Annotated in this window: 100 protein-coding genes (2 of these 100 only partly in view); 42 read left to right on the forward strand and 58 right to left on the reverse strand. The window is 67.1% G+C overall.

The features are described from left to right. Positions 1 to 893: the 5' portion of a 5'-nucleotidase, lipoprotein e(P4) family gene (locus AC5P8Y_RS14580; RefSeq protein WP_021202272.1), read on the reverse strand. Its footprint begins 31 nt before the window's first position; 893 of the gene's 924 nt are visible here — the first part of the coding sequence; its start codon is at positions 891 to 893; its stop codon lies beyond the left edge, outside the window. Positions 894 to 994: 101 nt separating this feature from the next. Here AC5P8Y_RS14580 and AC5P8Y_RS14585 point away from each other — a divergent pair, with 101 nt between their 5' ends. Then, positions 995 to 1,648 (forward strand): YceH family protein, encoded by a 654-nt coding sequence (locus AC5P8Y_RS14585; protein ID WP_111109038.1) that lies wholly within the window; start codon positions 995 to 997, stop codon positions 1,646 to 1,648. Positions 1,649 to 1,726: 78 nt separating this feature from the next. Here the strand turns inward: AC5P8Y_RS14585 and AC5P8Y_RS14590 are convergent, their stop codons facing one another. Both AC5P8Y_RS14590 and AC5P8Y_RS14595 read right to left on the reverse strand, forming a co-directional pair. Further along, on the reverse strand, positions 1,727 to 2,251 hold the full coding sequence (locus tag AC5P8Y_RS14590) for a GNAT family N-acetyltransferase (RefSeq protein WP_033834574.1): 525 nt from the start codon (positions 2,249 to 2,251) through the stop codon (positions 1,727 to 1,729). A gap of 260 nt (positions 2,252 to 2,511) precedes the next feature. After that, the gene (locus AC5P8Y_RS14595; RefSeq protein ID WP_049402880.1) at positions 2,512 to 4,488 is read right to left on the reverse strand and encodes a UvrD-helicase domain-containing protein; all 1,977 of its coding nucleotides are present in this window, start codon (positions 4,486 to 4,488) and stop codon (positions 2,512 to 2,514) included. 99 nt (positions 4,489 to 4,587) lie between these two features. On the opposite strand from AC5P8Y_RS14595, the gene AC5P8Y_RS14600 reads away from it, so the two are divergent. From AC5P8Y_RS14600 to AC5P8Y_RS14610, 3 genes are read left to right on the forward strand one after another with little or no spacing between them, the layout of a single operon-like run. After that, on the forward strand, positions 4,588 to 5,316 hold the full coding sequence (locus AC5P8Y_RS14600) for an SEL1-like repeat protein (protein WP_033833542.1): 729 nt from the start codon (positions 4,588 to 4,590) through the stop codon (positions 5,314 to 5,316). Between the two features lie 40 nt (positions 5,317 to 5,356). After that, positions 5,357 to 6,088, forward strand: a complete 732-nt coding sequence (locus AC5P8Y_RS14605; RefSeq protein WP_111109037.1) for an SEL1-like repeat protein — start codon at positions 5,357 to 5,359, stop codon at positions 6,086 to 6,088. A 9-nt stretch (positions 6,089 to 6,097) separates the two neighbouring features. Next, the gene (locus AC5P8Y_RS14610) at positions 6,098 to 6,718 is read left to right on the forward strand and encodes a thymidine kinase (RefSeq protein WP_033833540.1); all 621 of its coding nucleotides are present in this window, start codon (positions 6,098 to 6,100) and stop codon (positions 6,716 to 6,718) included. 552 nt (positions 6,719 to 7,270) lie between these two features. Here the strand turns inward: AC5P8Y_RS14610 and AC5P8Y_RS14615 are convergent. From AC5P8Y_RS14615 to AC5P8Y_RS14630, 4 genes are all read right to left on the reverse strand, one after another. Then, entirely contained in the window at positions 7,271 to 8,875 is a 1,605-nt protein-coding gene (locus tag AC5P8Y_RS14615; RefSeq protein ID WP_033833539.1) for an OpgD/OpgG family glucan biosynthesis protein, read from the reverse strand. A 105-nt stretch (positions 8,876 to 8,980) separates the two neighbouring features. Beyond that, complete coding sequence (gene mutM, locus AC5P8Y_RS14620; protein ID WP_005407488.1) at positions 8,981 to 9,793, reverse strand: bifunctional DNA-formamidopyrimidine glycosylase/DNA-(apurinic or apyrimidinic site) lyase; 813 nt, start codon at positions 9,791 to 9,793, stop codon at positions 8,981 to 8,983. Positions 9,794 to 9,812: 19 nt separating this feature from the next. Next, entirely contained in the window at positions 9,813 to 10,145 is a 333-nt protein-coding gene (locus AC5P8Y_RS14625; RefSeq protein ID WP_033833538.1) for an EF-hand domain-containing protein, read from the reverse strand. Continuing rightward, on the reverse strand, positions 10,142 to 11,344 hold the full coding sequence (locus tag AC5P8Y_RS14630; protein ID WP_111109191.1) for a DesA family fatty acid desaturase: 1,203 nt from the start codon (positions 11,342 to 11,344) through the stop codon (positions 10,142 to 10,144). Before AC5P8Y_RS14630 ends, AC5P8Y_RS14625 begins: the two co-directional genes overlap by 4 nt. Positions 11,345 to 11,495: 151 nt before the next feature. Here AC5P8Y_RS14630 and AC5P8Y_RS14635 point away from each other — a divergent pair, with 151 nt between their 5' ends. After that, positions 11,496 to 12,317, forward strand: a complete 822-nt coding sequence (locus tag AC5P8Y_RS14635; protein ID WP_033833536.1) for an ABC transporter ATP-binding protein — start codon at positions 11,496 to 11,498, stop codon at positions 12,315 to 12,317. Positions 12,318 to 12,500: 183 nt separating this feature from the next. Here the strand turns inward: AC5P8Y_RS14635 and AC5P8Y_RS14640 are convergent, their stop codons facing one another. Then, positions 12,501 to 13,703, reverse strand: a complete 1,203-nt coding sequence (locus AC5P8Y_RS14640) for a DUF4785 domain-containing protein (protein WP_049402972.1) — start codon at positions 13,701 to 13,703, stop codon at positions 12,501 to 12,503. 11 nt (positions 13,704 to 13,714) lie between these two features. After that, a complete protein-coding gene (locus tag AC5P8Y_RS14645; RefSeq protein ID WP_033833534.1) occupies positions 13,715 to 14,593 on the reverse strand; it encodes a lipase family protein in 879 nt (292 codons plus the stop codon). Between the two features lie 262 nt (positions 14,594 to 14,855). Between AC5P8Y_RS14645 and AC5P8Y_RS14650 the strand changes: the two genes are divergently transcribed. Beyond that, positions 14,856 to 15,695, forward strand: a complete 840-nt coding sequence (locus AC5P8Y_RS14650; protein ID WP_033833533.1) for an acid phosphatase — start codon at positions 14,856 to 14,858, stop codon at positions 15,693 to 15,695. A gap of 112 nt (positions 15,696 to 15,807) precedes the next feature. Here AC5P8Y_RS14650 and AC5P8Y_RS14655 read toward each other — a convergent pair whose 3' ends face one another. Then, complete coding sequence (locus AC5P8Y_RS14655; RefSeq protein WP_049402969.1) at positions 15,808 to 18,078, reverse strand: TonB-dependent receptor; 2,271 nt, start codon at positions 18,076 to 18,078, stop codon at positions 15,808 to 15,810. Positions 18,079 to 18,236: 158 nt separating this feature from the next. On the opposite strand from AC5P8Y_RS14655, the gene AC5P8Y_RS14660 reads away from it, so the two are divergent. Further along, positions 18,237 to 19,253 (forward strand): TIGR00266 family protein, encoded by a 1,017-nt coding sequence (locus AC5P8Y_RS14660; protein ID WP_005407480.1) that lies wholly within the window; start codon positions 18,237 to 18,239, stop codon positions 19,251 to 19,253. Positions 19,254 to 19,431: 178 nt separating this feature from the next. Beyond that, on the forward strand, positions 19,432 to 20,424 hold the full coding sequence (locus AC5P8Y_RS14665; protein WP_019337382.1) for a patatin-like phospholipase family protein: 993 nt from the start codon (positions 19,432 to 19,434) through the stop codon (positions 20,422 to 20,424). A 39-nt stretch (positions 20,425 to 20,463) separates the two neighbouring features. Here the strand turns inward: AC5P8Y_RS14665 and AC5P8Y_RS14670 are convergent, their stop codons facing one another. Further along, complete coding sequence (locus AC5P8Y_RS14670; protein WP_014035441.1) at positions 20,464 to 20,949, reverse strand: Lrp/AsnC family transcriptional regulator; 486 nt, start codon at positions 20,947 to 20,949, stop codon at positions 20,464 to 20,466. Positions 20,950 to 21,074: 125 nt separating this feature from the next. Here AC5P8Y_RS14670 and phhA point away from each other — a divergent pair, with 125 nt between their 5' ends. After that, positions 21,075 to 21,968, forward strand: coding sequence for a phenylalanine 4-monooxygenase (gene phhA / locus AC5P8Y_RS14675; RefSeq protein WP_049402965.1), 894 nt, complete (start codon positions 21,075 to 21,077; stop codon positions 21,966 to 21,968). A gap of 110 nt (positions 21,969 to 22,078) precedes the next feature. Here phhA and AC5P8Y_RS14680 read toward each other — a convergent pair whose 3' ends face one another. Further along, positions 22,079 to 23,134, reverse strand: coding sequence for a LacI family DNA-binding transcriptional regulator (locus AC5P8Y_RS14680; protein WP_049402964.1), 1,056 nt, complete (start codon positions 23,132 to 23,134; stop codon positions 22,079 to 22,081). Between the two features lie 238 nt (positions 23,135 to 23,372). Here AC5P8Y_RS14680 and AC5P8Y_RS14685 point away from each other — a divergent pair, with 238 nt between their 5' ends. From AC5P8Y_RS14685 to AC5P8Y_RS14700, 4 genes are all read left to right on the forward strand, one after another. Next, positions 23,373 to 23,963, forward strand: coding sequence for a cysteine dioxygenase family protein (locus AC5P8Y_RS14685; protein WP_005411799.1), 591 nt, complete (start codon positions 23,373 to 23,375; stop codon positions 23,961 to 23,963). A gap of 113 nt (positions 23,964 to 24,076) precedes the next feature. Further along, a complete protein-coding gene (gene eda / locus AC5P8Y_RS14690) occupies positions 24,077 to 24,715 on the forward strand; it encodes a bifunctional 4-hydroxy-2-oxoglutarate aldolase/2-dehydro-3-deoxy-phosphogluconate aldolase (protein WP_049402962.1) in 639 nt (212 codons plus the stop codon). Between the two features lie 96 nt (positions 24,716 to 24,811). Next, complete coding sequence (gene adhP, locus AC5P8Y_RS14695) at positions 24,812 to 25,840, forward strand: alcohol dehydrogenase AdhP (RefSeq protein WP_049402961.1); 1,029 nt, start codon at positions 24,812 to 24,814, stop codon at positions 25,838 to 25,840. Between the two features lie 127 nt (positions 25,841 to 25,967). Next, complete coding sequence (locus AC5P8Y_RS14700; protein ID WP_049402959.1) at positions 25,968 to 26,360, forward strand: hypothetical protein; 393 nt, start codon at positions 25,968 to 25,970, stop codon at positions 26,358 to 26,360. A gap of 71 nt (positions 26,361 to 26,431) precedes the next feature. On the opposite strand, the gene ligD is transcribed toward AC5P8Y_RS14700, so the two are convergent. From ligD to AC5P8Y_RS14715, 3 genes are all read right to left on the reverse strand, one after another. Next, a complete protein-coding gene (gene ligD / locus AC5P8Y_RS14705; protein ID WP_495202036.1) occupies positions 26,432 to 28,918 on the reverse strand; it encodes a DNA ligase D in 2,487 nt (828 codons plus the stop codon). A gap of 3 nt (positions 28,919 to 28,921) precedes the next feature. Next, a complete protein-coding gene (gene ku, locus AC5P8Y_RS14710) occupies positions 28,922 to 29,842 on the reverse strand; it encodes a non-homologous end joining protein Ku (protein WP_005411774.1) in 921 nt (306 codons plus the stop codon). A gap of 164 nt (positions 29,843 to 30,006) precedes the next feature. Beyond that, complete coding sequence (locus tag AC5P8Y_RS14715) at positions 30,007 to 30,405, reverse strand: hypothetical protein (RefSeq protein ID WP_049402954.1); 399 nt, start codon at positions 30,403 to 30,405, stop codon at positions 30,007 to 30,009. 147 nt (positions 30,406 to 30,552) lie between these two features. On the opposite strand from AC5P8Y_RS14715, the gene AC5P8Y_RS14720 reads away from it, so the two are divergent. Continuing rightward, positions 30,553 to 30,891, forward strand: coding sequence for a hypothetical protein (locus AC5P8Y_RS14720; RefSeq protein WP_005411772.1), 339 nt, complete (start codon positions 30,553 to 30,555; stop codon positions 30,889 to 30,891). An 80-nt stretch (positions 30,892 to 30,971) separates the two neighbouring features. Here the strand turns inward: AC5P8Y_RS14720 and AC5P8Y_RS14725 are convergent, their stop codons facing one another. Next, complete coding sequence (locus AC5P8Y_RS14725) at positions 30,972 to 33,065, reverse strand: TonB-dependent receptor family protein (RefSeq protein WP_049402953.1); 2,094 nt, start codon at positions 33,063 to 33,065, stop codon at positions 30,972 to 30,974. 171 nt (positions 33,066 to 33,236) lie between these two features. Between AC5P8Y_RS14725 and AC5P8Y_RS14730 the strand changes: the two genes are divergently transcribed. The 3 genes from AC5P8Y_RS14730 (at position 33,237) to AC5P8Y_RS14740 (ending at position 36,617) form a co-directional block, all read left to right on the forward strand. Continuing rightward, positions 33,237 to 34,439 (forward strand): amino acid aminotransferase, encoded by a 1,203-nt coding sequence (locus AC5P8Y_RS14730; protein WP_005411770.1) that lies wholly within the window; start codon positions 33,237 to 33,239, stop codon positions 34,437 to 34,439. A 342-nt stretch (positions 34,440 to 34,781) separates the two neighbouring features. Beyond that, the gene (locus AC5P8Y_RS14735) at positions 34,782 to 35,798 is read left to right on the forward strand and encodes a class 1 fructose-bisphosphatase (protein WP_049402951.1); all 1,017 of its coding nucleotides are present in this window, start codon (positions 34,782 to 34,784) and stop codon (positions 35,796 to 35,798) included. Positions 35,799 to 35,906: 108 nt separating this feature from the next. Continuing rightward, a complete protein-coding gene (locus AC5P8Y_RS14740; protein ID WP_049402950.1) occupies positions 35,907 to 36,617 on the forward strand; it encodes a 2OG-Fe(II) oxygenase in 711 nt (236 codons plus the stop codon). 86 nt (positions 36,618 to 36,703) lie between these two features. Here the strand turns inward: AC5P8Y_RS14740 and AC5P8Y_RS14745 are convergent, their stop codons facing one another. The 19 genes from AC5P8Y_RS14745 to dnaA form a co-directional block, all read right to left on the reverse strand. Then, positions 36,704 to 36,886, reverse strand: a complete 183-nt coding sequence (locus AC5P8Y_RS14745) for a hypothetical protein (protein WP_049402983.1) — start codon at positions 36,884 to 36,886, stop codon at positions 36,704 to 36,706. Positions 36,887 to 36,895: 9 nt separating this feature from the next. Further along, positions 36,896 to 37,192 carry a hypothetical protein gene (locus AC5P8Y_RS14750; protein WP_049402949.1) on the reverse strand — a complete coding sequence of 99 codons (297 nt, stop codon included), beginning with the start codon at positions 37,190 to 37,192 and terminating at the stop codon, positions 36,896 to 36,898. 45 nt (positions 37,193 to 37,237) lie between these two features. Beyond that, positions 37,238 to 37,834 carry a hypothetical protein gene (locus tag AC5P8Y_RS14755; RefSeq protein ID WP_239502998.1) on the reverse strand — a complete coding sequence of 199 codons (597 nt, stop codon included), beginning with the start codon at positions 37,832 to 37,834 and terminating at the stop codon, positions 37,238 to 37,240. A gap of 21 nt (positions 37,835 to 37,855) precedes the next feature. Further along, on the reverse strand, positions 37,856 to 38,464 hold the full coding sequence (locus tag AC5P8Y_RS14760) for a hypothetical protein (RefSeq protein ID WP_146257028.1): 609 nt from the start codon (positions 38,462 to 38,464) through the stop codon (positions 37,856 to 37,858). 139 nt (positions 38,465 to 38,603) lie between these two features. Further along, entirely contained in the window at positions 38,604 to 39,695 is a 1,092-nt protein-coding gene (locus AC5P8Y_RS14765) for a PA0069 family radical SAM protein (protein WP_495202037.1), read from the reverse strand. Positions 39,696 to 39,839: 144 nt separating this feature from the next. Further along, positions 39,840 to 40,583, reverse strand: coding sequence for a pyridoxine 5'-phosphate synthase (locus AC5P8Y_RS14770; RefSeq protein WP_049460371.1), 744 nt, complete (start codon positions 40,581 to 40,583; stop codon positions 39,840 to 39,842). Positions 40,584 to 40,592: 9 nt separating this feature from the next. Continuing rightward, a complete protein-coding gene (locus AC5P8Y_RS14775; RefSeq protein WP_005411742.1) occupies positions 40,593 to 40,862 on the reverse strand; it encodes a hypothetical protein in 270 nt (89 codons plus the stop codon). Between the two features lie 40 nt (positions 40,863 to 40,902). Next, positions 40,903 to 42,363: a cardiolipin synthase gene (cls, locus tag AC5P8Y_RS14780; protein ID WP_164208278.1), complete on the reverse strand. Its 1,461-nt coding sequence runs from the start codon at positions 42,361 to 42,363 to the stop codon at positions 40,903 to 40,905. Positions 42,364 to 42,565: 202 nt separating this feature from the next. Next, positions 42,566 to 42,979 (reverse strand): ExbD/TolR family protein, encoded by a 414-nt coding sequence (locus tag AC5P8Y_RS14785; RefSeq protein ID WP_005411740.1) that lies wholly within the window; start codon positions 42,977 to 42,979, stop codon positions 42,566 to 42,568. A gap of 3 nt (positions 42,980 to 42,982) precedes the next feature. Next, complete coding sequence (locus AC5P8Y_RS14790; protein ID WP_005411739.1) at positions 42,983 to 43,408, reverse strand: ExbD/TolR family protein; 426 nt, start codon at positions 43,406 to 43,408, stop codon at positions 42,983 to 42,985. A gap of 62 nt (positions 43,409 to 43,470) precedes the next feature. Further along, a complete protein-coding gene (gene exbB / locus AC5P8Y_RS14795; protein ID WP_005411738.1) occupies positions 43,471 to 44,232 on the reverse strand; it encodes a TonB-system energizer ExbB in 762 nt (253 codons plus the stop codon). A 94-nt stretch (positions 44,233 to 44,326) separates the two neighbouring features. Then, the gene (locus AC5P8Y_RS14800; RefSeq protein WP_033833517.1) at positions 44,327 to 44,995 is read right to left on the reverse strand and encodes an energy transducer TonB; all 669 of its coding nucleotides are present in this window, start codon (positions 44,993 to 44,995) and stop codon (positions 44,327 to 44,329) included. Between the two features lie 143 nt (positions 44,996 to 45,138). Next, positions 45,139 to 46,326, reverse strand: coding sequence for a tetratricopeptide repeat protein (locus tag AC5P8Y_RS14805; RefSeq protein ID WP_005411736.1), 1,188 nt, complete (start codon positions 46,324 to 46,326; stop codon positions 45,139 to 45,141). Between the two features lie 132 nt (positions 46,327 to 46,458). Next, positions 46,459 to 47,265, reverse strand: a complete 807-nt coding sequence (locus AC5P8Y_RS14810; protein ID WP_005411735.1) for a M48 family metallopeptidase — start codon at positions 47,263 to 47,265, stop codon at positions 46,459 to 46,461. 71 nt (positions 47,266 to 47,336) lie between these two features. Further along, positions 47,337 to 48,182: a CPBP family intramembrane glutamic endopeptidase gene (locus AC5P8Y_RS14815; RefSeq protein WP_005411734.1), complete on the reverse strand. Its 846-nt coding sequence runs from the start codon at positions 48,180 to 48,182 to the stop codon at positions 47,337 to 47,339. Positions 48,183 to 48,249: 67 nt separating this feature from the next. Next, complete coding sequence (gyrB, locus tag AC5P8Y_RS14820; RefSeq protein WP_049402914.1) at positions 48,250 to 50,709, reverse strand: DNA topoisomerase (ATP-hydrolyzing) subunit B; 2,460 nt, start codon at positions 50,707 to 50,709, stop codon at positions 48,250 to 48,252. 112 nt (positions 50,710 to 50,821) lie between these two features. Next, positions 50,822 to 51,916, reverse strand: coding sequence for a DNA replication/repair protein RecF (recF, locus tag AC5P8Y_RS14825; protein WP_495202038.1), 1,095 nt, complete (start codon positions 51,914 to 51,916; stop codon positions 50,822 to 50,824). A 995-nt stretch (positions 51,917 to 52,911) separates the two neighbouring features. Next, entirely contained in the window at positions 52,912 to 54,012 is a 1,101-nt protein-coding gene (dnaN, locus tag AC5P8Y_RS14830; RefSeq protein ID WP_005411731.1) for a DNA polymerase III subunit beta, read from the reverse strand. A gap of 275 nt (positions 54,013 to 54,287) precedes the next feature. Then, positions 54,288 to 55,619, reverse strand: coding sequence for a chromosomal replication initiator protein DnaA (gene dnaA / locus AC5P8Y_RS14835; RefSeq protein WP_005411730.1), 1,332 nt, complete (start codon positions 55,617 to 55,619; stop codon positions 54,288 to 54,290). A gap of 256 nt (positions 55,620 to 55,875) precedes the next feature. On the opposite strand from dnaA, the gene rpmH reads away from it, so the two are divergent. The 6 genes from rpmH to AC5P8Y_RS14865 all read left to right on the forward strand — a co-directional run bounded on the left by rpmH (position 55,876) and on the right by AC5P8Y_RS14865 (position 63,117). Continuing rightward, complete coding sequence (rpmH, locus tag AC5P8Y_RS14840) at positions 55,876 to 56,016, forward strand: 50S ribosomal protein L34 (RefSeq protein ID WP_005411729.1); 141 nt, start codon at positions 55,876 to 55,878, stop codon at positions 56,014 to 56,016. Positions 56,017 to 56,021: 5 nt separating this feature from the next. Further along, positions 56,022 to 56,516 carry a ribonuclease P protein component gene (gene rnpA, locus AC5P8Y_RS14845; protein ID WP_005411728.1) on the forward strand — a complete coding sequence of 165 codons (495 nt, stop codon included), beginning with the start codon at positions 56,022 to 56,024 and terminating at the stop codon, positions 56,514 to 56,516. Further along, the gene (gene yidC / locus AC5P8Y_RS14850; RefSeq protein WP_111173401.1) at positions 56,516 to 58,234 is read left to right on the forward strand and encodes a membrane protein insertase YidC; all 1,719 of its coding nucleotides are present in this window, start codon (positions 56,516 to 56,518) and stop codon (positions 58,232 to 58,234) included. Before rnpA ends, yidC begins: the two co-directional genes overlap by 1 nt. Before the next feature lie 163 nt (positions 58,235 to 58,397). Continuing rightward, positions 58,398 to 61,070 carry a polysaccharide deacetylase family protein gene (locus tag AC5P8Y_RS14855; RefSeq protein WP_033833511.1) on the forward strand — a complete coding sequence of 891 codons (2,673 nt, stop codon included), beginning with the start codon at positions 58,398 to 58,400 and terminating at the stop codon, positions 61,068 to 61,070. A 3-nt stretch (positions 61,071 to 61,073) separates the two neighbouring features. Continuing rightward, complete coding sequence (gene mnmE / locus AC5P8Y_RS14860; RefSeq protein ID WP_024958544.1) at positions 61,074 to 62,423, forward strand: tRNA uridine-5-carboxymethylaminomethyl(34) synthesis GTPase MnmE; 1,350 nt, start codon at positions 61,074 to 61,076, stop codon at positions 62,421 to 62,423. 106 nt (positions 62,424 to 62,529) lie between these two features. Then, positions 62,530 to 63,117 (forward strand): sce7726 family protein, encoded by a 588-nt coding sequence (locus AC5P8Y_RS14865; RefSeq protein WP_080264262.1) that lies wholly within the window; start codon positions 62,530 to 62,532, stop codon positions 63,115 to 63,117. Here AC5P8Y_RS14865 and AC5P8Y_RS14870 read toward each other — a convergent pair. Continuing rightward, positions 63,065 to 64,159 carry a beta family protein gene (locus AC5P8Y_RS14870; protein ID WP_239501115.1) on the reverse strand — a complete coding sequence of 365 codons (1,095 nt, stop codon included), beginning with the start codon at positions 64,157 to 64,159 and terminating at the stop codon, positions 63,065 to 63,067. The two genes, AC5P8Y_RS14865 and AC5P8Y_RS14870, sit on opposite strands and share 53 nt — an antisense overlap. Positions 64,160 to 64,353: 194 nt before the next feature. On the opposite strand from AC5P8Y_RS14870, the gene AC5P8Y_RS14875 reads away from it, so the two are divergent. Next, positions 64,354 to 65,469, forward strand: coding sequence for a glycerophosphodiester phosphodiesterase (locus AC5P8Y_RS14875; protein WP_005411724.1), 1,116 nt, complete (start codon positions 64,354 to 64,356; stop codon positions 65,467 to 65,469). A gap of 112 nt (positions 65,470 to 65,581) precedes the next feature. Here AC5P8Y_RS14875 and AC5P8Y_RS14880 read toward each other — a convergent pair whose 3' ends face one another. Next, positions 65,582 to 66,352, reverse strand: coding sequence for a rhomboid family intramembrane serine protease (locus AC5P8Y_RS14880; RefSeq protein ID WP_495202039.1), 771 nt, complete (start codon positions 66,350 to 66,352; stop codon positions 65,582 to 65,584). Between the two features lie 106 nt (positions 66,353 to 66,458). Beyond that, on the reverse strand, positions 66,459 to 67,421 hold the full coding sequence (locus AC5P8Y_RS14885; RefSeq protein WP_010487446.1) for a TerC family protein: 963 nt from the start codon (positions 67,419 to 67,421) through the stop codon (positions 66,459 to 66,461). Between the two features lie 305 nt (positions 67,422 to 67,726). Here AC5P8Y_RS14885 and AC5P8Y_RS14890 point away from each other — a divergent pair, with 305 nt between their 5' ends. Together AC5P8Y_RS14890 and AC5P8Y_RS14895 are read left to right on the forward strand one after the other, a co-directional pair. Then, positions 67,727 to 68,896 (forward strand): class I SAM-dependent rRNA methyltransferase, encoded by a 1,170-nt coding sequence (locus tag AC5P8Y_RS14890; protein ID WP_005411721.1) that lies wholly within the window; start codon positions 67,727 to 67,729, stop codon positions 68,894 to 68,896. Positions 68,897 to 69,106: 210 nt separating this feature from the next. After that, a complete protein-coding gene (locus AC5P8Y_RS14895) occupies positions 69,107 to 70,348 on the forward strand; it encodes a dipeptidase (RefSeq protein ID WP_033833558.1) in 1,242 nt (413 codons plus the stop codon). A gap of 48 nt (positions 70,349 to 70,396) precedes the next feature. Here the strand turns inward: AC5P8Y_RS14895 and AC5P8Y_RS14900 are convergent, their stop codons facing one another. Together AC5P8Y_RS14900 and AC5P8Y_RS14905 are read right to left on the reverse strand one after the other, a co-directional pair. Continuing rightward, positions 70,397 to 71,824 carry an amino acid permease gene (locus tag AC5P8Y_RS14900; protein ID WP_005411719.1) on the reverse strand — a complete coding sequence of 476 codons (1,428 nt, stop codon included), beginning with the start codon at positions 71,822 to 71,824 and terminating at the stop codon, positions 70,397 to 70,399. A 175-nt stretch (positions 71,825 to 71,999) separates the two neighbouring features. After that, a complete protein-coding gene (locus AC5P8Y_RS14905) occupies positions 72,000 to 72,995 on the reverse strand; it encodes an aldo/keto reductase (protein ID WP_049402903.1) in 996 nt (331 codons plus the stop codon). A 123-nt stretch (positions 72,996 to 73,118) separates the two neighbouring features. Between AC5P8Y_RS14905 and AC5P8Y_RS14910 the strand changes: the two genes are divergently transcribed. Continuing rightward, positions 73,119 to 74,021, forward strand: coding sequence for a LysR family transcriptional regulator (locus tag AC5P8Y_RS14910; protein ID WP_049402901.1), 903 nt, complete (start codon positions 73,119 to 73,121; stop codon positions 74,019 to 74,021). 23 nt (positions 74,022 to 74,044) lie between these two features. On the opposite strand, the gene AC5P8Y_RS14915 is transcribed toward AC5P8Y_RS14910, so the two are convergent. Genes AC5P8Y_RS14915 through AC5P8Y_RS14925 form a run of 3 tightly spaced genes read right to left on the reverse strand, consistent with a single transcriptional unit; the run spans position 74,045 to position 76,091 of the window. Continuing rightward, entirely contained in the window at positions 74,045 to 74,479 is a 435-nt protein-coding gene (locus AC5P8Y_RS14915) for a hypothetical protein (protein WP_495202040.1), read from the reverse strand. Then, entirely contained in the window at positions 74,476 to 75,105 is a 630-nt protein-coding gene (gene leuE / locus AC5P8Y_RS14920) for a leucine efflux protein LeuE (protein WP_111108810.1), read from the reverse strand. The genes AC5P8Y_RS14915 and leuE overlap by 4 nt, the downstream gene beginning before the upstream one ends. Positions 75,106 to 75,119: 14 nt before the next feature. Next, positions 75,120 to 76,091 carry a LysR family transcriptional regulator gene (locus AC5P8Y_RS14925; protein ID WP_049402899.1) on the reverse strand — a complete coding sequence of 324 codons (972 nt, stop codon included), beginning with the start codon at positions 76,089 to 76,091 and terminating at the stop codon, positions 75,120 to 75,122. A 91-nt stretch (positions 76,092 to 76,182) separates the two neighbouring features. On the opposite strand from AC5P8Y_RS14925, the gene AC5P8Y_RS14930 reads away from it, so the two are divergent. Continuing rightward, positions 76,183 to 77,190, forward strand: coding sequence for a zinc-binding alcohol dehydrogenase family protein (locus AC5P8Y_RS14930; RefSeq protein WP_033833553.1), 1,008 nt, complete (start codon positions 76,183 to 76,185; stop codon positions 77,188 to 77,190). A 79-nt stretch (positions 77,191 to 77,269) separates the two neighbouring features. Here the strand turns inward: AC5P8Y_RS14930 and AC5P8Y_RS14935 are convergent, their stop codons facing one another. Beyond that, positions 77,270 to 77,875, reverse strand: coding sequence for a glutathione S-transferase family protein (locus AC5P8Y_RS14935; protein WP_495202041.1), 606 nt, complete (start codon positions 77,873 to 77,875; stop codon positions 77,270 to 77,272). A 45-nt stretch (positions 77,876 to 77,920) separates the two neighbouring features. On the opposite strand from AC5P8Y_RS14935, the gene AC5P8Y_RS14940 reads away from it, so the two are divergent. From AC5P8Y_RS14940 to AC5P8Y_RS14950, 3 genes are all read left to right on the forward strand, one after another. Further along, entirely contained in the window at positions 77,921 to 79,480 is a 1,560-nt protein-coding gene (locus AC5P8Y_RS14940; RefSeq protein WP_495202042.1) for a DNA recombination protein RmuC, read from the forward strand. A 71-nt stretch (positions 79,481 to 79,551) separates the two neighbouring features. Further along, positions 79,552 to 79,950 (forward strand): hypothetical protein, encoded by a 399-nt coding sequence (locus tag AC5P8Y_RS14945; protein ID WP_288469273.1) that lies wholly within the window; start codon positions 79,552 to 79,554, stop codon positions 79,948 to 79,950. A gap of 126 nt (positions 79,951 to 80,076) precedes the next feature. Continuing rightward, the gene (locus AC5P8Y_RS14950) at positions 80,077 to 80,622 is read left to right on the forward strand and encodes a glutathione peroxidase (protein ID WP_005411710.1); all 546 of its coding nucleotides are present in this window, start codon (positions 80,077 to 80,079) and stop codon (positions 80,620 to 80,622) included. Positions 80,623 to 80,728: 106 nt separating this feature from the next. Here the strand turns inward: AC5P8Y_RS14950 and AC5P8Y_RS14955 are convergent, their stop codons facing one another. The 6 genes from AC5P8Y_RS14955 to AC5P8Y_RS14980 are packed head-to-tail and all read right to left on the reverse strand — an operon-like array spanning position 80,729 to position 84,834. Further along, positions 80,729 to 81,745 (reverse strand): MlaA family lipoprotein, encoded by a 1,017-nt coding sequence (locus AC5P8Y_RS14955; protein WP_322535130.1) that lies wholly within the window; start codon positions 81,743 to 81,745, stop codon positions 80,729 to 80,731. Between the two features lies 1 nt (position 81,746). Next, positions 81,747 to 82,058 (reverse strand): STAS domain-containing protein, encoded by a 312-nt coding sequence (locus AC5P8Y_RS14960; RefSeq protein WP_495202043.1) that lies wholly within the window; start codon positions 82,056 to 82,058, stop codon positions 81,747 to 81,749. Continuing rightward, positions 82,048 to 82,716, reverse strand: coding sequence for an MlaC/ttg2D family ABC transporter substrate-binding protein (locus AC5P8Y_RS14965; RefSeq protein ID WP_322535131.1), 669 nt, complete (start codon positions 82,714 to 82,716; stop codon positions 82,048 to 82,050). Before AC5P8Y_RS14965 ends, AC5P8Y_RS14960 begins: the two co-directional genes overlap by 11 nt. Continuing rightward, positions 82,713 to 83,237 (reverse strand): outer membrane lipid asymmetry maintenance protein MlaD, encoded by a 525-nt coding sequence (gene mlaD, locus AC5P8Y_RS14970; protein ID WP_005411706.1) that lies wholly within the window; start codon positions 83,235 to 83,237, stop codon positions 82,713 to 82,715. Before mlaD ends, AC5P8Y_RS14965 begins: the two co-directional genes overlap by 4 nt. A 59-nt stretch (positions 83,238 to 83,296) precedes the next feature. After that, entirely contained in the window at positions 83,297 to 84,046 is a 750-nt protein-coding gene (locus AC5P8Y_RS14975) for an MlaE family lipid ABC transporter permease subunit (RefSeq protein ID WP_005414955.1), read from the reverse strand. Then, positions 84,046 to 84,834: an ABC transporter ATP-binding protein gene (locus AC5P8Y_RS14980; RefSeq protein ID WP_005411704.1), complete on the reverse strand. Its 789-nt coding sequence runs from the start codon at positions 84,832 to 84,834 to the stop codon at positions 84,046 to 84,048. Before AC5P8Y_RS14980 ends, AC5P8Y_RS14975 begins: the two co-directional genes overlap by 1 nt. A 189-nt stretch (positions 84,835 to 85,023) precedes the next feature. Here AC5P8Y_RS14980 and recC point away from each other — a divergent pair, with 189 nt between their 5' ends. The 3 genes from recC to recD are packed head-to-tail and all read left to right on the forward strand — an operon-like array spanning position 85,024 to position 93,925. Next, positions 85,024 to 88,371, forward strand: a complete 3,348-nt coding sequence (recC, locus tag AC5P8Y_RS14985) for an exodeoxyribonuclease V subunit gamma (protein ID WP_164208918.1) — start codon at positions 85,024 to 85,026, stop codon at positions 88,369 to 88,371. After that, on the forward strand, positions 88,368 to 92,048 hold the full coding sequence (gene recB / locus AC5P8Y_RS14990; protein WP_322535133.1) for an exodeoxyribonuclease V subunit beta: 3,681 nt from the start codon (positions 88,368 to 88,370) through the stop codon (positions 92,046 to 92,048). The genes recC and recB overlap by 4 nt, the downstream gene beginning before the upstream one ends. Continuing rightward, positions 92,045 to 93,925, forward strand: coding sequence for an exodeoxyribonuclease V subunit alpha (gene recD / locus AC5P8Y_RS14995; protein WP_495202044.1), 1,881 nt, complete (start codon positions 92,045 to 92,047; stop codon positions 93,923 to 93,925). Before recB ends, recD begins: the two co-directional genes overlap by 4 nt. Before the next feature lie 463 nt (positions 93,926 to 94,388). Here the strand turns inward: recD and AC5P8Y_RS15000 are convergent, their stop codons facing one another. From AC5P8Y_RS15000 to AC5P8Y_RS15025, 6 genes are all read right to left on the reverse strand, one after another. Continuing rightward, positions 94,389 to 94,787, reverse strand: a complete 399-nt coding sequence (locus tag AC5P8Y_RS15000) for a hypothetical protein (protein WP_495202045.1) — start codon at positions 94,785 to 94,787, stop codon at positions 94,389 to 94,391. Positions 94,788 to 94,881: 94 nt separating this feature from the next. Then, positions 94,882 to 96,921, reverse strand: coding sequence for an FUSC family protein (locus AC5P8Y_RS15005; protein WP_099490190.1), 2,040 nt, complete (start codon positions 96,919 to 96,921; stop codon positions 94,882 to 94,884). Between the two features lie 3 nt (positions 96,922 to 96,924). Then, positions 96,925 to 98,394, reverse strand: a complete 1,470-nt coding sequence (locus AC5P8Y_RS15010; RefSeq protein ID WP_049433286.1) for an efflux transporter outer membrane subunit — start codon at positions 98,392 to 98,394, stop codon at positions 96,925 to 96,927. Further along, complete coding sequence (locus AC5P8Y_RS15015) at positions 98,391 to 99,308, reverse strand: efflux RND transporter periplasmic adaptor subunit (RefSeq protein ID WP_495202046.1); 918 nt, start codon at positions 99,306 to 99,308, stop codon at positions 98,391 to 98,393. Before AC5P8Y_RS15015 ends, AC5P8Y_RS15010 begins: the two co-directional genes overlap by 4 nt. Continuing rightward, a complete protein-coding gene (locus AC5P8Y_RS15020) occupies positions 99,305 to 99,514 on the reverse strand; it encodes a DUF1656 domain-containing protein (protein WP_010487502.1) in 210 nt (69 codons plus the stop codon). Before AC5P8Y_RS15020 ends, AC5P8Y_RS15015 begins: the two co-directional genes overlap by 4 nt. Before the next feature lie 109 nt (positions 99,515 to 99,623). Next, positions 99,624 to 100,079 (reverse strand): MarR family winged helix-turn-helix transcriptional regulator, encoded by a 456-nt coding sequence (locus AC5P8Y_RS15025; RefSeq protein ID WP_012481667.1) that lies wholly within the window; start codon positions 100,077 to 100,079, stop codon positions 99,624 to 99,626. Between the two features lie 686 nt (positions 100,080 to 100,765). On the opposite strand from AC5P8Y_RS15025, the gene folE reads away from it, so the two are divergent. From folE to AC5P8Y_RS15045, 4 genes are all read left to right on the forward strand, one after another. Next, on the forward strand, positions 100,766 to 101,377 hold the full coding sequence (gene folE / locus AC5P8Y_RS15030; RefSeq protein ID WP_004141296.1) for a GTP cyclohydrolase I FolE: 612 nt from the start codon (positions 100,766 to 100,768) through the stop codon (positions 101,375 to 101,377). Positions 101,378 to 101,489: 112 nt separating this feature from the next. Continuing rightward, positions 101,490 to 102,959, forward strand: a complete 1,470-nt coding sequence (locus tag AC5P8Y_RS15035; RefSeq protein ID WP_005411693.1) for a DUF3375 domain-containing protein — start codon at positions 101,490 to 101,492, stop codon at positions 102,957 to 102,959. Beyond that, complete coding sequence (locus AC5P8Y_RS15040) at positions 102,946 to 103,647, forward strand: DUF4194 domain-containing protein (RefSeq protein ID WP_005411692.1); 702 nt, start codon at positions 102,946 to 102,948, stop codon at positions 103,645 to 103,647. The genes AC5P8Y_RS15035 and AC5P8Y_RS15040 overlap by 14 nt, the downstream gene beginning before the upstream one ends. 16 nt (positions 103,648 to 103,663) lie before the next feature. After that, positions 103,664 to 107,044, forward strand: coding sequence for an ATP-binding protein (locus AC5P8Y_RS15045; protein ID WP_049403452.1), 3,381 nt, complete (start codon positions 103,664 to 103,666; stop codon positions 107,042 to 107,044). A 152-nt stretch (positions 107,045 to 107,196) separates the two neighbouring features. Here the strand turns inward: AC5P8Y_RS15045 and AC5P8Y_RS15050 are convergent, their stop codons facing one another. Continuing rightward, positions 107,197 to 107,976, reverse strand: a complete 780-nt coding sequence (locus tag AC5P8Y_RS15050; RefSeq protein ID WP_005411690.1) for a sulfite exporter TauE/SafE family protein — start codon at positions 107,974 to 107,976, stop codon at positions 107,197 to 107,199. Positions 107,977 to 108,078: 102 nt separating this feature from the next. Here AC5P8Y_RS15050 and AC5P8Y_RS15055 point away from each other — a divergent pair, with 102 nt between their 5' ends. Next, positions 108,079 to 108,471 carry a YchJ family protein gene (locus AC5P8Y_RS15055; protein ID WP_049403453.1) on the forward strand — a complete coding sequence of 131 codons (393 nt, stop codon included), beginning with the start codon at positions 108,079 to 108,081 and terminating at the stop codon, positions 108,469 to 108,471. A 3-nt stretch (positions 108,472 to 108,474) separates the two neighbouring features. On the opposite strand, the gene AC5P8Y_RS15060 is transcribed toward AC5P8Y_RS15055, so the two are convergent. After that, positions 108,475 to 109,755 (reverse strand): GGDEF domain-containing protein, encoded by a 1,281-nt coding sequence (locus tag AC5P8Y_RS15060; protein WP_049403454.1) that lies wholly within the window; start codon positions 109,753 to 109,755, stop codon positions 108,475 to 108,477. A 150-nt stretch (positions 109,756 to 109,905) separates the two neighbouring features. Between AC5P8Y_RS15060 and egtB the strand changes: the two genes are divergently transcribed. From egtB to AC5P8Y_RS15075, 3 genes are all read left to right on the forward strand, one after another. Beyond that, a complete protein-coding gene (egtB, locus tag AC5P8Y_RS15065; protein ID WP_049403455.1) occupies positions 109,906 to 111,177 on the forward strand; it encodes an ergothioneine biosynthesis protein EgtB in 1,272 nt (423 codons plus the stop codon). Continuing rightward, complete coding sequence (gene egtD / locus AC5P8Y_RS15070; protein WP_111188348.1) at positions 111,174 to 112,148, forward strand: L-histidine N(alpha)-methyltransferase; 975 nt, start codon at positions 111,174 to 111,176, stop codon at positions 112,146 to 112,148. Before egtB ends, egtD begins: the two co-directional genes overlap by 4 nt. An 84-nt stretch (positions 112,149 to 112,232) precedes the next feature. Next, positions 112,233 to 113,208, forward strand: the 5' portion of a protein-coding gene (locus tag AC5P8Y_RS15075; RefSeq protein ID WP_164209022.1) for a lytic murein transglycosylase. Its footprint extends 293 nt past the window's final position; the window shows 976 of its 1,269 coding nt (coding positions 1-976); its start codon is at positions 112,233 to 112,235; the stop codon falls past the right edge of the window.

A 113,208-nucleotide genomic window follows, 5' to 3' on the forward strand; every position in this document is an offset into this window, starting at 1 on the left:
GCGTCGTGGCGGGCCTGGCGCGACTGGCTGTAGTCATTGTTGAACTGCGCCGGCTCGAAACCGCCGTAGGTCGGGTTCGGCAGCATCCACCAGCGCTCGCCGAACCAGTCGTGGTACTGCTGCAGCAGGGCGTCACGGCCTTCGTTGGTGTTGGCGGTCACTTCCACGAAGTCGCCCAGCTGGTCGCCGAACTGCATCAGCACGCGGTACTTCTGCCCGGCCAGGCGGCGGCGGCAGTTCTTCTCGCTGCCGGCCTGCTCGCAGCCTTCGACCACGGTGCCCAGGCCCAGGAACACGCTGTCATCGGCCACCGGCAGGCCCTGCTCGCGCAGGTTGGCCAGGGTCGCGTCCTTCAGGTGCACGGCGCGGTTGGAGATGTACAGCAGGGTTACGCCCTTGGCGTTGGCGGCCTTGGCGAAATCGACCACGCCCGGAATGGCCTTGGCCTTCTTTTCGGCCACCCACTGGTCCCAGCTCAGCTCGTCGTATTCCTTGCCGTCGCGCACCAGGCGCGCCTGGTAGGGCGAGTTGTCCAGCACGGTCTCATCCACGTCCAGCACCACGGCCGGCTTCAGGCCCTTGGCCTCGTTGCCGCGTTCCTCCGGCACCAGCGCATCCCAGTGCGCTTCCTTCAGCGCGGCGTCCAGGTGGTCGGCGGCGGCGCGGTAGGTCTGCTCGGTGATTGCCTTGTACTCCTGCGCGCGCTGCATCCACAGCACGGCGTTGAGATTGTCGTTGGCGGTCGCATCAAGCGCGCCATCAGCCTTGGCAGCGGCGGCCGGGGCCTCCGGGGCAGCGGCTTCGGCAGCAGGCGCATCCACGCGCTTGCAGGCGGACAGGCCCAGCGCCGCAGTGGCGAGCAGGGTCAGGGACAGGGAAACGGGACGACGCATGGATTCACCGGCAATCAGATATACCGGCGCATTTTACCGGCAAAGGCGGCCCCGGGACGGCTATGCTTGGCGGTTGACCCGTTGCCCTTCCGGAGGCCGCCATGACCGATTCCGTCCAGACCCCCGACGTCCCCCTGCTCGACGCCGTGCAGGCCCGCCTGCTGGGCTGCCTGGTGGAAAAGGAGGCGACCACGCCGGACACCTATCCACTGACGGTCAATGCCGCCCAGTCGGCTGCCAACCAGAAGACTGCCCGCGAGCCGGTGATGAACGTCGATGCCGGCAGCGTGCAGCACGCGCTGCGCCAGCTGGAGGCGTTGGGCCTGGCCCGCCAGCACTTCTCCTCGCGCGCGGACCGCTACGAGCACCGCCTGCAGGCCGCGCTGGACCTGACCCGGCAGCAGACCGTGCTGCTGGCGCTGCTGTTGCTGCGCGGCCCACAGACCCTGGGCGAGCTGGTCACGCGCAGCGAACGCCTGCACCGCTTCGCCGACACCGACGAGGCCCGCCACGCCATCGAGCGCCTGCAGCAGCGCGCGCTGCTGGTGGTGCTGCCGCGCGCCAGCGGCCAGCGCGAAGACCGCTACATGCACCTGCTGTGCGGTGAAGTGGATGGTGCCGCGCTGGCGGCCAAGTACGCCAGCAGTGGCGGGGGCAGCAGCGATGCGGCCGATCCGGGCCTGGCCGAGCGCGTGGCCCAGCTGGAAGCGGCCGTGGCCGAACTGCAGGCGCAGCTGGCCGAACTGCGCGGCTGAGGGGGTGGGTGCCGACCGTTGGTCGGCACTGCATCTGAATCGTGCCGACCAACGGTCGGCACCTACCAACATCAGGGGTCAGACCTGCGCCGCACCCGGCGTGGCATACAACCTGCTCGGGCTGTCCACGCCCGGCAGCTGGATCACCCCGCGCTCCTGCATGCCCAACCCCAGCAGGATCTTCCCGGACACCACGTTGTCCAGATCGGTGATGCCATACAGATCGTGCAGGCCCAGCCCAGCGCGCGCATGCGCGAACACCGCCCGCGCCGCCTCACCGGCATAGCCCTGCCCGGCGAATTCCGACAGCACCGCATAGCCGATGTCCGGACCCGGCAGCCCATCACGCCGTACCAGTCCGGCATTGCCCAGCCAGGCACCATCGGACAACCGCTCGATGGCATACATGCCAAAGCCATTCAACGCATAGCTGTGCAGCACACGCAGCGCGATGTAGTCCCGCGCCTGCTCCTCACTGCGCACATTGCGGTCGCCAATGAAGCGCACGAAGCCCGGATCATTCAACAGCGCCAGCATCGGCGCCGCATCGCGATCAGGCTCGATCGCACGCAGGCGCAGGCGTTCACTCTCGATCGGTTGCACAGGTGGACCTCCAGCCGAAACCCCGATTCTGCCTCAACCCCGGCTGCTGCTTTTGATTTTCTTTGCATTGCCGTGGAAGGAAGCGCCCGGCATCTGTCAGAGGCCGATCGGGGTGGGTTCGCGGGGGTATCCGCGCCATGGATGGCGCGGCTAAGCCCCCAGGGACGGGTTCACGGCGTCCCCCGCGAACCCACCCCGATCGGCCACACTGCGGAACCAACGCGTGCTCCACCACGGAGGGGCGGCGCCGTTGGAGCGCCCTAGTCGAACAACGCCTCGATCGCCGCCAACCCCGCACTCGCCCGTTCCTTCTTGCGCGCCGCATCGGCCACCGGATCAGCGCCATCACGCTGGATCTCCTCGGCCGGGATCTCATCGAAGAACCGGCTCGGCTTTAGCCGCACATGCTCACCGAACTTGCGCGTCAGCTTGCTGTAACTCATCCACAGCTGGATCTTGGCGCGGGTGATGCCCACGTACAGCAGCCGCCGCTCTTCCTGCAGGTTGCCCTCGTCCAGGCTGACCTGGTGGGGCAGCACGCCATCCTCGCAGCCAACGATGAACACGTACGGGAATTCCAGGCCCTTGGAGGCGTGCATGGTCATCATGCGCACCTGGTTGCCACCCTCGTCCTTGTCGCTGCGTGACAGCAGCGCCAGCTGGCCGGCCAGGTCAGCGGCAGTGGCGCCGCGCGGGCCGCCCTCGAACCACTGCGCCAGTTCCTCGATGTTGTTGGCGCGGCGCTGGTAGCTGGCCTCTTCCTTGGCCTGCTGGCGCAGTTCGCTGAGCAGGCCCGATTCCTTGGCGACCTTGCGGATCATGTCGCCCGAGGTGACCTGACGCATCTGCGCGCGCAGGTCGCGCAGGATGTCGGTGAAGCGGGCCAGGCTGTTGGCGGCGCGCGGCGGTAGCTGCTGCAGGGCGCCGATCGCCTCGGCAGCCTGTGCCATCGGCATGTCCTTTTCCTGCGCCAGCTCGGCCAGCCTGGCCAGCGTGCCGGCACCGACGTCGCGCTTGGGCGACTGCACCGCACGCATGAACGCGGTGTCGTCGTCCGGGTTCACCAGCAACCGCAGCCAGGCCAGCGTGTCCTTCACTTCCTGGCGCTCCAGGAACATGGTGCCGCCGGTCAGGTGGTAGGGAATGCGCAGCAGCTGCATCGCCTTTTCCAGCGGGCGCGACTGGAAGTTGCCGCGGAACAGGATGCAGAAATCACTCCATGGCACGTTGCGCGACTGCGCCACGAAGGCGATCTCGGCCGCGACCTTTTCCGCCTCGTGCTCGCTGTTGCGGCACTCCCACACGCGGATGCGCTCGCCGTCGGCCTGGTCGCTCCACAGCTTCTTCAGGTGCTCGTGCGGGTTGTTGGCGATCAGCGCATTGGCGGCGCGCAGCACGCGGTTGGAGCAGCGGTAGTTCTGCTCCAGCTTGATGATCTCCAGCGTGGGATAGTCGCGCCCCATCTGCTGCAGGTTTTCCGGGTTGGCACCGCGCCAGGCGTAGATCGACTGGTCATCGTCACCCACGCAGGTGAAGTTGCCCTTGTCGCCGGCCAGCTGCTTGAGCAGCCGGTACTGCGCGTCGTTGGTATCCTGGCATTCGTCCACCAGCAGGTAGCCGATGCGTTCGCGCCACGCCAGCGCGATCTCCGGATTTTCCTCCAGGATCTGCACCGGCAAACGGATCAGGTCATCGAAGTCCACCGCATTGAACGCCGTCAGGCGCAGCTGGTAGCGCTCGTAGACGCTGGCCGCTTCCTTCTCGCGGTTGCTGCGCGCGGCGGCCATCGCCTGCTCGGGCGACAGGCCGGCGTTCTTGGCGCGCGACACCAGGTTCTTCATGTCCTCGATGTCGTCGGGCTTGGCCCCGTACATCAGGTCCTTGATCTGCGCAGCGGCATCATCGGCATCGAAGATCGAGAAGCCACGCTTCAGGCCCACGGCCGCGTGTTCGATCTGCAGGAACTTCAGGCCCAGCGCATGGAAGGTGCAGATGGTCACCTCGTCCGCGTCCTGCTCGCGCAGGCGCTTGGCCACACGCTCGCGCATTTCCTTGGCCGACTTGTTGGTGAAGGTGATCGCTGCGATGCGGCGTGCCGGGTAGCGACCGCTGCCGATCAGGTGGGCGATCTTTTCCACGATCACGCGCGTCTTGCCGCTGCCCGCGCCGGCGAGCACCAGCAACGGACCTTCGATGTGCAGGACCGCGGCGGCTTGGGGGGGATTGAGACCGTGCATGGGAATGGGATTGTAGCGGGGCCGCAGCGGGCGGACCTGACTTGCATGCACACCGTTCCTAAGCTATTGATTCGCCACCGGAGCACTGGAGCCAGGTGCATGCGCCCGACCGCCCCTGCCGCCCTGCTGGGCACCCTGCTGTTGCTGCTGGCGCCGTTGGCTGCCCGCAGTGCGGACTGCGCGCCCGATGCTCGCGCATCGTTGCGGTCGGCGCTGATGACCCCGGGCTTCCTGCAGGCTCATCCTGACCTGCACTGGCGCGAGCTGGGCCTGCAGTCGTGGCGCCAGGGCCGGCCCGATCATGCGCTGGTGCGTTTCAAGCGGGCGGCCGCGCACGCCGACAAGCTGTCGCAGTCGCTGGTCGCGCGCATGTACCAGGAAGGCACGGGTACCGCCCCTGATCCGGTGCTGGCCTACATCTGGATGGACCTGGCCGCCGAACGCGGCTACCGCGACCTGCTGCTGGAGCGCGAGCGCTACTGGAACCGCCTGGATGCCGCGCAACGGCAACGGGTGCTCGCCGAAGGGCCGGCGCTGTATGCGGCCTACGGCGATGCCACGGCCAAGCCGCGCATGGAGGCTGCCATGCGCGTGGACCGCAGCGGCATGACCGGCAGCCGCACCGGCTGGGTCAGCTCGATGCTGCAGGTGGAACTGTCCGACGGCCCGGAAGCCGGCTGGCCGACCCGCGGCGATGACTATTATCGGGATGCGTACTGGGACCCTGCAGCGTACTGGTGCATGCAGGACCGCATCTGGGAACAGGAGTTCGGCGGCCGCAGCGTCGAGGTCGGCCCACTCAGCCCCGTGGAAGGCGCGGGGCGCTGACGTTCGCATTTCATGGTCATTGCCAGGAGGGCGATCAAGTATGAAAGCGAAGCACGCTCCACGCTTCTGCCTGCTGCTGGGCCTGTCGATGGCCGCTGCCGTGACCGCCAGGGAATGCCCGGTGGAGGCCCCGCGGCAGATCCCGCCTACCGTCCTGACCGGAGGCTTCTTCGATGCCCATCCGGACCTGTTCTGGCGCAGCATGGCCCAGCGGGCCGAACGGGACAGACAGCCCGCCAGGGCGCTGGACTACTACAAGCGTTCGGCGCGCTACGCCGACAAGTTCTCCCAGGCCATGGTGGCGCGGCTGTACCAGGAGGGCGTCGGTACCCGGGCCGATCCGGTGATGGCCTACATCTGGATGGACCTGGCCGCCGAGCGCATGTATCACGACTTCCTGGTGCTGCGGGAGCACTACTGGGCACGCCTGGACGCACTGCAGCAGGCACGGGCGATCGAGCGCGGCCAGCAGGTCTATGCCGACTACGGCGACCGCGCAGCCAAGCCTCGCATGGAACGCGCGCTCAGGGACGGTCGCCAGCAGATCACCGGCAGCCGCCTCGGGTACGTGAGCTCCGGCCTGATCGTCGTCCCCCGCCGCGGCAACGAGCAGGGCATCGCGACGCCGGGCAGCATCGTCTACGACAACGACTACTGGCGCGCCGCCGACTACTGGTGCCTGCAGGACAACTACTGGCGCCCCGCGCGGACCCCCAGCGTCGAGATAGGACGGCCGGACACGGTCCGCGACGACAAGGCGGTGGACGACTAGAATTGGCCGATGGCCAAGCTCTACTTCTACTATTCGGCGATGAACGCCGGCAAGACCACGACCCTGCTGCAGAGCGCGCACAACTACCGCGAACGCGGCATGCGGGTGGCGATCCTGACCCCGCGCCTGGATGATCGTGCCGGCGCTGGCGTGGTGGCCTCGCGTATCGGCCTGCGTGCGGACGGCATGGCCTTCGACCGTGACACCGACCTGCAGCACTGGGTCGAACAGGACCTGGCCGCCAACGGCCCGATGGGCTGCGTGCTGGTGGATGAAGCGCAGTTCCTCACGCGCGCCCAGGTCTGGCAGCTCAGCGAGGTGGTCGACCAGCTGCGCATTCCGGTGCTGTGCTACGGCCTGCGCACCGATTTCCGCGGCGAGCTGTTCGAGGGCAGCCAGTACCTGCTGGCCTGGGCCGACGAGATGCAGGAGATCAAGACCATCTGCCACAGCGGCAAGAAGGCAACGATGACGGTACGCGTGGACGAACATGGGCACGCGGTGCAGGACGGCCCGCAGGTGGAGATCGGTGGCAACGACCGCTACGTGTCGGTCAGCCGTGCCGAGTTCAAGAAGATCACCCGCGGTGAAGGGCGGATCGATCCGGCGCAGGCGCCCCTGCCGCTGTAAAGGGTGTTCTTTTGCAGGGCTTGCAGCCCTGCACCCGCGGTAGTGCCGGCCGCTGGCCGGCAACAGCAACAGCAAGAGCTGGCATTGCGTGTGATGGCGGGCCGGTGTGGGTGGGCAGGACACGCCGTAAACCCGTCCCTGGGGGCTCGATGGCGCCATCCATGGCGCCAACGGTCCTGCCCACCCACACCGCCCCACCTCTGACAGATCCCCGCGGCTGTTGGTGGGTGCCGACCGTTGGTCGGCACATCTGTCAGATATCGAAATTCATCTATCGAAATTCATCTGGGGTCAGAGCCCGTTGCGCAGCAACGGGATCCGACCCCGTGCTCCGACAGATCGCGGAGGTCTGTCGAAGGCGGGGTGGGTCCGGTGGCGGGAGTGTCCGCGGCATGGATGCCGCGGCCAAGCCCCCATGGACGGGTTTACGGCGTCTCCCGCCACCGGACCCACCCCGACTACCCACAGAAAACCAGCTTCTGCTTCGGCTGTTGCTGTTGCTTTGGCCTCGGCAGGTGCAGGGCTGCAAGCCCTGCAAACCCAACACCCCTCTCAGTACAGCGTGCGCTCCGGCGCACCCGCCGGCGGCGGGGTGTACTGGTACAGCCAGGTCTCGGTCAGGGTCTTGCCGCCACTGCGCAGGAACAGGCGGATGTCGATCTGCTCGGTACTGCCCTCCGGCGGCACCAGGTCGAACATCGCGCGGTAGCCGTTGATCTCGCGCAGCGGGCGCGCCGACACGATCTCGACCCGGCCGCGGCTGGATTCCACCACCGCCTCGACCTCGCCCTTGTCGATCAGCCTGGCCAGCTCGCCACCTTCGAAGTCCACCGCGAAGCGCCAGCTGAAGTACTCGCGCTTCTTGCCGACCACGCCACCCAGGCCGGTGCGGCTGGCCACGCAGTGCGCCAGCGGCGGCCGTGCCGGTGGTTCGGCACCCCAGTACAGGCGGTAGCCAACCAGCAGTTCCTGGCCCGGCTGCGGTTTTTCCTTCGGGTTCCAGAACGCCACGATGTTGTCGAAGGTTTCGTCCACGGTGGGGATCTCCACCAGCTGCACCGAGCCCTCGCCCCACTCGCCCTTCGGCTCCACCCACAGGCACGGGCGCTTCTCGTAGAACACGCCGTCGTCCTGGTAATGGTCGAAGTTGCGGTCGCGCTGCAGCAGGCCGAAACCACGCGGGTTGCGGTCGACGAACATGTTGAAGCGCAGGTTGCGCGGATTCAGCAGCGGCCGCCAGATCCACTCGCCGGCACCGGTCCACAGCGACAGGCCGTCGGTGTCGTGGATCTCCGGGCGCCAGTCCCAGGCCATGCGGCGGTCGTTCTCACCCACCTGGTACATGCTGGTGCACGGGGCGATGCCCAACCGCTCGATCGCCTTGCGCGGGTACAGCGCGCTGTCGATGTCCATCAGCAGCACGTCGCCATTGGTGATCGCGAAGCGATAGGCGCCGGCCACGCTGGGCGAATCCAGCAGGCCGTAGACCACGATCGTGTCCGAATCAGCCGAGGGTTGTTCCAGGTAATAGGCGATGAAGTCCGGGAATTCCTCCGGCTTGCCCATGCCGGTATCGATTGCCAGGCCACGCGCGGACTGGCCGTACTGGCCTTCCTTGCCGACCGCACGGAAGTAGCTGGCGCCGAGGAAGGCGGCGAAATCGCGATCGGTGTCCTTGCGGGTGTTCAGGCGGAAACCGGCGAAGCCGAGATCGGCCGGCAGCTCGCCGTCCTTGATGCCGCTCTTGCCGTAGTTGAAGGCCGCGCCGTCATAGGCCAGCTCCTGCGCCTTGCCGTCGACCACGTCGAACATGCGCACCGGCGAATGGAAGTACAGGCCCAGGTGGAAGAACTTGGCCTGGAACTTGCCCGGCTGGTCGGCCCACAGCGCATGGTCCTGGCGGTAACCGATCGACTGGTACTGGTCCCAGTCCAGCCCTTCCAGGCGGCCCGGCAGCACCCGCTTGTGGCTCTTGTAGGGCGCCTGTGCCAGCGCGCGCGCCTGGCCCTTCAGGGTGGCGAAGTCGAACGGCTGCGGTTGGCCGAGGCGGCGCAGGCCCATCTGGCCGCTCCTGCTGGCCGCGCACGCGGGCAGGGACGGCAGGCCGAATGCAGCCAGGGCGAGGGAGGCATTGCGGATGAAGTCGCGTCGTTGCATGCAGGCGCGTCAGGCACAGAAGGAAGGTCGGCCATCATAGGCAGACAAACGTTAACGGGCAGCGGAGACGTGCCCTGCCCGTTCAGCTGCCGCTGGCCGCCCGCCTCAGCGCTGGCAGTGGCTGCACCAGACGCTGGCGCGCTGGCCGATGGTGGCGTGCTTCAGCGCGCGGCCACAGTTCGGGCAGGGCAGCCCGTCACGGCCGTACACCAGCAGTTCCTGCTCGAAGTAACCCGGCGCGCCATCGGGGCTGATGAAGTCACGCAGGGTGGTGCCACCACGGGTGATGGCGTAGCCGAGGATCTCCTTCACCGCATCGGCCAGCCGCTGGTAGCGCTCGCGCGAGATTTTCCCGGCCTCGCGCAGCGGACTGATGCCGGCCTTGAACAGGCTCTCGGCGGCGTAGATGTTGCCCACGCCCACCACCACCGCCTGGTCCATCAGGAAGGTCTTCACCGGCGCGCTGCGGCCACGGCTGCGGGCGAACAGGTAGTCCCCGTCGAAGGCATCGTCCAGCGGCTCCGGGCCTAGCCCCTGCAGCAGCGGGTGGACTTCGCCGGCCGGCTGCCACAGCAGGCTGCCGAAGCGGCGCGGGTCGTTGAAGCGCAACAGGCGGCCGTTGTCCAGGCTGATATCCACATGGTCGTGCGCGCGCAGCGGGGTATCGCCGGGCAGCACACGCAGGCTGCCGGACATGCCCAGGTGCAGCACGGCGCTGCCGATGGCGGTGTCCAGCAGCAGGTACTTGGCGCGACGGCGGATGTCCTCGATGCGCTGCCCCGGCAGCAGCTCGGCCACTTCCGGCGGAATCGGCCAGCGCAGGTCGGCGCGGCGCAGGATCACGCCATGCACGCGGCGCCCCTGCAGGTGCGGCGCCAGGCCGCGGCGGGTGGTTTCGACTTCGGGCAGTTCAGGCATGAACCGATTCTACGCCCGCTCAGCGTGGCGGCGCCGCCAGCTCTCGCGCATCCAGGTAGCCATCGCCGTTGGCATCCTGCTTATGGAAGCGCTGCACGATCACCTGCCGCTGCTTCTCGCGGCGGATCGCCCTGCCCTCGCCGCCGGGCAGCTCGTCAGCGCTCAGCACGCCATCACCATTGCGGTCCATGCGGTCGAAGGCATACAGCATCCACTGCACGTACTCGGCTTCGCTGACCTTGCCGTCGCCATCGCTGTCCATCCGCTGCAGGTAGCTGGCGGTATCGGTGACCTGGGCCAGCGCCGCGCCTGGCAGCAGCGCGGCCAACACAAGCCCATACCCTGCCCTCACGCGCCCACCAGGCTGTAGCCCTTCAATCGCGCAGCGTAGGCCTGCAGCGCCGCGATTCCGCTTTCCTCGGCCTCGCGGCACCAGGCCTGCAGCTGGTGCAGGCGCTCGGCGGCATCGTGGCCGCGGGCCTCGAGCAGCGCCGCCAACCGCGCGCGGTACTCGACCAGGGTGTGGATGCGCGGGCGCTGTGCCACCCATGCGCTGAGCTGGGCGCGACTGTCCGGCTTCAGCCAGCGACCGTCGTTGACCAGGCCACGGCGCAGCCGGCGCGGCAGCAGGCGCCGCAGCTTGGCGCCAGCGTGGGCGGCTTCCTCGCGCAGGGCCGGCATGAACACGTTGCGCTGGTAGTCGGTCATCGCCTGGAAGCGGTGCGAGAGCAGCGCCTTCAGGGTTTCGGCATCGGGCACGGCGATGTTCGGGCGTACGTCCATGGCCGGTGCAACGCGAAGCACCTTGGCCAGGCGCAGCGCCTGCAGCAGGCGGATCGCACTCCAGCCGATGTCGAATTCCCAGCGCCGCATCGCGAAGCGCGCCGAGCTGGGGAAGGCATGGTGATTGTTGTGCAGCTCCTCGCCACCGATCCAGAACCCCCACGGCGTGAGATTGGTGGAGGTATCGGCCGATTCGTAGTTGCGGTAGCCCCACCAGTGGCCCAGGCCATTGACCACGCCGGCCGCCCAGAACGGGATCCACGCCATCTGGATCGCCCACAGGGCCACGCCGGGCAGGCCGAACAGCACGCTGTTGATCGCCAGCAGCAGCACCGGGCCGAGCGTGGCGTGCGGGGTATACAGGTGGCGCTCGATCACATCATCCGGGGTACCGCGCCCGTACTGATCGATGTCCGCGCGCATGCCGCGTGCCTCCCGGTACAGCTCCACGCCGTGCCAGAACACCTTGCCGATGCCGCGGGTGACCGGGCTGTGCGGGTCGTCCTCGGTCTCCACCTTGGCGTGGTGCTTGCGGTGGATGGCCACCCACTCGCGGGTGATCATCGAGGTGGTCAGCCACAGCCAGAAACGGAACACGTGGGCCAGCGCCGGGTGGAAATCGACGCCGCGATGGGCCTGGCTCCGGTGCAGGTACAGGGTCACCGAGAAGATGGTGATCTGGGTGAAGACCAGCAGCACCGCCAGCATGGCCCACCAGCCCAGGCCGAGCACACCACCGGTCAACAGGGACATCAGGGCATCAGGCATGACGGCTCTCCGGATCGACGCGGGGATGGCAGACATCATGGGCGCTTGCGTTGCAAACTGCATCCCTGCGGCGGTGATTGCCACCGTCATCCGTGGCACCGTTCACAGTTGGGGACCTGAGTTGTCGAGCCTTGATCCACGCGCCAGCACCATGACCGCCGCCCCGCCCCTGGCGGAGCTGCCCCCCTTGATCGAACTGGACCGCGCCACCGTGGTGCGCGGCCAGGTGAAGGTGCTGCACGGGCTCAGCCTGCGCATTGCGCAGGGCCAGCACACCGCCCTGCTCGGCCCCAACGGTTGCGGCAAGTCGACCTTCATCAAGCTGATCACCCGCGAACTGTATCCCCTTGCACAGGGAGACGGCTCGGTGGCGGTGAAGGTGCTGGGCCAGAACCGCTGGCAGGTGGACCGGCTGCGTTCGCAGCTGGGCATCGTCACCGGCGACCTCAGCAGCAACCTGGCCGACATGCCCGGGCTGACCGTGGAACAGGCGGTGCTGTCCGGCTTCTTCGCCAGCTACGTGGTGCCGGCCTTCCGCGAAGTGACCGCCGACATGCGCACGCGCGTCGGCGAGACCCTGGCGATGACCGGCGCCCTGTCCCTGCGCGAACGCGCCTATGCCGAGCTGTCGGCGGGCGAAACCCGCCGGGTACTGATCGCCCGCGCGCTGGTCAACCGGCCGCAGGCGCTGCTGCTGGACGAGCCATCCACCGGGCTGGACCTGGTCGCCCGCGAACAGCTGGTGGCGACCATGCGGGTGCTCGCCCAGCAGGGCATCACCCTGGTGCTGGTGACCCACCACATCGAAGAGATCATTCCCGAGATCGAACGCGTGGTGCTGCTGCGCGACGGCCGTGTGCTGGCTGATGGCACCCGCGCCGAACTGCTGCGCAGCGCGCCGCTGTCGGCGGTGTTCGGTGGCGCGATCACCGTGTGCGAGCAGGAAGGCCGGCTGACCGCGTACGCGGGGTGAGGCGGAGCCCTCGGCGGAAACAAGGGGCCTGGAAACCGACAGGCCTGGGAGACCGACTCTACCCCGTCGTGATGTCATTCCCGTCGTGATGTCATTCCCGCCGTCACGCCATTCCCGTCGCGGTGCCATTCCGTCGCCATGCCGGTGCGGCGGGCCGGATGTTCCGGCCCGCCACCGCCTTGCTCAGAACCTCAACGCCAGCGCGCGTGACTCGATCGGTGCCATCCGGCTCTGATCCTGCAGCTGCAGGTCGCGCAGCTCGTACGGCGCACCGAACCCAGCCGGCAACGCGGCCTGGTCGAACGGCAGCACCAGCTGGCCCGCGCCCGGACCGTCGAACCACGCGGCCGCGTGCGCCTGCGCCACCGGCTTCAGCTGGCCATCGCGGCCAGTGGCATACAACGTGCCACGCGCCTCGTAACGACCGGCGGCTGCCACCTGCAGCGGCAGCGCTACCTGGCGGCTGGCCGGGTCCGGTGCCGCCTGGCCACTGAAGCGTGCGGTCGGCCGTGCCACCGCGAAGGCCACCTTGCCATCGCGCAGCACACCATCGGCCTGGGCGAACACCTGCAGTTCCCACAGCCCCTGCACGTTGCCGACATCAGCCGGAATCCGCACCTGCGCACGCAGGGCACCATCAGTGGTGCGCAGCAACCGCTGCGGCCAGCTGCGGCCATCGGGCGCGACCAGCAGGGCTTCACCGCCCAGGCCGCCACGACGCGAGGCCAGCTGCGCGCTGGTGGCGCCGTCTTCCAGCAGGCGTGCCTGCAACTGCACGTTGCCACCGGCCAGCACCTGCGCCTGGTTGGTCTGCACTTCCAGCCGCAGCGGGCTGTTCGGCTCCAGCACCTGCACCACGTAGCGGCCCTGTGCCTGCGCGCTCTGCAGCGTGTACGCACCGGCGGCACTGGTCGCGCCGGTGCGCAGCATGCTGCTGCCATCCCTCACCGGCATGCCGGCCTGCTGCAACGCGCGCGCGTCGACACTGCGGGCCACGCTGCTGCGGCCCGCCGGGTCGCGCACTTGCAACGCATTCGCCGGCACTGCCCGCGCGCCTTCGGCCGGGCTCAGCTGGATCACCGCGTCGGGCGCCGTCAGCGGCAACTCCAGGCCGCGTTGCAGCTGCGCGCCATCGACCTGCTGCCAGTAGCTGCGGCTGACCGAGGCATACGGCGTAGCCGCCTGCAGCGATTGCGCCGGGTCCAAGGCCCAGGCGAAGGACAGCGGCGCGCGTTCGCTGTCATCGGCCGGCAACGGCGCGGCCACCAGTGCCGCAGGCACCTGATCGCCCGCGCGGGCGGCCTGCAGCGGCTGCGCGGCCTGCGCTGCGGAAAGGGACAGTACTGCCAGCACGGCGCCGGCCAGCAGGGTGGATTGAATCGTCATGGTCGTCTCCCTCACTGGGTCAGGTCGTTGCGCAGCAGGGTGCCCAGGCCGAAGCACTCGCGGCGGCTCTGGTTGTGGCTGAGCGGTTCCGCGCCCTGGGTACGCGCCTTGTCGGTGAACCAGGTGGTGCCGGCGGCCTTCTGGCTGCTGCACTCCAGGAAGCCATCGGAGCAGGACGACAGCCAGTTCTGGGTGAACTCCAGGCCGACGTTGGCGGCATAGCCGCCGCAGTAACTGTTGCTGTCCCACACCGCCGATTCCACGTCGCTGCCGACCACCGCGCGGAACGGCTTGGGCAGCGCTGGGCGACCGGCCGTGCCATACAGGTTCTGCGCGTTGTAGGTGGCCATGCTCGCCACCTGCTGCTGGCGCACCGCGTCGTTCTTGTAGCCCAGCAGCCAGCCCAGCGAGGTTTCGAAGGTGTTGCCGTTGAGCACCGCATCGGCCAGCGGCGTACCCGCCGAGGAAGGTGCCAGCGCGGTGACCTTGCGCACCGTGCGGATGATCTTCGGATAGCGGCTGTCGTAGGTCGGGTTGGACAGGATCCAGCGCACCACATTGCCGCCGTTGGAATGGGTGATCACCACCAGCTGGGTGATGCCACGGCTGTCGATGAAGCCGGTCAGCTGGTTGGCCAGGCAACCGGCCGCTTCCGGTTTCCACATGTACTGGGTGAAGTCACAGTTGATGACGACGTAGTTGCTGCTGTTCGGCAGGCCCTGGCGCACGGTGTCGATAATCGCCGGCTGCCAGTAGTCCTGGGTGGCGTTGGTCTGCGCGCCGGTGCCATGCACGAAGGCCACGCCGACCACGTCGGCGGCCTGCGCCGGCGCTGTTGCAAGCCCGAGGAGCAGGGCCAGGACGGTACTTCCTGTTGCGGTGCTGCGCATCGCTTCTCTCCCTCTGTCTTCGGATCCCCCCGACCCGGCTGGAACTGGACGGCCCTGGCGCTTGCCGTTGTGCCGATGCTCGCGGTGCAGCGGCGTGAAAGTCCGTGCGCTGCGCCCGGAATCAGGAGACTGACGTCAAACGATGACGCTTTTCATATCGCGACAATGACCATGCCGGGTCTGGCCGTATGACCGATGGCCACTGCAGTGTCGTATGGGGGCTGCGATCATGGCGCGTTGTTTTCTCTCCCGGAGCCTGTCCATGTCGCTGATTTCCCACCCTGCCCGCCCGCTGCTCGGCCTTGCCGTCGTCGCGGCCCTGGCCGGTTGTGCCGCCACCGCCACCAAGCCGACCGCCGTCGAAGCCAACATCACCACCAAGGCGGTGGGCTATCTGGACCAGAGCGCGGTTCCGGCCAGCCTCGACCTGGTACCGGCACCACCGGTGGCCGGTTCGGCCGCGCTCGCCCTGGACGAGCAGGTCAGCCGTGAAGCCCGCGCGCTGCGTGGCAGCCCGCGCTTCGCCCAGGCCGGCGTCGATGCGGAGCTCGGCTTCCCCGAAGGCGCCAACCACTTCTCCTGCGCCGCCGACATCGACGTCGACGCGGTGAAGACCCCGGCGCTGTATCGCCTGCTGGAGCGCAGCCGGATCGACGCCAGTGCGGCGACCAAGGCGGCCAAGAACCACTACCAGCGCCCGCGCCCGTTCATGGTCAACGGTGAACCGACCTGCTCGCCGAAGGACGAGGAAGGCCTGCGCAAGAACGGTTCCTACCCGTCCGGCCACACCTCGATCGGTTGGGCCTGGGCACTGATCCTGTCCGAGATCGCGCCGGACCGCGCCGATGCCATCCAGGCCCGTGGCCGCAACTACGGCGAGAGCCGCCTGGTCTGCAACGTGCACTGGCAGAGCGACATCCTCGAAGGCCGCTTCATGGGCGCCGCCGCGGTGGCCCGCCTGCACGACAACGCTGCGTTCAACAAGGACCTGCTGGCCGCACGCAAGGAAATCGCCGCCGCACGCAAGGCCGGCCTGCACTCCAGCCGCGATTGCACTACCGAGAACGCGGTGCTGAAGGTGCGCCCGCAGAGCGCGCTGTAAGCGCGCGCCGGATCACTCGTTGCCGGCCAGCGGCCGGCACTACCAAGGGGCGTAAGGAAGAAGGGCCGGCATTGCGCCGGCCCTTCTTCATTGCATCAACGCAGCCACCGCATCAGAACTTCGCGGTGAACTCCACGCCCCAGGTACGCGGCTCGTTGAGGAAGCCGGTCAGGTTGTTGAAGTCGATCGCACCGACCACGCGGGTCTGGTTGGTCAGGTTGCGGCCGAACACGGCCACGTCGTACTGGCCGTAATCCCAGTTGTAGCCCAGGCGCAGGCCGCCTTCCAGCGAACTACGGCCGCGGAATTCCGGCGACTCGTAGATGAAGAAGTTCACCGCGCTGCGGTAGGCCCAGTCCGTGTAGGCGTACAGCTCGCTGCCATCGCTGAGCGGGAAGCCCACGCGCAGGGTCGCGTTGTGGATCCACTTCGGTGCCTGCGGCAGCGGGTTGCCGTTCACCAGCGCATAGGTCTGGCCGTTGATCACCGTGGTCGGGTCGTTGATGGTGCAGCCACCGCCGCAGATCGCCACCGCCAGATCCTTGTCCTTGATCTCGGTGTCGTTGTAGCTGCTGCCAAAGGTCAGCAGGACGTTGTCGGCCAGGTAGGCTTCCAGGTCCAGTTCCACGCCCTGGCCGATGGTCTTGTCGGCGTTGAGCAGGGTGGCGGTGTTGTTGCTGCCACCCACCGCGATCAGCTGCTGACCATCGACGTTGTAGCGGAACACGCTCAGGCCCACGCGCGCGCGGCGCTCGAACAGGTCGGCCTTGATGCCGGCTTCATACGAGATGACCTTCTCCGAGTCGGCCTGCGACAGGCCCGGCGCGAAGGCCAGGCGGCCCTGGATCGACGGTGCGCGGAAGCCCTTGGCCACGCGGGCGTAGGCGTTGATGTCGTCGGTCAGCTTGTAGACGCCGCTGACATCCCAGCTGACGTCGTTGACGTCGGTGTTGGCCAGGTACGGGCCGCTGACCGGGGTGCCGAACGGAACGGCCTGCAGCACGCTGGCGCTGAAGTCCTTCTTGTCCTGGGTGTAGCGCACGCCGGCGCGCAGCTTGAAGCGATCGGTGACATCGAAGTCGCCCGAAGCGAACACCGCCCACGCCTTGTTGCGCTGGTTCTGCACCACGTGGCCGGTCTGCGGGTTGCCCGGGGTCAGCGAGTCGTAGTTGAAGTTGTTGATGGTCACGTCTTCATCGAAGTAGAAGACGCCGGCCTGCCAGTCGAAGCGGCCCCATTCGTTGGACTCGATGCGCACTTCCTGCGTCCACTGCCGGTGGTGCGGCAGGCCGTCGGCCGACTCCGACGAGAACGGAATCAGGCCCGGACCGTAGTTGCCGGCACCGAGGAAGGCCGCACCGTAGCCGCCGTCGATGTCACCGCGGTTGAGCGATTCGGCGGTCTCGTAGCCGGTGATCGAGTGCAGGGTCACCGAGCCGAGGTTCCACTGCAGGCGCGCGCTGCCGCCCCAGGTTTCCAGGTCGGAGAAGTTGACGCCGTCGTTGGCCACCTTGTCGCGGTCGAAGTTCTCGACCAGCGAATTGCCGCCCTTCTGGATGATGTTGGCGCGGAACAGGCGCGCGGTGCCGTTGAGCTTGCGCTTGTGCAGGTTGAACAGCGCTTCGAAGTCGTCGCCTTCGTACAGGAACTGCACGCGGCCGGCGGCTTCGTCATAGCCTTCGAAGCCACTGTTGGGGGCACCGGCGCGGGTGTTGTCGACCCAGTCATCGCGGCGCTGGTAGATCGCCGAGACACGTGCCGACCAGCGGTCGGTCAGCGGGCCGCCGTAGGCGCCCTGCACGTTCCAGCTGTTGTAGCTGCCGTAGCCCACGCGCACGTAGCCGTCGGCATCCTGCGACGGTCGCGCCGAATCGAACTTGACCACGCCGGCCGGGGTGTTGCGGCCGAACAGCGTGCCCTGCGGGCCACGCAGCACTTCCACGTTGGCCAGGTCGAACAGCGGGAAGCCCTTCAGCAGCGGGCTTTCCTGCACCACGTCGTCATACACCAGCGACACCGGCTGCGAAGCATTGAGGTCGAAATCGGTGTTGCCCAGGCCGCGGATGTAGAAGCGCGGGAAGGCACGGCCGTAGGACGACTCGATGTTGAGGCTGGGCACGCGCGCGGCCAGGAAGCGGATGTCATCGCCGGCCGAGCCGAGCACATCCAGCTTCTCGCCCTGGATCGCGCTCAGTGCGACCGGTACGTCCTTGGCGTTCTCGACGCGGCGCTGCGCGGTCACCTGCAGGGCATCGAGGGCAACCGGATCCTTGGCGGCGGGGGTTTCCTGAGCGGCTGCTACCAGCGGCAGCAGGGCGGAAAGAGCGGCAACGAGGGGGCGCGCGACCGGAAGGCGGCCACGGGAAGTACGGGTCGGGGACATGGCGGTAGGCTGTGTTTGGAGGGGTGGTAAAACGGCGCTACCAGATAATTGTTGCAATACAGCACCTACGCCGCAAATGCCCGCCGTTCATGGCCCCGTCGCCGGAGCCCCCGGGCGCTCGCTAGACTCGGGGTTTCCAACGCGACGGACCCGCCGCCATGACCCAGTGGTACTTCCATGCCTCCGCCCAGGCCGAGCGCATCGGCCCGCTTGATGACGAGGCCGCGCGCCGCTACGCGCAGGCCAATCCGCGCGCGCTGGCCTGGTGCCAGGGCATGAGCGGGTGGACACCGATCGCCGAGGTGGCCGAGCTGCAGGCGGTGGCCCCGGGCATGCCCAACACCCCACCGCCGGTCCCCGTCGGCGCCAGCGGCCGCGCCGACGACATCGAGTTCCGCATCGTCGGCCATGAAATGCAGTTCGTGGAGATCGAGCTCGACCCCGGCGAGAGCGCCATCGCCGAGGCCGGTGCATTGATGTTCAAGGACGCCACGGTACAGATGGACACGGTGTTCGGCGCCGCCAACGGCGACCAGGGCGGCGGCTTCATGGGCAAGGTGATGGCCGCCGGCAAGCGCGTGCTGACCGGCGAGAGCCTGTTCGCCACCGTCTACACGCAGAGCGGGCACGGCAAGGGCAAGGTCGCCTTCGCCGCGCCCTACCCGGGCACGGTGCTGGCAATGAAACTGGACCAACACGGCGGCCGCCTGATCTGCCAGAAGGACAGCTTCCTGGCCGGTGCGCGCGGCGTGCAGATCGGCGTGCAGTTCCAGCGCAAGATCATGACCGGCCTGTTCGGTGGTGAGGGTTTCATCATGCAGAAGCTGGAAGGCGACGGCTGGGTGTTCATCCACGCCGGCGGCTGCGTGGTGGAACGCGAGCTGGCTGCCGGCGAGCGCCTGGACGTGGATACCGGCTGCGTGGTGGCCTACCACCCGACCGTGGACATGGACGTGCGCCGTGTTGCGGGCATCAAGAGCATGCTGTTCGGCGGCGAGGGCGTGTTCCTGGCCACGCTGACCGGCCCAGGCAAGGTCTGGCTGCAGTCGCTGCCGTTCTCGCGCCTGGCCGGCCGCATGTGGATGGCCGCGCCGCAGGGCGGTGGCCAGAACCGCGGCGAGGGTTCGGTACTGGGGGGTCTTGGCCGGATGCTGGACGGCGACAACCGGTTCTGACCCACTCGTTTGGTAGGTGCCGACCTTGGTCGGCACTGGAATCTGCGTGTGCCGACCAAGGTCGGCACCTACGGGGTCGTTTTTTGCTGAATAGGCAACTCCCCCACCCTGCCCGCCCCGCCACGGCTTCGGTATGCTGGCGCCCTTTCCCGAGTCCGGCGCCGCGAGCGCACTGCCGATGAGCCTGTTCCGCCCCCGCATGCTGCTGTCCGTCGCCCTGATCGGCCTGCTGGCCGGCTGCGGCGGCGATCCGGTCCGGCCCACGCCGCCGCCGGCCCCCACCGTGGTGCCGCAGGCCAAGCCGGTGAAGATCGGTATCGCGCTCGGCGGTGGCGCGGCCAAGGGCTTCGCCCACATCGGTGTGATCAAGATGCTGGAAGCCAATGGCTTCGAGCCCGCGGTGGTGTCCGGCACCAGTGCCGGCAGCGTGGTCGGCGCGCTGTATGCCAGCGGCATGGACGCGTTCCAGATGCAGAGCAAGGCGGTGGCGCTGGATGAAGCCAGCATCCGCGATGTGCGCCTGTTCTCCGGTGGCCTGGTGCAGGGCCAGAAGCTGCAGGACTACGTCAACGAACAGGTCGCCAACCGTCCGGCCGAACGCCTGAAGAAGCCGTTCGCCGCCGTCGCCACCCAGCTGGAAACCGGCGAGCGCGCGATCTTCGTGCGCGGCAACGTCGGCCAGGCGGTGCGCGCATCGAGCAGCATTCCCGGTGTGTTCGAGCCGGTGAAGATCGGCGGTCGCAACTACATTGATGGCGGTGTGGTCAGCCCGGTGCCGGTGGATGCCGCACGCCAGCTCGGCGCCGACTTCGTGATCGCCGTGGACATTTCCAGCAAGGCCAGCGGGAAGGCGCCGACCGACATGCTGGGCATCGTCAACCAGTCCATCTCGATCATGGGCCAGCGCCTGGGCGAGCAGGAACTGGCGCGCGCCGACATCGTCATCCGCCCGAAGGTGCTGGACATCGGCGCCGCCGATTTCAGCCAGCGTGGCACCGCGATCCTGGAAGGCGAGAAGGCCGCGATGGCAGCCATGCCGCAGATCCGCGCGAAGATCCAGCAGCTGCAGCGCGCGCGCGCCGCTGCAGCGGCGCCGGCCCCGGTGGCCGCGCCGAAGTGCGAGGAAGCCTCGCGCCTCGGCAAGCTGATGGGCCGCAAGGACAAGTGCTGATTCCTTGATGCGTGGCCACCGGGCACGCCCGGTGGTCGCTCAGGGCTCCAGCTGCGACAACGGCAACGCCTGGAACCCCTTCACCGTGCGCAGCACGAAGCTGGAATTGGCATCGGCCACGCCGCCGGCATTGAGCAGCCGGTCCAGCAGGAAGTGCGAGAAGTGCTCCAGGTCGCGCACGTAGACGTGCAGCAGGTAGTCCATGTCGCCGGTCAGCGCGTGGCAGGCCACCACTTCATCCCAGCCCTGCACGCTGTCCACGAAGTGGCCGATGGCGGCCTGGTCGTGCTTTTCCAGCTGCACGCGCACGAAGGCCTGCAGGCCCAGGCGCAACTGCCGCGGTTCCAGCCGCGCGCCGTAGCCGACGATCACACCCTCGCTTTCCAGCCGCTGCAACCGCCGCAGACAGGCCGAAGGCGAAAGATTCACCCGCGCCGCCAGTTCGGCGTTGGTGGCGCGCCCATCCCGCTGGATTTCAGCCAGCAGGCGTATATCCGTGCGATCAAACTGGACTTCTCCGGCCATTGTTGCCCCGCAACATGGTGAGTACGCAAGGATATTGCGCCAACAGGGCCAACGGGCGCAACTTTTGCAACCCTGTTGCGCGTGCTCTGCCCTAGCATCGTAGGCATCCCGTCAAGGAGTGCCCCATGGACCTCGCCCAGCCCCGCCGCGTCGAACACCAGCAGACCGACAAGGGCTACGTGCCGGTGTACACCACCGCGCTCGTCGAGCAGCCGTGGGACACCTATACCGCCGACGACCACGCCACCTGGAGCACGCTGTACCAGCGCCAGCGCGAGCTGCTGGTCGGCCGCGCCTGCCAGGAGTTCCTGGATGCACAGGACGAGATGGGCATGAGCGCGCACATGATTCCGCGCTTCGACCAGCTCAATGAAGTACTCGGCGCCGCCACCGGCTGGACCCTGGTCGGCGTTGAAGGCCTGCTGCCGGAACTGGATTTCTTCGACCACCTGGCCAATCGCCGTTTTCCGGTGACCTGGTGGATCCGTCGCCCGGACCAGATTGATTACATCGCCGAGCCGGACCTGTTCCACGATCTGTTCGGCCATGTGCCGCTGCTGATGAACCCGGTGTTCGCCGACTACATGGAGGCGTACGGCCGTGGCGGCGTCAAAGCCCACGCGATCGGCCCGGATGCACTGCAGAACCTGACCCGCCTGTACTGGTACACGGTGGAGTTCGGCCTGATCGATACGCCCGAAGGCCTGCGCATCTACGGCGCCGGCATCGTGTCGTCGAAGGGCGAGTCGCTGTACTCGCTGGAATCGGCCGCGCCCAACCGCATCGGCTTCGACCTGCAGCGGATCATGCGCACGAAGTACCGCATCGACACTTTCCAGAAGACCTACTTCGTCATCGACAGCTTCGAACAGCTGATGCAGGCGACGTCGCCGGACTTCACCCCGATCTACGCGGCACTGGCCAGCCAGGCGCATCTGCCGGCCGGTGACGTGCAGGGCGATGACCGCGTGTTCCAGAAGGGCACCGGTGATGGCTGGGCCGACGGCGGCGACGTGTAAGCGCACGGCGTACAGCGCTTCGCATTGAAAGGAAAACGGCGCACCTGGATGCGCCGTTTTCGTTGTTGTCTGCCTGCGCCATTGCAGCGGCGCAGGCGAGGGCAGGGCAGTCAGGCGTCCACGGCCCGGCAGGAACCGCGCACCATCAGCTGCGGATGCACGCTGGCCACAGCCGGCGCCTCCGGTACGTCGGCCTGCACCAGCATCGCTGCGGCCATGCGGCCGATGTCCGACACGTGGCGGCGCACCGAGGTCAGCGGCGGCCACAGCCGCGAGGCCAGCGGGCTGTCGTCGTAGCTGACGACCGACAGCTGCTGTGGCACGGCAATACCCGCACGCAGCGCGACCTGGTAGACACCGGCCGCCATCTCGTCGTTGCCGGCGAAGATCGCACTGGGGCGGCGTTCCCCCAGCAGCAACCGTTCGGCGGCATGCACGCCGGATTCGAAGGTGTCGCCCGCTTCCAGCACGCGCTCGCCCGGCAAGGTCAGCCCCACCTGGGCCAACCGGTCAAGGAAGCCATGGGTACGCTCACGCGCCGCGCGCCGGTCACCCGGTCCGGCGATCACCGCGATGTCGCGGTGGCCGAGCGACAGCAGGTAGCCCGCTGCTGCTGCCGCGCCATCGCGATCGTGGGTGACCACCGCCTGCACGTCTTCTTCCGACGCATGCGCGTTGATCCGCACGTAGCGGCAGTCGATGTCGTCCAGCATCTGCGCGAGTGCAACCGATTCGGATGCACGCGGGCCGAGGATCACCCCATGCAGCTTCTGCTGCTGCACGAAGCGGCGCACGCCCTGCGCGCACTCCGGGTCCTGGCTGTCGCAGGGATGCACCACCAGCTCATAGCCGGTGCCGCGCAGCGCTTCAAGCGCGCCGTGCTGCAGGTCGACAATGCATTGGGCGCCGGGGTCGTCGTACACCAGCCCGATCAGGAAGGAGCGGCGGAACGCGAGTCCGCGCGCCAGGGGGTCGGGCACGTAACCGACCTCGCGCATCAACGCCTCGACCTTGTCGCGGGTGTCTTTGCGCACCAGCGGCGAGTTGTTGATGATTCTTGAAACCGTTTTCTTGGAAACTCCCGACAGTCGTGCGATGTCGTTGATCGTGGCAGCCTTGCCTTTCGATGCCGGTAACGCGGCATCGCTCATATTTCGCACTGACATGTATAGAACCAGGTAAGTCGGAGAATTCTAGCCTTGCGCCCGTCGGGCGCGAAGTTGCGGAATGTCGCAGCTGGAGCGGCACAGACCGTGTTCGACACGTTCCACCGCGTGAGGTTCCATTGTGATCGCTCTACTGCGTTTGCATCTGAACCGTTTTTCACGCGTGCTTGCCACGAATGCGGGTGCGACGCGCGCGAACACCAACATTCCCTTAACCATGCTCCGCTACAGTCGGGGCATGGACCTGCAGACCTCTCCGTTTCCGGCGTTCCGTGGCCGCGACCGGTTGATCGCCGCAGTCGACGCGGCGATGACCTCCGGTGATGCCGGGCGCATCACCGCCGACCTGCAGCTGGCGCTGCAGGAAGCCATCGCGGACAGCCGCATCGAGCTACCCGAATGCGTGCACCGTCCGGTCAGTGATCATTACGCGCGACGCCCGCTGTACCACAGCCAGGAACACGGCTACAGCGTGATTGCCATGAGCTGGGGCCCAGGGCAGGGCACGCCGCTGCACGACCACGATGCCATGTGGTGTGTGGAGGGCGTGTGGTTGGGGGAACTGGAGATCACCCGTTACGAACTGCTGGAATGCGCCGGCGAACGCTGGCGCTTCCGACGCCACGCCGCGCTGCGCGGCGGCTGCGGCAGCGCCGGCAGCCTCATTCCACCTCACGAATACCACACCCTGCGCAATGCCAGCGATGAAGCCCTGGCCATTTCGGTGCATGTATACGAAGCGCCGATGGAACGTTCGGCGGTGTTCGACCCGCTTGGGGGTGACTGGTACCAGCGCCGCATCCAGGCACTGCAGGCCGACGCAGTCTGAATCCGCCGCAGGGCAGGATACCAGCACCTTCGCAGCGTGCATGGCATCATGCGCCGCTGCGCTGCCGGACCCGGCGGCGATCCGCGATGCCCCATCGGGCAAGGAGCAAGACCATGTCCAGCGCTGATCCGCGCCTGCGCGCGCTGTTGAAGCTGGCACCGGTGATTCCGGTGTACACCCCCGAAGACGTGAATGAAGCCGTCGAGGTAGCCCAGGCACTGTTCCGCGGTGGCCTGCCGGTGATCGAGGTGACCCTGCGCACGCCGCAGGCGCTGGACGCCATCAAGGCGATGGTCGAGGCCGTGCCGGATGCGGTGATCGGCGCCGGTACCGTGCTCAATGCCGCACAGATGCAGGCGGCGAAGCAGGCCGGCGCGCGCTTCGCGGTGTCGCCCGGGGCTACACCGGCCCTGTATGCCGCCGCACGCGATGCCGACCTGCCATACCTGCCCGGTGCCGCCACCGCCTCGGACCTGATCCTGGGCCTGGAACACGGCAAGGACACCTTCAAGTTCTTCCCGGCCGTGCAGGCCGGCGGTGCCGCGCTGCTGGCGGCCTGGCACGGCCCGTTCGCCGACGTGCGCTTCTGCCCGACCGGCGGCATCAGCGCGCAGACCGCGCCGCAGTTCCTGCACCTGCCCAATGTGCTGTGCGTGGGCGGTTCGTGGCTGACCACCCCGGCGCTGCTGCAGACCCGTGACTGGGAGGCGATCGAGCGCCTGGCGCGCGAGGCATCGGTGCTGGCCAGCTGAACACGCTGCACGAATCTCCAAAGGTTTGATCGTGATCAAAGCGCCGGCCTCGAGCCGGCGTCATTCTGTGGGCAAGCGCACTGCGGAGATCCGAACATGCAATCCACCATGAAGGCCGCCGTCGTACGCGAGTTCGGCAAGCCACTGGTCATCGAGGAAGTCTCGGTACCGCGCCCGGGGGCGGGCGAGGTGCTGGTCAGGATCGAGGCCTGTGGCGTCTGCCACACCGACCTGCACGCCGCCGAGGGCGACTGGCCGGTGAAACCGAACCCGCCATTCATCCCCGGCCACGAGGGCGTGGGGCACGTCGTGGCCGTGGGAGGCGGGGTAGGGCACGTCAAGGAAGGCGACAGGGTCGGCATCCCCTGGTTGTACTCGGCGTGTGGCCATTGCGAACACTGCCTGGGCGGCTGGGAAACGCTGTGCGAAACGCAGCGCAATACCGGCTACTCGGTCAACGGCGGCTTCGCCGAGTACGCACTGGCCGATGCCAACTATGTCGGCCTGCTTCCGAAGGAAGTGGGCTTCGTCGAGATCGCGCCGGTGCTGTGCGCCGGCGTGACCGTCTACAAGGGCCTGAAGGTCACCGACACCAAGCCCGGTGACTGGGTGGCGATCTCCGGCATCGGCGGCCTGGGCCACATGGCGGTGCAGTACGCCCGCGCGATGGGCTTGAACGTGGCCGCGGTGGACGTGGACGACAGCAAGCTGGCGCTGGCGCGGCAGCTCGGTGCGCAGGTCACCGTCAACGCACGCACCACCGATCCGGCCACGTTCCTGAAGAAGGAAATCGGCGGCGCGCACGGCGCCCTGGTCACCGCGGTTTCACCGAAGGCATTCGAGCAGGCGCTGGGCATGGTCCGCCGTGGCGGCACCGTGTCGCTCAACGGCCTGCCGCCGGGCAATTTCCCGCTGGACATCTTCGGCATGGTGCTCAACGGCATCACCGTACGCGGCTCGATCGTCGGCACCCGGCTGGATCTGCAGGAATCGCTGCAGTTCGCCGCCGAAGGCAAGGTCGCGGCCACGGTCAGCACCGACCGCCTGGAAAACATCAACGATGTGTTCGCGCGGATGCACGCGGGCACCATCGAAGGCCGCGTGGTGATCGACTTCGCCGCCTGACCGCCTGTGCATGGCCGCCGCTGCTCCGTACCCCTCTCCCACGGGCACGGCGGCCATGCCGATCCATCGGTAGTGCCGGCCGCTGGCCGGCAACCCGGGCACTCCGTGGCAGCCGTACAATGCGCGCATGCCTGGCCTGCTCAAGACCCTGTTCCTGTCCATCGTCGCCCTGATCGGCGGCGTGCTGTCGCTTGCCCTGGTCAGCAGCGTCGCCAGCTGGCTGCCGCCGCTGCTGGGCCTGTCACCGGACAACAACAGCATGCAGCTGGGCTGGGATCTGGCCTTCAGCGTGCTCGGCGGCATCGCAGGCATCGCCTTCGCCACCTACTACGCGCCCTGCTGGCCGCGTTCGCACGGCTTCTCGATCTGGTCGCTGATCGCACTGGGCTGCGGATACGCGATGTGGACCGCAGGCGCGGATTTCCCGCTCTGGTTCGTCATTTCGCTGTTGGCATCGCTGCCGCTGCAGCTGCTGGTGGGCTGGTGGTTCGGCCGCCGCCCCTCGCGGGATCCGCGCTGAACGTATGCAGGTAGTGCCGGGCGCTGGCCGGCAACCTCGGCCATCCTGCAGTTGCCGGCCAGCGGCCGGCACTACCGCTTCAGCGACGGCAGCGTCTGCTTCAACCGCGCGATGCCCTGCCATGGGTCACCCTTCAGCCGCTTCGCGCGCGCCAGTGCCTTGGCCATCGGAAACGCGTCGGCCGCACTGACGCGTGCAAGCTCTTCCCAGCGCAGCGGCACCGCCACGCCGGCAGCATCGCGCGCGCGCAGCGACCACGAACACACGCTGGTCGCACCGCGTGTGTTGCGCAGCCAGTCAATGAAGATCACGCCGCTGCGCTTGGCCTTGCTCATCGTCGCCACGTAGCGATCAGGCTGCTCCAGCGCCATTGCCTGCGCGAACGCCTCGCAGAACGCCTTCGTCTCGTCCCATCCGGCCTTGGGCTGGAGCGGCACCACCACGTGCACGCCTTTGCCACCGGACAGCCGCACGAAGCTCTGCAGGCCCACCTGCTGCAGGCGGTCACGGACATCGCGCGCAGCGGCCTTCACCTGTGCCCAGTTCACCCCTTCGCCGGGATCGAGATCGAACACGAGGCGGTCTGGATGCTCGGGATCGGCCACGGTCGCGCCCCACGGATGCAGCTCCAGCGTGTTCATCTGCACCAGCTGCAGCAGGCCCCGCGCATCGTCGACGTAGACGTAGTCCTCGCGGCCGCTCTTCTGCTGCAGGGGTACCGCATGTACCGCGTCCCCCAGGCCGGGGCCATGGTGCTTCTGGAAGAAGCAGGCCTTGCCCACGCCCTCCGGGCAGCGCAGCAGTGACAGTGGACGTCCGGCGATTTCGGGCAGGATCCAGCGCGCCATGCGCTGGTAGTAGTCGGCCACGTCACACTTGCGCAGTTTCTGCCTTGGAAACACCACCCGCTCCGGATGAGTGATCTCGACCTCGCCTCCGGTTTCGGCATCTGCGGTGCTCATTCCCAGGTCCTCCTTCTGCTTGTCGCTGCGCAGTCGCTTGAAACTGGCCTGGCGCAGCAGGCCTTCCTTGCCCCAGCCACGGAAGGCCACCTCGGCAACCGCCACCGGCTTCACCCAGCGTACGCTGGCAGCGCGGAACGGCACATGCGCCGGCAGCTGCAGCACGGGCGTCTTCACCGCCAATGGCTGCAGTGCCTTGAGCAGCGCGCGCAGGCTTTGGTCGTCGAAACCGGTGCCAACGCGGCCCACATAGCGCAAGCCGCCCTTGTCCGGCGTCGCCAGCAGCAGCGAGCCGAACCCCACCCGTGAACCCTTGGGTGCCGTGTAGCCGACGATCAGGAACTCGTCGGTGTCTTCGTGCTTCACCTTCACCCAGCTGCGCGCGCGGGTATTGACGTACGGGGCATCCACCTGCTTGCTGACGATGCCTTCGAATCCGGCCTTGCCACTGGCAACGAACACCTGCGGGCCATGGTCGATCACGTGCTCGCTGAAGGCCAGGGTGCCAGGCGCGGGCCCAATGAGCTCTTTCAGGAGTGCTTTGCGCTCCAGCAACGGCGCACGACTGATATCCGCTCCAGCCACGCCCGGAAGATCGAACACGATGTAGCGCAGCGGTTGCTTCGAACTGCCGTCGATCACCCGCTGCAACGCTGCGAAGTCACTGCGTCCTTCCTTGTCCAGCACCACCAGTTCGCCGTCCAGGCGTGCATCGCGCACCGGCAGCGCCTGCACGGCCTGCACCACTTCGGGAAAATCACCGGTCCAATCCAGACCATTGCGGGAGCGCAGCTTGACCTCGCCATTGTGCAGATCAGCCAGCAGGCGATAGCCATCCCACTTGATCTCGTGAAGCCAGCGGTCGCCGTCCGGCGCACTGTCGCGATGATCGGTCAACTGCGGTTTGAATGCATGCGGGTAGGGTGCGTCACGTGCGCCGTGCAGTTGCAGCGCGCGTGCATGCCAGCGCACATCGGCCTTGCGTGTGGTCGTGCGTGCGACGGGTGCAGCTCGCGCCGTCTTGTCCGCGGAACGCTTCTTCGCCGCAGGTGTTCGTTTCGGCATCGGTGCCGTCAGCAGGTCATCCGCCTCCGCGTCGCGCGCTTCCCCGTCACCGCGCTTGATCAACAGCCACTGCACCTGGCGTCCCTTCATCGCGGTCCGCACCAGCTTCCAGCCACCGGCCAGGCGTTGTCCATGCAGCACGAAGTCGATCTTGCCCGCCGCCAGTGCCTGCAGTGGATCGCCTTCACAGGCCCAGGTGCCGTGATCGAAGACTTCCACGTGGCCCGCACCATAGTGACCTTCAGGAATGTCTCCCTCGAAACCGGCGTAGGACAACGGATGGTCTTCCACTTCCACGGCCAGCCGCTTTTCACCGACGCGCAGGGAAGGCCCCTTGGGCACCGCCCAGCTCTTCAGTACGCCGTCCATTTCCAGGCGGAAGTCATAGTGACGCGAGCTGGCATGGTGCAGCTGGATGACAAAGGTCGGCCGCCGCTTCGGGTCGCCCGGTGCGGGCGTGTCGTCGGGCTCCGTTGTCTGCCCGGCGCCACCGCCAAGCCGGCGTTTGCGCCGATACTGGTGCAACGACATGGCTCACCCCGCCTTGCGTCGGGGTGCGGTCTTCTTTGCAGCCTTCTTCGTTGTCTTCTTTGCGGCCTTCTTCACTGGCGACTTGGCGGCTGCTTTGCGCGTTGCGGCCTTCTTCGCTGGCGTTCGCTTGTTCGCATCCAGGCTCTTCTGCAGCAGCGCCATGAAGTCGACCACATTGGTACTGGCGTCCTCGCGCGGTGCCGGCTCATCGTCCACCCGCGTGGTGCCGCCCTTGGACTTGATGCGCTTGTTCAACACCTGCTGCAGGCGCTCGCGGAATTCATCGTGGTACTGCGACGGATCCCAATCGCCGGCCATCGACTCGATCAACTGCTCGGCCATCGCCGTTTCCTTGCTGGTGATGCGATAGTCGGACAGCTTGCCGGTGGGCAGCTTGTAGTCCTCGGGATCCACCAGTTCCTGCGGATAGCGCAGGATCATCAGCACCAGCGCGTCCTCATGCGGCATCACCGCACACAAGTACTCGCGCGTACGCACCACCACCCGCGCGATGCCCACCTTGCCGGTGCTGCGCAACGTTTCGCGCAGCAGCACGTAGCCCTTCTCGGCCTTCTTGCCGGGCACCAGCAGATACGGTTTCTCGTAATAGCGCGGGTCGATCTGCGCCGCATCCACGAATGATTCCACCTCCACCGCTTCGTGGCTTTCCGGCGCAGCCGAGCGGATATCACCTTCCTCCAGCACGACATAACTGCCCTTGTCGTACTCATAGGCTTTGACGATGTCCTTCCAGGGCACTTCCTCGCCAGTGTCGGCGTTGACCCGTTCGAAACGGATCGGCTTGCGGTCGCGGGAATCGAGCATGCGGAACTGCAGGTCGACCTTGCGTTCGCCGGACATCAGCGACACCGGCACGTTGAGCAGGCCAAACGACAGCGTGCCGGTCCAGATCGGGCGGGCCATGGGCGTACCTTTGGCGGGGCAGGGCATCCAGCTTCGGATGGGCGGTGTAAACCACCCGTGTCGATACCGTGCACGTGGGTTCTACGCAGATGCGGTAGTGCGGGCCGCTGGCCGGCAGAGCTCGCGGCCTGAAGTTTCCTGGGGTTGCCGGCCAGCGGCCGGCACTACTGCAGCAACGGCCTCACCGCCGCCGCCGGAATATGGTCCAGCGCGCGCCAGGCGTCCTCCACCACCGGCCGCGCCTGCGACCAGCCCAACCGTGACTGCCCGCGCATCTGTTCCCAGTGCTCGGCCAGTTCCTCGCAGGTATCGGCGGCATCACCGCGTGGCCAATCCGCGGCATGCGTGGTCAACGCGAAGGCATACACCGGACACAGGTCGCGCCAGTTCCGGTGGCTCTGCCCGCGGCGCTCCTCGTAGTCGCTGAGCATGTACTGCAGGTAGTCCTGCGCCACCGCCTGGGGGTCTTCATGGCGACGCGTACGGCGCTGCGCGCTGCGCTGGCCGAGCGGATCGAGCAGGGCGTTGAACACGGACGTTGCGGGTCGTTCAAGACGGGGCATGGCCGGCTCCTGCAGCGGGGGCGGGTGGGCAGGAATACGCGCGGTGCCGTTACCGGGGGGTGAGCGAGATGTTCATGACGCCAGGTTCGCAACGGCTTTACCTGCGGGGCGGTGTAGTGGAATCCCCCCAAGGGCAGGTACCAGACCATGAGCCGAGAGACCTCGCGAGACCCGCTGCGGGAGAACCACCCGCCCATTCCCGGCGAGCAGCGCGGCAAGCGCGATGCCGACAACGCCGACTACCGCGGAACCGGCGCGCCGTTCTTCGATGCCGAGCACGACCACCTGCCGGTGAAGCACGAGGCTGAACAGGCGGCCCAGGACCGCAAGGATGGCGGCGACCGCCATCGCGGTGGCCAGGAGAGCCCGCTCAAGCGCCGTGAACGGAAGCAGCGCGCGAGCGACAACCAGGACGAGGCGCTGGAGGAGACCTTCCCGGCCAGCGACCCGACCTCGCCGTTCGTGCCAGCCAAGGCCCCCGACTGACCGGTAGTACCGGCCGCTGGCCGGCAGCCTCCTGACGCCCTGCACGGCGCGAGGCCGGCCAGCGGCCGGCACTACCTCTTTCAGCGCCACGACCATTGCAGGCCGACGTTGGCTCGCCGTCCCGGTCCCGGCTCGTAGAAGCGACCATTGCCGTCATTGACGATCACCGAGCCGATGTAGGTCTGGTCCAGCACGTTCTCCAGCCGGGCGAAGGCGCGCAGCTCGCCGCCCGGCAGCGTCCATCGACGGCCGGCTTCCAGGTGCAGCAGGGCGTAGCCCGGCGCGCGCTCGGTGGCCACGTCATTGACCACGGTATCGCTGCTGGCCGTTGCCTCCAGCGCCCACTGCCAATCGGCAGGGCTCCACTGCAGCCGGGCGAAGGCCTGCTGGCGCGGCACGCCGGGCAGGCGGCTGCCTGCAGCGACCAGGGTGTTCGAGGTCAGGTACGGCGAGCGCACCTGCGCCTGCAGCCAGGTCCACGCCAGCTGCAGTTCCAGGTGCTCGGCCAGCGGCTGTCGGTACTGCAGCTCCAGCCCCTGGCGGCGGGTGCGGCCAATGTTGCGGTAGGTGCTGCGTCCGCCGATATTGCTGGCAACGGCCAGCTCGTCGTCGGTATCTGCACGGAACAGGCTGATATCGAGTTGGTTGCCATCCTGTGCGTGCCACTTGCTGCCAACCTCGATGGAGCGGCTGCGCGCGGCGGCCAGATCCAGTGCCAACCCGGCTTGGCCGTCGGCGCGATAGCCCAATTCGTTGAAGGTGGGGGTCTCGAAACCACGCCCCACGGCCGCGTGCAGCCGCCACTGCGGGCTGGCCTCGAAGCTGACGCCTGCCACCGGCGTGATCGCCTGGTAGCGGCGGTGGCCACTGTCGTCGGGGTTGGCGCCGACGATGTAGCGGTCATTCGATTCGAATCGCACGGCGCTGTGGCGCAGCCCGGCCAGCAGCGACCAACGCGGGCTCCATTGCCACCAGGCCTGGGCGAACTGATCCACGTTCTGCACGACGTCGATCTGGTCACGACGCAGCCGCCCACGCACGCCCAGGGCGCTGCCGATGAAGTTCTCGAAGCCGGTGCGGTGCTGACGCTGGCGGTCGGCGCTGAGCCCGGCTACCAGGTCCAGCGGTCGCCCGGCCAGATCACCGTGCCAGCCCCAGCGCGCGTCCAGCCCGCCATAGCCGCCCTGCAGATCGATCACGCCGCCGGCATGCAGCGGGCTGTTGGTCTGGGGTGCCGGCGGAATCGGCAGGTACTGGCGTACCGCGCGCTGGCCGGCATAGCCCATCAATTGCCAGCGCTGTGCCCCGGTCTCCCGCGTCCAGCGCAGGCCGGCCTGCTGCTGGCGCACGGTTTTGCGGGTGTTGTACTGGTGCGCGACTGCCGTGGCCTGGCGCGGATCAGCCGCCACCTGGGCACGGGTCAGGCCCAGCGGATCCTGCGCATCGGGGGCGTCAAGCGCATTGAGCAGCAGCTCCAGCCGCCCACCGCCCAGATCACCACCGATGCGTGCGTTGAGCGATTCACGGCGCGCGCGGCTATGGTCCCGCCAGCCATCGGTGCGGAAGTGATTGGCGGCGATGTTGTAGTCCAGCACTTGACCGGCACCCTTCAGCTGCGCACCGACACTGAGCGTGTTGTCGGCGCCGGCATTCACGCGCAACCGCCACGGGTCGCCGGCCTGGCCCTGCGCGCTCCAGACCTGCAGCACGCCGCCGGAGGAATTGCCGTACAACGCCGAGAACGGCCCGCGCAGCACCTCGATGCGCTCGGCGCCCAACAGGCTGGCATGCGACAGCTGGCCCTGGCCATCGGGCATGGTCGCGGGCACCCCGTCGATCAACACCCGCACCCCGCGCACCCCGAAGGTCGAGCGCGCGCCGAAGCCACGGATCGACAGCTGCGTGTCCTGGGCGAAGTTCTGCCGGTCACGTGCCAGCAGTCCGGGGACCCCGGCCAAGGCCTCAGACAGCTGCGCACCGGTGCCCGCGCGGCTGGCGTCGATCCAGACCGTGTCCTGGCTGGCCGGCAGCGCGAACGGATCGATGCCCGGCACCCGGGCGGCCTGTACCTGCACCGCAGGCAGGGCGGTGGGCGCAGGCTCGGCCACCGCCGTCCAGGGCGACAGCAGCAGGGCGGACAGCGGCAGGCAACGGCGTCGTGCGGCGGGATTCATGATTCAGGTTGATGGATCAGGCGGCAACGCACGCCATGGTACGGGGCCGCGGATGACGATGGCGGCGGCCAGCCCCTGCAGGCTTTGTTACGATGGGCTGTTTCCGGCTGAAAAGCCGCAGACCGCGTAGCGCACTTCCTCCCCCTTTCCGTCTACCGAACGAGTACCGCCGTGTCCTTCTTTGCAAACGTGGAACTGGTCCCAGGCGACCCGATCCTGGGCCTGACCGAGGCGTACAACGCCGACAGCCGCCCGACCAAGGTCAACCTGGGTGTGGGCATCTACTACGACGAGAGCGGCCGCATTCCGCTGCTGCGCGCCGTCAAGCAGATCGAGCAGCAGCTCGCCGCTGAAGCCAAACCGCGCGGCTACCTGCCGATCGATGGCCTGCCGGCGTACACGCAGGCGACGCGTGAGCTGGTGTTCGGCAAGGATTCGCCGCTGCTGGCCGCTGGCCGCGTGACCACCGCGCAGACCGTTGGTGGCAGCGGTGCGCTGCGCGTCGGCGCCGACGTGCTGAAGAAGCTGCTGCCGCACGCCACCGTTGCGCTGAGCAACCCGAGCTGGGAAAACCACCGTGCGGTGTTCAGCGCCGCTGGTTTCGACGTGCTGGATTACACCTACTTCGACCCGAGCACCCATGGCGTCGATTTCGACGGCATGCTGGCCGACCTGGGCAAGCTGGACGCCGGCACCGTGGTGCTGCTGCACGCCTGCTGCCACAACCCCACCGGTGCCGACCTCACGGTCACCCAGTGGAAGCAGGTCGCGCAGCTGCTGAAGGACAAGCAGCTGTTCCCCTTCATCGACATGGCCTACCAGGGCTTCGACAAGGGCATCGAGCAGGACGGCGCCGCCGTGCGCATCATCGCCGAAGCCGGCATCGACAGCTTCATCGTCGCCAACTCGTACTCCAAGTCGTTCTCGCTGTACGGCGAGCGCGTGGGTGCGCTGTCGATGGTGGCACCGACCGCCGCTGACGCCAAGGCGGTGCAGTCGCAGGTCAAGCGCGTGATCCGCACCATCTACTCCAGCCCGTCCACCCACGGTGCCGCGCTGGTGGCCGGCGTGCTGACCAACCCGGAACTGCGTGCGATGTGGGAGCAGGAGCTGACCGAGATGCGCGAGCGCATCCACGCCCTGCGCCAGGGCCTGGTCGAGAAGCTGGCCGCTGCCGGTGCACCGCAGTTCGGTTTCATCAACGAGCAGGCCGGCATGTTCTCCTACTCCGGCCTGAGCCGCGAGCAGGTCGAGCGTCTGCGCGACGAGTTCGGCATCTACGCCGTCGGCACCGGCCGCATCTGCGTGGCCGCGCTGAACCAGAACAACCTGGAATACGTCGCCAAGGCCGTGGCCACCGTCGCCAAGGGCTGAAGCAACGCCGCACACGCTTGAAAACAAAGGCGCCGAAAGGCGCCTTTGTTTTTTGCTCTTGCTCTTGTCTTTGCCATTCCCACCGCGCTCGCGGCGAACCAGGAAGCGCAGTGAGAGGGGCACCGTGGCCAGGACCGTGAGGCGCATGGATGCGCCGATCGAGCCCCCAGGGATGGGTTTACGGCGTGTCCTGGCCACGGTGCCCCTCTCGCTGCGCCTACATGAAGAGAGGGCGCCACGAGCGCAACGCATCTGGAAACGATTACGACTCCCCGCGCTCACGCACGCGCTGGCCGGACGGGCGACAATAGGCGTTTTCCCGCTGCCGAGACCTGCCCGCACATGTCCCGTACTTCGTTGACCCGCTTCCTGATCCAGGAACAGCACGCCGGCCGCATCAACGCCGACCTGCGCCAGCTGATCGCGGTCGTCGCCCGCGCCTGCACCAGCATCTCCATCGCCGTCAGCAAGGGCGCCCTCGGTGGCGTGCTGGGCGATGCCGGTACCGGTAACGTGCAGGGCGAGGCGCAGAAGAAGCTGGACGTCATCAGCAACGAGATCCTGCTTGAAGCGAACGCCTGGGGTGGCCACCTCGCCGCGTGCGCCTCGGAGGAAATGGACCACAGCCAGCCGGTGCCGGACATCTACCCGCGCGGTGACTTCCTGCTGCTGTTCGATCCCCTCGACGGCAGCTCCAACATCGACGTCAACGTCTCGGTCGGCACCATCTTCTCGGTGCTGCGCTGCCCGACCAATGTCGAACTGCCGGGCGACGACGCCTTCCTGCAGCCGGGCAGCAAGCAGATCGCCGCCGGCTACTGCATCTACGGGCCCAGCACCCAGCTGGTGCTGACCGTCGGCCATGGCACCCACGCCTTCACCCTGGACCGTGAGAAGGGCGAGTTCGTGCTGACCACCGAGAACATGCAGATTCCGGCGGCTACCCAGGAGTTCGCGATCAACATGTCCAACCAGCGCCACTGGGAAGCACCGATGCAGGCCTATGTCGGTGATCTGCTGGCGGGCAAGGAAGGCACGCGCGGCAAGAACTTCAACATGCGCTGGATCGCCAGCATGGTCGCCGACGTGCACCGCATCCTGACCCGCGGCGGCATCTTCATCTACCCGTGGGACAAGAAGGATCCGTCCAAGGCCGGCAAGCTGCGCCTGATGTACGAGGCCAACCCGATGGGCCTGCTGGTCGAACAGGCCGGCGGCGCCGCCTGGACCGGCCGCGAGCGCATCCTCGACATCCAGCCCGACCAGCTGCACCAGCGCGTGCCGGTGTTCCTGGGTTCGCGCGAGGAAGTGGCCGAAGCCGTGCGCTACCACCACGCGCACGACGACGCGCAGGGCTGATTGGCGGTTGCCTGACGACGGTCATGGCAGATCGATGACATGACCGTGGGGTGACACCGAGGGCGGCAAACGGCACCATCAAGCCGTTGCCGCCTAAGGAATGCACGCATGCACGAGCAGGGCCCGGTCGATTTCATCGAGGTCATCCACAACGCGGTCCCCAGCGAGGTCTGCGCGGCGATCGTCGAGCGCATGCGGGCGGCGCGTGGCCTGCAGCCCGGTGCCGTGGGCAGTGGCGTGTTCCCGGAACTCAAGCACAGCAAGGATCTGCGCATCAGCGGCCTTGATGGCTGGCAGGATGTGGACCATCAGCTGCAGCACGCGGTGTTCACCGGCCTGCTGACTTATCTACGCCGTTATCCACAGGCGTTGATTGCGCCGCTGATGTTGCAGATCCAGGACAGCAAGGGCCAACCGCGACGCCTGTCTGCCGAGGACTTCCCTGACATGCCGCAGCAGCAGCTGGCCGACCTGGCCCGCACCTGCCTGCGCCCGGGCGCCATCAACCTGCAGTGGTATGCGGCGGGCGAGGGCGGTTATCCGTACTGGCACTGCGAGCTGTACCCGAAGGATGCGCAGGCCGAGACCCTGCACCGGCACGTGCTGTGGACGCTGTACCTCAACGAGGAATTCGAAGAGGGCGAGACCGAGTTCCTGTTCCAGGGGCGGAAGATCGCACCACGCACCGGCAGTTTGTTGATCGCCCCGACTGCGTTTACCCATACCCATCGTGGCAACCGGCCGCAGGGCGGCGACAAGTTCATCGCCACCAGCTGGATCCTGTTCCAGAACGCGCAGAAGTTGTTCGGGGGAGGGTGACGTCGGGTCTGCAGGCCGATTATCGCTTGCCATGTGGAGTCGAGCTTCCTCGACTGAATCTGGAGCGAAGCCGGGCAGTCTCGACGCTACCGAGGGCGGCGGCGATAAAGAATTGCGCCCGCCACTACGCCGAAAACCGCCACACCGAAGCCAACAAGTGCCTCTTCTCCCAGCGCGTCGCCCGACATCAGCTTGCCGGCCGTCAGCAGCAGGACGTTCAATGGGAGCATCCACAAGAACGCGATGCCAAGCCAGTAGATGATCTTCATTTCATGCGCTCATTGATCCGGATACATCGACTTGAACCAGTAGGCCGATCTGTTCCTCATCCATGTGCTGAATTCTGCCGTCTCCAGTTCCCGCAGTTGGCGCATGTCTATTCCATAGCGTTGGAACAGCGAAATCAGCTCCCTCATACCGTCCTCATCCACAGCTGACGGATCAACAAGGACGTTGATCGTTCTGAGAAACCCCTCAACGGATACCACGCCCGATGTATTACTCAACCTGGAGAAGAATGCATCCTCGTCCAGTCGTGAGTAGAACCTCAGGGAATCAATTTCTATTTTCAGCATAGCCAGTCGTTGCGGAAGTGGTTGCGTGCAGGCTGTTCCATTCGGCTATCCGGCGGGTCCAAAGGATCGCCAGAGATTGCCGTCGCCGCCTTGCCAGGCACTGAGCTTCTCGACCGGGATTTCCTTGAGTTGACAGGTGAACTGGAGATGGAAAGAACGGGCTTCTTTCCGATAGCTGTTCCATCCAACGGCCGTCACTTTGACTTCGATCCGACTATCGCCCTTGTGCGGCTGGTGTAGTTCGACATCCGCCGAATCGGACAGCCAGTAGTCTCCCTTGTGCGCGAGGCCTGCGCCGCCACTGGTCAACCACGCATCCACTACCTCCGGCATTCCTTCGGACGAAGGCGTGTATCCCTTCAGGCTGCCGGTGATCTTGGTGAACTGCTGGGAATCGATCACGCCCTGCGACTCCGAGAAGAGGCGCAGCAGAAGGAGCGTGTCAGTGCCCTTGCGCACTACCTGACCTGTGTTTGCCGTCCACAGATGTTGCTCGAACTCATCCAGGCCGGCAGGCATATCAGTGGCAGTCGATGCCTGCGGAACGGCGACGCATTCGTGAATGGCGCGGGCCTGTACCTGCAGGGTCACAAGGGTTAGAAGGAGAGCGCTGGCCGGAAGGCAACACAGGCGTTTCATCATGTGGACACCGCTGATTCGAATTCAGTCACGCGAGCGATTGGCAGGATGTGCCTGATCAAAAGGGGATGCGTCGGATTCATGTGCTCCCGTCCATGCATCGAGGTCCTGCATCTGCAGGGGCGAGGCTTTCAGGCGCTCTGATAGCTGGATCGGTGCATCACATTGATCTCGCCATTGCAGTGGGCTTGCGGAGCGGAGCGTTGCATCGACCTGGAGCTCGATGCCGGAATCTCCGGCGGAAACAACGATAATCTGCCCTGCGATCGGCACTGCGTAGCAGCCCGTCTTTCCGGCAAATGCGCTGGATCCACTGCTATGAAACAGCCACACGCGATCGTCGGAGACAGCGAACCGGTCACCTGCTTTCGCGTCAGCGGGGAGCTGGATCGTGAGCTTGCTGAAAGTGGAACGGTCGGTCCACCACGACGAACGGAATCGTCTCAGCCCTATCACACGGCTGTTGCCGGCAACGATCTGGTGACAGGCAAAGAGCCGCTGGCGCGGCTCGACCGTAAGGCAGCTGGGATCGCGCATGGCAGCGTCTTCAACCACAAACGCGCGGGCAGCCTCTGCATCGGCACCACAGACAAACAGAAACGCACCACAGCTGAAAGCAGATAGCCGCTTCATGGGCGAACTGATTCATCGTCAAGCGAACGGAATTGCACCGTCGCTGATCGTAGGTCATCCATCTGCATCCTTCCCTGGCTTGCAGGCCATCCGGCCAAGCGCAGATTGTTGCCGGTAAGTCAGGCAGCGGTCCAGCGTTCTAGAACAGACTTCCCTGCGGCGAATCCTTCTTCGGCGGCAACGGCTTCAGGAACCGGCTGCAGTCCAGCTTCGGCCAATGGCTGTTCTGCGCGTTGAAGCCCAGACGCTTTCGCGCCAGCTTGAAACGGTTGTTCAACAGCTCCGCGTACACGCCCTGGCCACGCATGCGCGTGCCGAACTGGCTGTCGTAGTCCTTGCCGCCGCGCAGCTGCTGGATGGTACTCATCACATGCGCGGCGCGATCGGGATGATGGGTGTCCAGCCAGTCGCGGAACAACGGCGCCACTTCAAGCGGCAGGCGCAGCAGCACATAACCAGCGGTGCTGGCACCGGCTTCGTGCGCAGCCTCCAGCACGGCTTCCAGTTCGCTGTCGTTGATCCACGGGATCACCGGCGCCACCATCACTCCCACCGGAATGCCCGCTTCATGCAGGCGCTTCATCGCGCGCAGCCGTGCATGGGGTGCGGACGCGCGTGGTTCCAGTTTCGCGGAGAGATGCGGATCCAGCGAGGTCACCGAGAAGTGCACGCTGACCAGGTTCTCCGCCGCCAACGGTGCGAGCAGATCGATATCGCGCTCGACCAGCGCGTTCTTGGTGATCAACCAAAACGGATGCTTGGTTTCCAGCATCACTTCGATCAGCTGGCGGGTGAGTTTGAACTTGCGCTCGATCGGCTGGTACGCATCGGTGTTGATGCCCAGCGCGATCGGCTGTGGCACATAGCCCGGCTTCGACAACTCCTTGCGCAGCAGCTGCGGCGCATTGGTCTTGGCGAACAGCTTGGTCTCGAAGTCCAGGCCTGGCGACAGGTTCAGATAGGCATGCGAGGGGCGCGCGAAGCAGTAGGAGCAGCCATGCTCACAACCGCGGTACGGATTCACCGATTGGCTGAAGCCGACGTCCGGCGAAGTATTGCGGCTGATGATGCTGCGTGCAGTCTCGGCGCGTACTTCCGTGCGCAGGCGCGGGGCGAGGAATTCCTCGCTCTCATCGACCGCCCAGCCGTCGTCCACCGCCTCGCTGACGGTGCTTTCAAAGCGCCCGGCAAGGTGGGACGTGGAACCTCGGCCCTTGATCGCGATACCCATTGCGGCAGGTTACGCCGCAGCCGTCTCAATGGCTGCGACGGCTGCCTGAAGGGTTCAGGGCAAGTCTGAGCCGAGCGTGGGCTCGGCTCTACAGTGGATACGGATACCTTTTGTAGAGCCGAGTCTACGCTCGGCTGCAATACATCAAAGCAGCGCCAAGTACCCGCGCACGGTTGCATCCAGCCCGTCATACAGCGCCTCGCCGATCAGCGCGTGACCGATCGACACCTCCAGCACGTCCGGCACGTGGGCCAGGAAATCGCGCAGGTTGTCCTGTGACAGGTCGTGCCCGGCGTTGACGCCCAGGCCCACCGCCTGCGCCCGCCGCGCCGCAGTGGCGAACAGTTCCAGCATCGCCGCAGCGTCTCCGGCCGCGTGTGCTTCGGCGTAGGGGCCGGTATACAGCTCGACACGATCTGCACCGACTTCGGCCGCCTGCTCCAGCAGTGGGTTGCCAGCATCGACGAACAGGCTGACCCGGCAGCCCATCGCCTTCAGTTCGGCGATCAGTGGTCGCAGCCGCTCGGCATCCCGCTCGAAGTCGAAGCCATGGTCGGAGGTGATCTGTCCATCGCCATCCGGCACCAGCGTCGCCTGCGCCGGGCGGGTCTGCGCGCACAGCGGCAGCAGGCCTGGGTAGCCCTCGCGCGGCGGCGCGAATGGATTGCCTTCGATGTTGAATTCCACGCCACGCGCGCGGGTCAGCGTGGACAGCGCCAGCACGTCCTCGGCGGTGATATGGCGGCGGTCCGGCCGCGGGTGCACGGTGATGCCATGCGCACCGGCATCCAGGCAGGCCTGGGCGGCACGCACCACGTCCGGTTCGGCGCCGCCGCGCGAATTGCGCAGGACGGCGATCTTGTTGACGTTGACGCTGAGCTGGGTCATGGAACGGAACTACTTGGAAAGAGGGGACGGATCGTGGTCGTTGGCGTCGACATTGCGGCGGGCCTGGGCCTGCTCGCGCAGGCGGCGCAGCTCCTCGGCATCGACAAGGGTGGCAGGGTCCCGCTGAAGGTCGCCGAAGCGGGCTACATAGCGACCGCGCACCCAGGCCAGCAGGAAGGCGAGGGCGGCCAGCAGGCACAGGGTCATCAATGCGGCGCTGGGGGTCTTCAGGGCGAAGGCGAAACAGCCCAGCGCCAGCAGCAGGTACAACCAGTACATAGTCGGGCTCCCCGGATGATCGCCGCAGTGTAGCGCTGCGTCAGAGCAGCGGCGAGGCCAGCCGGGCGAAGGCCTCGGGCAGGCGGTGCAGCCACAGCGAGCGCCCGGCCTGGTCATGCACCCGGGTGGCGCGATCGAATTCACCCTGCAGCAGCTCGGCCAGGGCCGCCACGCGGTCCCGGTCGCTGATCATCATCGACAGCTCGAAGTTCAGGCGGAAGCTGCGGTGGTCGAAGTTGGCACTCCCGACAATGCAGACGTCGTCGTCGGCGATGAAAGCCTTGGTATGCAGCATGCGCGGGCCGTACTCGTAGATCTTCACCCCGGCGTGCAGCAGTTCGTCGAAATAGGAGCGCGCGGCCTGGGTGACAAACCAGGAGTCGCTCATCTTCGGCACCAGCAGGCGCACGTCCAGTCCACCCAGTGCCGCCGAAGTCAGCGCCATCCGCGCCGCTTCGCCCGGCACGAAGTAGGGCGTTACCAGCCACACGCGCTCGTGTGCTTCCTGGATGGCCGCCACGTGCAGGCGGTGGATCGTTTCCCAGCCCGAGTCCGGGCCGGAGACCAGCACCTGGGCGTTGATCGCACCATCGCCGCGCAGCGGCATGTCGGCCGGCCACAGACGGGCAATGTCCATGCGCGAGGGATCCTGGCCACTGGCGTAGAGCCAGTCCTCGGCGAACACCAGCTGCAGGCTGCGCACGACGTGGCCGCGGATGCGCATGTGCAGGTCGCGGTAGGCGTTCGGCTTGCGGCTCTCGTCTTCATCGTCGGTGATATTGATGCCACCGGTGAAGGCCAGCCGGCCATCGACGATCACCAGCTTGCGGTGCGTACGCAGGTTCAGCCACGGGCGCTTGAACGGTTTCAGCAGCTGCCGTGGGTGGAACCAGATCGCTTCACCGCCGGCGTCGAGCAGGGGCTGCAGGAAACGGCGGGGCAGGGCGGATGAGCCCACCGCATCCAGCAGCAGGCGCACCTGCACACCGGCACGTGCGCGCTCGACCAGGGCGTCGCGCAGGGCGGTGCCGGCATGGTCCGGATTGAAGATGTAGTACTCCAGGTGCACGTGATCGCGAGCCTGCGCCACCGCTTCCAACAGAGCGGCATAGGTAGCGGCACCATCCACCAGCCAGGTCACTTCGGTCGCGCTGCTCGGCGCCAGGCCCGTGGTGGCCTGCGCGATCTTGGCCAGCTCGGTGCAGTCGGCATCCGGTGGGCAGACATCGCTGTAGTGCTCCATGCCCGAACGTGCGCGTCCGCGGCGCAGCCGTTGCCGCTTCACCTTCTGCGGGCCCAGCAGGTAGTAGATGAAGAGCCCGAGATAGGGGAGCAGTGCCAACGAAAGGATCCAGCTCAGCGTGGCCACCGGCTCGCGCTTCTGCAGCATGATCCAGCCCGCCAGCGCGAACAGGTACAGCAGGTAAGCCACCGCCAGGATCGTGCCGAGGTGGGCGATACCGTCGAGCCAATGGCGCAGGGAATCGAAGAGGGCAAGCATGCGCCGATCATAGCGGCGCATGCTGCCGGATGGGGTCAGATCCCTTTTCCGAAGGAAAGGCGTTCTGACCCCATCCCATGTGCCAGGACGAGATCCCATGTGCCAGGACGAGATCCCATGTGCCAGGACGAGAACAAAAAAACGCCCCTGTCTCCAGGGGCGTCTGCAGTCGCGTCATGACTGTTGTGTTGCGGTGTAGCGATTACTGCTGCACAAAACCGATCTTCTTCATCTGAGCATTCTTCGCGGCGGCCAGAACCTTGGCCATCACGTCGTACTCGGAATCCGGGCTGGCGTCGATGCGCAGTTCCGGCTGGTTGGTCGGGTCACGCTGGACCTCCTGCTCCATCCGCTGCTGCAGCTCGCTGGTATTGATCGGGCTGTTGTTCCACGAGACCTGGTTGCTGGCGTCGATCTTCAGTTCGATCGGCGGCGGCGGTTCGACCAGCTGCGGCGGTGGGTTGAGCACGCGCTGCGGCAGGTCGACGGCGATCGGGTACGTCATGATCGGCGCGGTCACGATGAAGATGATCAGCAGAACCAGCATCACGTCCACGAGGGGCGTGACGTTGATGTCTGCCATGGGGCCCTTGCCACCACCACTACTGAATGCCATGGCTTATTGCCCCTTTTCTTTGGTCGCGACGAAGCCGACGTCCAGCATGCCCTGCTCCTGCGCGACCTTGGTCAGGTCGTTGATGACGCGCATCTTGGTGGTGCGGTCACCACGCAGGTTCAGCGGCGGCTGCGGGGTCTGCTGGGCGGCGGTCGCCAAGCGCGACTCGAGAGTCTGCTTGTTGATTTCTTCGTCGTTCCAGTAGATCGAGCCGTCTTCCTTGACTGCCAGGGTGATCGGTCCGGAACGCTTTTCAGCGTCTTCCGGCTTCTGGATCAGGTTGGCTTCCGGCAGATCCACCTTGACCTTGTGGGACATCAGGGGCGCCGTGATGATGAAGATGATCAGCAGCACCAGCATCACGTCCACGAGGGGCGTAACGTTGATGTCGGCCATGGGGCCGCCGCTGTTACCACTACTGAAAGCCATAACGGGCTCCGTCTAGATCTTGGTGACTACTTACGTTCGTCGCTGGGTGACGCGCGCCGCAATTAGCGGACGCGCGAGCCGGTGGCGAAGAAGTCGTGCAGGTCGTGCGCGAAGGTATCGAACTTGCTGATGGTCGCGCTGTTGATCTTGCTGAAGAAGTTGAAGGCGAACACGGCCGGGATCGCGACGAACAGACCGATCGCGGTCATGATCAGCGCTTCACCCACCGGGCCGGCAACGGCGTCGATCGAAGCGGAGCCGGTGGCACCGATCTTGATCAGGGCGCCGTAGATGCCCCACACGGTACCCAGCAGACCGACGAACGGAGCGGTCGCGCCGACGGTGGCCAGCAGGGTCATGCCCGACTGCAGCTTGTTGCTTTCGCGGGTGACGGCCTGACGCAGGGCGCGGTCGACGAACTCCGAACGGCTCAGGTTCTCACCCACGCCGCCGGTGGCGCCGCCTTCAGCGCGCTGGTGGTGCGCAGCAGCCTGGGCAGCGTCCAGGGCGATCTTCGAGAACGGCTCCGAAGCCGGCTGCTCTTCCATGGCACGGATGGCGTCCTGCGCGTTCGGGGTATCCCAGAACAGGCTGACGACGCGATCAGCAGCGCTCTTCAGGCGGGTCGCACGGAAGATGTTGATGACGGTCCAGTACCAGGACATGGCCGACATGGCGATCAGGGTCAGCAGCACGACCCAGGAAACCGCGAAATCACCCGGCTTGGTGGTCATTTCGTGGATCAGGTGCTCGAAGCCCATCTGCGACAGGGCGTTGGACGGATTGCCCCCGGCAGCAGCGGCGATGAAAATTTCCTGCAGCATGACGCTTACCTTTGTTGTGTGTGGTGATAAAGGGTGTAGCTAAGCTAAACAATCGAACCGGGAGCAGGGGTGGCCAAGCGGCCACCCGGGCGCATCAGTTCAGCGCAAAGTTGACCGGGACGCGAACGCGACCTGCCGTCTTCTTACCGCCAGATTCAGCGGCGTTGAAGCGCCACTTGCGAGCCGCTTCCATCGCGGCACGGTCCAGGTCGCGGTTACGGCTGGACTTTTCCACCGTGACATTGGTGACGTTGCCGCTGGCATCGACATCAATGATCAGGATCACTTCGCCCTGGATACCCGCGCGGAAGGCTGCCGGCGGGTAGCGCGGCGGATTCATGGCCTTCGACGAGATGTCCACGCTGGCCTCGATCGAGGTCGCAGGTGCCGGCGGCGCGGGGGGCGACGGCGGGGTGACGATATCGCTCGGGCGCGGCTCCGGCACGTCCACGACCGGCGCCTGCGGCGGCGGCGGGACCGGCGACGGCTTCGGCGGCGACAGATTCTTCACCGGCGGCGGCGGAGTATCGGTCGGCGGCGGCGGCGGCGGCGGCGGGGGCGGCGGCGGCGGCGCATCGACGATGGTCACCATGACGTTGCGCTCCTTCTCAGCCACGGCCTTGGGAGCCACGGCGGGAATGAGGAGCATCATGAAGGCGGCCAGATGCAGGGCAATTACAAACGCGATGCCGACGATGCGAGGCCAGCTCAGCCCCTTGTCATCGGGTTGTTCGTACCGGTGAACGACTAGTTGTTCCGTCATGCGCCAAGAGCTCAATAGTGGGGCCGGGATGCCGGGGGCGGAATCCCTGATCAGCGGTGCATGACACCGCAGGAACCTCCAAGCTTATACCAATCCTGAGCGCCTGCGCATCAACTGGGCAGGCATTCAGGCGTTATTCCTACTTACTTCAGGTTGATGATTTTCTTGGCATCAGCCTGGTTCTTCACACCCTTCGCCAGCGCCTGCTGGGCGGCCTGCTTGGCCTCCGGGATGCGACCTTCGGCATGCAGGACGCGTGCCAGGTTCAGGTAGGTCTCACCGTCCTTGGACAGCGGGGCAGCCTTCTGCCACGCATCGATCGCCTGCGGCACCTGGTCGGAGTAGTAGTAGGACTGGGCCAGCGCCAGGTAAACCTGGTAGTCCGGCTTCAGGATGCCCTTCTGCAACCCTTCGTTGATGACCGCGATGACGTCCTTTTCCTTTTTGTCGGTGTTGGCATAGATGGAGTACAGCTGCTTGTACTCGCGCTCTTCGGTGAGCTGGCCGCTGCTGCGCAGCTTGTCCATCACCGCGGCCGCCTTGTCCATCTGGTCGGCCTGCATGTACATGCTGGCCAGGTTCAGCTGGGCCTTCTTGTCGTTCGGGTTCTTGGCGGCCAGCGCCTCGGCTTCCTTGACCGCTTCGCCGGACTGGCCGGCTTCGGACAGGGCCGCCATCAGCAGCTGGTTCCAGTTGTCCTTCGGTTCGGCGGAACCGGCGATGGCCTGCTTCAGCACCGGGATCGCTTCCTGGTAGCGCTCCAGCTGGTACAGCGCCTGGCCCTTGGCGATCAGTTCTTCCGGCTTGGTCGACTTGCTCTCGGCGAAGTACTTGTCGAGGGTTGCCAGGCCTTCGGCAGTCTGGTCTTCCTGCAGCTGCAACTGGCCCAGCATCAGCATCGACTGGAAGTGGCCGTTGTTGTCCAGGCCGTTGAACTGCAGGACCTGCTTCAGGTAGGCGATGGCAGCCGGGGCGTCATCGGTCTGGTAGGCAGCCTGCGAGGCCAGCTGCGCGGCCAGCGACTTGTCGTACTCGTTCGCGGCGCTGTCAGCCAGGATGGCGTCGGCCTGGGTGCGGGTTTCCGGGAACTTTTCCTTGTTGTAGCTGTCGATCATTTTCTGCAGCTTGCTGCCCATCTTGGCCGAAGCCTTGACCGTCGGCTCCTGGCGGGTCGCGTTCGGGTACAGCGCCTCGGCCTTGGCCTGCTTGCCGCCACGGTTGCCGCGCTCGGAGGAACGCGAGGACTGCGCGAAGGCATCGGTGACCACGGCGCCGGTCAGGGCGGTCGCGACGAGGACGGAAAGCACAGCTTTGTGGTTACGGAAAATCATCGTTCACCTCGATCGAACCGCCGGTTAGCGGCAAAGTCGGACTGTCAGAAAAATCTGAGCCGCCAAACGTATCAGAAACAGATGGCGTGAGAAATCGTTTTATGTGCTGCAATACAGCATAGAACTGCGCACTCATCCGCACTTTGGCCGTAGCCCGGCCGCCTGCGCCTGCTGATAGACCGGCGTCAGGCCCGGGGCATCACGTCGCAGTTCCTGGATCCGGTTGGCCGGATCCGGGTGGGTGGACAGCCATTGCGGGCTGCGACCGCCGCTGGCGGCCATCATGTTCTGCCACAGGTCGACCGCCTGCGCCGGATTGAATCCGGCCTGGGCCATCAGCCGCTGGCCGATCACGTCAGCCTCGCTTTCCTGCGTCCGCGAGCCCGGCAGCAGGAAGGCGGTCTGCGCGCCCATGCCGCCGAGCTGGTTGACGGTGCTGGCAGCACCTTCGCCGTAGGCTGCGCCAGCCAGCGCGCCGAGCACGGCCAGCCCGGTCTGTGCGCCCATCTGGCGGGTGATGCGCTCTTCGTGGTGGCGGGCGATGACATGGCCGATTTCATGGCCGATCACGGCAGCGAGCTGATCCTGGTTCTTGGCCACGGTGAAGATGCCGGTGTTCACGCCGACCTTGCCGCCGGGCAGGGCGAAGGCGTTGGGCTCCTTGTCGACGAATACCGCCGTCTCCCACCGTACGCCACGGTATTGAGCTGGCAGCTGCGCGACCAGGGCGTTGACCACGCACTGCACGTAACCGTTCTGGCGGCCGTCGGTGCTGATCTTTTCCTTCTGCTTGGTTTCGGCGAACGCCTGTGCGCCGAGCTGGTCCAGCTGCGCCTGCGAGACGCCGCCCACCATCTGCCGGCGACCGGTAGGGGAGGTGGTGGTCGCGCAGGCGCTGACCAGGGTAGTGATGACAAGGGCCAGCAGCAGTTGTTTCATGGAAACTCCCCCGTGTTCATATGCGGAGTGTGTAGCGTAGCGGCTTAATCTTTCGTCAAGCGGACGCGGCGTTACGTTGACCCCAGGAACACCATCGCGGCAAGGGCGACCGCATTGTTCAGCGCATGGGCGGTGATCGCCGCCCACAACGTGCCGGTGCGCCGGTAGAGCCAGCAGAACGCGGCCCCCATGCCACCATAGACCAGCCACAGCTGTGCGATTTCGGCCGGGCCATTGGCACTGGTGCCAGGGATCTCATGGATCAGGGCAAATGCGAGGCTGCTCAGTACCACGCCCAACCCTGGCCGCCCGGCCTGCCACAGGCGGCCAAACAGCACGCGGCGGAACAGCAGTTCCTCGTAGGCCGGCGCCAGGACCACCGCGAACAGCACCAGGAACAGCGGGAAACGTGCGATCGCGCTCTGCATCAGCGCCAGATTGGTGGGGACCGGCTCGACGCCGAACTGCTTGGCCAGGAAGGCGATGCCGTTGCTGCCGAGCACGATCAGGGTCGCCACCAGCAGGGTCCAGCCCCAGGTGGAGGGGCGGCGCAGCGCCTGGCGCGAGGCGTGGCGCTCGGCGGCGTTGGCCGGCCGTCGCCAGAAGTACAGCAGCAACGCGGCGCCACCGGTGGCGAACAGTGCCATGAGAATCTGCGCAAGCGCGCCGGGCTGGCCCAGTGACGCCGCGACCGAACTGGCGTCGGGTGCGCCAGCGCCAGCCTGCGCGTTCGCGTAACCAACCACCACGCCACGGTACAGGCCCCACAGCAGGCCGCTGACCAGGCTCAGGCCGAACAGGGTGACAGCGGCGATGCCCAGGTCGATGAAGAACCCCGCCAACGGCGAAACGGCACGCGGCGCGGCAGAAGCCGGCGGAACCGGGGGCGGAGCGGAGACCGGGGCGGATGCTGACATCAGGTACCTGTGTTCAAGAGTCGAAGGCCGGCGCGCCTCCCCGCGCGCCGGCCGTGTCCCGATTGTGTCAGATATCCAGGTTTGCGACCTTCAGCGCGTTGTCTTCGATGAAATCGCGACGCGGTTCGACGACATCGCCCATCAGGGTGCTGAAGATCTGGTCGGCTGCGACAGCGTCCTCGATACGCACCTGCAGCAGTCGGCGGGTTTCCGGGTTCACCGTGGTGTCCCACAGCTGCTCCGGATTCATTTCACCCAGACCCTTGAATCGCTGGATCTGGCGGCCTCGCTTGGCCTCCTCGAGCAGCCAGTTCTGTGCCTTGGCAAAGCTGTCGACTTCGATCGACTTGGCACCGCGGGAAATGGTCGCGCCTTCGCGGACCAGACCGTGCAGCAGCTTCGATGCCTGGTGGATCGCGCGCAGTTCGCCGCTTTCGAAGGCCGACATCGGCAGCACCTGGATGTGCTGTTCGCCCATGTGGCGACGGGTCACCAGCACAGCGGCCGGGCGCTCGTCGTTGGCTTCCTGCAGTTCCAGCGTGAAACGCGGGCTGCCCAGGCTGCCCTGGTTGAGGCGCTTGGCCAGTGCATCCAGGCCCTCGCCTTCGCCGGCAGCGCGCAGGCTTTCCAGGTCCATCGGCACGAAATCGACCAGCGCTTCAAGCAGGTTGCGGTCGTAGCGATGTGCGTTGCGCTCGATCGAATCCAGCGCGGCCGCGTAGGCCAGCAGCAGCTTTTCCAGCGCAAGGCCTTCGATGCCGGGCTCGCCGGTGGCCGGCACCAGCGCAGCGTTTTCCACCGCGCTGCTGGCCAGGTAGCTGTCCAGCGCCGGGTCGTCCTTCAGGTACAGCTCCTGCTTGCCCTGCTTGATCTTGTACAGCGGCGGCAGGCCGATGTAGACGTAACCGCGCTCGATCAGCTCCGGCATCTGACGGTAGAAGAACGTCAGCAGCAGGGTGCGGATGTGGGCGCCGTCGACGTCGGCGTCGGTCATGATGATGATCTTGTGGTAACGCAGCTTGTCCGGGTTGTACTCGTCACGGCCGATGCCGGTGCCCAGCGCCGTGATCAGCGTGCCGACCTGGTCGGAGGACAGCATGCGGTCGAAGCGCGCGCGTTCCACGTTGAGGATCTTGCCGCGCAGCGGCAGCACCGCTTGGTTCTTGCGGTTGCGGCCCTGCTTGGCCGAGCCACCTGCCGAGTCACCCTCGACGATGAACAGTTCGGACAGCGCTGGATCCTTTTCCTGGCAGTCTGCCAGCTTGCCCGGCAGGCCGGCGATATCCAGCGCGCCCTTGCGGCGGGTCAGGTCGCGGGCCTTTCGCGCCGCTTCACGTGCGCGCGCGGCGTCGACGATCTTGCCGGCGATCGCCTTGGCTTCGTTCGGGTTCTCCTGCAGGAACTCTTCCAGGCGCGCACCGAAGGCGTTTTCCACCGCCGGACGCACGTCGGAGCTGACCAGCTTTTCCTTGGTCTGGCTGGAGAAGCTCGGGTCCGGAACCTTCACCGACAGCACCGCGATCATGCCTTCTCGCATGTCGTCGCCGGTCAGGTTGATTTTGGCCTGCTTGGCGATGCCGTTCTGCTCGATGTAGTTGTTGAGCACACGGGTCAGCGCACCGCGGAAACCGGCCAGGTGGGTACCGCCGTCCTTCTGCGGAATGTTGTTGGTGAAGCAGTACATCGTCTCCTGATAGGAGTCGGTCCACTGCAGCGCCACATCCACGACGATGCCGTTGTGCTCGCCGGTGACTGAAATGACGTTCGGGTGCAGCGGCGTCTTCAGCTGGGCCAGATGCTCCACGAAGCTGCGGATGCCACCCTCGTAGTGGAAGTCATCGCGACGGCCGTCGCCACGCTCGTCGGCAAGGACGATCTTGACGCCGGAGTTCAGGAACGACAGTTCGCGCAGGCGGCGGGCCAGGATGTCGTAGTGGAACTCCACGTTGTCGTGGAAGGCGACGGTGGACGGCCAGAAGCGCACGGTAGTGCCGCGCTTGGTGGTGGTTTCCAGCTTGGCCAGCGTGGTCACTGCGGCGCCGTTGCTGAATTCCTGCTGGTAGTGGAAGCCGTTCTGGAACACGTCCACCAGCAGCTTCTGCGACAGCGCGTTGACCACGCTGACGCCGACGCCGTGCAGGCCGCCCGAAACCTTGTAGCTGTTGTCGTCGAACTTGCCGCCTGCGTGCAGGACGGTCATGACGACTTCGGCTGCAGACACTTCGCGACCGAGCTTGGCACTCATCTGCTCGTGCTTGCCAGTCGGGATACCACGGCCGTTGTCGGACACCGAGACCGAACCGTCGGCGTGGATCGTCACCGCAACGTGGTCGGCGTGGCCGGCCAGCGCTTCGTCGATCGAGTTGTCGACGACCTCGAACACCATGTGGTGCAGACCGGTGCCGTCATGCACGTCACCGATGTACATGCCGGGACGCTTGCGGACAGCCTCCAGGCCTTCCAGGGCGGTAATGCTGTTGGCGTCGTAATTGCCGTTGTTTGCCGGGGTGTTCTGTTCGTCGCTCATTGCGCTTGCCGTAGGCTCCGCAGGTCGGCCACCGCTTGGAGCGATGTGCCGAGAATGAAAGGATTCCAACCCGAATTATACCAGCCGGGGTCGAGCGGCCCTGGTGTGCCCACTATGGCACAGCCACGATTTGTGCATGTTCCACGTGGAACCGGGCGATGTGGGTCAGGTCCAGCAGCGCCGCCGGGGCTTCGGTAGCGGTGATGAAAATCTGTGCCGGCCCATTGAGCAGGCGCTCCAGCACCCGCGCCTGATGGGTGCGATCCAGCTCCGAGGCCAGATCGTCCAGCGCGATCACCGGCCATTCGCCGCGCTGTTCCGCATAGTCCTCGGCCTGCGCCAGCAGGCAGGCCAATGCCGTCAGCTTGGCCTGGCCACGGGACAACGCATCACGCCCCGGAATGCTGTGGAAATCCACACTCCAGTCTGCCCGGTGTGGGCCGACCGAGGTATAGCCGGCCTGCCGGTCACGTTCCCGGGCCAGCAGCAGGGCATCGGCCAAGGGAAGCTCATGCCGCCGCCAACCGGGGCTCAGTTCCAGCCCCTGGATGCCGAGTTGCGGAGCCAGGCGGGCGGCCAGGGCCACCGTGCGCTGCTGCAGACGCTCCAGGTAGTGCTGACGGCGGCTGGTCAGCGGCTCCCCGGCCTCGGCCAGCTCGTGATCCCAGGTATCGAGCATCCGCGACGGCCCGCCTTGCTTGAGCAGAGCATTGCGCTGCTTCAGCGCCCGGGAATAGCGGCGCCACAGGGAGAGAAAATCCGGTTCCACGTGGAACAAACCCCAATCGAGGAAACGCCGGCGGGGTTCGCCCCCCCCACTGACCAGTGCATGGCTCCCCGGCTCGAACGTCACCACGGCCAGCGCTGCGCAGAGATTGCCCAGCTGCGCGACGTCTTCACCGTCCAATCGACCCTTCCAGTCCTGGCCACTGTGGCGCAGCCCGGCCTTTCGGCGGTGGGGCGGGTGATCGGCACGCTGTTCGTCCCATTCCACGAAGATTTCCAGCGCTTCCTGACCCTGGCGCACCAGACCGTCGCGCACCCGGCCACGGAAGCTGCGCCCGTAGGCCATCAGGTGCAACGCTTCGAGCACGCTGGTCTTTCCGGCACCGTTGTCGCCGGTCAGCAGGTTCAATCCCGACTGGGGCGACAGGTCCACCGCGCTGAAGCGACGCAGTTGGTGCAGGGCGAGGCGGCGGATAAGCATGGGGCGCGAAAGACCATCCGCACGAGGCGGTAGTGGGGCAGGGAATCCATCAGCTTACTGCATCGGTCAAGCCAGCCGTGGCGCGCCAGACATCGCCACTGTGCTGAAGCCTCCGCCTGGCAACCCCACGCGTGTTCCACGTGGTGGCGCTCCCTCACCTGCGCTCGCCTGGGTCTGGATATGCCCGGGAATCCTTGAATTCTGAGCGGCGGCGCAGAGTACAGGCCTTCAGATTTCAGCGATTTCAGCCTCATTCCGCGAGCATCGCCAGGTGCCCCCGACGGTGGGTTGCGCGAACACCGCGCGGATTTCTTGAAATCTACGATGCGATGCCGTGGAGGGTTCCACAGATTTCAAAGAATTCAGCCCGTTCGTTTCACGCTGTCCACAGCGGGCCTGTATGACTTATACACAAGGTATGGGCAAACTGTGGATAAAAAAGCCCTTTTGCCCGACCTGCGAAACTATCCACAGGTTCCCCCCCAGCCTGAGGGGCCTCTATACAGGGGGTTTCAGCTGCATAAATCTCTTGAAAATCAATTGGATAATGCATTTTTCCACGAAATCTGGGCCTACCATCACCACCATGCTTTAGATTTATACCCAGATTTAGAAGCTAGGCCAGCTTTGATCCGGCCCCAATCAGGCCTGTGGACAGTGACGTCTGCAGATGAAGCAACCACTGCGATAGGGGATGCGATCCGCTTCATCCATTCGACCAGATCGGGTTACCTGCAATCAGGCTGAAGACCTGGAACTGCGTACTCGATCAAAGTTGGCTGGGCAGCGCCCAGGTCAGCAATCTGGATTCCTACCGCGCAGGGCCGATTGCATCGGAGGGGCAACCAAGAACAATCGGCAAGCAGCAATCTCGGGCAAGACATTCGACCAGACCCGGAGATTCCGCGATCGCCGATGCTCCACGTGGAACCTGCAAAAAAAAACGCCCGGGGAGATCCCGGGCGTCCTTCGGTTCCACGTGGAACAGGTTGCTGTCAGAGACGCAGCGGCATCACCACGTGGCGCGACTTCTCGCTGCTGGATTCACGAACCAGCGCAGAAGAGTTGGAGTCGCGCAGCTGGATGATGACCTCCTCATCGCGCAGCGCGGAGAGGGCGTCCAGCAGGTAGTTCACGTTGAAGCCAATGGCCAGATCACTGACCGTGGTGTCGGCTTCGATCTCTTCCTGGGCTTCTTCCTGTTCCGGATTGTGCGCGCTGATCTTCAGGTTGCCCGGCGAGACTTCCACGCGGATGCCGCGGTACTTCTCATTGGACAGGATCGCGGCGCGCTGCAGCGAGGCACGCAGTGCTTCACGATCAACCTTCACTTCGCGGTCGGCACCGATCGGAATCACCGCTTCGTAATCCGGGAAACGACCGTCGATCAGCTTCGAGGTGAAGGTGACATCGTCGCGCTTGACGCGAACGTGGCTGCGGCCGACTTCCAGTTCGATCTCGCGATCGCCGCTCTCCAGCAGGCGCTGCAGTTCGGTCACGCCCTTGCGCGGCACGATGATCTGGCGCTTGGAACCGCTGGGCTTGGCCAGATCGGTTTCACACAGGGCCAGGCGATGGCCGTCGGTGGCGACCGTGCGCAGCGCATCGCCGCGCAGGTCGAACAGCAGGCCGTTGAGGTAGTAGCGCACGTCCTGCTGGGCCATCGCGAACGCAGTGCGCTCGATCAGTTCCTTCAGGGTTGCTTCGCCGATCGCCACGCGCTCGGTAGCTTCCACTTCGTCCACCGACGGGAAGTCGTTGGAGGGCAGGGTGGCAAGGGTGAAGCGGCTGCGGCCGGCCTGCACGGTGATCTTGTCACCGGTCTGCGAGACGGTAATCCGGCTGCCGTCGGGCAGGGCGCGGATGATCTCGAACAGCTTGCGGGCGGGAATGGTGGTTTCGCCGTCCTGGGCATCTTCAACCGCGATCCGCGACACCATCTCCACTTCCAGGTCGGTACCGGTCAGCGACAGCTGGCCGTTCTGCACCTGGACCAGGAAATTGGCCAGAACCGGAAGGGTCTGGCGGCGTTCGACCACGTTGACGACCTGTGCCAACGGCTTGAGAAAGGCTTCGCGCTGCAGTGTGAAACGCATGTGGTTCCGTGCCCCTATGCTTTAAAAAATGTGGAATAAATCAAAAGCTTGGTGGTGCTGGTAGAGACAGAATCGCTGGAAAACAACGCTAAGTCTTTGTAAATAAAAGGATTTCAGGCATCGAAACCCTCTGTATTACCGACCCCCAGAGGGTGGGGAAAGCTGTGGATAAAACCGACGCGATTTCAAACGCCATTTTTATCCACAACGTGTCCCGCGCTTGCTACCGGATTCTGCACCGTTTTGTGCGATGACGCCTCATCGGCATCCGTGCATCATTCGCTCAGCTTCCGGATCAGCTTGTCCCAGTCCTCGCGGAGCTTGCCGTCGGTTTCCATCAGGGTCCGGATCTGGCGGCAGGCATGCAGCACCGTGGTGTGATCGCGACCGGCAAAGGCATCGCCGATCTCGGGCAGGCTGTGCTCGGTCAGTTCCTTGGTCAGGGCCATGGCGACCTGGCGCGGGCGTGCCAGCGAGCGGGTCCGACGCTTCGACAGCAGATCCTTGATCTGCAGGCCGTAGTAGTCGGCAACGGTTTTCTGGATGTTGGGAATGCTGATCGCCTGCTGCTGGGCGCGCAGCAGGTCGCGCAGGGTTTCCTGGGCGAACTCGGTGGTGATCGCGCGGCCGGTGAAATTGGCGCGGGCGGTCAGGGTATTGAGCGCGCCTTCGAGGTCGCGCACGTTGGAGCGCATCTTCTTGGCGATCAGGAACGCAACATCATCGGGAATCTCGGCACCGCGTTCGCGTGCCTTGGCCAGCACGATCGCGGCGCGGGTCTCGAAGTCCGGCGGTTCGATCGCGACCGACAGGCCCCAGGCAAGCCGCGACTTCAGGCGCGCTTCCAGGCCCTCGACTTCGCGCGGATAGCGGTCGCAGGTCAGGATGATCTGCTGCTTGCCATCGAACAACGCGTTGAAGGTGTGGAAGAACTCTTCCTGGGTGCGGTCCTTGCCGGCGAAGAACTGGATGTCATCGATCAGCAGCGCGTCCACCTGCTGGAACTGGCGCTTGAACTGATCCATGGTCTTTTCCTGCAGGGCCCGGATCATTGCGCTGAAGAACTGTTCCGAACGCAGGTACAGCACCTTCGCGCCCGGATTGGCCTGGCGCATGGCGTTGCCGGCGGCGAACATCAGGTGGGTCTTGCCCAGGCCGGTGCCCCCGTACAGCAGCAGCGGGTTGTGCGCGCGGTCGCCCGGCTTCTGCGCCGCCTGGAAGGCGGCGGCCAGGCCCAGCTGGTTGCTGCGGCCTTCGACGAAGTTGGCGAACGTGTAGTGGTTGTCCAGGTTGCCGGCGAACGGCACCTGCGGTTCGCTGGACACATGCGCCGACGGCGTGGAAACCGGCGCGTTCTGCGCCTCGACAGGGCGCGGGCGCGAGCCGATTTCAAGAAAAACGTCGCTGAAACCGGCGAAGTGCGCCAGCAGTTCGCGGATCCGGGCCAGGTACAGCTCGCGGACCTGGTCGACGATGAAGGCATTCGGTGCATACAGCACCAGGCTGTCCACGCGCAGATCGGCCTGCAGTGGCTTCAGCCAGGTATGAACGTCTTCCGGCGGGAACTCCGCTTCGAGGCGCTCGAGACTACGGGACCAAGCATCCATCAGCAATAATCGTCCGGTGGCCGGGGCATGGACGCGACAAGGCGCCCAAACACAGGCCTGAAAGGGGGGGAAATGGATGGCTCAGACTACCACCGAGCGCCCGCCTTCGGAATGCTTGTCCCCTACTTATTCACAAAAACATCCACAGCTATTGCACAGCCCGGTGAATTCGCGTAGCTGCCAGGGGTTGACTTGGGGCAGGGTACCTCTCTAGAATTTCCGGTTCTTTCCGTCCCATTCATACGAGAGGCCCCCAATGGCCACGAAGCGCACCTACCAGCCCAGCAACCTCAAGCGTAAGCGCGACCACGGCTTCCGTGCCCGTATGAAGACCGCTGACGGCCGCAAGATCCTGTCGCGTCGCCGCGCCAAGGGCCGCAAAGTCCTGAGCGCCTGATTGCCATGCCGCACCCCGCGGCAGACGCAATCCCTTCGACAGTGAATACTGCAGACCCGCGCAAGCGATTCCCTCGCTCTGCGCGGGTTCGCACGCGTGCCGAATACTCAACGGTCTTCAACGGCGCCCGCCGTGTGTCCGATCCGCTGATGACCCTGCACTGGCTGCCGGCTGACCGGCCGGCCAGGCTGGGTCTGGCGGTTTCCCGCAAGGTTGATCCGAACGCCGTCGGGCGTAACCGGATCAAGCGCGTCCTGCGCGACATCCTGCGTCAGACACGTACCGACATCCAGCCAGGCGACTTTGTCGTCGTGGCTCGTAGTGCTGCGCGTTCCGCCAGCAACGACGAGATCCGCCAGGCCTTCCTGCGCCTGCTGCGTCGCCTGCGTGCATTGCCCACGCCGGGCGTGGACGGCACAATGCCGCCGCCTGATGGCATCGCAACTCCTTCTTTGACCGAGCCGGCATCGCGTCCCGGCCCCGCCGAGCCTGTCCGCTGATGAACCAGACCCGCGTATTCCTCGTTTTTGCCTGGCTGATGGTGGCCGTGCTGCTGTGGATGGAGTGGAGCCGTGAAAAGGCTGCTCCGACCCCGGCACCAACCACCACGTCGGCCCCGGCAGCCGCACAGAGTGTTCCGGGCGCGAACCCCGGCGCCATCCCCAGCGCCCAGGTGCCGGGCGCCCCCGGCCAGGCGGCCGCTGCACAGGCCCAGGCCAGCGCTACCCCGGCCAGCCAGCGCGTGACCGTCACCACCGACGTGCTGCGCTTGGTGCTCGACGGCGGCCGCGTGCTCGATGCCGAGCTGCTGCAGTTCCCGCAGACCAAGGACGAAGGCAGCCCGCCGGTCCGCCTGCTGACCGAAGACCCCGCGCACCCGTACAGCGCGATCAGTGGCTGGGCCAGCGAAGACAAGAACACCCCGGTCCCCGGCGCTGACGGCTTCAAGCTGGTGGGGGACACCAAGGACTTCGTGCTGGCCAAGGGCCAGAACGAGCTGCAGATCCCGTTCGTGTGGACCGCCGACAGCGGCGTGACCATCAAGCGCACCCTGACCGTCTCGCGCAACGAGTACGCCGTGCGCTTCAAGGACGAAGTCAGCAACGCTGGCGCCGCGCCGTGGAACGGCTATGTCTACCGCACCCTGGACCGCACCCCGACCATCCTGTCGCGGAGCATGACCAACCCCGATTCCTTCAGCTTCAACGGTGCCACCTGGTACGACAACGACAAGAAGTACCAGCGTCGTGCGTTCAAGGACTACCTGGAAGACGGCACGCTGAACCAGAACATCACCGGCGGCTGGCTGGCGATGCTGCAGCACCACTTCTTCACCGCCTGGATCCCGCAGAAGGACCAGACCGCACACTACGTGCTGTCGCAGGTGGCTGGTCGTGACCTGATCGAAGCGCGTGGCCCGGCCTTCACCGTGGCCCCGGGCCAGTCCACCAGCACCGAAGCCCGCCTGTGGGTCGGCCCGAAGCTGGTCAACCTGATCGCCAAGGAAGATGTGCCGGGCCTGGACCGCGTGGTCGACTACAGCCGCTTCTCGATGATGGCGGTGATCGGCCAGGGCCTGTTCTGGGTGCTGAACCAGGTGCACAAGCTGGTCGGCAACTGGGGCTGGGCGATCGTCGGCCTGGTGGTGCTGCTGAAGCTGGTGCTGTACCCGCTGTCGGCGACCCAGTACAAGAGCGGCGCCAAGATGCGTCGTTTCCAGCCGCGCATCGCGCAGCTGAAGGAACGCTATGGCGATGACCGCCAGAAGTTCCAGACCGCGATGATGGAGCTGTACAAGAAGGAAAAGATCAATCCGATGGGGGGCTGCCTGCCGATCCTCATCCAGATGCCGATCTTCTTCGCCCTGTACTGGGTGCTGGTGGAATCGGTCGAACTGCGCCAGGCGCCCTGGTTCGGCTGGATCCAGGACCTGACCGCACGCGACCCGTACTTCATCCTGCCGGTCATCAACGTGGCAGTGATGTGGTTCACCCAGAAGCTGACCCCGGCACCGGGCATGGACCCGATGCAGCAGAAGATGATGCAGTTCATGCCGCTGGTGTTCGGCGTCATGATGGCCTTCATGCCGTCCGGCCTGGTCCTGTACTGGGTGGTCAACGGCGGCCTGGGCCTGCTGCAGCAGTGGTGGATGACCAAGCGCCATGGCGGCGAGCCGGTCCCGGCCACCACCGCGCCGGCCCCGGTCAAAAAGAAGTAATCCCGACCTGTAGAGTCGACTGTTGGTCGACTGGCAGTAGAGCAGTCGACTAACAGTCGACTCTACTACCGCCCCGGTCGATGAGAAGCCCGCCGCAAGGCGGGCTTTTCGCATGCGGCGTTAGAATCGCCGGCACACCGTTCCTCCCACCTTCGAGTCCACCATGCAGCGTGCGTCGTCGTTCCGCCTGTTCCTGCCGTCGCTGTTGTTGACCCTGGTCGTTGCCGGCTGTGGCGACAAGGACGCGAAGGCGCCGGCGACCACGGTCACCCAGCCCAGCGCGCAGGCCGCGGCCGCCGCCGATCCCGCCGCTGCACCGTTGCTGGCCGCGCTGCAGAAGCAGCTCGACGGCTACCGCCGCATCATCGTGCTGCTGGCCGACGAGGAACAGCAGTCGGCTGCCGACCGCGGTACCTCCACGCGCGTGGGCCAGCAGCTGTTCCACGATGGCCTGGAACAGCGCACGGCCATCGCCGCGCAGTTCGACACGCTGCTGCGCGGCTCCAGTCCGCAGCGCTTCGCCACCCTCGGCACCGTGCTGGACTACATCGAGTCGGCGCCGGAACTGTTCGACGCCGACCGCCTGGCCTTCCGCGAAGTGCTGCGTGACCTGCATGAACGGGTCGGCACCGATTCGTCGCTGCCGGCGGTGAAGCTGCACCAGCGCATCGGTGAGGACCTGGAGGCGCTTGATGAGATCGAGCGCAACTACAACCAGGAACTGACCCGCATCTTCAGCCGCTTCGAGCGCACCCGCGCCATCGAACTGAAGCGTGAGAAGTGGGACGACTACATCGCCCACCTGCACAAGGACTACAGCCGCGAAGCGATCCTGCGCGACTACGGCGTGATCGAGCCGTACCCGATGTCGATGAAGGACAGCGACCGCGAGATCTTCGGCCGCGACCTGCCGGCCAAGACCGTTGTGCTCACCTTCGACGATGGCCCGCACAAGGCCTATACCGATGAAGTGGTGGCCATCCTCAAGCGCTACGACGTGCCGGGCGTGTTCTTCGAAGTGGGCCGCAACCTGGGCAAGGTCGAGGCCGACGGCAAGGTCAGCCTCGGCCCGATGGCCAGGATCAGCCGCAACCTGATGGAAGAGGGCTATGCGGTCGGCAATCACAGCCTGACCCACGCCCAGCTGTCGCGCACCACCGGTGACGCGCTGCGCCAGCAGGTGCTGGACACCGACACGCTGCTGAAGGATGTCGACAGCAAGCGCGCGCCGCTGTTCCGCTTCCCCTATGGCGCACGCAATGCCGAAGGCCTGCAGCTGCTCAACGAAGCCGGGCTGAAGTCGATCATGTGGAACATCGACTCGATGGACTGGGCCGACCCGGTGCCGGAGTCGATCGTGCAGCGCGTACTCGACCAGGTGAACAAGGAACAGCGCGGCATCATCCTGTTCCACGACATTCACGATCGTGCGGTGAAGGCGCTGCCGCAGATCCTCGACCGGCTGATCGCCGATGGCTACCAGTTCGCTGGCTGGAACGGCCGCGACTTCACGGTCGCCCGTGCGCGCAAGGGCGCGACCAACGATGCCACCGTCACCACCGGCTACGAGAAGTCCTGGGCGATCGTGGTCGGCATCGACAACTACGCCAAGTGGCCGAAGCTGGAGTACGCCAGCTACGATGCGCAGGCGGTGGCCGATACCCTGACCGGGCAGTTCGGCTTCCCGTCCTCGCAGGTGATCGTGCTGAAGAACGAGCAGGCCACGCGCAACAACATCCTGGCTGCCTTCCACGACCGCCTGGCCGATGACCGCACTGGCAAGAACGATCGCGTGTTCGTGTTCTTCGCCGGCCATGGCGCGACCCGCCAGCTCGCCTCCGGGCGCGACCTCGGCTACATCATCCCGGTCGATTCGGACCCGAAGGAATTCGCTACCGACGCCATCGCGATGACCGACATCCAGAACATCGCCGAGAGCATGCAGGCCAAGCACGTGATGTTCGTGATGGATGCCTGCTACAGCGGCCTGGGCCTGACCCGTGGCGGTCCATCGTCGTCGTCGTTCCTGCGCGAGAACGCGCGGCGCAGCGCGCGGCAGATGCTGACCGCCGGCGGTGCCGACCAGCAGGTGGCCGACGCCGGTCCGAACGGCCACTCGGTGTTCACCTGGGTGCTGCTGCAGGCATTGGCCGGCAAGGGCGACCTCAACGGCGATGGGCTGATCACCGGTACCGAACTGGCCGCCTACGTTGCGCCGGCCGTCTCAGCCGTTTCACACCAGACCCCGGCCTTCGGCAGCCTGCCCGGTTCGCAGGGCGGCGAGTTCGTGTTCCAGGTGCCGGACAGCCAGGAGTTCCTCAATGCCGATACGCGCCAGTTGACCGCCGATGCGATCGCACTGAACAACAAGGTTGAAGCCGCCAGCGAAGCCAAGGGCAGCCAGGCGCCGGTGACGGTGGCCGACCTGCAGGGCGGCAAGGCCAAGCTGGTGGTGCCCACTGCGGGCCCGGCGTCGGATCGCCAGCGCGCGCAGCAGGCCAATGACCGCGGCCTGCAGCTGTACCGCGAGAAGCAGTACGACGAGGCGGTGGCGCAGTTCACCGAGGCACTGAAGCTGCGTCCGGACTTCGCCCAGGCCGCCAACAACCTCGGCTTCGTCTACTACCGCCAGCAGCGCTATGCCGAAGCGGCGCGCTGGCTGGAGAACACGCTGAAGATCGACCCCTCGCGTGCAGTGGCCTATCTCAACCTGGGTGATGCCTACTTCAACGCCGGCGACAAGGCCAAGGCCAAGCAGGCCTACACCACCTACCTGGCCTTGCAGCCGCAGGGCAGTAGCGCGGCCCAGGCGCGCGCACAGCTGGAGAAGCTCTGAGCCATGAACGACGCGATCCGCACCGACACCATCGTCGCCATCGCCAGCGCCCCTGGTGCCGGCGGTGTCGGCCTGCTGCGCCTGTCCGGCCCGCGTGCTGCGGCCATCGCCAATGCACTGGGCGCACCTGCACTGCGTCCGCGCCACGCGCACTACGCGCGCCTGCGTGATGCCGACGGCGAGGTCATCGACGATGGCATCGTGCTGTGGTTCCCGGCACCGAACAGCTTCACCGGCGAGGAAGTGGTGGAACTGCAGGGCCATGGCAGCCCGGTGCTGCTGCAGCAGCTGGTCGCGCGCTGCATCGCGCTCGGCGCGCGCCAGGCGCGGCCGGGTGAGTTCAGTGAACGGGCATTCCTCAACGGCAAGCTCGACCTGGCCCAGGCCGAGGCCATCGCCGACCTGATCGCCGCGGGCGACAACCGCGCCGCGCGCGCGGCACGCCGTTCGCTGGATGGCGTGTTCTCGCGCCGCATCGACGCCGTGGTCGAGCAGCTGGTGCTGCTGCGCATCCACGTGGAAGCGGCCATCGATTTTGCCGACGAACCGCTGGATACGCTCGGTGGCGCGCAGGTGCGGCGTGGGCTGGAACAGGCGCGCAGCGATCTGGCCCTGCTGCGCCGCGATGCCGAACGCGGCCGTCGCCTGCGCGATGGCCTGCACGCGGTGCTGATCGGTCCGCCGAACGCCGGCAAGAGTTCACTGCTCAACGCGCTGGCCGGCAGCGAACGCGCCATCGTCACCGACATCGCCGGTACCACCCGCGACACCCTGCGCGAGACCATCCGCCTGGACGGTCTGGAGCTGACCCTGGTCGACACCGCCGGCCTGCGCGACGGCGGTGACGCCATCGAACGCGAAGGCATGCGCCGCGCCCATGTGGAAATCGAGCGCACCGATCTGGCGCTGATCGTGCTGGATGCGCGCGATCCGGCGGCTGGCGAAGCGGCGCTGGGCGAGGCCGTGGCGGCGGTGCCGCACAAGGTCTACATCCACAACAAGTCGGACCTGCTGGAGGCGTTGCCGTCGCTGGACGATCCGGACCGGGTGTTCGTTTCGGCCGCCACCGGCGCCGGGCTCGACGATCTGCATGCGCGTCTGCGTTCGATTGCTTCGGCCGGGGCAGGGGAGCAGGTGGATGGCGAGTTCTCCGCGCGCACGCGGCATGTGGACGCAATCGAGCGTGCGCAGGAGCACGCGCAGCGCGCCGATGGCGAGCTGGCGCATGAGCACCTGGAACTGGCCGCCGAGGAACTGCGGCTGGCGCATGACGCGCTGGGCGAGATCACCGGGCAGATGAGTGCCGATGACCTGCTTGGAAGGATCTTCTCCAGTTTCTGCATCGGGAAGTAGATCCGAGGTCAGATTCCCGAAGGGGCTCTGACCGCCTCGCTTACTCATGACTGACGGCTGGGGGTTTCAATCCTGTGCGCGACACCTCCTTGATATCATTCCCGCCATGAACCCGATAACCGACAGTGACGTGCGATCAGCTCTGCTGGGCAAGGTCATTGCTGAGCATGTCGCAAATCCGAACACGCTTGTGGTGGAGGAAATGGGGCTTGCGCGCGGCGCCTGCCGGGTCGATGTCTGTGTCATCAATGGCCATCTGCACGGCTACGAGATCAAGAGTGATGTAGACACCCTGCGGAGACTTCCATTGCAGCAGCAGTTCTACTCCGATGTCCTCGACAAGGCGACGATCGTGGTGGGCAAGCGCCATTTGGACCATGCCCTGGATACGTTGCCTGCTTGGTGGGGGGTCAGGCTGGCATCACGTGGAGCGCGCAACGCAGTGAGGCTAGAACTAGTGCGGCCTGCAAAACTCAATCCATCAGTGAGCGCGACGGCCGTCGCAGCACTGCTCTGGCGCGATGAAATTTCTGCTCTGATCGGCAGGCGGACGCCTGAAAAATCAGCGCTGCGCGGCAACCGCGCAGCGCTATGTGAACGTCTGTCGGAGCTCTACAGTCTTGCGGAAATCCGTGCGCTGGTCAGGGAACAGTTGAAGCGCCGGTCAGACTGGCGAGGTCGCGAACAACCTTAGTCATATGGTGGTTGGTCGCCACCGTTGGCCAGGTCGAGCTTCCCCCGGTACTGGTGACACTGTTTGCGCAGTCTTCGATGTACGCATCGCCCCAGCTGTAGCCGCGCCCCATGAAGACCACCGGCAGATCGGAGACCAGGTGCCGGCACAGATCACGGTACTGGTCGCGGCCGTTGCGCTTGATCTGGGTACCTACAACGATCCGCCACTGATCATCGATCGTGTACTTGATCTTGGCGTTGGGGTCGAACAGGCGAGGATCCATCAATTCCGTCTGTGGAGAAGCGCAGCCATAGTCACCAAACCACGGCATTCGTTCAGTGTGCATGCGGGCTAGCCGCGTGTACGCGCGCCATTCCCGGCGGTTCACATCGCCATGTGGGCGATAGCTTGAAGAGGGGCTTAGGCTGGCAGGGAAACTACCACCCACGAGGGTGATCGATCTCCAGTCGGCCAGATCCGGAACGGCCGCAATCCATGCCTGCCAGGTCGATGCCTGCAGCGTGGGCGAGTCGGCGACATCGGTCGAGCTGTCGAGGATCAGGTCCACCTGACCTGATACCACGCCCAACAGTTTCAGCAACCCTGAGATCCGGGCCAGGTGCCCTCCTTCAAGATCATCCGGCACCAGCCGTAATCCGCAGCCACGATCATCGCGGGCGACGATGCGTGCCACCGCCTGCTGGTAGTCGACATGCCGGTCAATGCCGGTCACGGGAATGGCCTGGCATCCTGCGGTGCGAGTGAGGTGGAAGATCCGCTCCAGATGGTGCTGGCCGTCCGCCATGGTGTCGTCACCGGCAAGATAGGGCGAATCGAACAGGCAGCGCCGCGCCTTCCAGTTACTGCTCAGACGCCTGCCTACGTTCTTCAGGTGGTCATCGAGTGACTTGGCCGGTGCATCGTTCTCGAAGTCCCACTGCTCGATCGGGATCTCGAACAGGGGATAGATCCCATCCTTGACTCCTTCGCTGGTACGACCCACCGCGAGATACTCTCCCTGTCGCCATTTGAGAATCGGCATGTACATCAGTTGTTTCATGATCTGCCCCTGACAACTTCGCTGTTGGTCATCCGAGGCTAGTCGCGGGCCGTGCAGCGCTTCAATCAGAGTTGTTTGAAGAATGGGGGGAGCGCTCAGGTCGGAGCCCCTGCGGGGATCCGACTCCAGGTCCCCCACCTGTCACATTGCCGCCGCATACTGAAGCCCATCACATACCGCTTGGGGAAGTCGCAGTGAAGTCGTGGGGTTGTGCGTTGCTGTTGTCGCTGGCCGTGGCACCATCGGTGGCCATGAGTGCTGAATCCTCCACCCCGGCCGCGCACAAGGTGTCGGTCTATGGCCATCGCGGGGCGAGCGCATTGCTGCCCGAGCACACCCTGGCCGCCTATGCGCAGGCGATCGCCGATGGCGCCGACTACATCGAGCCGGACCTGGTGATGACCAGGGACGGAGTGATGGTGGCCCGCCACGAGAACGAGATCAGCGGCACCACTGATGTGGCCTCGCATCCCGAATTCGCCAGCCGCCGCACCAGCAAGGTCATCGACGGGCAGAAGGTGGACGGCTGGTTCACCGAAGACTTCACCTTGGCCGAGCTGAAGACCCTGTACGCGCGCGAGCGCCTGCCGGAACTGCGCAGCACCGCCTATGACGGCCAGTTCCGCATCGCCAGCCTGGACGAGATCCTCGCATTCCTTGTCCAGCAGGCCGGGCGTGCCAACCGTGGCATCGGCCTGGTGCCGGAGATCAAGCACCCGACCTACTTCCAGTCGATCGGCCTGCCGATGGAAGACAAGCTCCTGACCGCGCTGCGTGGCAATGCCTATACCAACGTCGGCCCGGTCACCATCCAGTCGTTCGAGACCGCCAACCTGCGCTACCTGCGCGGCAAGATCCCGCGCGGCAGCAACATCCGCCTGCTGCAACTGCTGTGGAAGGGCGACACCCAGCCGGCCGACATCGCCAAGGCCGGTGGAAAGCTGACCTACGCGCAGATGATGACCCCGGCAGGACTGAAGGACATCGCCAGCTACGCCGACAGCATCGGCCCGGAACTGCGCTCGATCATTCCGCTGGACGCCAAGGGCGCGCTGAGCACTCCGACCACGCTGGTACAGGACGCACATGCAGTGGGCCTGATGGTGATTCCGTACACCTTCCGTCCGGAGAACCACTTCCAGGCCAGCAACCTGCGCAAGGGCGCCGACAACGCGCGCAATGCCGAGGGTTCGATTGCCGAGATGCGTGCCTATCTGGCCACCGGCATCGATGCGTTCTTCACCGATGACCCGGCACTGGGCCGGCAGGCGGTGGATGGCATGGGCGCGGCGGGGAATGCGGCGAACTGACGGACTCTGGTAGGTGCCAACCTTGGTTGGCACACAACAACCGCGCCGACCAAGGTCGGCCACTACCGGTTCATGAGGGTGCCGGCCAGCGGCCGGCACTACCGGGGCATTTTCAGCCGCGCGGCTCGTCTGGCCGGCGGAACGGGATCACCACGTAGTCCTGACCTTCGCGCGGCTGCCACAGCACCGGCACGCGCTGCGGTGACGGCGGCTCAAGCTCATCGTCGGGCAGCGGTTCGACGTCTTCTTCTTCGTCTTCCCAACTGTAACGCGGGCGCGGCGGCAGCGGGTCGGCATTGCGGAACAGCAGCGCGGCGATGATGCCGGCGAAGGCACCGCCCATGTGCGACTGCCAGGACACGCCATCGGCGTGTGGCAGGATGGTCATCAGCATGCCGCCGTAGAACAGCATGCCGATCAGGCCGGTGGCGATTGCCGCACGGTCGCGCCGCAGCAGGCCCAGGCTGGCCAGCAGGAACATCAGGCCGTGGGTCACGCCACTGGCGCCCAAATGCACGCTGCCGGGGTTGCCCAGCATCCATGCACCGAGGCCCGAACCCAGCCACAGCAGGGGCAGGGCGCGCACGGTGGCCTTCGGATAGACGCTGCCTGCCAGGGTGCCGAGGATCAGGATGGCGATGCTGTTGGCGACGATGTGCTCGACCGAGGCATGCAGCATCGGGCCGCCGATCAGGCCGAGCAGTCCCTTCGCTTCCAGTGGCGCCACGGCCCAAAGCCGCCAGTCGAAGGTGCCCTGCAGGGCGAACACGGCCACCAGCACCAGCACGGCGGCCAGGTTGACATTGAACGCCCTCAGGATGCGCGAGCGGTCATTGCGGGGGGCCGGTACGTCGCCGGCAGGCAGGGGCGCGTTGTTGTCCATACCTCAGCAATGGCGGTGACTGGCGCGAAACCAAGGCCACCGCGGCGGGAAAGTGGATACGCCCGGCGGGACAATCCCACCGGCCGCGCCGTTCAGCCGTTCAGGCTCAGGCCTGGCCTTCGCCCTCCTTCGGCGGGTACTTCAAGCTGAGCACCACGGTGGCGGCGATGATCACCGCCACCACGCCCAGCGAGACCGGGGTCGGGATCTTGAACAGGTCGATGATCATCATCTTGATGCCGATGAAGCCCAGCACCAGTGCCAGCCCGTACGGCAGCAGGTGGAAGCGGTCGGCCATGCCGGCCAGCAGGAAGAACATCGCGCGCAGGCCCAGCACCGCGAACACGTTGGAGGTGAGCACGATGAACGGGTCGGTGGTGATCGCGAAAATCGCCGGGATGCTGTCCACGGCGAAGATCACGTCGGTGACCGCGATCAGGATCAGCACCGCGAACAGCGGGGTGAACCAGCGCACGCCGTCGCGCTTCACGCTCAGTGCGTTGCCGGCATAGTCCGGCAGCAGGCGCAGGTGCTTGCGCATCCAGCGCAGGGCGGGATTGGTCTCCAGGTCCGGCTCCTGGCCGGCGGCGAACCACATCTTCCAGCCCGTGAACAGCAGGAAGGCGCCGAACACGTAGAGCAGCCAATGGAACTGGCTGATCAGCACGCTGCCGGCGAAGATCATGATCGTACGCAGCACGATCGCACCCAGGATGCCGATGATCAGCACCTTCTGGCGCTGCTCCTCCGGCACCGCGAAGTAGCTCATGATCATCAGGAACACAAAGATGTTGTCGACCGCCAGCGCCTTCTCGACCAGGTAGCCGGTCAGGAATTCGAGGCCGACCTTGTTGGCCACCACCTGGCCGGCGGTCTCATTCAGGTAGTACCAGAGGCCCGCATTGAACAGCAGGGCCAGCGCGACCCAGCCGATGGACCACCACAGGGCCTCCTTGAAGGTGACCTTGTGCGGTCCACCATGGCGCATCAACACGAGGTCGACCAGCAGGGCGATGACCACCACCGCTGCGAAGCCGCCCCACAACCACACGTTACCGATCGTCTGCATTGGGAATGTCCGTTGGAAAGATGAATGCCAGGCCGGACGGCGAGGATCTGCAACGGAGGATCGGGAGGGGGATCCAGGGACAGAGCTTCGCCAGTACGGCGAAGGTCTCGCTCGCAGTTCCAGTCGGCTGGAACTGCCGTTGCACCGGAGCCTGCGGGCTCGAAATGACGGCGACAACGTCTGGGAGCTACTCCCCTTCTGGCGCCGATTCTGCCGTCTGGCCCCGCCGCCGTCAAATGGGGGGGAGGCCAGGGGTCGGATCCCCAAAGGGGCTCCGACCCCGGCGCCCGGTTTACAATGGGTGGATGAATACCCCCCTTCCGATTGTCCGCCTCAAGAATGCGTGGCGTTCCAGCCACCCGTGGATCTTCCAGAAACTGGTCGAGAAGCCGACCGTCCGGCCCAAGCCCGGTTCCATCGTCGACGTGGTCGGCATCGATGGCGAGTTCATTGGCCGCGGGTTCTACAACGGGCACTCGCGCATTGCCGTGCGCATCCTTGAAACCGATCAGAACGTGCCGGTGGATGCCGGCTGGTTCTCGCGCAAGATCGCCCAGGCGGTGTCGCTGCGCCGTGAGGTGCTGAAGCTCGACGCGGTCTCCGACGCCTGGCGCGTGGTGCACAGCGAAGGCGACGGCCTGTCCGGCCTGGTGGTGGATCGCTACGGCGACCTGGTGGTGGTCGAGTTCTTCGCCGCCGGCATGTTCCGCCACCGCGAATGGATCTACGACGCCCTGCGCGAGCAGTTCCCGGGCTGCCGTTTCCACAGCTTCGCCGACGAACACGTGCAGAAGCAGGAGAGCTTCGACTTCCACGGCAACACCACCACCGAGGCGTCGGTGATCACCGAGTACGGCATCAAGTTCCGCGCCGACCCGGCCGGCGCGCACAAGACCGGTTTCTTCGCCGACCAGCGCGAGAACCGCGAGTGGCTGAGCCAGCAGGTGGAAGGCAAGAGCGTGCTGGACCTGTGCTGCAACACCGGCGGTTTCGCCGTGTATGCCGCTGCGCGTGGCGCTTCGGAAGTGGTCGGCATCGACATCGATGAGGACGTCATCCAGATCGCCAAGGGTAATTCGCGCCTGAACAACGTGCGCCCGAAGTTCATCCAGTCCGACATCTTCCCGTGGCTGCGCGACGCCGCCAACCGCGGCGAGCAGTACGACGTGGTGATCCTGGATCCGGCGAAGATGACCCGCGACCGCGACCAGGTCATCACCGCGCTGAAGAAGTACCTGGACATGAACAAGCTGGCGCTGGGCGTGGTCAAGCCGGGCGGCCTGTTCGCCACGTTCTCCTGCACCGGCCTGGTGGCCGAGGACCAGTTCCTCGACATGCTGCGCCGCGCGGCCTATTTCTCCGGCCGCACGATCCAGATCCTGAAGGTCGCTGGTGCGGGTCCGGACCATCCGTTCATGGCCCACGTGCAGGAATCGCGTTACCTGAAGGCCGTGTTCTGCCGCGTGGTCGACTGACCGCGGGACGATGTAGAGGCGAGCCGAGCCACCTGATCCTGGGGGCGCCATTTTTTCGAACGCATCGCAATGCGCGGGAAGCTGGCCGCTGAGCCGTGAATACGATTCATGCTCGACTCGCGGTGCCTGGCAGCCGAGCGTGAGCCCGACTCTACAAATCTGCCGGCCGCAGCGCTATGGTCGGGCTCTTCCCATTGCCGGTGAGAGCCCATGCCATCGTTGCGCCACCTGTCCGTCGTGCTTGCCCTGGCGCTGTGTGCGCCGCTGTCGGCTCATGCCATCGAGTTCAGCGCACAGGAACTGGCCCGCGCCAAGGCCCTGCAGCAGCGCCTGGTCACGCTCGACAGCCACCTGGATACGCCGGCCAATTTCGGCCGGACCGGCTTCGACATCGAGCAGCGCCACGACCGCAACGCACTCTCGCAAGTGGACTACCCGCGCATGGTCGAGGGCGCGCTGGACGGCGGCTTCTGGGCGATCTACACCGATCAGGGCGACCGCAGCCCAGCCGCGCACCTCGCCGAGCGTGACCATGGCCTGCAGCGGCTGCTGGAGATCCGCGAAATGCTGGCCGCCAATCCCGAGCGTTTCGCGCTGGCATTGACCGCCGATGACGCGGCACGCATCAAGGCCGCCGGCAAGCGCGTGGTCTACATCAGCATGGAAAACGCCAGCCCGCTGGTGGAAGACCCCAGCCTGCTCTCGTTCTACCACCGTGCCGGCCTGCGCCTGCTCAGTACCGTGCACTTCGCCAACAACGAGTTCGCCGATTCGGCCACCGACCCCAAGGGAGCGGAATGGAAAGGCCTGAGCCCGGCCGGCAAGGGCCTGGTGCAGCAGGCGGTGAAGCTGGGCATCGTGATCGACCAGTCGCATGCGTCCGACGCGGTGTTCGATGACCTGCTGGCAATGATGCCGGTGCCCTTCGTGCTGTCGCACAGCTCAGCCAAGGCGGTCTACGACCACCCGCGCAATCTTGATGACCCGCGCCTGCGCAAGCTGGCCAAGGCCGGCGGCGTGATCCAGGTGAACGCCTATGGCGGCTACCTGATCGACACGGCGAAGACACCCGAGCGCAAGCAGGCCGAGGAAGCGCTGAGCAAGCAGTTGGGTGGCTGGGAAGGCATGGGCATCGAGCAGGGTGTTGCCCTGCTGAAGGCCGAACAGGCGCTGGACCACGAGCACCCGGTGCGCCATGCCAGCCTCGACGACTTCTTCGCCCACTTCGAGCACATCCTCAAGGTGGTCGGCCCCGAGCACGTGGGCATCGGCCTGGACTGGGATGGCGGCGGTGGCCTGAGCGACCTGCCCGATGTCAGCCAGCTGCCGAAGATCACCGCGTGGCTGCTGCGCAAGGGTTACACCGAGCAGCAGATTGCCGGCATCTGGGGCGGCAACCTGCTGCGGGTGATGCGCCAGGCGCAGGACTACGCGGCAAAGCAGGGCGGTTGACCGCCCTGCGGTAGTGCCGGCCGCTGGCCGGCACTACCGGCGATCCGGTTATTTCGCGATCAGCGCGTGGCGACGGCTGTACAGGAAGTACAGCACCAGGCCGGCCACGTTCCACAGCAGGAAATACAGCTGGGTGGTGTGCGGCAGGCTGAGGAACAGGTAGATGCAGCCCAGCGCGGCCAGCGGGCCGACCACGAAGGCCAGCGGCGTGCGGAACGTGCGCTCGCGGTTCGGCTCGCGCAGGCGCAGCACCACCAGGCAGATGCCGACGGCGGTGAACGCGGCCAGGGTACCGGCGTTGGCCAGCGCGGCAATCTCGTCCAGGCGCGCCACACCGGCCAGCGCCGACACCACCACTGCGGTGAACAGCGTGGTCGCCACCGGCGTGCCGGTGCGTGCGTTGACCTTGGACAGGCCACGCGGCAGCAGGCCATCGCGGCTCATCACAAAGAAGATGCGGCTCTGGCCGTACAGGAAGGCCAGCAGCACCGTCGGCAGGGCGATGATCGCGATCACGCCGATCACCATTGCCGCGGTCGGATGGCCCAGCTGGCGCATGATCAGCGCCAGCGGCTCGGCGCTGTGGCCGAACACCGCGTAGCTCATCGCACCGACGGCCGCCAGCGCCACCAGCACGTAGACGATGGTGCAGCCGATCATCGAACCGATGATGCCGATCGACAGGTCGCGGCCCGGGTTCTTGGTCTCCTCGGCGGCGGTGGAGATCGCATCGAAGCCGTAGAAGGCGAAGAAGATGATGGCTGCCGCCGCCATCACGCCGTGCTCGACGCCGTCGGGGCCCATCGACTTGGCGAAACCATACGGCATGAACGGCTGCAGGTTGGCGCTGTCGAAGGCGGGCAGGGCCACGGCGACGAAGATGGCCAGCGCGATCAGCTTGAACACCACCAGGATGGCGTTGAGCGTGGCGCTTTCCTTGGTGCCGGCCATCAGCATGCCGGCCACCAGCCAGGTGATGATGATCGCCGGCAGGTTGATCATGCCGCCTTCCACGTGCGGGCCGGCGGCCAGCCAGGCCGGCAGGTGCACATTCCAGCCGAACTGGGTATGGACCCATTCGAGGAAGCCGACGAAGTAGCCTGACCAGCCCACCGCCACCGTACTCACCACCAGCGAGTACTCCAGGATCAGGCTCCAGCCCACCACCCAGGCGAACACCTCGCCCAGCGCACTGTAGCTGTAGGTGTAGGCACTGCCGGCGGCCGGCATCATCGTCGACAGTTCGGCGTAGGACAGTGCCGCGCAGGCGCAGACCGCACCGGCAATCGCGAAGGAGATCAGCACGGCCGGGCCGGCCAGGTTGGCACCCACGCCGATCAGCGTGTAGATGCCGGTACCGACGATGGCGCCGATGCCCAGCGCAATCAGGTGCGGCCAGCTGAGCGTCGGGATCAGGCGCCTGCCGGCTTCGTGGACGGTGACGGAATCTAGGGACTTGCGCCGGAACAGGGACATGCAGGCCTCGGAAGGGGTGACTAAGAACGACAAGTTCCCGAGTGTGACCGAACGCAGCGCAGCATTACCACTGACCGGGGTCATGCATGGCCGGGCGCGCGCTGCGCCCCGGCCAGGCTGCCGGAATCGGCACAATCCGGCGGTAGCCACCGGTGTGCGTCCGTCCCGGCCGCTGCTACGACTCGATGTTGGCCATGCCGCTGACCGAGTAGCGGTCACCGGCCGCGGCATGCAGCGGGAAGGCCGCGTCCAGTGCGTCCAGCGTGGCCGTGTCCAGTTCCACCTGCAGCGCAGCGAGGTTCTCGTCCAGCCGTGCCCGCCGCGTCGTGCCCGGGATGGGCACGATGTGCTCGCCGCGCGACAGCACCCAGGCCAGCGCCAGCTGCGAGGCGGCGATGCCGCGCTCGGCGGCCAGCGCCTGCACGGTATCCACCAGTGCCAGGTTGCGCTGGAAGTTTTCGCCTTCGAAGCGGGGCGAGGTGCGCCGGTAATCGTCGGTGTCGAAGTCATCCGGGCTGCGGATGGCGCCGGTCAGGAAGCCACGGCCCAGCGGCGAATACGGCACGAAGCCGATGCCCAGTTCCTCCGTGGTGGCCAGCACCGCGTTCTGTTCCGGCTCGCGCGACCACAGCGAGTACTCGCTCTGCACCGCGGTGATCGGGTGCACCGCATGGGCGCGGCGGAGGGTGGCCGCCGAGGCCTCGGACAGGCCCAGCCAGCGCACCTTGCCCTGTTCCACCAGACGTGCCATCGCACCGACGGTGTCCTCGATCGGCACGCTGGGGTCGACGCGGTGCTGGTAGTAGAGGTCGATGTGGTCCACGCCCAGCCGGCGCAGGCTGGCCTCGCAGGCGGCCTGCACATAGTCCGGATGGCCGTTGACCTGCCGCGCCTTCGGGTCAGCCGGGTCCAGGCCGATGCCGAACTTGCTGGCCAGGAACACCTGGTCGCGGCGGCCGGCGATCGCGCGGCCGACCAGCACCTCGTTGGTGTGCGGGCCATACACATCGGCGGTGTCGAGCAGGCTCACGCCACGGTCCAGCGCGTGCCGGATGACGGCAATGCCGTCATCGTCACTGCCACGGCCGCCGTAGTAGGCGCTCATGCCCATGCAGCCCAGTCCAAGGGCGGACACGGTGGGGCCGGCAGGGCCGAGAGTACGGGTCTTCATGCGGATCTCCTTAGGGCAAGGGCGCCACGCCTGGAGGGGCAGCGGCGAGGGGCACAGCATCCTCCACGCCATCATGTGGATAAACTGCCGATCACCGGACTTACCTTGAAGGCTGGCTTCACAATGGATGCCTCCGTCCCCCTCACCGCTGTGGTCGCCTTCGTCCACGTGGCCGAGCATGCCAGCTTTACCCGCGCCGCCGATGCCCTGGGCGTGTCGACCTCGGCGCTGTCGCAGAGCGTGCGCGCGCTGGAAGCGCGGATGGGCGTGCGCCTGCTGCAGCGGACCACGCGGCGGGTCAGCCTGACCGAACACGGCGCGCGTTTCCTGCAACGCGTGCGCGGCGGCCTGGACCAGATCGACCAGGCCTTTGCCGAACTGGACAGCGCGCGCTCGGTGCCTGCCGGGCGACTGCGTGTGACCCTGCCGCGCATCGTCGCCGATCGCATGGTCCTGCCGCGGCTGCCCGATTTTCTTGCGCGTTACCCGCAGGTGCAGGTGGAACTGCGCGTCGACCCGGCGCTGACCGATCTGGTGGCCGAGGGCTTCGATGCCGGCATCCGCCTCGGCGAATCACTCGCACAGGGCATGATCGCGGTGCCGGTCGGGCCACCCGAGCGGCAGGTGGTGGTGGCCACGCCGGCCTATTTCGAACGCCATGGCGTGCCGCAGACCCCGCATGACCTGCAGGGCCACGCCTGCATCGTGCACCGGCTGGCCAACGGCCGGCTGATGCCCTGGGAGTTCAGCCGCGAAGGCCACGACCTGGACGTGCAAGTGAGCGGGCGGCTGGTGTTCAACGATGCCGGCGTCGCCCATGGTGCCGTGCTGGCGGGTCTGGGCATGGCCCAGGGCTTCGCCTCGTTGATGGCCGACGACATCAACGCTGGGCGACTGCAGAGCGTGCTGCAGGACTGGCAGCCGCCATTCCCCGGCTTCCACCTGTACTACCCCGCGCGTGAGCAGATGGCGCCCAAGCTGCGGGTGTTCATCGACCACCTGCGCGCGGAGATGCACGACCGGTAGATGCCAACCTTGGTTGGCATGCTTCAATCGACCACGCGCGCCGCTACGCCTCCCGGCCAATGGCAGCCATCCTCCTGCCACGCCTCGCCGTTATCGTGGAAGGTGGTGCGACGGCCATCACGGGCGCGTTCGTAGCTCAGGTCCAGCACCAGCGCGCCCTGCGTGCTCAGCAGGTAGCGGCCGTTGAGGCGCCCATCGATGCGTTCTTCCCAGACGCTGTCGAACTGGTACGGGCGGTCTTCGTCCAGCACCGTCGTTTCCTGCGACACCCGTTGCAGCTGCAGGCGGCCGCGCTGCCCGGCGTACTGCACGTCGGCGCTGCCATCGTCCAGCCAGCGCCACAGCAGGTGGATGCCGTCGTTGCGACCGCCCGTCAGGCAGCGATGGTCCTGCACGCTGGCCGCTGCGGTGTCGGCCAGAAGCCCGATGAACACCAGCACCAGCGCGCGCCGGATCATCCGTTCAGCCCCAACCGGATGCCGAACCCGACCAGGAACAGGCCGGCCACCCGGCGCAGCGCATCGCTGATGCGCGGATGCTGGATCAACCGGCGGCGGGCCAGGTTGCCCACGCCGATCAGCATCGAGCAGTAGGCGATGCTGACCACCAGGATGATGCCGGCCAGGGCCGCGAAGGTCGCGATGCCCTGGTGCGCCTTCGGATCGATGAACAGCGGCAGGAAGGCCATGTAGAACAGGATCGCCTTCGGGTTGAGCAGGCTGACCAGGATCGCCTGCTGGAAGTAGCGGCCCGGCTGCATGCGGATCGGACCAGCATCACCGCCCTCGTGCTTCGGCGTGCGCAGCAGGCTGATGCCCACCCATAGCAGGTAGGCCGCACCCAGGTACTGCACAGCGTGGAAGACCAAGGGGTTGGCCTTCAGCAGTGCGGCCACACCGGCCAGCGCCAGCCACATCAGGATCTGATCGCCGACCAGCAGTCCGGCCAGTGCGGTGTAGCCGCCGCGCACGCCGCCACGGCCGGTGGCGGTCAGCAGGGTGAAGGTGCCGGGGCCGGGCAGGGCGAGAAACACCAGCACGGCGACCAGAAACGTCCACAGGTCCTGGATGCCCATCCACGGCATGGCGGTGTTCTCTCTTACGGGGGGCCGCCATTGTCGGCCAGCACCGGGGTGGGCGACAGGGGGCGGGGAAGTCCATCGGGCATGCCAGACAGCAGCGGTTGCAGGTGCTGGCGCAGCTGCGCGTGCAGTTGCCGTACCGCGGGCGAGAACTGCTTGCGGTGCGGGCATACCAGCTGCAACGGAATGCTGCTGCCAACACCGTCGAGCAGCAGCTGCAGGCGCCCGGCCAGCACGTCCTCGCGCAGGTCCAGCCAGGACTTGTAGGTGATGCCTTCGCCGGCCACCGCCCAGCGCCGCACCACGTCGGCGTCGTCGCAGACCAGCGGGCCGCGCACCGGGATCACGGTGCGGCGCCCGTCGACCTCGAACGACCAGCGATCGTAGGCACGGCCACTGAGCTGGTAGACCAGGCAATCGTGCTCGCGCAGTTCGTCCAGGCGCACCGGCGTGCCCCGTCGCTGCAGGTAATCGGGCGAAGCCGCGAGCACACGACGGTTGCCTTCGAGCAGGGGCAGGGCCACGTAGCTGGCGTCGTCGAAGTGGCCGATGCGGATCGCCACATCGACCGGATCGCGGAACACGTCGGCCACTTCATCGGACAGCCGCAGGTGCAGGCGCAGCCGTGGATGCGCGGCTCGGAACGCGGTCAGCCACGGCAGCAGCAGGTTGCGACCAAAGTCCGACGGTGCCGACAGCTGCAGCGTGCCGTGCAGTTCGGCGTCCTCGCCCTGTACGCGGGCCCGCCCCTCGCGCAGGGTAGCCAGTACCTCCTGCGCATACGGCAGGTACAGCGCGCCCTCGCCGGTCAGGCGCAGGCTGCGGGTGGTACGCACGAACAGGCGCAGGTCCAGTTCGCGTTCCAGCCGCGCCACGGCTGCAGCGACCTGGCCGGGTAACAGATCGGCCTCGCGGGCCGCCTGCGAGAAGCTGCCCAGTGCGGCCGTGCGGACGAACAACTGCAGGTCGTCGAAGCGGATCATCTTCATTGCCGGAGTGAAAGTGCTGCCCGATTCTGCGCCTTTCTGATCGACCGTGCGCGGCGCAACCTGTGCACTCCTTCCCCACTGGACCGCTGCCATGCGCGCCATTGCCTACACCCACGCCGGCCTGCCGATCGACGACATCCGGGCCCTGATCGATATCGAACTGGAACTGCCGCAGCCCGGCCCACGCGACCTGCGGGTGGCGGTGCGCGCGGTGGCGGTGAACCCGGTCGACACCAAAGTCCGCCGCGGCGTGGCCACCGACGGCCCGCGCGTGCTGGGCTGGGATGCGGTCGGCATCGTCGACGCGGTGGGCAGCGAAGTCACCCTGTTCCAGCCTGGCGACGCGGTCTACTACGCCGGCGTGATCGACCGCCCGGGCAGCAATGCCGAGTACCAGCTGGTGGACGAGCGCAGCGTCGGTCGCAAGCCGGCCAGTCTCGGCGATGCGGCCGCCGCCGCGCTGCCGCTGACCGCGATCACGGCCTGGGAGCTGCTGTTCGACCGCCTGCGCATTCCCGAGGGCGGCGGTGAAGGCCAGACCCTGCTGGTGATCGGTGCTGCTGGCGGTGTCGGTTCGATCCTGGTGCAGCTGGCGCGGAAGCTGACGAAACTGACGGTGATCGGCACCGCATCGCGCCCGGACACCCAGGACTGGGTGTATGCGATGGGCGCGCACCACGTGATCGACCACAGCCTGCCGCTGGCCGAGGGACTGGCACGGCTGGGCATCAGCGAGGTGCAGCACGTGGCCAGCCTGACCCACTCCGACCAGCACTACGCGCAGATCGTGGAGCTGCTGGCGCCGCAGGGCCAGTTCGGCCTGATCGACGACCCCGGCCAGGTGGATGTGATGGCGCTCAAGCGAAAGGCACTGTCACTGCACTGGGAGTCGATGTTCACCCGCCCGCTGTACAAGACCGCGGACATGCAGCGCCAGCACGACCTGCTGAACCGGGTGGCCGAGCTGATCGATGCCGGCGTGCTGCAGACCACCCTGGGCGAGCATTTCGGGCGCATCGACGCGGCCAACCTGCGGCGCGCGCATGCGCTGCTGGAGAGTCACCGCGCCAAGGGCAAGATCGTGCTGGAAGGCTGGTAAGGCCGGGTCGTTCCCGCGCCCTTGGGGTCGCTCTTGGGGTCAGGTCCCTTTCCCCCGGGAAAGGGATCTGACCCCTGTCTCAGGCCACGCCATTGTCGACGTGTTCGGCGAAACCGGGCTGCTGGCGCAGGCGTTCGAACCACGCCGCGAGGTGTGGCAGCGCGGGCTTGTGGCCGGGCGTGCTGCGCCAGCGCTGGGTCGACAGCCCCAGCACGATATCGGCGAGGGTAAAGGTGTCGCCCGCCACATAGCCGTCGGAAGCGGCCAGCTGTGCATCAAGCACCCCCATCAACCGGTTCCACTGCGCCAGGCTGGCCTCGGCGCGGGCATCGTCCGGGTAGTCCGGATGCTGGCGCACGCGCGCCATGAACACATGGCGCCAGGCGCTGTTGAGGTCGCTGGCCTGCCAGTCCATCCACTGCTCCACCCGGGCCCGGGCCTGCGTTGCTGCGGGCAACAGGTCGTCACGGCCGGCGCGGGCGACCAGGTAGCGGCAGATGCTGTTGGACTCCCACAGCACGAAGTCGCCATCGCGCAGCACCGGTACCTGCCGGTTCGGATTCAGTGCGGCCAGCAGGTCCGCGGGTGGCGCAGGCTCGTGGCGCAGGGGCAGATCCAGCCCCGCGCACAGCCACAGCACCTTGCGCACGTTGATGGAGGTGGGCTTTCCGTACAGAGCGAGCATGGTTCTGGCGCAGCAGCTGAGACTCCGCCAGCCTACACTTGCCCCATGCAAACCGAATATCTGCTCATTGGCGGCCTTCTATTGGCCGTGCTCATCCTGCAGCTGGTCGCCCTGCTGCGCCGCCCGCCGCACGACCGCCTCGAACAGGCGGTGCGTGAGGAGGCGCGCGCCGGGCGCAGCGAGCTGCGCGAACAGCTCGATGGCTTTGCCCGCGCGCTGACCGATCTGTCCACCCGCACCGACCAGCGCCTGGACCTGCTGCGCGAGGCGCTGGGCGAGGACGCCCGCAAGGCGCGTGCCGAGGCGGCGGAGAGCCAGCAGCGTGGCGCCGCACTCATGGGGCAGCGCCTGCAGGAACTGCGCGGCCAGCTGGAAACCTTCGGCCAGCAGCAGGAGGCACGCATCCATGCGTTTGGCCAGCAGCTGCAGGAGCTCACTGCGCGCACCGATACCCAGCTCGGGGCGCTGCGCCAGACCCTGGTGGACGATGCACGCAAGGGCCGCGAGGAGGGCGCGCTGTCGCAGCAGCGCCTGACCGACAGTCTGGGCCTGCGCCTGCAGGAACTGACCCAGCGCAACGAACAGCGCATCGCTGAGATGCGTGCCACGCTGGAGGAACAGCTGCGCGCGCTGCAGAACGACAACGCGCAGAAGCTGGAGCAGATGCGCCACACCGTGGACGAGAAGCTGCAGTCGACGCTGGAAACGCGGCTGGGCAATTCCTTCAAGCTCGTCTCCGAGCGCCTGGAACAGGTGCAGCGTGGCCTCGGCGAGATGCAGCAGCTGGCCACCGGCGTGGGCGACCTCAAGCGCGTGCTGACGAACGTCAAGAACCGCGGCAGCTGGGGCGAAGTGCAGCTGGAGAACATCCTCGAGCAGACACTCACCCAGGAGCAGTACGCGCGCGCGGTGAGGGTGCGCCCGGATAGTGGCGAGATGGTCGATATCGCCGTGCGCCTGCCGGGCCGCAGCAGCGACGACACGCCGGTGTGGCTGCCGATCGACTCCAAGTTCCCGCGCGAGGACTACGAGCGCCTGCTGGACGCACAGGAACAGGGCGATGCCGAAGGCGTGCGCCTGCAGGGCATCCAGCTGGAGCGCGCGGTGCGCGTGCAGGCCAAGTCGATCTGCGACAAGTACATCGTGCCACCGCACACCACGGACTTCGCGGTGATGTTCCTGCCCACCGAAGGCCTGTATGCCGAGGTGATCCGGCGCCCGGGCCTGGTTGACCTGCTGCAGCGCGAGCACCGTGTGGTGGTCGCCGGACCGACCACGTTCACTGCGTTGCTCAACAGCCTGCAGATGGGCTTTCGCACGCTGGCCATCGAGCAGCGTTCCAGCGAGGTGTGGAGCCTGCTGGGTGCGGTCAAGAGCGAGTTCGGGAAGTTCGCCGGCATCCTGGAAAAGGCCGAGAAGCAGATCACTACCGTTGGCCGCAGCATCGGCGAGGCCAGCCGCAAGACCCGCACCATCGAACGCCGCCTGCGTGGCGTGGAGTCGCTGGCGTCAGAGCAGGCGCAATCCCTGCTGGGCGGCCTGGCCGATGCTGATGCCACGGCCGAGGACGAAGGCAACGAAGGCGACGACGGCGACGAAGCCTGAGCTACGTCGACACGCCGCCTGCATGGTCGATGCGTATGCTGGCGGCCTGTCCTACTGGATCAGGTAACGCCATGCGCCTGCGCCTCTGCACCAGTCTCATCCTGACCGCGCTGCTTGTCGCCTGCAGCAGCGCACCGCCGGCTGCCAATCCGGCGGCGGCACCCGCCGCAGCCACCAGTCCCGAAGCGGCCGAGGCCTACCGCGAAGCGCGCGATGTGGACTGCCAGGCCGCTGGCGGCACCCTGCAGCGGCTGGGCCGGCTGCAGCGCGAACAGTGCGTGGTTCCCTACGCCGATGCCGGCAAGGCCTGCAGCCGCAAGTGCGACTGCACGGGCCAGTGCCTTGCCGGCGGCGAAGTGGCGGTTGGCAGCCCCGCCACCGGCACCTGCCAGCGCGATGCCCGCCAGAACTTCGGCTGCCGCCAGCGCATTGATGAGGGCAAGGCGCAGGGCATGATCTGCGTGGACTGATCGTAGTGCCGGCAGCCTCATGAACCCTTGCGAACGATCGCACGATTGCCGGCCAGCGGCCGGCACGACCGACATCGCGCGGCGCTATGCTGGTGGGCCATTCCCCGCTGTTGCCGGAGCCCCCGCGTGAGCACTTCGATCCAGGACATTTCCCTCACCACCATCGACGGCCAGCCGTCCTCGCTTGCCGACTACCAGGGCAAGGTACTGCTGCTGGTCAACGTCGCCTCCAAGTGCGGCCTGACCCCGCAGTACGAAGGCCTGCAGGCGCTGTATGCGGAAAAGCACGCACAGGGCCTGGAAGTGCTGGGCTTCCCGGCCAACAACTTCCTCGGCCAGGAGCCGGGCAGCGAAGCGGAGATCCAGCAGTTCTGCCAGCTCACCTACGATGTCAGTTTCCCGATGTTCTCCAAGATCAGCGTGGCCGGTGACGACACCCACCCGCTGTACCAGCAGCTGACCGCTGCGCAGCCGCAGTCGATCGGCGAAGGCCCGCTGCGCGAGCGCCTGGCCAGCAAGGAGATTCCAATCCACGCCGCGCCGGCGGTGCTGTGGAACTTCGAGAAGTTCCTGGTCGGCCGCGACGGCAAGGTCATCGCCCGCTTCGCCCCGGACGTGGCGGCTGACGACGCGCGCCTGCGCGAAGCCATCGAAGCCGCGCTGGCTGCCTGATCGGCCGGGGTCGGATCCCTTTCCACGGGAAAGGGCTCCGACCCCACCCACGGCGCCAAAGAAAAACCCCGCCGAGGCGGGGTTTTTCATGCGTCGCTGACAGGACTCAGTGCGTCCACTGCGGCATCGGCATCGCATCGACCGGGATCGGCGAATTGGCATCGTCGTGGCCACGCTCGCGCTTGCTGCGCAGATCGTTCTCGATCTGGTAGTTGCGACGCTGCATCCATGCATCGCGCACCAGCGAGTACTCGTCCACGGCAGTGTCACGCAGGTCGTCGATCGCCAGCAGCTGCGCGCGGGTATCGACCAGCTGCAGGCCCTGCAGGCCGATGCGGACCTTGTCCTCTTCGATACGGCGGATCGGCGACAGCGGAATGTCGCCGGCCAGGCCGAACACGTCGCGCACGGTACGCGGGCCGAAGAACGGCAGTTCCACGTAGCGCGAACGACGCCAGCCCCAGGCACCCAGGGTCTGGCCGAAGTCCTCATTGCGGCGCGGTACCATCGCCTTGCTGGCCGGATCGAACAGGCCACCGATGCCCAGCGTGCTGTTCATCAGGAAGCGGCCGAGGCTGTCCCATGCATCGGCACCGCGGCCCTGCAGCAGCTGGTTGGTGATGGTCACCGGCGCGCGCAGGTTGCTGAAGAAGTTGCTGACGCCAGTGCGGGCGAAGCGCGGCACCACGTGGGTATAGGCGGTGGCCAGCGGACGCGCGACGCCGCGGTCGACCGCGTTGTTGAACTTGTGCACCTTGCGGTTGAATGGTTCCCACGGATCGTAGGCCGCTGCGTTGGTGGTGTTGCCGGCACCGCCATAGAGGGCATCGAAGTCGTCATCGCCACCGGGCGCGGTGGCGGCTGAGGTCTTCGCCGCGCTGCCGTCGCCGCTGTCGGTGGGCGCAGCCGGCGACGATGCGGCAGCAGCCGGCGGATTGGCCACCGGCGCGACCAAGGCAGCGTCAGCCGTGCCGGCATCGGTGGCCGCGGCGGCGGGCGAGGTGGAAGAACTGGCCGGGACCACGGTGCTGGCTGCCGGTGCATCGCTGCGCGCGGGCTTGCCGGCACAGGCGGTGAGGGCGGTGGCCAGGACGATCAGGGGGAGAGTGCGCACGACGTTCATGTCAGCTCGCAGCAGAAGTAGCGTTGAAATCCAGGTTGGGCGACAGCCGGTAGGCCGCGCTCAGTTCGTTGTAGCCAGCCGGCGCGCCGGTGATCACCAGCGGATGGCCGGCCTTGCGCGCACGTGCCGCCAGCTCGGCCAGCAGGGCCAGGCCGGCGCTGTCCACGCGTTCGACCTCAGCCAGATCCAGCCGTGCCAGCTTTGCAGGCAGGGCCTGCAGCTGCGGCCATAGCGTGATCACCGCAGCGCGGTCGAGCACCCCGCGCAGGCGCAGGGTGTCGCCTTCCAGCAGTGCCAGTGCGTTACTTGCCATTGCCCGCGGGCCCGGCCTGCATGCTGCCGCTGTGCAGCTCGCTGGCCACCTGCTTGATGCCCTTCTGGCGCAGCGGGGTGTCGAACTGGTTGCGGAACGTCTGCACGTAGGAGATGCCTTCGATGTTGACGTCGAAGATCTTCCACTGGCCGTTCACGTTGCGCATCCAGTACTCGACCGGGGTCGGCTCGCTGCCGGCACGCACCAGCTCGGTGCTCACGCGCACGCCGCGGTTGCCCGGCAGCGGGCTTTCACCCTTCAGGCGGAAGCTCGGCTTGCCCTGGATGTTGAGCAGGGTCGAACCGTAGCGCTGCATGAGGCTGTCGGCCATGGCATCGGCGAACAGCTTGATGTCGGCATCCGAGGCACCACGGGCATGCGGGCCCAGCACCAGGCGCGCGGCATAGTCGCGGTCGAAGGTGCGGTTCAGTTCGCTGTCGATGTAGTTGCGCAGGCTGGCGGGATTGCTGCCGAATTCGCTCCTGCGCTGCTGCAGGGTGGTGAGGATGCGCGTGCCGGCATCGATCACCACCTTGCCGGCCTGGCCCTGCGCCGCGGCAGCGGCGGGGGCGGCGGCCTGGGCCTGGGCCTGGGCGAGGAACGGAGTAGCCGCCAGCAGCGCCGAGGCGAGCAGGGCCGGGATCAGTTTCATCTTCATGGTTGCGGTTCCGTTGCAGGCGCCTGCGCGCCATCGTTGGGCTTCTGGGCAGCGCCGCCACCGGCGCCGCCACTGAACATGTACTTGCCGACCAGCTGGATCAGGTCAACCGCCGGCTGGGTGAAGACAATTTCGTCGCCGGCCTTCAGCACGTCCGGATCACCGCCCGGCTGCAGTCCGATATAGCTCTCGCCGAGCAAACCACTGGTGAAGATGCCGGCCGAGGTGTCCGCCGGCAGGTCCTTGACCTTGCTGTCCATGCGCAGGGTCACGATCGATTCGAACTTCACCGGGTCCAGGTCGATGGAGGCGACCTGGCCGACGGTGACGCCGCCGATCTTCACCGGCGCCTGCTTGCGCAGCTGGCCGACCTGGGAGAAGCGCGCCTTCAGCTCGTAGCCCTGGCTGCCCCAGCTCCAGCGCTGGTTGGTCGAGGCCACCGCCAGCACCATCAGCGAGGCCAGGGCCAGCAGCAGGAAAGCGCCGACGGAGAATTCGAGTCTGGGACCGCGGATGGCCATGTGGATTACCTGATCGAGTCGTGGTGGCCGCGCGCGCCTGCGCACCGCCGGTGGAGGGGTTAGGTGAACAACATTGCCGACAGAACGAAGTTGAACATCAGCACCAGCAGCGAAGCGTTGACCACTGCACGGGTGGTCGCCACCGACGTGCCTTCAATGGTCGGCTCGGCATGGAAACCAACATAGGCGGCGACCAGCGCGGCGGTGCCGCCGAAGATCGCCGACTTCAGCATCGCCACGCCGAAGTCATCCCAGAAATCGACGCTGTTGCGCAGCGCCGACCAGAACACGCCATTGTCCAGGCCCAGCACGTGCACGGCCTCGAAGTAGCTGGCACTGATCGCCAGCGAGCAGAAGATGCCGGTCAGCAGCGGCACGGTCAGCACCGCCGCCCAGAAGCGTGGCGCCACGGCCTTGGCCACCGGGTCGATCGCCATCAGCTCCAGCGCCTTGATCTGGTCGGTGGCGCGCATCAGGCCCAGCTCGGCGGCGATCGAACTGCCGGCGCGGCCGATGAACAGCAGCGCGGTCAGCACCGGCGCCAGTTCGCGGTACAGCGACAGGCCAAGCAGGGTCGACAACGCGTCGGCCGCGCCGAAGGTGGTCAGCGTGCGGTAGCCCTGCAGGGTCAGCACCAGGCCGACGAAGGCGCCACCGACGGCGATGATCGGCAGCGAGCGCGCGCCGATCTTGTAGATCTCGCGGGTCAGTTCGGCCAGGAAATCACGGGTCGGCAGGGAACCGCGCAGCACGGTCAGCGAGAACAGCCCGGCGCGGCCCAGCGAGCGGGTGGCTTGGACGAACGGCATCAGGCAACCCTCGCGCGTGGCGCGGCATCGAACGGAATCGGGCCATCCGGCTGGCCATGCAGGAACTGCCGCAGCAGCGGATCCTGGCTGGACTGCAGTGCCTCGGGCGTCCCTTGGAACACGACGCCGCCATTGGCGATGGCGATCACCTGGTCGCAGATCGGCAGGGTCTCGTGCACGTGGTGGCTGACGATGATGCTTGTCAGGCCCAAGCTGTGGTTGAGGCGCTGGATCAGGCTCATGATCACCCCGGAGGCGATCGGGTCCAGCCCGGTCAGCGGCTCGTCGTAGATCATCAGCGGCGGGTCCAGCGCCAGCGCACGGGCCAGCGCCACACGGCGCGCCATGCCGCCGGACAGCTCGCGCGGCCAGGCGTCGGCGGCGGCCAGCAGGCCCACCGCATGCAGCTTCATCTCCACCAGCCGGCGCAGCACGGCGGCCGGCAGGCGGGTATGCGTACGCAGCGGCAGGGCGACGTTCTCGGCCACGGTGAGGTCGGTCAGCAGACCATTGCCCTGCAGCAGCACGCCCACGCTCTTGCGCATCTCCAGCAGCGCGCTGCTGTCATGCGGGATCGGCTTGCCGAACAGGGTAACGTCGCCGGCCACCGGTCGCAGTTCGCCGGTCAGCGCCGCCAGCAGGGTCGACTTGCCGCTGCCGGAGGGGCCGAGCACGGCGGTGATGCTGCCCTGCGGCACCTGCAGCGACACGTCACGCAGGATCGTGCGTCCGCTCCGGTCGATGCGGACGTTGGACAACTGCACCAGACTGGAGGTGGAAGCCGACATGGGCACCATTAACGTTTTTTAGACATCGAAGGATCGGGCCAGCCGGCTGAACATAAGCAGACTGGACGGTGCAGTATTGTTGCACGGCAGGGCGTGGCGCAGGCCGGGACAATCGGCCGGCAGCCCGGAACAATCCGTACCGTCGATGGGCCGACCATTGAATACTGCCTGCCGTCCTGCACACTGTGCATGATGAGTGACCCAGGCAGCGATTTCCGCCTCTACCATTCCAACTCGCTGGACGTGCTGGCCGCGCTGCTGGCGCGCAACGTGCGTGCGCCGGTGCCAGGCCAGCCGTTGCTGGCGCCGGAAGTGGTGTTGATCCCGCAGGTGGCGATGCGCCGCTGGCTGCAAGCGACACTGGCCGCCGAATTCGGTGTCGCCGCCAACCTCGAATTCCTCACCCCGGGCGAGTTCGTGGCCCGCGCGCTGAAGGCCAACGTCAGCGGCGAGCAGGACGATCTGGACGCGGCCGGCCTGCATTGGAAGCTGTACCAGGCCCTGCGCGACCCGACATTGCTGGCGCAGCCACCGATGCGTGCGCTGCAGTCCTATCTTGCCGGCGGTGACGCATTGAAACCCTGGGCGCTGGCCGGCGAGCTGGCCTCGGTATTCGAGAAGTACCAGGCGTGGCGCCGTGACTGGCTGCTGCGCTGGGCAGCCGGTGCCGATCCTGCCGACCCGCAGGCGATCCTGTGGCGCACCATCACCCAGGGCCACGACTACCGCGCGCGCCGCATCCAGGAATACCTGGACCGTTTCGAAGGGGCCGGCCAACCGCTGCCGAAGGGCTTGCCACCGCGCATGTCTGCGTTCGCAACGCTCAACATCTCGCCCGACGTGCTGCGGGTGATGGCCACCCAGGCGCGGGTGGGCGAGCTGCATTTCTATATGCCTACCCCGGTGCAGTCGTACTGGGGCGACCTGCAGACGCTGGCCGAACGCCTGCGCAGCGGCGCACCGGACCCCTTCGGCGAAGCGGCCGGCGAGAACCGCCTGCTGGAAGCCTGGGGTGCGGCCGGGCGCGACTTCATGGCGGTGCTGGGCAGTTACGAGGTGGTGCATCCGGCCGGCGAAATCGCTGCCTATTCCGATCCGGAGGAGGACACCCGCCCGACCCTGGACGAAGGCGGCCTGTCCGACAGCCTGCTGCATCGCCTGCAGCGTGACCTGTTCCACCGCCGCGCGCTGCCCTCGGGCGAGCTGCGCGACGGCCTGCGCAGCGACGACCCCAGCCTGCAGGTGCATGCCTGCCATACCCGCCTGCGCGAGCTGCAGGTGCTGCACGACCAGCTGCGCAGCCTGCTGCAGGACCCGCGCTTCGACCCGCCGCTGCAGGCGCGCGAGATCGCGGTGCTGGCGCCGGACATCGATCCCTATGTGCCGTACCTGGAAGCGGTGTTCGGCGGTCGCGGCGGCGAGGAGGAACACATTCCGTATGCGCTGGCCGACAGCAGTCCGCTGGCCGGCGAGCCGTTGGCCGATGTGTTCGTGCACCTGCTGGGCCTGCCGGTCTCGCGCTTTGGCTTGAACGAAGTGCTGGACCTGCTGGCCAGCGCGCCGCTGGCCGAGGCGGCCGGGCTGGAAGCGGTGGACTTCGACCGCCTGCATGGCTGGCTGCAACAGGCCGGTGCACGCTGGGGCCTCGATGCGAAACACCGCAACCAGCACCAGGCACCGGCCGACGACGCCTACACCTGGCAGTTCGCGCTGGATCGCCTGGTACTCGGCCACGCCGCCGGCAGCGAGGCCGACCTGGCCGGCGTGGCGCCGTGGATCGAACTGGAAGGCGGCGCGCTGGACGCGCTGGACCGGCTGCTGCGCCTGCTGCGCGTGCTGGCCATCTACCAGCGCCGACTGGGCGAGCTGCTGACCCCGGCGCAGTGGCGGCAACGCCTGCTGTCGCTGCTGGATGCACTGCTGCCCACCGCGCCCAGTTCCCCCAACAGCCAGCGCGCGCTGGAGCGCCTGCGCAAGCTGCTCAACCAGTTCGCCGAAGATGCCGCCAAGGCCGGCTTCGAGGAAGGCGTGCCGCCGGAGGTGGTGCGCGCGCACTTCGCCGGCGCGCTGGGCGAGGCCGATACGCGCGCACCGCTGCTGACCGGTGGCATCAGTTTCGGCCGCATGGTGCCGATGCGCCTGCTGCCGTTCCGGGTGATCTGCGTGCTCGGCCTCAATGATGGCGATTTCCCGCGCCGTGACCCCGCTGCCGGTCTCAACCAGCTCACCGCCGAGCTGGATACGCCGCGCCGCCGTCCGGGCGACCGCTCCACCCGCGAGGATGACCGCTTCCTGTTCCTGCAGCTGTTCGCCGCCGCGCAGGAGGTGTTCTATCTCAGCTATCTCGGCGCCGATCCGCGCGATGGCAGCGTGCGCGAGCCGTCGGTGCTGGTCAGTGAACTGATCGATGCCGCCGCCGCGTATCACCTCGATCCGCCTGCGGCGGTCCGCGACTTCACCGTGCGCCACGCCCTGCAGCCGTTCTCACCGGCGGCGTTCGGTGATGGCGATCCGCGTCGCTTCAGCTATCGCCGCCAGTGGCATCCGGCCGCCGGTCGCCTCACCGGCCAGCGCGGCGGCCTGCAGCCGTGGTTCGATGCACCGTTGCCGCCGCCGCTCGACGACGCGGTGGAGGGGGAGGTCGCGCTCGATACTCTGCGCCGCTTCCTGTGCGACCCGGCCGGGCAGTTCCTCGCTCAGTCGCTGGGCCTGCGCCTGGCCGACGAGGTCGAGGAGGTGGATGACCTGGAACCGCTGGTGCTGTCCTCGCGCGGGCCGGAAAAGCGCAGCGTGCAGGCGGCGGTAGTGCGCGCCACGCTCAGCGGCGATACCGAGCCGTTGTACCCACGCCTGCGCGCGCGTGGCCTGCTGCCGTCGGGTCCATTGGGCGAGCGTCAGTTCGAGGTGGAGCAGTTGAAAACACGCCCATATGCCAGTGCGCTGCTGGGCTGGATGCAGGGCGAACCACTGGAAAGCCGTCGCTACGAAGTGGACATCGATGGCGTGCGCCTGCATGGCCGCGTGGCCGATCGGCATCCCGAAGGGCTGGTGCGCCTGCGTGCCGGCACGCTCAATGGCAATGCAGTGATCCGCCACGGCCTGGACTGGCTGCTGGCGAACGCGGCGGGCGACGCGCTGCCGCTTGTGCAGTTCCATGACGGCGGCGACGCCGGTCCCGGCCCGCATGTACTGCCGACACTGAGCGTTCCCGCTGCACGTGCGGCGCTGCGTGCGCTGCTGCAGCTGCGCCAGCGTGGCCTGCGCGAGCCGCTGCGCTTTGCCCCGTACACCGGCTGGGTGCTGTACAACGCGCCAGCAGAAAAGCAGCGCAGCGAAGGCTGGAAGCAGTGGCACGGCAGCGACCGCAGCTGGGGTGAATCCAGCAGCGACGCCTGGCAGCTGCTGCTGCGGGGTGCCGACCCGTTCGCTACCGATGCCGGCTACGCTGACCTGCTGCGCAACAGCCAGCTGGTCTTCAGCGCGGTGCGCGAAGGCCGCGCTCTCGGCACCGAAGCACGCCAGGAGGGCAACGCATGAACACCGCCATCGCCGAAGACGGCCTCGAATCCCCCAGCCGCGATCCCTATCTGGCGCTGCCGCTGGAGGGCATCCGGCTGATCGAAGCCAGCGCCGGCACCGGCAAGACCTTCACCCTGGCCACGTTGTTCACCCGCCTGGTGGTGGAGCAGGGCCTGCGCATCGGCCAGATCCTGGCGGTGACCTTCACCGATGCCGCCACCCAGGAACTGCGCAAGCGCATCCGCGAGCGGCTGGCGCTGGCCGCGCGCCTGGTCGACCTGGAAGCGGCCGACGGTGAAGCACCGGAGGTACGATTGACGCGTGACGTACTGCAGCGCCATCTGCGGGGCGGCACCGAGAGCGCCGCCGCACTGAAACGCCGCCTGCAGGTGGCCGCAGACGAGATCGACCTGGCGTCCATCTTCACCATTCATGGTTTCTGTACCCGCGTGCTGCGCGAGCATGCGCTGGAAAGCGGCCACACCTTTGATCCGCCGGAACTGCTGGCCAGCGACCGTGAACTGCTGGAGGAGCTCGCGGCCGATCTGTGGCGCGTGCATGCCAACGACCCGGCCACGCTGGAGCCGCTGACCTGGCTGTGGTCGAGCCCCGACGCGCTGGCCGCCGATCTGCGCGCGCTGCTGGGCACGCCGCCGCTGCATCCGCTGCCGCGGCCGGCGGCGCTGGCCGATCCACGCCCGGCATTGCAGAGCGCGGCGGAAGCCCTGTCCGCAAGCGTGCGCGAGCATGGCGAGCAGTTCTTCATCGACCTCTGCGATGCCGTCGACAACAAGTGGCTCAACGGCGTGTCATACAAGCTGGGCTGGCTGCACCCGCTGGGCCGGCAGCTGCTGGCCTGGGCCGAGCGCGCCGACCCGCGCGAGCTGCTGGCCAGCGATCGCCTGCCGGCACTGCTGCCGGAGGTGCTGTCCGACAAGACCAACAAGAAATTCCCTGATCGCACGCCGTCGTCGCCATTGCAGGCGCCGTTGGCGCGCTATGTTGCGCTGCTGGCCGAACGCGATGCCTGGCTGCGTGGCACCGCGCTGGATTTCCTGCACACGCTTCGCGCCGAAGCCACGCAGCGCCTGCAGGCGCTGAAGCGTACGCGCCGGGTACAGACCTACGACGATCTGATTGATGGCGTAGCGCTCGCCCTGGAAGGCCCGCAGCGGCTGACGCTGGTCAGGCAACTGCGTGCGCAGTACCGCATCGCGCTGGTCGATGAGTTCCAGGACACCGACGATCGCCAGTGGGGCATCTTCCACACCGTGTTCGGCGATTCGCCGGAGGTGCGCGAACTCGGCCTGACGCCGGCGCTGTTCCTGATCGGCGACCCCAAGCAGGCGATCTACGGTTTCCGCGGTGGCGACATCCACACCTACCTGAAGGCCAAGCAGGTGGCGCAGCAGGCGCCGGTGCTGGACCAGAACTTCCGCTCGCGACCGTCTGTGTTGCGCGCGTTGCAGGCGCTGTACGACAACGGTGGCGAAGACGCCTTCCTCGAACGCGACATCCGGTTCGAGCCGGTGCGGCCCGGTGGCGTGCGCAGCGATGCGGACTACCTGCGCGCCGGCCAGGCCGCCAAGGCACTCACCCTGCGCGTGCTGCGCAGTGGCGGTGACAAGGCGATGGGCGCCGATGCCTCGCGCGATGCGGCGACCCAGGCCTGCGTCGCCGCGATTCACCAGATCCTGGTCGATGCGCGCGCGGGCAATGCCGTGTTGCGTGGGCGACCGGTGCAGCCCGGTGATATCGCGGTGCTGGTGCGCTCGCATCGCGAGGCCACCCTGGTACAGCGTGCGCTGGCCGCGGTCGGCATTCCCGCGGTGGCGGCCGGCAATCAGAGCCTGTTCGCCACTGCTGAAGCCCGCGACCTTCGTGCGCTGCTGCTGGCACTGCTGCAACCGGCCGACGAAGGCCGCCTGCGTGCAGCGCTGGCCACCGTGCTGCTTGGCCAGCGGGCCAGCGCGATCGCGGCAATGGAACGCGAAGGTGACCTGCAACGCGGGTTCCAGGCACAGCTGCTGCATTGGCGCGAGCGCTGGCAGCGCGGGGGACCGTTCGCAGTGATTGCCGATGTCTGTGCCGCACAGGGTGAACGCCTGCTGGCGCTGATCGATGGCGAGCGCCGCCTGACCAATTACCTGCAGCTGGGTGAACTGCTGCAGGAGGCCTCGGCGCAGGCGCTGGGCATGCATGGCCTGCTGGACTGGCTGCAGGGGCAGATGGCCAGTGCCGACCAGGATGACGAGCAGCAGCTCCTGCGCCTGGAGTCGGATGCGCGCCGCGTGCAGATCATCACCCTGCACAAGAGCAAGGGCCTGGAGTATCCGCTGGTGTTCCTGCCCTTCGTCGGCATCGACGGCGGCGCGCCGAACACCGCCTCGCACTGCACCGTGCACTTTGGGGGCCAGCGCCAGCTGCACTGGAAGCTGGACAAGGACGAGGCCTGGGAAGCGGCCAACGCGCAGCGTGAGCGCGAGCAGCGTGCCGAGGATGCGCGCCTGCTCTATGTGGGACTGACCCGCGCCGAGCATGCGCTGTGGATCGCCGTGGGTGATCTGGCCGGGCTCGGCAGGACGCGTCTGGCGCCACTGTTGGGTGACCTGCAGGCGCTGCGCGCGCATGCCGATGTGCATATTGATGACAGCGAGGCACCGGCCGCGCTGCCGCAGCTGGCGGCCGAAGTGGAAGGTGACCTGCCGGCGGTACGTGCACTGACCCGGCGCGTGCCGCATGACTGGTGGGTCTACAGCTTCACCCAGCTGGCGCATGCCGATGCGGGCGCTGGCAGTGATATTGAAGCCGCCGCCACCGAGCTGCCGGCACCGGCCGCCGATGAACCGGCCGGCCCGGAACTGCCGCTGGAACCGGCGCTGCCCGAACCCACCGCCGTCGTCGAAGACAGCGCGCCGATCGACCCGCGCTTCATGGGCAGCCGCTTCGGCAACGTGCTGCACGAGGCGATGGAGAACGTCGACTTCGCTGCCTGGGGTGACTGGCAGCCGGGCCGGGAAGCGCCCGAGGGACAGGCCGAGGTGCTACGCAAGGCGCTGCATGACGAAGGCTATGCCGACGTCGACCTGGACGATGGCGTGGCCGTGCTGGTGCCGCTGGTCGGCCACACGCTCACCGTGCCGCTGCCCGAAGGCGGCGCCCTTTACAGCCTGGGCGAAGGCGAGCGGCGCGCGGAAATCGACTTCCATTTCGCCATCGAGCCGACCACGGTGCCGGCGCTGCTGCAGGTGCTGCATGCCCACGGTGTTTCCAGTGGTCGTCGAGGCTTCGGCCAGCGCCGCCGCCTGGAAGGGCTGATGACCGGCATGATCGACCTGACCTACGTGCGCGACGGACGCTGGTACGTGCTCGACTACAAATCCAATCGTCTGCCCGGCTACAGCCAGGACCTGCTGGCCATCGCCATGCGCCACAGCGAGTACGACCTGCAGGCGCTGATCTATACCGTGGCCCTGCATCGCTGGCTGCGCTTCCGCCTGGGCGCGGCCTACGACTACGAGCGTGACATGGGCGGCATCCGCTACCTGTTCTGCCGCGGCCTCGATGGCACCGACAACGGCGTGCATGTGGACCGTTTCCCGCTGGCGCTGGTGGATGCACTGGATGCGTTGTTCGCCGGTGGCGAACAGGCCCAGGCCGAACTGGCCGCACGTGCCCGTGGGGCCGGCGCATGAGCCTGCTGAAGGAACTGCACCAGAAGGGCCTGCTGCGCACCCTCGACCACGCGTTGGCGACCAGCCTGATGCGGCTGCGCGGCGACACGCCGGAGAGCGTGGCGCTGGCGGCGGCGCTGGCCTCGCTGGCGGTGGCGCAGGGCCACGCCGGCTTCGATCCGGCGCAGCCGCAGCGCCTGCTGGAAGGGGTGCCCGAGTGGCCCGCCGCGCAGGACTGGCTGGCACAACTGCGCGCATCGCCTTGGGTGGCTATACCCGAGCAGGCCGACGCCATCGCCGAGGATGCGCCGCTGGTGCTGGAGAACGGCCTGCTCTACCTGCGCCGCTACCGCGAGTACGAACGGCAGTTGGCCGCCGGGCTGCAGCGCATCGGCCGGCATCCGCTGCCGGCACCGGACATGGCCGCGCTGGCACCGTTGTTCGCGCAGCTGTTCCCGCAGGCACTGGGCAGCGAAGATCACCAGGCCCGTGCCGCCGGCGTGACCCTGCGCCATCCGCTGGCGCTGGTGACTGGCGGCCCCGGCACCGGCAAGACCACCACCATCGCGCGCCTGTTGCTGCTGCTGGCGGCGCAGGCGCGGCATGCCGGCCAGCCGCTGCCCGAAGTGGCGCTGGCCGCGCCTACCGGACGCGCCGCCGAGCGCATGGCCGAGAGCCTGCGTCTGGCCGTGCAGCGCCTGCAGGAGAACGGCGTGGACCCGGCGCTATGCGCGGCACTGCCCAGTACCGGCACCACCCTGCATCGCCTGCTCGGCGTGATCCCGGATTCGCCGCGCTTCCGCCACCACGCCGACAACCCGCTGCCGGTGGACGTGGTGGTGGTCGACGAAGCCTCGATGATCGATCTGCCGATGATGGCCAAGCTGGTCGATGCGATCGCCAGCGGCACGCGGCTGATCCTGCTTGGCGACCCCGATCAGTTGCCCTCGGTCGAAGCCGGTGATGTGCTCAGCGCGATCCTGCGCGCCAGCGGTGATGGCATCGGCACCCGCGCCGATGATGCGCAGGCACTGCAGGGTCTGTTGGCACCGGCCACGTTGCAGCCGCAGGCCACGCCGCGCGCCTTCGCCGGCCGCCGCGTGCAGCTGCAACGTGGTTACCGGCAAAGCGATGCGCTGGACCTGGCACCACTGGCGCATGCCGTGCGCGAAGGCGACAGCAGCACCGCATTGCAGCTGCTGCGCGGTGGGTCGCTGGCAGGCGTGCATTTCCACGAAGGCGAGGCCGATCCATTGCGCGGCCAGCGCGAGCACCTGCTGGGCCGCTGGCGTGCACTGGCCGACGCGGCCGATCCGGCGCTTGCCCTGCAGCAGGCCGGGCGCCTGCGCGTGCTGACCGCGCTGCGCGAAGGCCCGCAGGGTGCGCGCGGGCTCAACAGCCGCATCGAACAGCTGCTGGCCGGCAACACCCCGGGCTACTTCCAGGGCCGCCTGCTGCTGGTGACCGAGAACAGCTACCGGCACCGCCTGTTCAACGGCGATATCGGCATCTGCCTGCGCGATGGCAGTGGCGCGATGGTGGCCTGGTTCCCCGGCGACAGCGTCGACCAGCCGCGCGCCTTCCACCCGGCCGCACTGCCCGCGCACGAAAGCGCCTTTGCGATGACCGTGCACAAGGCACAGGGCTCGGAGTTCGATGAAGTGTGGTTGCAGCTGCCACGCCAGGACAGCCGCGTGCTGTCGCGCGAGCTGGTCTACACCGGCCTGACCCGCGCCCGCCAGGTACTGCATGTGGCGGGCAGCGCTGATGTGCTGCAGGCTGCATTGAAACGCCACGCCAGCCGGTTGGGTGGCCTGGCCTGGCGGCTGGGTGCGGAGGAGGTGGCCGAAACACCGCCGCGCGTCGAACAGCCCACGGTGCAGGGCCAGTTGTTCTGAATCGGGGTCGGATCCCGTTCCCATCGGGAACGGGCTCTGACCCCTTCACCTGATCGCCAGGCAGAAGCAGTCGAGCATGGCTCGACTTTACAACAGCGTACTTCGATCATTCCGACGTTCATCCACGCATGCCGTGGATCTACCGTGTCGACCAAGGTCGACACCCACCAGAGCAGAACGCCGTGCCGGCAGATCGCAGGAAACTGTCGAAGGCGGGGTGGGTCCGGTTGAGGGGGTGTGAGCGGCATGGGCCCGAGGCATGCCTCGGGCGGGTTGGGCAGGACGCCCAACCCCGGTCTTGCCGTGTGCGCAGGACAGCGCACACGAGCAAGCCGCGACCAAGCCCCCATGGATGGGTTGACGGCGTCCCCCTCAACCGGATCTACCCCGCCATCCCAAGGAATACCCGCTTTTGACGTTGACGTTGCCTCGGCAGGTGCAGGGCGCAGCCCTTCCGCCCCCGTCATTCCGCGATCAACACCAGCCCATCCGGGAACACGATCGCCGCTTCATTGGCACTCACATCGAAGAAGCCCACGCCGTGCTTCTCGGCCAGGTCCTGCACGCGGCCGCGCGCGCGCTCGGCCACCGAATAGGCAAACGCGCCGTAGATCACCTCGCGGCCGATGCTGTACTCGGTCACCTCGGCACGGTCGTCATCGTCGTTGCTCAATGGGCCGTTCATCGGCGGGAAGTCCTGCGCCATCTCCGCGAACCACGCCTGCAGCGCCGGGCTGCTGACCGCCGGGTCGTCATACTCGTGGCGCTCGTTCCACTGCGTCTGCTTCTCAAACCAGGCGATGAAGGCTGCCGCCTCGCGTGGCGCGGCGCTGGCCTCGAACACCATCATGTCGTAACTCATTGGAGCTTCCTGTGCGGAGCGGGGGTCAGAGCCTTCGCCCGCGGCGAAGGGTCCGACCCCGGCAATGGGTCCTGTGACTGCACAGGGTATCGCGCTACGGCTGTCCGGCTGCACTCATCGCCAAGCCCGGCGCCAGCGCCTTCGCCTCCGGGAACAGCGCGAAGCGCAGGCCGATCAGGCCCATCAGGGCTTCATCGCGGGCCTTGCAGGCGGCCACGCTACCGACCCGGCCCAGCGAAGTATCCAGCCGCTCGCGCAACGCGTCGGCCGCCACAATCGGCTTGCGCGCGGCGATCTGCCGCCGGTAGTGCACGGCGACCTCTTCCAGAATGTGCTCGACCGCCTCGCGGCTGCGCTCGGGCAGTTCCAGCCGGGCGCGGCGCAGCTGCAGGATGTTCAGGCCGATGCGTGCTTCATTGAGCATGTCCACCGAGGCGATGTCGCTGCCTTCCGGCGTCGCCGCCAGGCGCGGCGCGAGCAGGCCGAGCAGGTCAAGCATGCGCGCGGCGAAGCGCTGGCGGTCCTGCTGGCCACGACCTTCGGCGGCTTCGGCCAGCGTGGTCCAGCCCTGCCGCACCAGCCGGCGCGCGGTCCACTCGGCGCCCACCGAACGGAACAGGCGGGTCATCACCACCGCAAAGCCAATGCCGATGAACATCGCGATGGACGAGTTGAGGAAGGTCTGGATGTTGGCGCTGTAGGTGTTCTGCAGGCTCAGCAGCGCGGCCAGGTTGACCGTCAGCGGCAGCGCGAACAGCGCGCTCTTGGGGTGGTGCAGCATCAGCCCCAGCGGCAGGAACGCCACCGCCAGCACCAGCGCCAGCAGGCCGAAGTCGTGCACGGCCGGGAACACGCCGAACAGGTACACGCCGGCCACCACCGAGGCGACCATCGCCCACACCAGGAACGACACCATGCTCGGTGCCGGATCGTCCTGCGCGGCGAAAAATGCGGCGGTCACCGCGGCCATCATCGCGCCGTTGCCGCCGCCTTCCCACCCCAGCGCGATCCACAGCACGCAGTAGCTCATCAGCGCCGCGCCGGCACTGAGCGCGGAGAACAGCGCCATGCCATAGTCGACGTGCTTGTCGGCGGCCACGCGTTCGGTGCGGATGCGGTAGTGCGCACGGTCCAGCGGCGCAGTGCCCTGGTCGATCGCGTGCTGCAGGGTGCGGCAGTCCTGCCACAGGTCCACCAGTTCCTCCAGGCGCAGCAGCAGGCTGGCCAGCTGCAGGTGCTGCAGGTCGCGGTCCACCTGCGGCTTCAATGCACTGATGCGCGCGCGCAGGCGCGCGTACTCGCTGGCGTTGGTGGGCCCGTCCAGCCAGTCATGGATGTCGTCGACCAGCGCCGGCAGGCCTTCCGGCAGGGCCTGGCCGTCGCTGCGCAGCGCACTCAGGCGGTCGGCAATCGAGGACAGCACCGGCAACAGCAGCAGCATGCGCTCGCGCAGCCGCTCCATCGACACTGCCGAACCGGCATGGCGCGGGTCGTCGCGGCGCAGGAACTCGATCAGCGCCTCGAACTGCACCAGGTCGGCGGCGAGCCGGTTGCGCGGCGCGTGTGCGCGGCCGCGTTCGAGGATCTGCCGGCACCACTGCGCCGCATCCTCCATCCAGTTGCCGATGCGGGCGCGCAGCATCGGGCGTACCGAGGCCGGGAACAGCAGCGAAGCAAACAGCACCGCCACTACCGTGCCGAGGATGATCTCCTCGCTGCGGGCCACCACGGTGTCGAAGATGGTTTCCGGCGAGGTCACGGCCGGGAAGCCGATGAAGGCCGTCGTGTAACCGGCCAGCAGGAACGCGTAGCCGCGCGGCCCTCGATTGAGCAGGGCCATGAACAGGCACCCGGCCAGCCAGATCGACATCGCCGCGCTCAGCACCAGCGGCGTTTCCACCAGCGCCGGCAGCACCAGCAGGGTAGCCAGGCCGGCCACCAGGGTGCCAACGATGCGGTACACGCCCTTGGCGCGGGTTGGGCCCAGCAGCGGCTGGCTGACGATGTACACCGTGCCCATCGCCCAGTACGGGCGCGACAGGTTGCCGGCCATGGCGATGTACAGCGCGGCCACCGCGGCCAGGTAGGTCTTGATCGAGAACAGCCAGGCCTGGCGATCGGTCAGCGCGTTCATGGCTTACTTCGCCGAGGCCTGTGCGGTGGACGGCGCGGGCGGGGCAACCGATGCCTGCCAGCCGCCACCCAGCACCAGGAACAGATGGATCTGGTCGCGCGAGACCTGCGCTTCGGCGGCGGCCAGGGTGGCGTCGCTGGTGGCCAGGCTGCGGTCGGCATCCAGGCTGGACAGGTACGGCGTACGGCCACCCTGGTACAGCCGGCGGTTCTGCCCGGCGGCCAGTGCGGCCTGCTCCTGCGCGATGCGCAGCGACTGCAGCCGGCGCAGGTCCTGCGCATAGCGGTCCAGCGCGGTCTGGGTCTCGCGCAGCGCCTGCAGCACGGTGTGGTCGAACTCGGCCAGCGCGGCATCGGCACCCGCCTCGGCGGCGTGGATGCGTGCGTGCGTGCCGGACGACGGCAGCGTCCACGAGATCAGCGGGCCGATCGACCACTGCTGGGTCATCGGCGTGCCGAAGTCTTCCAGCAGGCCGGCGGCACCCACCGAGGCACCCAGGCGGATGTCCGGGTACAGCTCGGCGGTGGCGACCCCAATCCGCGCCGTGGCCGAGGCCAGCTTGCGCTCGGCCTGGCGCACGTCCGGGCGGCGCTGCAGCAGCGCCCGGCCATCACCGACCGGCAGCGGCTGCGCCAGGCCGGGGGCGTGCGCACAGTCGATCACGCCGGCTGGCAGCTGGCCCGGGGTTTTCCCAAGCAGCGCGGCCAGCGAATAGGCGGCCGCCGAACGCTGCGCGCGTAGCGGCGGCAGTGCCGCCTCCAGCAGTGCCACCTGCGCATTGGCGCGGGCCAGTTCCGGCGGCGTGCCGCGGCCGGCCGCGATCAGGCGCTCGGTGACCGTGCGGCTGCGCTGCTGCAGCTGCAGCGAATGCTCGGCCACGTGCAGTTCGTGGTTGGCGTGGCAGATTTCCAGGTAGCTGTCGGCGACCTGCGCGACCACGCTGACCTGGGCCAGGTCGCGCGCCGCAGCAACCGACTGCTCGTCGGCACGCGCTGCCTCGGCGCCGCGCTTGAGCTTGCCGAACAGGTCGAACTGGTAGCTGACCGCGAACTTGCCATCGGCCAGGTTGATCACTGGCAGCTCGTGCTCCTGCAGGAACGATTCGGCCGACAGCTGCGCGCGGCTGACGCCGGCCTCGGCCTCGTACTCGAAGCCACCGGCGTCCAGCGCCTGTTCGTACACCGCCGCGGCACGACGCAGGTGTGCATCGGCGGCTTTCAGTTCCACGTTGTCACGCAGCGCCTGGGTGATCAGGCCGTCCAGCACCGGGTCGTTGTACAGCGACCACCAGCGGTCGGGCAGCGCCTGGTTGGCGGCAATCTGCGGGTTCTGCGTATCGATGAAGGCCGCATTGGCCTCCGGGCGCTTGAACGCCGAGCCTTCCGGCAGGGCGTAATCCGGGCCGACGGTCCTGCAGGCGGCCAGGCTGGCCAGCGCAACGATCAGACCGAGACGGGGCAGGGCGGCGTTCACAGGCCCGCCTGTGTCGGCGCAGTGCCGGCCTTGTCGTTGTGCGGATGGCGGCCGGTGTCCACGGTCACCGTGGCGGTACGGCCGGCGATCAGTTCCACGCCCTTGGGTACTTCGTCGATGGCGATGCGCACCGGAATGCGCTGTGCCAGCCGCACCCAGTCGAAGGCCGGGGTCACGTTCGGCAGCAGGGTGCTGCCGTTGCTGCGGTAGCGGTCCTCGATGCCGGCGGCGATGCTTTCCACGTGGCCACGCAGCAGGGCCGACTCGCCCATCAGGCGGATGTCCACGCTCTGCCCCGGGGCCACGCCGCGCAGGCGGGTTTCCTCGAAGTAGCCATCGATGCGGAACGAGCCGGTATCCAGCAGCGCCAGCACCGGCTTGCCGGCCACCACGTAGTCGCCTACGCGCAGGGTGCGGTCGTTGACCCGGCCATCGGCCGGCGCGCGCACCTCGGTGCGGCCCAGGTTGAGCTCGGCCAGGTCGACCGCCGCCTGTGCGGTGGCCAGCGCCGCCTGTGCGGCCTGCAACTTGGCGCGGCGCACTTCGGCGTCCTCGGCGGCGACCAGGTCCTGCAGGCTGCGGTCACGGCCGATCTCGCGGCGCAGCTGCGCCACCGATGCCTGGCGCTCGGCCAGGTTGGCGCGGGCCTGCTCCAGCGCGATGCGGTAGCGGGCGCGATCGACCACGAACAGCAGGTCACCCTTCTTCACCGCCTGGTTGTCGGCCACCTGCACCGTTTCCACCAGCCCGGACACGTCCGGCGCCACCTGCACCACGTCGGCACCGACATGGGCATCGCGGGTCCATGGCTCATCCATGTAATAGACCCACAGCTGGCGCAGCACCAGCAGGGCGATGATCACGGCTGCGCTGGTGAGCAGCACCGGCAGGGTCTTCTTCACGATCTTGTTCACGATTGCATCCAACGCAGGAGGTGGAACAGCAGGCCAAGCACGATCCCGTACAGGGCCAGGTTGAACAGCGCCGGGTGCCATACGTGGCGATAGGCGCCGGCACGCTGCAGCAGCGCGTGCAGGCCGCTGTTGACCAGGTAGGCCAACAACATCAACCCGAGCAGGGTCGGGACGAATACTCCGTGGAGACTGAATTCACCGGGCATCGGTAGGGGCGGGGGCGAGGTGGGGGGAGGGGAGGAACAACGAAAAAACGGCAACGGGCAAAAGCCGCTGGCGTGTGCACGGCAGCGGCGGTGTTCGGGGGCAGCGGTCTTACGTGATGCGGTCGGCGGCCTCGGCCAGCAGGCGCCATGCCTTCAGCACGGCGTGCAGTTCATCCATGGAAAGCTCGCCGAACACGTCCTGGCGCAGGCCGATCAACTGGTCTTCCAGCTCGCTGACCAGCGCATGGCCCGCATCGGTCAGCCACAGCAGGTTGGCGCGGCGGTCGCTGGCGTCGCTCTCGCGGCGGACCAGGTCGCTGGCGCACAACTTGTCCAGCAGGCGCACCAGCGAGGGTCCTTCCATGCCCAGCTGCTGCGCCAGCGCCACCTGACGGATGCCACCGCCGGAGCGGCCGATCATCAGCAGCGGCATGGTGCAGGCGGTGGAGATGCCGTAGCTGCCGAGCCGGCTGTCGGCCAGGCGCTGCCACTGCCGCCCTGCGTACAGCAGGCCGGAGCTGAGCTGCATCTGCAGCACGGTGCGCTCGTCGAGGGGGCGGTCCATAAGAGATAGATAGGATACTACTAATTTCATTCCTATCAATAGGTTTTTCTGAATGGGTGGGTGTAGTGAGGAAAGCGTTGCGCCTGCCTGGTGTCGGGTGGGGCAGCGGGCGCCGGACGGTGCAGGACACGCCGTGAACCCCCCTCCGGGGTCCGGCCCAGCCGCTGGCGGCTGGGCGTTCGGGCGCTTGCGAGGCATGCCTCGCAAGCAAGCGCCCTCACCCTTGGGGGCTCGGCCGCGGCATCCATGCCGCGGACGGTCCTGCCCCGCCCGGCCCCCGCTGCCTTCCCATCCCCCCGCGAGCGCGGTGGGTTGGCTCTTAGAAGCAAGCGCAGAAGCAGTGCGGACCAACGGTCCGCACCCACCAAAGCACAAAACACCACAGCAGCGGCGCGCCGCTTCCGAAGCCATGAACCCCCGCTTTTGCCCCCGCTTTCGGGCGGTCCGGCCGCGCCCGCGGGAAACTGTCAGGGATGGGGAAGGGCGGCAGGGCAGGACCGTGAGGCGCATGGATGCGCCGACCGAGCCCCCATGGATGGGTTTACGGCGTGTCCTGCCCTGCCGCCCTTCCCCATCCAGACCCGTAACAGGCAGGCGCCGCCAGACCCCCGATGAACCCGACCAACAGGACGACCCACCCCCCGGTCGGGTACGATGCTCGCCCCCCGTTCGGGACGCTGTACGCAATGAGCAAGAACAACGAAAAGGCCGCCCCGCAGGGCGACGTGACCCAGGACCAGGCCGAGGATGCCGTGCGCACCCTGCTGCGCTGGGCCGGTGAGGACCCGTCCCGTGAAGGCCTGCTGGATACCCCCCGCCGTGTCGCCGAAGCCTATGGCGACTGGTTCAGCGGTTACCGCGACGACCCGCGCGCCTACATGGAGCGGACCTTCGAGGAAGTGGCCGGCTACGACGAGCTGATCGTCCTGCGCGACATCGAGTACGAAAGCCACTGCGAGCACCACATGGCCCCGATCATCGGCCGCGTGCACGTCGGCTACCTGCCGGCCGGCAAGGTGGTGGGCATCAGCAAGCTGGCCCGTGTCGTCGAAGCCTACGCCCGCCGTTTCCAGGTGCAGGAGAAGATGACCGCGCAGATCGCCCAGTGTATCCAGGATGTGCTGCAGCCGATCGGCGTCGGCGTGGTCGTCGAAGGCGCCCACGAGTGCATGACCACCCGCGGCATCCACAAGCGCGGCGTCAGCATGGTCACCTCCAAGATGCTGGGCAGCTTCCGCGACGACGCGCGCACCCGCGCCGAGTTCCTGCGCTTCATCGAAGTGGGCGGCAAGCGCTGAGCCGCTTGCCCGCACCACGCCGGCTCCTGCAGGCCGGCATGCCCACGGCTGTCCACGCGGCAGCTGTGCATGGCGGTTTGTCCCTGTCAGCCCTACAGACTTCTTTCGCTGCATGAAGCATCGCGAACGCATTGCCCGTTATCGCCACCTGCGCGAACAGCCCCAGTGGAAGCTGCTTGCCGCCGACCACGCTCCGGAAATCATCGGCCTGCTGCAGGGCCTGCTGATGGACGGCGAGCGCACGTTGCCGTCCTCGGTACTGAACGAGCGACTGCAGCGCGCGCTGGACCAGCTGGCCGGCGATGAACTCTCGCGCGAGCTGCCGCGCACCGCGCAGGCCTACATCGCGCACTGGCTGGCCCAGGGCTGGCTGGAACGCCGTCTGCCCGAAGGCGCCGACCAGGAGCAGTACGAGCTGGCGACCGCGGCACTGCAGGCGATCCGCTTCGCCGACGGCCTCGAGCAGGCCCGCGTGGCCGCCACCGAAAGCCGCCTGGCGCTGGTCATTGAACAGCTCTCGGCGCTGGCTGCGCAGACCGAAGCCGATCCCGATGCGCGCCTGTCCGCGCTGCACGACGAGCGCGACCGCATCGATGCCGAAATCGCCCGGGTCGGTACCGGCCGCGTGGTTGCGCTGGACGGCAAGCGCGCGCTGGAACGCACCCGCCAGATCATCGGCCTGGCCGACGAGCTGACCGAGGACTTCCGCCGCGTGCGCGATGACTTCGAGCAGCTCAACCGCGATTTCCGCGAACGCATCATCGACGACGAGGGCGAGCGCGGCGATGTGCTGTCGCAGCTGTTCGAAGGTGTGGATGTCATTGGCGAAAGTGACGCCGGGCGCAGTTTCCAGGCCTTCTGGCGCCTGCTCAACGACGCCGAACAGAGTGCCCAGCTCGATGCCGCGCTGGAAGCGGTGCTGGCGCGCGGCTTCGCCCGCCGCCTGGACCGCAACGAACGCAACTTCCTGCGCAGCTTCACCAGCACCATGCTCGAGCGCGGTGGCCAGGTACACGACGTCCTGCAGAACTTCGCGCGCAGCCTGCGCGGCTTCGTGCAGAGCCGTGGCTACCTGGAACAGCGCCGCCTCAACCAGTTGTTGAAGCAGGCGCAGTCCGAAGCGCTGGCCCTGCGCGACGAATTCCCCGCACAACGCGGCATCGGCCGCGACCTGCAGCTGACCACCAGCCGCCTGCGCTCGTGGTCGCAGTGGAAGCTGCATGATCCGCGCAGCGCCCAGGTCGACGGCAATGTCGAGTACAACGACGCGGCCGCGATCAGCCTGGAGAGCGTCGGCGACCTGGTCGCTTCGTCCGAAATCGACTTCCGCACCCTGCGCCGCGACCTGCACGACCTGCTCGACGCACAGCCGCGGCTCAGCATCGCCCAGGCCCTGTCGCAGCGCGAGGCGCCGCAGGGTCTTGGCAGCGTCATCGGCTATCTGTCGCTGGGCACGCGCTTCGGCAACGTGGTCGCCGGCGAGCAGGAGCTTGCGCAATGGCGTGGTGGCGACGGCCAGGTCCGTCGCGCCCGCATCCCGCTGGTTTGGTTCACCCAGGAGAGACGCCATGAGCTGGCATGAAGATCCCATCGACGCAGCGCAGGCCGACGTGGCGGAAGACGCCTACGAGGCCGAACCGGTGGCGGCCGTGGCGCAGCCCCGCCGTGGCAACGACGTCTATTACCTCGGCGACACCGGGCGCCTGCCGCTGGATGCGCGCCGCGCGCTGTGCCAGCTGCTGATCGGCCCCAGCATCGACCAGCTGCGCCACGCCAAGCTGTGGCCGGCACTGATCCGCAGCGAAGCGGCCATCCGCTCGTCGCTGGCGGACCTGTTCCTGGAACTGGTGCTCGACCGTGACAGCGGCGTGGCGTTCACCCGCCAGGCCGATACCGAAGACGTCGACGCGCCGGTGCTGCTGCGCACCTCGCCGCTGACCTTCATCGACTCGGTGCTGTTGCTGTACCTGCGCCAGCAGCTGGCCGAAGCCGATGCGCGCGGCAACCGCGCGGTGGTCGCCGATGCCGAAATGGCCGAAGCACTGGCCATCTACGAAAAGAACCTGTCCACCGACCGCGCCGGCTTCAACCGCCGCGTCGCCTCGGCGGTGCAGAAGATGAAGGACAACCACATCCTGACCCGCCTCAGCGGCCAGGAAGACCGCCACGAAGTCTCGCCGGCGCTGAAGCTGCTGTTCTCCGCCGAAGACGTGTCCCAGCTCTCGGCGGTCTACCGCCAGCTGCGCGAAACCCCGGCCGCCGAGGCCTGAGAGACCCGACCATCGCATGGCTATCTCCAAGCACACTCCCGCCCTGTTCAACGAAGGCCTGCCGGACCCGCGCCTGCAGCAGTTCCGCATGCGCCGCCTGCAGGTGCACAACTGGGGCACCTTCAACGGCCTGACCGAAGTACCGATCGCCGAGCGCGGCTTCCTGTTCGTCGGACGTTCCGGCTCGGGCAAGTCGACACTGCTCGATGCCATGTCCGCGCTGCTGACGCCGCCGGCCATCGTCGACTTCAACGCTGCTGCGCGTGAAGCCGAGCGCAGTGGCCGCGACCGCAACCTGGTGTCCTACGTGCGTGGCGCGTGGGCTGACCAGCAGGACAGCGGCACCGGCGAAATCGCCACCCAGTACCTGCGCAAGGGCGCCACCTGGACCGCACTGGTGCTGGAATACCGCGCCGGCGATGGCCGCGTGGTCAGCCTGGTGCGCCTGCTGTGGATCTCCGGCAACGGCACCTCGGCCGGTGACGTGCGCAAGCACTACATGATTGCCGAGCGCCCGTTCGACATCGCCAAGGATCTTGGTGGGTTCGACCTGGACCTGCGCAAGCTCAAGCAGAAGCTGTCCGACCTGCACCACTTCGACACCTTCTCCGGCTACGCCGAGCGCTTCCGCGACCTGCTCGGCATCGACAACGAGATGGCGCTGCGCCTGCTGCACAAGACGCAGTCGGCGAAGAACCTGGGCGACCTCAACGTCTTCCTGCGCGACTTCATGCTCGACACGCCGAAGACCTTCGACGCCGCCGAGCGCCTGGTCAGCGACTTCGCCGAGCTCGATGGCGCGCACCAGGCGGTGGTCACCGCCCGCCGCCAGGTGGAGACCCTGCTGCCGGCACGCGCCTACTACAACGACCTGAAGGAAATGCACCGCCGGCGCGGCGACGACGAAGCCCTCAAGCTCGGCGTCGACAGCTTCCGTGAAAGCCGCCGCCAGGCGCTGATCGAAGCGCGCCTGCGCGAGATGGACGTGCGTGACCGTGGCCTGCTCGGCGAAGAAGCCCAGCGCCGTGCCGCACTGGACAATCACACCGAGCGCCTGGCCGAACTGGAACTGCAGCGCCGCCAGCAGGGCGGTGAGCGCATCGAAGAACTGGAACGCGAGCAGGGCCGCGCCGAAGCCGAGCGCGACCGCCGCCAGGCCAAGCGCGAGCAGGCAAGCCTGGCCGCGCAGCAGCTGGGGGCCGAACTGCCGGACGACGCACACGGCTTCGCCGAACTGGTCGAGCGCGCACAGAACGAGCTGCAGGACCGCCAGCGCGCCTCTTCGGCGCTGGACGATGCGATCAGCGATCGCCTGGGTGGCAAGCGCGATGACGAGCGCCGCTTCGGCGAAGTCCGTGCGGAACTCGAAGCGATGCAGCGCACGCCCTCCAACATCCCGGCGCCGATGCAGAAGCTGCGCGCGCGCCTGGCCGAGGAAACCGGCATCGCTGAAGCGGCGCTGCCGTTCGTCGGTGAACTGATCCAGGTCCGCTCGGAAGAGCAGGGCTGGCAGGGTGCCATCGAGCGCGTGCTGGGTGGCTTCGCGCTGTCGCTGCTGGTCGACGACAAGCATTACAACGACGTCGCCGAGTGGGTGAACCGTACCCACCTGGGCATGCGCTTCACCTACTACCGCGTGCGCCGCAACGATGATGCGTTCGCCCGTGAGCCGTCGGCGAAGTCGCTGCTGCACAAGCTGGAACTGCGCGAACACGTGTTCGAAAGCTGGCTGCGCCGCGAGCTCGGCAAGCGATTCGACTACGAGTGCGTGGACGCCAAGCAGCTGCGCAACGTCGACCGCGGCATCACCCGCGAAGGCCAGGTCAAGCATCCGGGCGACCGTTTCGAGAAGGATGACCGCAGTGCGGTGGGCGACCGCCGTCGCTGGATCCTTGGTTTCAACAACCACGACAAGGTGGGCGCCTTCGAGCGCGAAGCTCAGGAACTGGCCAAGCGCATCGCCAGCTGCGAGACCGACATCGCGCGCCTGCGTGGACAGCGTGACCGCGACAACGAACGCCGCCTGGCCTGCCACGAGCTGGTCAGCATCAGCTGGAACGAGATCGACATCGCCGCCCCGCAGCAGCGCCTGAGCGACATCGAGGCCACGCTGCGCGACCTGCGCGAAGGCAATGCCGACCTCGCCAAGCTGGCCAGGCAGATCGACGCCGTGCGCGCCGACATCGAGCAGGCCCGCCGCACCTATGAAGACGTCCGCGTCGAGCGCGGGCAGCTGGTCAAGGAACGCGATCGCCTGGACCGCGCGCGCCAGCAGAGCCGTGCGCTGGTGCTGCCGAGCCTGGCCCAGGAGCAGGAAGCCGGCCTTGCCGAGCGCCTGCAGGAGCAGGGTCCGCTCAGCCTGGAAACGCTGGAAGCGCACATGCGCCAGGTCAGCAACGCGCTGAACGAGCAGCTGTCGTCCTCGCAACAGGACCTCAACCGCATCGAGAACCAGCTGATCGGCTGCTTCCGTCGCTTCATCCAGCAATGGCCGGAGGAATCGGGCGACTTCACCGTGTCCGTGGCCTCGGCCGAGGACTTCCTCGCACGCCTCGAACGACTGGAGCGCGATGGCCTGCCGCAGCACGAAGAGCGCTTCTTCGATCTGCTGCAGAACCAGAGCAAGAACAACCTGCTGGCCCTGCAGCGCCACAGCGCCGAAGCCCGCAAGTCGATCGGCCAGCGCCTGGATGAAGTGAACGCCAGCCTGGAACAGGTGCCGTTCAACCGCGGTACGCTGCTGACCATCGAGCTGAGCGACCGCCGCCTGCCGGAAGTCGGCGAGTTCCACCTGCAGCTGCGCGAAGTGCTGTCGCAGCAGCAGACCGAGCAGCGCGAGCTGGCCGAATCGCAGTTCACCGTGCTGCGCCAGCTGGTCAACCGCCTGGGCTCGCAGGAGGGCGAGGACAAGCGTTGGCGGGAGCTGGTGCTGGACGTGCGCATGCACGTGGAGTTCATCGGAGTCGAGCTGGATGCGGAAACGCGCCAGCAGGTCGAGATCTACCGCAGCGGCGCCGGCAAGTCCGGTGGCCAGCGCCAGAAACTGGCCACCACCTGCCTGGCCGCGGCACTGCGCTACCAGCTCGGCGGTGCTGACAGCCAGCTGCCCAGCTACGCCGCAGTGGTGCTCGACGAAGCCTTCGACAAGGCCGACAACGAGTTCACCGCACTGGCAATGAACATCTTCGACAACTTCGGCTTCCAGATGGTGGTTGCCACCCCGCTGAAGTCGGTGATGACGCTGGAACCGTTCATCGGCGGCGCCTGCTTCGTCGAAATCAGCGGTCGCCACGATTCCGGCGTGCTGCTGATCGAGTATGACGAGGAAGGCAAGCGCCTGAAGCTGCCCGAGCGCAGCCGCCAGCAGGCCAACGAACCGGAAGAAGCCGAGGCCTGACCTGGCCGATTGAAGGGGAATGCCGGTCAGCGGCCGGCACCACATGGGCGGGGTTCATGACCCGATCGGATGGGGATGCCGGCCAGCGGCCGGCACTACCCATGGGCGGGGTTCATGACCCGGTAGTGCCGGCCGCTGGCCGGCAACCGCGTTCACGCAGCGCGGAACGTATCCCACGCCATCCGCGCGATCAGCACCACCACCAGCCCCACGAACAGCTTGCGGATGAACGGCGTGCCGCCCTTCAGCGCCAGGCGCGTGCCCACCACCGAACCGATGATGTTGGCCGCCGCCATCGGCAGCGCGAACAGCCACAGGATGTTGCCGGTCGGCACGAAGAACGAGATCGCCGCCACATTCGTCGCCAGGTTCACCACCTTCGACGCCGCCGAGGCGCGCAGGAAATCCAGCCCGAAGAAGCGCACGAACAGGAAGATCAGGAAGCTGCCGGTGCCCGGCCCGAAGAAGCCATCGTAGAAGCCGATCGCCGCACCGATCGCCAGCGCGATCACCAGTTCACGGCGGCCGATCTCCTGTGGCCGGTGCAACGCGCCGAAGTCCTTCTTCCACAGCGTGTAGGCCAGCATCGCGACCAGCAGCACCAGCACCAGTGGGCGCACCGCGTCTTTGGGCAGCAGGCTTACCGCGGTGGCGCCGGCGAAGGAGAAGATGAAGGCCGTGCCGGCCGCGAACAACACCGGCTTCCACGGGAAGCGCACGTTGCGCGCATAGCGCCAGGCGGCCGCACCGGTACCGAACATCGAACTGAACTTGTTGGTGCCAAACAGCATCGCCGGCGTCTGCTGCGGCAGCACCGTGAACAGGCCAGGCAGCTGCACCAGCCCACCACCACCGACGGCGGCATCGACCAGCCCGGCGATGAAGGCGATGACCACCAGCCACCACAACTCAGGGGGAACCAGTTCCAGCACGGCGATCAATCGATATGGGGGCGCGACAGCATACGCCTGTCATGCACTGGTTGACCGGTGCCCCGCGTGGATCCATCCGCACAACCCGGCGACAATGTCCGCATGAGCCGAAAACCCACCGATCCCTGCCCCTGCGGCCTTCCCGCCGAGTACGCCGCCTGCTGTGGCCGTTTCCATGCCGGTGAGGCCGCCCCCGATGCCGAGCGCCTGATGCGATCGCGTTACAGCGCCTATGTGCGGGCGCTGGCGGACTATCTGCGCCAGAGCTGGCATCCGGATACCCGCCCGGCCGAGTTGTCGCTGGATGATGCGCCCGGCCAGCGTACGCATTGGCTGGGCCTGACCGTGCACGAGCACATCGTCACCGGCGCCGACAGCGCCGAAGTGCGCTTCACCGCCCGCTACCGCGTGGGCGGCGGCAGCGCGGTGAAGATGGCCGAGCACAGCCGCTTCCTGCGCGTCGACGGCCGCTGGTACTACCTCGACGCAGTGTGAACCTCAGCCGCCGCGTGCCGCCAGCACGCGCTGGCCGGCATGCGCGCGGACCTGGTTGCGGCCACCGTCCTTGGCTGCGTACAGCGCTTGGTCGGCGGCCTTGATCACTGCCGCTGGCCGCTCATCCACGCGGCTGTCTGCCAGCCCGATGCTCACCGTCACCTGCACCGTCTGCCCGCTTCCGCCGCGTCCGCGCTGCCGGCGCCCCGTTTCATCGTCGCGGCTGCGTGTGCTCCGGTCGCGCAGCTGCATGCGGGTGTCCTCGATGGTCTGCCGCAGCGCCTCGACTGCATCCACGCAGGCCGCTGCGGGACGATCCAGGAACACCACCGCGAACTCCTCGCCGCCATAGCGGAACGCCCGGCCACCATCGCCCACCCGGCCCAGGCGCGAGGCCACCAGGCGCAGCACATCGTCGCCGGTGTCGTGGCCGTGGGTGTCGTTGAACGACTTGAAGTGGTCCACGTCCACCATCGCGATGCTGTAGGTGCCGCGCGCCCGCTGCAGGGTCTCATTGAAGGCGCGGCGCCCCGGCAGGCCGGTCAGCTCATCGCGGAAGGCCATATGGAAGGACTCCTGCATCATCGCGCCCAGCATCAGCAGCAGGGCCGCACTGGCCAGTGCCGGCAGCAGCACCGGCTGCAGGAACACCCGTGGCAGCATCCACCACAGGCACAGCAGGGCCAGCAGCATCGCCGTGTGCAACGGGCGCGGATGCCGCCAGGCCTGCCAGCCCAGCGCGGCGGTTGCCAGAAGGAACAGCAGCGCTGGCAGCTGTGCCAGCGCGTTCCAGTCGGCCGGAATCCAGCTCCAGTGGCGGTTGGACAGCAGATCGTGCATGCCCCGGGGTTGCTGCGTGGCCAGCAGCAGGAAGATCACCAGCGCGGCGCCACTGGCAACACCTCGCAGCAGCAGGTCGCGACGGCGGCGGCCGCGCTCGGGCCACAATGCCAGGCCCGCGAACAGCAAGGGCAACCAGGCCGAAATGGCATGGAAGCGCAGCGGTGTCAGCGCCGTGACATGGCCGCTGTGCAGGTAGCCGCCCACGTCCTGGTGCAGCAGCGCGAACATGACCGCCACCACCAGCAGCAGGCAGAGCGTACGCACCTGGTGGTAGAGCAGGGCAAGGCCGGCGCCGAGGCAGGCCAGCAGCCAGGGCAGGATGCGTTGGGCCGGGCTGGCAACGTCTTCGTTGCCCAGTGCTGCCCACAGCACCACGGCAACCAGCACGGCGGGCAGCACGAACAGGTAATGCGCAGGCTGGCGGAGCGGATGCAGGGGCAAGCAGGAATTCCAGCGCGGTGACGACGCGGCCGCAGCATTGCCGTTAGCGGCGTTCGCACCGGCTTCTTGAATGCGGGATGGTCACGCATGTGAACGCGTTGACGTCGAACGATGACATCGCACTCACCCTGTTGCGCAGATGCTGCCCGGATGGACAGCGTAGCCACCGCCGTCGCTGCCCCGCAGCGCGATCTCGCCCGCCAGTACGCATGTGTGCGGAACCGCAGCATGCACCTGGCAGCCCCCCTCAGCGCCGAAGATGCCATGCTGCAGAGCATGGCCGATGCCAGCCCGAGCAAATGGCACCTGGCCCACACCACCTGGTTCTTCGAACGCTTCGTGCTGGCCGGCTTCCCACCTGCACCGGCGCATGACCCTGCCTGGGACTACCTGTTCAACAGCTACTACAAGAGCCTCGGCCCGGCGCACGCCCGGCCGCAGCGTGGGCTGCTGTCGCGGCCATCGCTGCAGCAGGTGCGCGACTACCGCCAGCAGGTCGATGCACAGGTGCAATCGCGGCTGGCGGCAGGCGACCTTGATGAGCAGGCACTGCAGCACCTGCAGTTGGGCCTGCAGCACGAGCAGCAGCACCAGGAACTGCTGCTCACCGACATCAAGCACGCGTTCTGGTGCAATCCGTTGCAGCCGGCCTACCGCGAGGACCTGCAGCCTGCAACCAGCGCTGCCAGTGCGCAGGGCTGGATCGAGTCGCCCGAGCGCATCGTCACCATCGGCGCCGCAGCCTGGCCGCAGCACACCGCCTTCGCCTACGACAACGAATCGCCGGCGCATCGCGTGCTGCTCCCCGCGCACGCACTGGCCGAGCGTCCCGTCAGCAATGCCGAGTACCGCGCCTTCATCGACGCCGGCGGCTACCGCGAACCGCGCTGGTGGCTCAGCGAAGGCTGGGCGCTGCGCGAAGCCGAGAGCTGGCAGCACCCGCTGTACTGGGATGACGCCCTGCAGCGCGAGTACACCCTGGGCGGTTGGCGCGAACTGGATCCGCATGCGCCGGTCTGCCACCTCAGCTACTACGAGGCCGATGCCTGCGCCCGCTGGGCCGGTGCGCGCCTGCCCAGCGAGTTCGAGTGGGAGGCTGCCGCCGCAACGCTGCCGCCTCGCGGTCATTTTGCCGATGACGATCGGCTGCACCCGCAGGCTGCAGGGGGCAGTGGACTGCGTCAGCTGTTCGGCGATGTATGGGAATGGACCCACAGCGCGTATGGCGCCTACCCGGGCTTCCGCCCTTTCGCCGGCAACCTCGGTGAATACAACGGCAAGTTCATGTGCGGGCAATGGGTGTTGCGCGGTGGCAGCTGCGCCACGCCGCGTGGCCACGTGCGTGCCAGCTACCGCAACTTCTTCATGCCCCCGGCGCGTTGGCAGTTCTCCGGGCTGCGCCTGGCCAGGGACCTCGCATGAGTACGGTGCACGACGCACTGCAGGCGCTGACCGATCTCACCCCCGGCCGCCAGCAGATCCTCACCGACGTGGTGGCCGGGTTGTCGCGCACGCCGCGCCAGCTGCCGTCCAAGTACTTCTACGATGCGCGCGGCTCGCGCCTGTTCGAGCAGATCACGCAGACCCCCGAGTACTACCCCACGCGCACCGAGCTGGCCCTGCTTTCACGGGTACTGCCGGACATCGCCCGAAGCGTCGGGCCGCACCTGCACGTGGTGGAACTGGGCAGCGGCAGTGGCCGCAAGACCGCGTTGCTGCTGGCCGCCCTGCACGACCCGGTGGCCTACACGCCCATTGAAATCTCGCGTGCCGCGCTGCTGTCCAGCATCGACCACCTGGCCCCGGCGCTGCCCGAGGTGGAGATGCTGCCGGTCTGTGCCGACTTTACCCGTCCCGTCGCCGTACCCATGCCCGAACGCGAACCCGCGCGACGGCTGCTGTTCTTCCCCGGTTCCACGCTGGGCAACTTTGAAGGCGAGGACGCGGTCGCGCTGCTGCGCGCGATGCGCCAGACCATGGGGCGTGATGGCCTGGCCCTGGTAGGCATCGACCTGCACAAGGACCCGGCGCTGATCGAGGCGGCCTACAACGATGCGCAGGGCGTCACCGCCGCATTCACCCTGAACCTGCTGGCCCGCCTCAACCGCGAGGTCGGCAGCGACTTCGATCTGCAGGGCTTCCGTCATCGTGCCCGCTACAGCGTCGCGCGGCTGCGCATCGAGACCGATCTGGTCAGCCAGCGGGCACAGGACGTCCATCTGGATGGCCGGACCTTCCATCTCGAGGCCGACGAACCGATCCGCGTCGAATACAGCCACAAGTACACCGACGAGAGCTTCGAAGCGTTGCTGCAGCCGGCTGGCCTGCAGGTCATGCAGCGCTGGGATGCTGAAGGCCCGGCCTATGGCCTGCGCCTGTTGCGTGCCATCTAGGGCGGACGGCCAGCCGGTACCGCTTCAGGTTCAGCAGCACCGCTACCCCTAAGATGGCCGTGCAACGGCAACACGGAGGACGCCATGCCCATTCTGACCACGCTCGGCCTGGCGGCCGCTCTTGCCTCGGCGCCGACAGCGCCCGCCGCGCCTGCCGGCGACATCGATCCGGCGTTCAGCCGCTGCCTGTCGGGCCTGCAGGCCACCGCTGCGACACAAGGCATCAGTCCCGACCGTTTCAACGCGATCACCGCCGGCCTCACCCCGGACCCCAGCGTGCTCGACCTGCTCGATGCACAGCCCGAATTCACCACGCCGATCTGGGACTACCTGGCCGCGCTGGTCGATCGCCCGCGCGTGGCTGATGGCCGCGCCCTGCTGCAGCAGCACCGCGACCTGCTCGATCGCGTGTCGGCGCAGTACGGCGTCGATCCGGCCACCATCGTCGCGGTCTGGGGCGTGGAGAGCGACTACGGCCGCGTGTTCGGCAAGCGCCCGCTGCTGCAGTCATTGGCCACGCTGTCCTGCGCCGGCCGTCGCCAACCCTTCTTCCGCGGTGAACTGCTGGCGCTGCTCAAGCTGATCGACCGCGGCGACCTGCAGGCCCAGGGGCTCACCGGCTCCTGGGCCGGTGCCTTCGGGCATACGCAGTTCATGCCCAGCACCTATGCGCGCATCGCCGTGGACGGTGACGGCGATGGCCGCCGCGATCTGGTCGGCAGCATTCCCGATGCGCTGGCGTCCACCGCCAACTACCTCAAGCGCGCCGGCTGGCGCAGCGGCGAGCCGTGGGGCGTGGAAGTCCGCGTTCCTGCGGGCTTCCACGCCAGCCAGGCCGGCCGCACCCAGCGTCGCGCCCTGGCCGACTGGCGTGCGCAGGGCGTGACTGCGCTGGATGGCAGCGTGTTGGCTCCGGCCAATCTGCCGGCGGATGCGCGCGCGGCGCTGCTGCTGCCGGCCGGCAACAAGGGCCCGGCATTGCTGGTGTTCCGCAACTACGACGCGATCTACAGCTACAACGCCGCCGAAAGCTATGCGCTGGCGATCGCGACGCTGGCTG

Source organism: Stenotrophomonas sp. YJH_SMC_12-1 (assembly GCF_059370935.1).

Bases quoted from the DNA above. Each gene is read 5' to 3' on its own strand.
- egtD (WP_111188348.1), top strand. From the start codon at position 111,174: ATGAGTACGGTGCACGACGCACTGCAGGCGCTGACCGATCTCACCCCC.
- cls (WP_164208278.1), bottom strand. From the start codon at position 42,363: ATGCTTGCCCTCTTCGATTCCCTGCGCCATTGGCTCGACGGTATCGCC.
- adhP (WP_049402961.1), top strand. From the start codon at position 24,812: ATGCAATCCACCATGAAGGCCGCCGTCGTACGCGAGTTCGGCAAGCCA.
- AC5P8Y_RS14805 (WP_005411736.1), bottom strand. From the start codon at position 46,326: ATGATTTTCCGTAACCACAAAGCTGTGCTTTCCGTCCTCGTCGCGACC.
- recD (WP_495202044.1), top strand. From the start codon at position 92,045: ATGAGCCTGCTGAAGGAACTGCACCAGAAGGGCCTGCTGCGCACCCTC.
- egtB (WP_049403455.1), top strand. From the start codon at position 109,906: ATGGACAGCGTAGCCACCGCCGTCGCTGCCCCGCAGCGCGATCTCGCC.
- AC5P8Y_RS14940 (WP_495202042.1), top strand. From the start codon at position 77,921: ATGCAAACCGAATATCTGCTCATTGGCGGCCTTCTATTGGCCGTGCTC.
- AC5P8Y_RS15045 (WP_049403452.1), top strand. From the start codon at position 103,664: ATGGCTATCTCCAAGCACACTCCCGCCCTGTTCAACGAAGGCCTGCCG.
- AC5P8Y_RS14600 (WP_033833542.1), top strand. From the start codon at position 4,588: ATGCGCCCGACCGCCCCTGCCGCCCTGCTGGGCACCCTGCTGTTGCTG.
- AC5P8Y_RS15040 (WP_005411692.1), top strand. From the start codon at position 102,946: ATGAGCTGGCATGAAGATCCCATCGACGCAGCGCAGGCCGACGTGGCG.
- AC5P8Y_RS14935 (WP_495202041.1), bottom strand. From the start codon at position 77,875: ATGCTCGCTCTGTACGGAAAGCCCACCTCCATCAACGTGCGCAAGGTG.
- AC5P8Y_RS15005 (WP_099490190.1), bottom strand. From the start codon at position 96,921: ATGAACGCGCTGACCGATCGCCAGGCCTGGCTGTTCTCGATCAAGACC.
- AC5P8Y_RS15020 (WP_010487502.1), bottom strand. From the start codon at position 99,514: ATGCCCGGTGAATTCAGTCTCCACGGAGTATTCGTCCCGACCCTGCTC.
- folE (WP_004141296.1), top strand. From the start codon at position 100,766: ATGAGCAAGAACAACGAAAAGGCCGCCCCGCAGGGCGACGTGACCCAG.
- AC5P8Y_RS14645 (WP_033833534.1), bottom strand. From the start codon at position 14,593: ATGCGCAGCACCGCAACAGGAAGTACCGTCCTGGCCCTGCTCCTCGGG.
- AC5P8Y_RS14595 (WP_049402880.1), bottom strand. From the start codon at position 4,488: ATGCACGGTCTCAATCCCCCCCAAGCCGCCGCGGTCCTGCACATCGAA.
- leuE (WP_111108810.1), bottom strand. From the start codon at position 75,105: ATGCCGTGGATGGGCATCCAGGACCTGTGGACGTTTCTGGTCGCCGTG.
- AC5P8Y_RS14640 (WP_049402972.1), bottom strand. From the start codon at position 13,703: ATGACGATTCAATCCACCCTGCTGGCCGGCGCCGTGCTGGCAGTACTG.
- rpmH (WP_005411729.1), top strand. From the start codon at position 55,876: ATGGCCACGAAGCGCACCTACCAGCCCAGCAACCTCAAGCGTAAGCGC.
- mutM (WP_005407488.1), bottom strand. From the start codon at position 9,793: ATGCCTGAACTGCCCGAAGTCGAAACCACCCGCCGCGGCCTGGCGCCG.
- AC5P8Y_RS14660 (WP_005407480.1), top strand. From the start codon at position 18,237: ATGACCCAGTGGTACTTCCATGCCTCCGCCCAGGCCGAGCGCATCGGC.
- recB (WP_322535133.1), top strand. From the start codon at position 88,368: ATGAACACCGCCATCGCCGAAGACGGCCTCGAATCCCCCAGCCGCGAT.
- recC (WP_164208918.1), top strand. From the start codon at position 85,024: ATGATGAGTGACCCAGGCAGCGATTTCCGCCTCTACCATTCCAACTCG.
- AC5P8Y_RS14740 (WP_049402950.1), top strand. From the start codon at position 35,907: ATGCACGAGCAGGGCCCGGTCGATTTCATCGAGGTCATCCACAACGCG.
- phhA (WP_049402965.1), top strand. From the start codon at position 21,075: ATGGACCTCGCCCAGCCCCGCCGCGTCGAACACCAGCAGACCGACAAG.
- AC5P8Y_RS14975 (WP_005414955.1), bottom strand. From the start codon at position 84,046: ATGCCGTTCGTCCAAGCCACCCGCTCGCTGGGCCGCGCCGGGCTGTTC.
- AC5P8Y_RS14895 (WP_033833558.1), top strand. From the start codon at position 69,107: ATGCCATCGTTGCGCCACCTGTCCGTCGTGCTTGCCCTGGCGCTGTGT.
- AC5P8Y_RS14900 (WP_005411719.1), bottom strand. From the start codon at position 71,824: ATGTCCCTGTTCCGGCGCAAGTCCCTAGATTCCGTCACCGTCCACGAA.
- eda (WP_049402962.1), top strand. From the start codon at position 24,077: ATGTCCAGCGCTGATCCGCGCCTGCGCGCGCTGTTGAAGCTGGCACCG.
- AC5P8Y_RS14665 (WP_019337382.1), top strand. From the start codon at position 19,432: ATGAGCCTGTTCCGCCCCCGCATGCTGCTGTCCGTCGCCCTGATCGGC.
- AC5P8Y_RS14930 (WP_033833553.1), top strand. From the start codon at position 76,183: ATGCGCGCCATTGCCTACACCCACGCCGGCCTGCCGATCGACGACATC.
- AC5P8Y_RS14785 (WP_005411740.1), bottom strand. From the start codon at position 42,979: ATGGCATTCAGTAGTGGTGGTGGCAAGGGCCCCATGGCAGACATCAAC.
- AC5P8Y_RS14885 (WP_010487446.1), bottom strand. From the start codon at position 67,421: ATGCAGACGATCGGTAACGTGTGGTTGTGGGGCGGCTTCGCAGCGGTG.
- ku (WP_005411774.1), bottom strand. From the start codon at position 29,842: ATGGCCCGCCCGATCTGGACCGGCACGCTGTCGTTTGGCCTGCTCAAC.
- AC5P8Y_RS14800 (WP_033833517.1), bottom strand. From the start codon at position 44,995: ATGACGGAACAACTAGTCGTTCACCGGTACGAACAACCCGATGACAAG.
- AC5P8Y_RS14870 (WP_239501115.1), bottom strand. From the start codon at position 64,159: ATGAAACAACTGATGTACATGCCGATTCTCAAATGGCGACAGGGAGAG.
- AC5P8Y_RS14910 (WP_049402901.1), top strand. From the start codon at position 73,119: ATGGATGCCTCCGTCCCCCTCACCGCTGTGGTCGCCTTCGTCCACGTG.
- ligD (WP_495202036.1), bottom strand. From the start codon at position 28,918: ATGTCGTTGCACCAGTATCGGCGCAAACGCCGGCTTGGCGGTGGCGCC.
- AC5P8Y_RS14655 (WP_049402969.1), bottom strand. From the start codon at position 18,078: ATGTCCCCGACCCGTACTTCCCGTGGCCGCCTTCCGGTCGCGCGCCCC.
- AC5P8Y_RS14915 (WP_495202040.1), bottom strand. From the start codon at position 74,479: ATGATCCGGCGCGCGCTGGTGCTGGTGTTCATCGGGCTTCTGGCCGAC.
- AC5P8Y_RS14635 (WP_033833536.1), top strand. From the start codon at position 11,496: ATGACCGCCGCCCCGCCCCTGGCGGAGCTGCCCCCCTTGATCGAACTG.
- yidC (WP_111173401.1), top strand. From the start codon at position 56,516: ATGAACCAGACCCGCGTATTCCTCGTTTTTGCCTGGCTGATGGTGGCC.
- AC5P8Y_RS14680 (WP_049402964.1), bottom strand. From the start codon at position 23,134: ATGTCAGTGCGAAATATGAGCGATGCCGCGTTACCGGCATCGAAAGGC.
- AC5P8Y_RS14650 (WP_033833533.1), top strand. From the start codon at position 14,856: ATGTCGCTGATTTCCCACCCTGCCCGCCCGCTGCTCGGCCTTGCCGTC.
- AC5P8Y_RS14775 (WP_005411742.1), bottom strand. From the start codon at position 40,862: ATGTACTGGTTGTACCTGCTGCTGGCGCTGGGCTGTTTCGCCTTCGCC.
- AC5P8Y_RS14865 (WP_080264262.1), top strand. From the start codon at position 62,530: ATGAACCCGATAACCGACAGTGACGTGCGATCAGCTCTGCTGGGCAAG.
- rnpA (WP_005411728.1), top strand. From the start codon at position 56,022: ATGCCGCACCCCGCGGCAGACGCAATCCCTTCGACAGTGAATACTGCA.
- AC5P8Y_RS14720 (WP_005411772.1), top strand. From the start codon at position 30,553: ATGAGCCGAGAGACCTCGCGAGACCCGCTGCGGGAGAACCACCCGCCC.
- AC5P8Y_RS14760 (WP_146257028.1), bottom strand. From the start codon at position 38,464: ATGAAGCGGCTATCTGCTTTCAGCTGTGGTGCGTTTCTGTTTGTCTGT.
- AC5P8Y_RS15025 (WP_012481667.1), bottom strand. From the start codon at position 100,079: ATGGACCGCCCCCTCGACGAGCGCACCGTGCTGCAGATGCAGCTCAGC.
- AC5P8Y_RS14670 (WP_014035441.1), bottom strand. From the start codon at position 20,949: ATGGCCGGAGAAGTCCAGTTTGATCGCACGGATATACGCCTGCTGGCT.
- AC5P8Y_RS14905 (WP_049402903.1), bottom strand. From the start codon at position 72,995: ATGAAGACCCGTACTCTCGGCCCTGCCGGCCCCACCGTGTCCGCCCTT.
- AC5P8Y_RS14745 (WP_049402983.1), bottom strand. From the start codon at position 36,886: ATGAAGATCATCTACTGGCTTGGCATCGCGTTCTTGTGGATGCTCCCA.
- AC5P8Y_RS14945 (WP_288469273.1), top strand. From the start codon at position 79,552: ATGCGCCTGCGCCTCTGCACCAGTCTCATCCTGACCGCGCTGCTTGTC.
- AC5P8Y_RS14750 (WP_049402949.1), bottom strand. From the start codon at position 37,192: ATGCTGAAAATAGAAATTGATTCCCTGAGGTTCTACTCACGACTGGAC.
- AC5P8Y_RS15055 (WP_049403453.1), top strand. From the start codon at position 108,079: ATGAGCCGAAAACCCACCGATCCCTGCCCCTGCGGCCTTCCCGCCGAG.
- AC5P8Y_RS14725 (WP_049402953.1), bottom strand. From the start codon at position 33,065: ATGAATCCCGCCGCACGACGCCGTTGCCTGCCGCTGTCCGCCCTGCTG.
- AC5P8Y_RS14765 (WP_495202037.1), bottom strand. From the start codon at position 39,695: ATGGGTATCGCGATCAAGGGCCGAGGTTCCACGTCCCACCTTGCCGGG.
- AC5P8Y_RS14615 (WP_033833539.1), bottom strand. From the start codon at position 8,875: ATGCAACGACGCGACTTCATCCGCAATGCCTCCCTCGCCCTGGCTGCA.
- AC5P8Y_RS14960 (WP_495202043.1), bottom strand. From the start codon at position 82,058: ATGGCAAGTAACGCACTGGCACTGCTGGAAGGCGACACCCTGCGCCTG.
- AC5P8Y_RS14630 (WP_111109191.1), bottom strand. From the start codon at position 11,344: ATGCCTGATGCCCTGATGTCCCTGTTGACCGGTGGTGTGCTCGGCCTG.
- mlaD (WP_005411706.1), bottom strand. From the start codon at position 83,237: ATGGCCATCCGCGGTCCCAGACTCGAATTCTCCGTCGGCGCTTTCCTG.
- AC5P8Y_RS14980 (WP_005411704.1), bottom strand. From the start codon at position 84,834: ATGTCGGCTTCCACCTCCAGTCTGGTGCAGTTGTCCAACGTCCGCATC.
- AC5P8Y_RS14925 (WP_049402899.1), bottom strand. From the start codon at position 76,091: ATGAAGATGATCCGCTTCGACGACCTGCAGTTGTTCGTCCGCACGGCC.
- mnmE (WP_024958544.1), top strand. From the start codon at position 61,074: ATGAACGACGCGATCCGCACCGACACCATCGTCGCCATCGCCAGCGCC.
- AC5P8Y_RS14715 (WP_049402954.1), bottom strand. From the start codon at position 30,405: ATGCCCCGTCTTGAACGACCCGCAACGTCCGTGTTCAACGCCCTGCTC.
- AC5P8Y_RS14815 (WP_005411734.1), bottom strand. From the start codon at position 48,182: ATGTCAGCATCCGCCCCGGTCTCCGCTCCGCCCCCGGTTCCGCCGGCT.
- AC5P8Y_RS14755 (WP_239502998.1), bottom strand. From the start codon at position 37,834: ATGATGAAACGCCTGTGTTGCCTTCCGGCCAGCGCTCTCCTTCTAACC.
- dnaA (WP_005411730.1), bottom strand. From the start codon at position 55,619: ATGGATGCTTGGTCCCGTAGTCTCGAGCGCCTCGAAGCGGAGTTCCCG.
- AC5P8Y_RS14700 (WP_049402959.1), top strand. From the start codon at position 25,968: ATGCCTGGCCTGCTCAAGACCCTGTTCCTGTCCATCGTCGCCCTGATC.
- recF (WP_495202038.1), bottom strand. From the start codon at position 51,916: ATGCTTATCCGCCGCCTCGCCCTGCACCAACTGCGTCGCTTCAGCGCG.
- exbB (WP_005411738.1), bottom strand. From the start codon at position 44,232: ATGCTGCAGGAAATTTTCATCGCCGCTGCTGCCGGGGGCAATCCGTCC.
- AC5P8Y_RS14855 (WP_033833511.1), top strand. From the start codon at position 58,398: ATGCAGCGTGCGTCGTCGTTCCGCCTGTTCCTGCCGTCGCTGTTGTTG.
- AC5P8Y_RS14610 (WP_033833540.1), top strand. From the start codon at position 6,098: ATGGCCAAGCTCTACTTCTACTATTCGGCGATGAACGCCGGCAAGACC.
- AC5P8Y_RS14880 (WP_495202039.1), bottom strand. From the start codon at position 66,352: ATGGACAACAACGCGCCCCTGCCTGCCGGCGACGTACCGGCCCCCCGC.
- AC5P8Y_RS14790 (WP_005411739.1), bottom strand. From the start codon at position 43,408: ATGGCTTTCAGTAGTGGTAACAGCGGCGGCCCCATGGCCGACATCAAC.
- AC5P8Y_RS14585 (WP_111109038.1), top strand. From the start codon at position 995: ATGACCGATTCCGTCCAGACCCCCGACGTCCCCCTGCTCGACGCCGTG.
- gyrB (WP_049402914.1), bottom strand. From the start codon at position 50,709: ATGAGCGACGAACAGAACACCCCGGCAAACAACGGCAATTACGACGCC.
- AC5P8Y_RS14955 (WP_322535130.1), bottom strand. From the start codon at position 81,745: ATGAACGTCGTGCGCACTCTCCCCCTGATCGTCCTGGCCACCGCCCTC.
- AC5P8Y_RS14770 (WP_049460371.1), bottom strand. From the start codon at position 40,583: ATGACCCAGCTCAGCGTCAACGTCAACAAGATCGCCGTCCTGCGCAAT.
- AC5P8Y_RS15000 (WP_495202045.1), bottom strand. From the start codon at position 94,787: ATGAGTTACGACATGATGGTGTTCGAGGCCAGCGCCGCGCCACGCGAG.
- AC5P8Y_RS14685 (WP_005411799.1), top strand. From the start codon at position 23,373: ATGGACCTGCAGACCTCTCCGTTTCCGGCGTTCCGTGGCCGCGACCGG.
- AC5P8Y_RS14735 (WP_049402951.1), top strand. From the start codon at position 34,782: ATGTCCCGTACTTCGTTGACCCGCTTCCTGATCCAGGAACAGCACGCC.
- dnaN (WP_005411731.1), bottom strand. From the start codon at position 54,012: ATGCGTTTCACACTGCAGCGCGAAGCCTTTCTCAAGCCGTTGGCACAG.
- AC5P8Y_RS15035 (WP_005411693.1), top strand. From the start codon at position 101,490: ATGAAGCATCGCGAACGCATTGCCCGTTATCGCCACCTGCGCGAACAG.
- AC5P8Y_RS14605 (WP_111109037.1), top strand. From the start codon at position 5,357: ATGAAAGCGAAGCACGCTCCACGCTTCTGCCTGCTGCTGGGCCTGTCG.
- AC5P8Y_RS14965 (WP_322535131.1), bottom strand. From the start codon at position 82,716: ATGAAGATGAAACTGATCCCGGCCCTGCTCGCCTCGGCGCTGCTGGCG.
- AC5P8Y_RS14890 (WP_005411721.1), top strand. From the start codon at position 67,727: ATGAATACCCCCCTTCCGATTGTCCGCCTCAAGAATGCGTGGCGTTCC.
- AC5P8Y_RS14810 (WP_005411735.1), bottom strand. From the start codon at position 47,265: ATGAAACAACTGCTGCTGGCCCTTGTCATCACTACCCTGGTCAGCGCC.